This window comes from Pseudomonas sp. LD120 (assembly GCF_009861525.1).
In the GTDB taxonomy this organism is placed as follows: domain Bacteria; phylum Pseudomonadota; class Gammaproteobacteria; order Pseudomonadales; family Pseudomonadaceae; genus Aquipseudomonas.
This window is the reverse complement of the sequence record NZ_WVHL01000005.1, coordinates 625453-740795: the sequence shown is the minus strand read 5'-3', so window position 1 is coordinate 740795 and position 115343 is coordinate 625453. Positions and strand designations below refer to the sequence as shown.

Sequence of the window (115343 nt, the reverse complement as noted above, 5' to 3'; positions counted from 1 at the left end):
AAACTTTTCCGAAATCCCCCGCAAGCGATCAGACTTTTCTGAAAGCACCGTTGGCCATTCAAGAAGCGGTTCTTCAATGCGATAGCACGAGTACTTCCCTGATTTAAGAAGCGCGAACAGCGCACAGCCGAGGTAGGCTCCATGTCACTGCGCAACATGAATATCGCTCCGAGGGCTTTCCTGGGTTTTTTCTTGATCGGCGGCCTGATGCTGTTCCTCGGGATATTTGCCCTGAATCAAATGAGCAAGATCCGCGCGGTAACCGAGAGGATCACCCACAACACCATTCCCAGTATCGAGAGCGTCAACGACTTCACCCAAATGAGCCTGCGCCTGCGGGTGCAGGCCTATCGACTGCTGCTCAACCGCGATCCCCAGGCGCAACAGCAGACGCTGGCCGCCATCTCCCAGCGCAATCAGCACATCGACAAGGCACAAGCGCTCTACCTGAAACTCATCAGCAGCCCTGAAGAGCAAGCCGCCTATGATCAGTACACCCGCCTGCTGGAGCACCACCATCAACTGGAAAAGCAACTGATCGACTTGTCGCATAACAACCAGCTTGAGGACATGCAAACGCTGCTGAACACGGAGCTACTGAGCAGCGCCGAGAAGATCAACACGACCCTCAATCAACTCATGGAGATCAACACTCACTACTCCACGATTGACGACCAGGAAGCCGCCGAGCAATACACGACGGCCTTCAACATGGTGGTCGTGCTGCTGGTGCTGACCACCGCCCTGACCCTGCTATTTGCCTGGCGCCTGATCCGCAGCATCACCAAGCCGATTGCCTATGCCCTGAGCGCCGCCGAGGAAATCGCCGAAGGTGACCTGACCCGACCGATCATGGTCGATAGCCGCGACGAGGCCGGACGATTATTGCAAGCCATGGTGACGATGCAGAAAAAACTGCGCGACACCCTGCAGCGCATTTCCGGCTCCGCCAACCAGTTGGCTTCGGCAGCCGAAGAACTCAATGGTGTGACTGACGAAAGCGCCCGCGCCATGATCGAGCAGAACAATGAGATCGAACAGGCCGCCAGCGCGGTCAATCAAATGACCAATACCGTGGAAGAAGTGGTGCGCAACGCGGTCAGCACCTCCGAAGCCTCGCAGCACGCCACACAGTCCGCCGGGGATGGGCGGGACATGGTAAGGGGCACGGTCTCGGCCATCGAGCGCATGGCCGGCGAGGTGCAAGGCACCGCCAGCCTGATCGGCGAGTTGGCTGACGAATCCCGGGACATCGGCAAAGTACTGGACGTGATTCGCGGCCTGGCCGACCAAACCAACCTGCTGGCGCTCAACGCTGCCATCGAAGCCGCTCGCGCCGGGGAGGCCGGTCGTGGGTTTGCGGTAGTGGCCGATGAGGTCCGCGCCCTGGCCCATCGCACTCAGCAGTCCACCAGCGAAATCGAACGCATGATCAACAGCATCCAGAACGGCACCGAAGACGCCGTGGATTCCATGCGCAACAGCACCGAGCGCGCCGAGTCGACCTTGAGCATCGCCCGCAGCGCCGGCCTGTCCCTGGACACCATCAACAACGCCATCCTCGAAATCAACGAACGCAATCTGGTGATCGCCAGCGCCACCGAAAAGCAGGCCAATGTGGCCCGGGAAGTGGACCGCAATCTGGTGAACATCCGCACCCTGTCGGCGCAGTCCACCGCGGGCGCCAACCAGACCCGTGCCGCCAGCAACGAGTTGTCACGTCTCGCCGTCGACCTGAGTAACCTGGTTACCCGGTTCAGACTGTAGCGGCGTGTCATCCGGATCCGCCCTCCGCCTCCTCTCCTCCAGACCAGAGCAGCGGGTCCGCCCACCCAAGCCCCGCTGCCGGCCGGTAACCAAAACGTTAATTCCACGGCCCGACTCAAGACTTTAGTCGTATGACCGATAATGCTCGGTAGATCTGTCTCAAGCCCCGCACGGATGCGCCCTTCCTGGTACCCACCATGTCCCTTCGAAATATGAATATCGCACCACGGGCCTTCCTCGGCTTTGCCATGATCGGTGGCTTGATGCTGATCCTCGGTGTCTTCGCTCTGAACCAGATGAGCAAAATCCGCGGTGCGACCGAGGACGTCACTCAAAACAGCGTGCCCAGCATCAATAGCCTCAACGAATTCACTCAACTGACCCTGCGCCTGCGCGTGCTGTCCTATCGCTTGCTGGTCAACCGCGAGGCGGATGTCCAGCAAAAGACCATGGAACTGCAAGAGTTGCGCAACCAGCAGATCCGCAGCGCCCGGACGGTCTACGAGAAGTTGATCAGCAGCCCGGAAGAAAAAGCCGCCTACGATCAGTACGTACAGTTGCTGGGCCAGTATCGGCAGATCGAAGAACGGATGAAGTCGCTGTCGCGCAACAACCAGATCGACGAGCTGCGCAATTTGCTCAACACCGAACTTCTGAACAACTCCGAAGCCATGAATGGCGCACTCAACCGCCTGCTGGCAATCAACACCCGGCAGAGCCAGGACACCAACCAGCAAGCCGCTGAAGAATATTCCTCGGCCGTCAATCTAGTGGTGGTCCTGCTGGTCCTGGCCACGGGCCTGACCCTGCTGTTCGCCTGGCTGCTGACCCGCAGTATCACTCTGCCGATCGCCAATGCCCTGAGCGCCGCTGAAGAGATCGCCGAAGGCAACCTGAGCCAGCCGATCCGCGCCGATGGCAGAGACGAAGCCGGCCGCCTGTTGCAGGCCATGGCCAAGATGCAGGAAAAACTGCGCGACACCCTGCAACGCATTTCCGGCTCCGCCACGCAACTGGCGTCAGCGGCTGAAGAGCTCAACAGCGTGACCGAAGAAAGCGCTCGCGGCCTGACCCAGCAGAACAACGAAATCGAACAGGCCGCCACGGCGGTCAATGAAATGACCAGTGCCGTAGAAGAAGTGGCGCGCAACGCGGTCAGTACCTCCGAAGCCTCGAAAAACGCCACCTCTTCGGCCGGTGACGGTCGCGATCTGGTGCAAGAAACCGTGTCCGCCATCGAGCGCATGAGCTCCGACGTGCAAAGCACCGCCAGCCTGATCGGCGACCTGGCCAACGAATCCCGGGACATCGGCAAGGTACTGGACGTGATTCGCGGCCTGGCCGACCAAACCAACCTGCTGGCCCTCAACGCCGCCATCGAAGCCGCTCGCGCCGGTGAAGCCGGTCGCGGATTTGCCGTGGTAGCCGACGAAGTCCGCGCCCTGGCCCATCGCACCCAGCAGTCCACCAGTGAAATCGAACGCATGATCGGCAGCATCCAGAGCGGTACCGAGCACGCGGTGGACTCCATGCGCAACAGCACCGAACGCGCCGAATCGACCCTGAACATCGCCCGCGGTGCCGGCCTGTCCCTGGACACCATCAACAGCGCCATCATCGAGATCAATGAACGCAACCTGGTCATCGCCAGCGCCGCCGAAGAGCAGGCTCAGGTCGCCCGCGAAGTCGACCGCAACCTGGTCAACATCCGCGACCTGTCGGTGCAGTCGGCCACCGGTGCCAACCAGACCAGTGCAGCCAGCAGCGAGCTGTCGCGCCTGGCCGTGGACCTCAACAGCATGGTGGCGCGCTTCAGCCTTTGAAGCATCGGGCCAGGCTCGGCAAAGCCCCGGCGCACAGCACTTGCGCCGGGTCGGCCGCTGGCATTGAAAGCTTTTTGACAGCGGCATATTTCAACAGGTTAGAATCGCTGGCACGCAGACTGCATGGTCAGTTTGCGCCCGCCTTTTCCGCCCTGGAGTACTGCCTTTGAATGCGACGACCATCAACAGCCTGTTCTTGATCGGCGCGTTGCTGGTAGGTGCGAGCATTCTGGTGAGCTCACTTTCATCACGTCTGGGCATCCCGATCCTGGTGATCATCCTCGCGGTGGGCATGTCCGCCGGGGTCGATGGCGGCGGCATCATCTTCAACAACTATCCGACCGCCTACCTGGTGGGCAACCTGGCCCTGGCCGTGATCCTGCTGGACGGTGGCTTGCGTACCCGGGTCGCGAGCTTTCGCGTGGCGTTGTGGCCGGCGTTGTCGCTGGCCACGGTGGGGGTGCTGATCACCACCGGGCTGACTGGCATGGCGGCCGCCTGGCTGTTCAACCTCAACCTGATCCAGGGCCTGCTGATCGGCGCCATCGTCGGTTCCACCGACGCCGCCGCGGTGTTCTCGCTGCTGGGAGGCAAAGGCCTCAACGAACGGGTATCGGCCAGCCTGGAGATTGAGTCCGGCAGTAACGACCCAATGGCGGTGTTCCTCACCGTGACCCTGATCGACATGCTCGCCAGTGGCCACACCGGCCTGCACTGGACTCTGTTGACGGACCTGATCCGCGAATTCGGCATCGGCGCGGTCATCGGCATCGGCGGTGGCTGGCTGATGCTGCAACTGGTCAATCGCATCCATCTGGCCAACGGCCTGTACCCGATCCTGGTCATCGCGGGTGGCTTGGTGGTGTTCGCCCTGACCAACGCCCTGCACGGCAGCGGCTTCCTCGCGGTGTACCTGTGCGGGCTGGTGATCGGCAATCGCCCGGTGCGCAGTCGCCACGGCATCTTGCACATGCTCGACGGCATGGCCTGGCTGGCGCAAATCGGCATGTTCCTGGTGCTGGGGCTGCTGGTTACCCCTCACGACCTGCTGCCCATCGCCCTGCCCGCCCTAGGCCTGGCGCTGTGGATGATCCTGTTCGCCCGGCCACTGTCGGTGCTGGTGGGGCTGGCACCGTTCAAGGCCTTCCACGGCCGGGAGAAAGCCTTTATTTCCTGGGTCGGGCTGCGCGGCGCGGTGCCGATCATTCTGGCGGTGTTCCCGCTGATGGCCGGCCTGCCCGAAGCCCAGCTGTACTTCAACCTGGCGTTCTTTATCGTACTGGTCTCGCTGCTGGTACAGGGCACCAGCCTGCCGTGGGTGGCCAAGTGGCTCAAAGTCACGGTGCCCCCCGAGCCGGCACCGATTTCTCGGGCAGCCCTGGAGGTTCACGTCACCAGCGAGTGGGAACTGTTCGTCTACCGCCTGGGTGAGGAAAAGTGGTGCATCGGTGCCGCCCTGCGAGAACTGAAAATGCCTGAAGGCACGCGGATCGCCGCCCTGTTTCGCGGCCAGCAACTGCTCCATCCGTCGGGTAGTACGGTGCTCGAAGCCGACGACCTGCTGTGTGTGATCGGCCACGAACACAACCTGCCAGCCCTGGGCAAACTCTTCAGTCAGGCACCGGAGCGTGGCCTCGACCTGCGCTTCTTCGGCGACTTCGTCCTCGAAGGCGACGCCCAGCTGGGCGCAGTGTCGGCGCTCTACGGGCTCAAGCTCGACGGCCAGGACGCAGACATGCCACTGGGGACATTCATCGCCCAGAAGGTCGGTGGCGCGCCCGTGGTCGGCGACCAGGTGGAGTGGAACAACACCATCTGGACGGTGGCGTTGATGGACGGGAACAAGATCGGCAAAGTCGGCGTCAGATTCCCAGAAGGAAGTCGCCCGGGCCCCGGACTCTTCCTCTAAACTCGGAATCACGCCCGGCCTTCGCCATGGCGCTCCCCTTTTTCCCACGTGTTTGACCGACTCCTATGCCTACCCTGCGTCAATATTTCGCTGTTGCCCTGCTGAGCCTGAGCCTCTGTGTCGGTGCCGCCCAGGGCGGTGATCCCCCCAGCGCCGAGTCGGTCCAGCAAAGCCTGGACAAAATTGCCGAACGCAAACTGCCGGAAGCCGATCAAAAGGCCCTGCAGGCCCTGCTGCAGAACACCCTGAATCAGCTAAGCAACAAGCAGGACTACGAGCAACGCCTCAGCGAGCTGAAACAGCAGTTGAGCAATGCACCGCGCCAAACCGCGGAAAACCAGCGTGAGCTGACACGCCTGAAAGCTAGCAAAGTGGTGCCCGTGGCTCAGCGCTACGGCTCATTGCCAGTGTCGCAACTGGAGCAACTGCTGACCGAGCGCACGGCCTTGCAGAGCGACCTGCAAAAAGCCCTGGCCGACGCCAACACCCTGGCCATCACCGCCCAGACGCGCCCCGAGCGGGCCCAAGCGGAAATCAGCAGCAGCCAGACCCGCATGTTGCAGATCAACGCGGCACTCAAGTCCGGCAAAGAGGGCGGCAAGCTGCTCAGCACCGATCAGCGCAATCTGCTCAATGCCGAGTTGGCGGCGATCAACGCGTTGATTCCCCTGCGCCGCCAGGAACTGGCGGGCAACAGCCAATTGCAGGACCTGGGCAACAGCCAGCATGACCTGCTGATGGAGAAAGCCGCGCGCCTGGAGCGCGAGATCCAGGACCTGCAGACCCTGATCAACCAGAAGCGCCTGGCCCAGTCCCAGGAAACCGTGACCCAGCAGTCCATCGAGGCGCAGAAGGCCGGAGGTAGCAGCCTGCTGTCGACCGAAAGCACCACCAACCTCAAGCTCTCCGACTACCTGCTCAGAAGCACCGACCGCCTCAACGAACTGACCCAGCAGAACCTGCTGACCAAGCAGCAACTGGACAGCGTGACGCAGAGCGATGCGGCCCTGGATGAGCAAATCAACGTGCTCAAGGGCAGCCTGCTGCTGTCCAAGATTCTTTATAAACAGAAGCAAGCCTTGCCGCGCTTGCAACTGGACCGGGACCTGGCGGATGAGATTGCCGATATCCGCCTCTACCAGTTCGAAGTCAACCAGCAGCGGGAACTGCTGAGCAGCCCCAGCGCCTACGTCGACAACCTGCTCAAGACCCAACCGCCGGAGCAGGTCACGCCACAGTTGCGCCGCAACCTGCTCGACCTGGCCGTGACCCGCGCCGACTTGTTGGAGCGCCTGAACCGCGAGCTCAGCGCCCTGCTCAATGAATCCATCACCCTGCAACTGAACCAGAAGCAGTTACTGAGCACGTCCCAAAGCCTGCGCGCGACCCTCGATGAGCAGATGTTCTGGATTCCCAGCAACAAGCCCCTGGACGCGGAGTGGCTGCAGGAAGTGCCTCAGCGCCTGGAAAAACAGATCACCACGCTGCCTTGGGCCTCAAGCCTGAGTGAGCTGGCGGACGGGCTGACGCAACGGCCGCTGCTGTTCCTGCCACTGCTGCTGTTGATCGGCACCCTGCTCTGGCGGCGTAAAAGCCTTTATGGGCGCCTGAACAAAGTGCACAGGGACATCGGCCACTTCAAACGCGACAGCCAGTGGCATACCCCGCTGGCGATCCTGGTCAACATTCTTCTGGCAATGCCGGTCAGCCTGGGCCTGGCGCTGTGCGGCTACGCCTTGCAGATCGACGCCCGCGGGCAGAACACCAACCTCGGTGCGGCGCTGCTGCAGATCGCCCAAGCCTGGCTGGTGTTCTACACCGCCTATCGGATTCTCGCGCCCGGCGGCGTGGCCGAACTGCATTTTCGCTGGGAAAAACCCCAGGTGGAGTTCCTCCAGGGCTGGATCCGCCGCCTGGGTCTGGTGGTGCTGGCGCTGGTGGCCGTGGTCGCCGTCGCCGAGCACCAGCCCGCAGCCCTGGCCGATGACGTACTGGGCATCGGCGTAGTGCTGACCTGTTACGCGCTGATGGCCTTGCTCTTGAGCCGACTGTTGTTAAGCAGCCCGGCCCACGAAAACGCGTCGCTGTTTCGCAAATCGATGGGGTTGCTGTTCACCTTGCTGCCGATCGCTTTGTTCGTCGCGGTGTGCTTCGGCTACTACTACACCGCCTTGAAACTCAGCGACCGCCTGATCAATACCTTGTACCTGCTGATGTTCTGGCTGGTGATCGAGGCGACCTTCGTGCGCGGCCTCAGCGTTGCCGCGCGGCGCCTGGCCTACCAGCGGGCCCTGAGCAAACGCCAGGCGGCCAAAGAGGCGGGGGAAGGCGGCGACGCCGTGGTCGAGGAGCCGACCCTGGACATCGAGAAGGTCAACGAGCAATCCCTGCGCCTGATCCGCCTGGCCCTGTTGGGCGGCTTCATCGCCGCGCTGTACTGGGTCTGGGCGGACCTGATCACGGTGTTCTCCTACCTGGACAACATCACCCTGTACGAATACACCAGCGGCAGCGGTGCCACGATGAGCATGGTACCCATCAGCATCGGCGACATGATCGGTGCCCTGATCATTGTCAGCATCACCGTCGCCCTGGCGCGCAACCTGCCGGGCCTGCTGGAAGTGCTGGTGCTGTCCAAGTTGGACCTGGCCCAGGGCAGCGCCTACGCCACCACCACGCTGCTGTCTTATGTCATTGCCGGGATCGGTTTTGTCTCGACCCTGTCCACCCTCGGGGTCAGTTGGGACAAGCTGCAATGGCTGGTGGCCGCCTTGTCCGTGGGACTGGGTTTCGGCATGCAGGCGATCTTCGCCAACTTCATCTCCGGCATCATCATTCTGTTCGAGCGGCCGGTGCGTATCGGCGACACCATCACCATCGGCAACCTGTCGGGCACCGTGAGCAAGATCCGCATCCGCGCCACCACCATCACCGACTTCGACCGCAAGGACATCATCGTCCCCAACCAGACCTTCATTACCGGGCAACTGATCAACTGGTCCCTGACCGACACCATCACCCGGGTGACCCTGAAGATTGGCGTCGACTACGACGCCGACCTGGATCTGGTCAAGGAACTGCTGCTCAAGGCGGCCCGGGACAACCCGCGGGTGCTCAAGGAGCCGGAGCCTCACGTGTACTTCCTGAACTTCGGCGAAAGCACCCTGGACCACGAACTGCGCATGCATGTGCGCGAGCTGGGGGACCGCAACCCGGTGGTCGACGAGGTCAACCGCTTCATCAATCGTGAGTTCAAGAAGCAGAACATCAACATCTCCTTCCCGCAGATGGAGGTTTACCTGAAGAACCTCAACGGCCAGGAACGCAAGGTGCTGCCCACCGAGGCGCCGAACCAGGACAGCGCCTCGCAAAACTTAAGCAAGCCAGCGCAGGAGCCGCCGCCAAGCAAACTCGACTAAGGCCTCTATCCCTAGCAGAATGCTCGGACATTCTGCTGGGAGATGGCCGTTGAAAGCCCTCGACGAACTGACCTTCGACAACCGCTTCGCCCGCCTCGGCGATGCCTTCTCAACCCATGTGCTGCCCGAGCCCCTGGATAACCCAAGGCTGGTGGTTGCCAGTTCCGCGGCCATGGCGTTGCTCGACCTGGACCCAGCCACGGCCGAAAGCCCGGTGTTCGCCGAGTTGTTCGGCGGGCACAAACTGTGGGCCGAGGCCGAACCTCGAGCGATGGTGTATTCCGGGCATCAGTTCGGTTCCTACAACCCACAACTGGGCGACGGCCGCGGACTGCTGCTGGGCGAGGTTTACAACCAGGCGGGAGAACACTGGGACCTGCACCTGAAGGGCGCCGGCCAAACGCCCTATTCGCGCATGGGCGATGGCCGGGCGGTATTGCGTTCGTCGATCCGCGAATTCCTGGCCTCCGAAGCCCTGCATGCCTTGGGCATCCCCAGCAGCCGCGCCTTGTGCGTGATTGGCTCCGACACCCCGGTGTGGCGCGAGAAACAGGAGCGCGGGGCGATGCTCCTGCGCCTGGCGCCGAGCCATATCCGCTTCGGTCATTTCGAATATTTCTACTACACGAAAAAACCCGAGCAACAGAAACAACTGGGCGAGCACCTGCTGGCCCTGCACTTCCCCGAATGCCTGGAACAACCGGAACCCTATCGGGCGATGTTCCGCGAGATCGTCGAGCGCAACGCCGAGCTGATCGCCAAATGGCAGGCTTACGGCTTCTGCCACGGGGTGATGAACACCGACAACATGTCGATCCTGGGCATCACCTTCGATTTCGGGCCCTTTGCCTTCCTCGATGACTTCGATGCCCACTTCATCTGCAACCACTCCGATGATCAGGGGCGCTACTCCTTCAGCAACCAGGTACCCATTGGTCAATGGAACCTCAGCGCCCTGGCCCAGGCCCTGACGCCGTTCATCAGCGTCGAGGCCCTGCGCGAAGCCCTGGGCCTGTTTCTTCCGCTGTACCAGGCTCATTACCTGGACCTGATGCGCCGGCGCCTGGGTTTCACTCATGCCGAGGACGACGACCAGAAACTGCTGGAACGCCTGCTGCAACTGATGCAGGGCAGTAGCGTCGACTACAGCCTGTTCTTCCGCCGGCTGGGAGACCAGGCCCCGGCGCTGGCCGTGGCGCAGTTGCGGGACGACTTCGTCGATATCAAAGGCTTCGATGCCTGGGCCGAGTTGTATCTGCAGCGGGTCGCCCGCGATCCGATCCAGGGCCAGGCAGCACGCCGGGAGCGCATGCACGCGGTCAACCCGCTGTACATCCTGCGCAACTATCTGGCGCAGAAGGCCATCGACGCGGCCGAATCCGGTGACTATTCGCTCGTACGCCGCCTGCATCAGGTGCTGAGCCGACCTTTCGAGGAACAAGACGGCATGCAAGGCTATGCCGAGCGTCCTCCCGAGTGGGGCAAGCACCTGGAAATCAGTTGCTCGTCTTGAGTCAGATCAAGACCGCCCTCCACACCTGGAAGCGCTCGCCCATACCGCGAGCCTTACTCCCATCGATGCCCTGCAAGAGTCCACGATGAAACGTCGCTACCTGCTGCTGCCCCTGTTGCTTTCGCTGACCGGGTGCAAGGAAGAGTTCGCCACCCTGCACTTTCAGGACTCAGTGCGCTCCGACCCCAAGGCTGGCCCGCAGTACTCCGACCAAGGGGTACACCAAGCGTACCAGCAGAGCATTGACGCCGCGCTCAGCGCCCAGGGCCTGGATCCCGACGCCATCACCCTGGAACGCGACAAGGCAGATGACAAAGTGATCCACCTGAGCCTGGTGGACTACTCCCTGAGCCCGGAACAACGGGGCCGCCTCAAGGCTGTTTTCGAGCAGGTCACCCGCGCGCGCAAGGGCAGCTCGATGAACCTGCACCTGGAACTGGACAACGCCCAGGCCAGCGTGACCCCGGCCGGCCCCAGCGGCCTGCCGGACAGCATCGACGCCACCTTTGAGCTCGACCCGACGTTCGAGATGCTGCTGGACCGCAGCTACGACGACAGCATGCGCGCCATTGCCAACAGAAGCGAAATCCAAGGCCCGGTCAGTTGCAAGATCACCGCGCACCTGGCACTGCCCACGCCATTGAAGTTGATCGCCTACCAAGCCCTTGGGACAGATAACTCCGAACGCGGCCTGATCTCTCTACTGACCCGCAGCGGCAGCATTGCCAAGGTGGCGCTCAAGGTGCATTTCGATGACCCGGACCTGAACCGACTGATGCAACAGCAAACCATCCAGGCCTGGCCATCCAGCTCGAAGATCACCCGGCCGGCTCCGGTGCCCTTTGACGAGTTCGCCATCGTCATCGGCTCCATTGGCGTCCAGACCCTGACCGCAGCCCTACCCTTCGACACCCGAAAAGACCAGTTGCAAGCACTGTGCAATCAAAAGATGCAAGCCCTCGGCCGGCCATTCACCTTTCAAATGGGCCGGACCCTGGATCGCTTGACCCACGTCGACTACCGCTAAACGCCATTGCGCGACAAGGAGCCCCCTGACGCGCCAGCTGTGCATCCAACCCAAAGACCTCGACCAGCCGCAGGTCCTCCGCCGGGCCTCGAACGGGCCCCGTCCAGCACCTGAAGCCTTGGTGGCACGTGCCCAGTGGCATCGACTTGATATTCACCCCGGACGCCGCCATTTAAGGTGCTCCACCCTGCTTTGCGGAGCCCAACCATGTCCGAACCACTGCTGATCCCCTGCCCTCACTGCAATGGCCTCAACCGCATCCCCGGCGAACGCCTGGGCGATCACCCAAAATGCGGGCGCTGCAAAGCCGAGGTAGTGCTCAACCAGCCTTTTGAATTGCGCCAGGGCGACTATGCCAGTCAGATCAAGGGCGATCTGCCGCTGCTAGTGGATGTGTGGGCCGACTGGTGCGGGCCGTGCAAATCCTTTGCGCCGATCTTTCAGCAGGCCGCGGCGCAACTGAGTGGCAAATGCCGGCTGGCCAAGCTCGACAGCGAGGCCAACCCGCAACTGTCGGGGCAACTGGGCATTCGCTCGATCCCGAGCCTGATTCTGTTCAAGAACGGCCGCGAAGTGGCCCGGCAAAGTGGCGCCCTGCCGTTACCACAACTCTTGAGCTGGTTGCGCAGCCAGGGCATCTGAACACGCCCTGACAGGAGGCCTGCTTTGCCATTACGGCGCCCCCCGGGATCAGGCGTTTTCCAACAGGTTGTGCAACTCGACGAACTGCTGGCTCAGCTTGTGCCGAGGATCGAGATGGATCAACGGCATGCAGGCCTGATGAGACTCGCGCATGCGCACCGAACTGTTCAGGTACACCGGCAGCACCGGCAAGCCCTCGCCAATCAACTCATCCAGCATCTGCTGCGGCAGGCTGGCCCGGGCCTGGAACTGATTGACTACGATGCCCTCAACCTCCAGGCCTTCGTTGTGGTCTTCCTTCAACTCTTCGATCTCCGCCAGCAGGCCGTACAGCGCCTGGCGAGAGAAGCTGTCGCAGTCAAAGGGAATCAGCACCCGATCCGCGGCGATCAGCGCCGATACCGCGTAAAAGTTCAGCGCAGGCGGGGTGTCGAGATAGATGCGCTCATAGTCCTCGGCCAACTCGTCCAGCAACTTACGCAGCTTGTTGATCTTGTGCTTGGCCTCAAGCTTGGGCTGCAGATCGGCCAGCTCGGCGGTGGCGGTTACCACATGCAGGTTGTCAAAAGGCGTCTCGTAGATATCTACATGGTTCTTTTTCGAGAACGGCCCGGACGACAGGGTCTGCTTGAAGAAATCGGCAATCCCCATGGGAATGTCATCGCCGGTCAGGCCGGTGAGGTACTGGGTCGAGTTGGCCTGGGCATCCAGGTCCACCAGCAAGGTGCGATACCCCTCGTTGGCGCTGACCGCCGCCAGATTGCAGGCAATACTGGACTTGCCAACGCCACCTTTCTGATTGAACACCACACGCCGCATGTCTAAACCTCCGTGTATCAAAGATGGCCGAGTGTAGTAGCCCACGCCTTTTCTGCGCTACCTCGGCGGTGCAAGAGTTTCAAACGCCCAAGGCCGCTCAGCAGCAGGCGTCCAGCGACAACCCGGGGCACTACGCGTCCGGAGCCAGACCGGATAGTGGCAAAAAGACACACTTCAAGGTGAAGGTTTCGTCGATTTTGCGACCCACAGCCCAAGCAACATTTGCTACCAGCCAGTCGCACCGGGATAATGCGCGCCACTGACGCTGTCGCGTCACCCAGGTCAGTCGCCATTCGAAGCGATATACCGCGTCAAGGAAGCCCGCAGGGGCGGGATGAAATCAAGTGATCAAGTTCAACATCGCTCAATGGCGTGCGTGGGCCCCTGGGCTCGAAAGCGTGGCCGCCTGGCAGGCCTGGAGCCATCAGCCGGCCCTGCCTGAAACCAGCGATGCCGCTCCCGATGTGTCTTTTCTTCCGGCCATGCAGCGTCGCCGCCTCAGCCGCCTGGCGCGCATGGCCTTCAGCGTCGGCTGGCCCCTGGCCGAAGGCTTGGAGCAGTTGCCGCTGGTGTTCATCTCCCGGCATGGCGAAACCCCGCGCACCTTCGAGATCCTCAGCGACCTGGCGGCCGGGCAGCCGCTGTCGCCGACCCAGTTCAGCCTCTCGGTGCACAACGCGGTGATCGGCCTGTGGTCGATCATGCGCGGCGAAACCAGCGAAATGACTGCCCTGGCCGCCGCTGGTGACGGCTTGGAGCACGGCCTGCTGGAGGCCGCCACGCTGCTGGCGGACGGCGCGCGCCATGTGCTGCTGGTGATCACCGAAGAACAGCCGCCCGACGCCTACGCCAGCTGGATCGATGACGTGCCATTCCCTTATGCCCTGGGCCTGTTGCTGACCCCCGGCGACGACTGGCAACTGTCCCTGGACAGCCATGACGGGCAACTGCCCAAGGCCCAATGGCCACACGCCCTGAACCTGTTGCGTGCGCTGCTCGGCTCGCAGACCCTTTGCCAACATGCCTGGATGAATCGTGTATGGACCTGGCAACGCAATCTCTGACCGCCAAGGGCCGTGACGGCTACTACTGGCGCCTGCTGGCCACCGCACTGAGCTTCGCACTGTTCGGCATCGGTGGTTTGTGCCTGCGCCTGGTGATCTTCCCCCTGCTCGCCTGCCTGCCCGGTGATGCCCACGTCCAGCGCCAACGCGCACGCAAGACCGTCAGCCGGCTGTTCTGGCTGTTCATCCGTTTCATGGCCAAGAGCGGCGTGCTCACCTATGAGGTCAAAGGCGCCCACCTGCTCGGGCGTCCGGGGCAGATGATCATTGCCAACCATCCGTCGCTGATCGACGTGGTGTTCCTGATCGGTCTGGTACGTGACGCCAACTGCGTGGTCAAGGAAAGCCTCTGGGACAATCCCTTCACCCGCGGACCGGTGCGCTCCACCCAATACATCAGCAACGACGGCAGCATGGACATGCTCGATGCCGCCTCCGGAGCGCTGCAAGAGGGCCAGACCCTGATCGTCTTTCCCGAAGGTACCCGCACCCAGCCCGGCACCGCACCCGCCTTTCATCGAGGCGCCGCCGCGATTGCCTTGCGCGGTGCAACAATCATCACCCCGGTGGTGATCAAGGTCAGCCCCACCACCCTGACCAAGGCAGAGCCCTGGTACCGCATCCCGCAACGCCGTGTGCACTTCAGTTTTCACGTCGGTGCCGATATAGACCCACAGACCTTTGCCGCCCAAGGCCCGGCGCCCCAGGCTTCGCGCAAGCTCAATGAGCACTTGCACCACTATTTCATTAAGGAGCTCGCCAGAGATGAGCGATACGCACCCGGATCTGATGCTTGAAATCAAACTGCTGATCATCGACGCCCTGGGCCTCGAAGACATCAGCGCCCAGGACATTGGCGACGATCAGACCCTGTTCGGTGAAGGCCTCGGCCTGGACTCGGTGGACGCCCTGGAACTGGGCCTGGCGATCCAGAAAAAGTACGGCATCAAGATCGACGCCGACGCCAAGGACACCCGCAACCACTTCAGTAACGTGGCGAGCCTTGCGGCGTTCGTCACTGCAAAACAGGCAGCTTGAGAACCGACCATGCAAACCCGTGACGACATTTTCAACACCCTGCGCGATGCCCTGGTCGAGCTCTTCGAGCTGGAACCCGACAGCATCAGCCTGGACTCCAACCTGTACCAGGACCTGGAAATCGACAGCATCGATGCGGTCGACCTGATCGACCACATCAAGCGTCAGACCGGCAAGAAAATCGCCGCCGAGGAATTCAAGTCGGTGCGCACCGTCAACGACGTGGTCGAGGCGGTCTACCGTCTGGTCCAACCGGCCGCATGAGCCGGCTGATCGGCCTGGGCTTGTTGCTGGCCGGCCTGCTTTACCCCTTCGCGGTGTACTTCGGCATGGAGCACTTCGCCCCGTGGCAGTTCGGCCTGCTGCTGGGCGGCCTGTGGCTGGCCCGGGCGCTAACCGGCGAACGCCGCCCCGGCAGCCTGTGGATGGCCGCCGCAGCGATCGTCTTCTGCCTGCTGCTGGCCTGGTTCGACCACCCGGCGCTGCTGCGCTGGTACCCGGTGCTGATCAGCGGTTTCATGCTGGGACTGTTCGGCCTCAGCCTGAAATACGGCCCGCCGATAGCCGAGCGCCTGGCCCGTATCAGCGAGCCGGACCTGCCGGAAAAAGCCGTGCGCTATACCCGCCAGGTGACCATCGCCTGGAGTGTGTTTTTCTTCTGTAACGGCGTGCTCGCCGCGGCCCTGACGCTCTGGGCGCCGCTGAGCTGGTGGACGTTGTACAACGGCCTGATCGCCTACGGGCTGATGGGCTTGCTGTTTGCCATTGAATGGCTCTTACGACAACGGGTACGAGGCCACAGATGAACTGGATCCCCCTTGAGCAGTTGCTGCTCAAGACGTACACCGCTCGGGTGGTCAGCGCCCAGCCCAACATCGACCTGGAGCAGGTACAGGCGCAGGCCCTGCGCCTGGCCGGCGCCCTGCAAGCACGCGGCGTGCGCCGGCTGGCGCTGCACCTGGAAGACGCCGTGGACCTGGCCGTGGCCCTGCTGGGCGCCTGGCGCGCCGGGGTCAGCGTATTGCTGCCCGCCGACCTCCAGGCCCAGACCCGCCAGCGCTGGGCGGCGGACGTCGACCTGTGGCTGACCGATCAGGACACGCCCCTGCCGCAGTTGCAGGCCCAGCCCCTGGAACCGGCCGAGCTGGACCTGGACGCCTGCCGACTGAGCCTGTGCACCTCGGGCTCCAGCGGCGAGCCCAAGCGCATCGAAAAAAGCCTGCGCCAGCTGGCCAACGAAGTTGGCGCTCTGGAACAACTGTGGGGCGCCGACCTGGGCCCGGCCTGGATCATCGGCAGCGTCGCCACCCAGCACATCTACGGGTTGCTGTTCCGGGTGCTTTGGCCGCTGTGCGCCGGGCGCCCCTTCGTGCGCCGCCAATTGCCGTTCCCCGAAGACCTGCAACGGGCCAGCCGCGAATGCCCGGCATTCGCCTGGGTAGCCAGCCCGGCATTGCTCAAACGCATGGGAGACAACCTCGACTGGCCGGCCCTGAGCCCGGTGCGTCGGGTGTTCTCCTCCGGCGGCGCCCTGCCTGCTGAGGCCGCCAGCGGGCTGCAACAGCGCCTGCAGCAATGGCCGACGGAAATCCTCGGCAGCTCGGAAACCGGCGGCATTGCCTGGCGCCAGGGCGACCCACTGTGGCAACCCTTCGCCGAGGTAGGCCTGAGCCAGGATCGCGACGGCGCGCTGCTGATCCGTTCCCCCTATCTGCCTGCCGGTCACGTGGAACATACCGCCGATGCCGCGCGCATTGGCGCCGACGGCCGCTTCGAGCTGCTGGGGCGCCTGGACCGTATCGTCAAGCTGGAAGAAAAACGCCTCTCCCTGCCCATGCTCGAACAGGCCCTGGAGCAGCACGACTGGGTGGCGGAAGCGCGCCTGGGGGTGATCGAAGACAACCGCGCCTACCTCGGCGCCCTGCTGGTGCTCAGCGAAGCCGGGCTGCATGCCTTGCGCAACCAGGGCCGGCGCCACCTGACCCAGTCCCTGCGCCAGCATCTGGCCGGGCATTGCGAAGCCCTGGCCCTGCCACGGCGCTGGCGCCTGGTGCAACAGATGCCCCTCAACAGCCAGGGCAAGCTGCCCCAGGCCGAGGTCCAGGCCCTGCTGCTGGCGCCGCGCCCGCAAGCGCCGGAGGTGCTGGAGCAGGTGCAGCACGCCGACGAATGGCAACTGCAACTGGCGGTTCCGCCGGACCTGGCCTACTTCAGCGGGCACTTCCCCGCCACCCCGGTGCTGCCGGGGGTCGTGCAAGTGGACTGGGCCCTGGCCCTGGGCCAGCAACTGCTCGAACTGCCGGGCCGCTTCGCCGGCATGGAAGTGCTGAAGTTCCAGCAACTGGTGCGACCCGGTGATCGTATCCAGCTGAACCTGCGCTTCGATGCCCAGCGCCAGAAACTGTATTTCGCCTACCTCAATGACGGCGCTCCTTGTTCCAGTGGGCGGATCGTCCTGGAGGCCAGCTGTGGATAAGTTGCTGGGTGTTGAACCCGGGATGTGCCGGCACGCCGGTTCCTGCCGTGTGGGGGGCCGCGGCCATGCATAAGCCTTGTGCGGTCATTCCGGTCTACAACCATGAAACCGCCGTGCCCGCGGTGATCGATGCGCTTCTGGCCCGGGGCCTGCCCTGCGTGCTGGCGGACGACGCCAGCAACCCGGCCTGTGCGGCGGTGCTGGAACAAATGGCCGAGCGCGAGCAGGTGTTCCTGATTCGCCTGGCGGTCAACCAGGGCAAGGGCGGCGCGGTCATGGCCGGCCTGCGCGAAGCCGCGCACCTGGGGTTCAGCCACGCCCTGCAGGTGGACGCCGACGGCCAGCACGACCTCACGGATGTGGATAACTTCATCCAACGCTCACAGGCCCATCCCGAGGCGCTGATTTGCGGTTATCCACAGTACGACACCAGCGTGCCCAAGGGCCGCCTGTACGCCCGCTACCTGACCCACGTGTGGGTGTGGATCAACAGCCTGTCGCTGCAGATTCCGGACTCCATGTGCGGCTTTCGGGTCTATCCCCTGCCCGCCACGTTGGCCCTGCTCGACTCGGTGCAACTGGGCCGGCGCATGGACTTCGACCCGGAAATCCTCGTGCGCCTGTCCTGGCGCAACCAACCCATGCACTGGCTGCCGACCCGGGTTCACTACCCCCAGGACGGCCTCTCGCACTTTCGCCTGTTCCACGACAACGCGCTGATTTCCAAGATGCACGCCAAGCTGTTCTTCGGCATGTTGCTGCGCCTGCCGCTGATCCTCTGGCGCCGGTGGCGTTCATGAACCTGGAGCCCCCCAAGAAGCCCGGCAGCGAACACTGGGCCGGCCATCAGGAGCGCGGCAGCTTCTGGCTGATGAAGCTCACCGCCTTTGCCGTGCGGGTGTTGGGGCGCCGGGTGCTAAGCCCTGTGCTATACGCCATCGTGTTCTATTTCTTCCTGTTCGGCCGCCGTGCCCGGCGCAGCATCTGGCAGTACCGGCAGCGTCTGGCGCAATGGAGCGGGCGCGATGAGTTGCGCCCCAGCCACTGGCGGGTGTTTGGCCAGTTCATGGCCTTTGCCGATGCCCTGTTGGACAAGCTCGACGTGTGGAACGGCAAGCTGCGCATCGAGCAGATCGAAATCGTCGATCCGGCGCAGTTGCGCCACCAACTGCGCGGTGAACGCGGGCAGCTGCTGGTGGGCGCGCACCTGGGCAACCTGGAAGTCTGCCGGGCCCTGGCCGAGCTGGGCGAGCAGGTGACCATGAACGTGCTGGTGCACACCAAGCACGCCGAACGCTTCAACCGCCTGCTGGGCGAGGCCGGGGCCAGCCACCTGCGATTGATCCAGGTCAGCGAGCTGGACCCGGCGATCATGCTGCAACTGAGCCAGCGCCTGGATCGCGGCGAGTGGCTGGCGATTGCCGGCGACCGTGTGCCGCTGCACGGCGGGCGCAATGTGCGGGTGGATTTCCTCGGCCATCAGGCCGCTTTTCCCCAGGGCCCCTGGCTGCTGGCCGGGTTGCTCAAGTGCCCGGTCAACCTGCTGCTGTGCCTGAAGCAACAAGGCCGCTATCAAGTGATCCTCGAACCCTTCGCCGAGGCCGTGCAGTGGAAGCGCAATGACCGCCAGCAAGTGATCGCCCAGTGGACCGCCCGCTACGCCGAGCGCCTGGGCCAGTACTGCCTGCAGGCACCGCAACAATGGTTCAACTTTTACCCATTCTGGAAGACCGATGACGACCTCGACCCATGAGCCGGTAACCTTCGGCGAACACCCCCTGCGCATCGAAGACGTGCTGGCCCTGGCCAACCGCCAGACGCCGACCTGCCTGCAAAGCGACGCCGCCTGGCGCCAGCGGATCGCCAAGGGCGCGCAGTTCCTCGATTCCCTGCTGGACAAGGAAGGGGTGATCTATGGCGTGACCACCGGCTATGGCGACTCCTGCGTGGTGGCGGTGCCGCTGCAGCACGTCGAGGCCTTGCCCCGGCATCTGTACACCTTCCACGGCTGCGGCCTGGGCAAGCGGCTGGACGCCCAGGCCACCCGCGCCGTATTGGCCGCGCGCCTGCAGTCGCTGTGCCAAGGGGTTTCCGGCGTCCGGGTGGAACTGCTGGAGCGCCTGCAGGCCTTCCTCGACCAGGACATCCTGCCGCTGATCCCGGAAGAGGGCTCGGTGGGCGCCAGTGGCGACCTGACGCCGCTGTCCTACGTGGCGGCCACCCTGTCCGGCGAACGCGAGGTGCTGTTTCGTGGCGAGCGCCGAGAGTCCGCCGACGTGCACCGCGAGCTCGGCTGGGAGCCGCTGGTGCTACGGCCCAAGGAAGCCCTAGCGCTGATGAACGGCACCGCGGTGATGACCGGGCTGGCCTGCCTGGCCTTTGCCCGGGCCGACTACCTGCTGCACCTGGCCACCCGCATCACCGCCCTCAACGTGGTGGCCCTGCAAGGCAACCCGGAGCATTTCGACGAACGCCTGTTCGCCGCCAAGCCGCACCCGGGGCAGATGCAAGTGGCCGCGTGGCTGCGCCAGGACTTGGCGATCGACGCACCGACCGCGCCCCTGCACCGCCTGCAGGACCGCTACTCGCTGCGCTGCGCGCCCCATGTGCTCGGGGTGCTGGCCGACAGCCTGAACTGGCTGCGCGGTTTTATCGAAACCGAACTCAACAGCGCCAACGACAACCCGATCATCGACGCCGAGGCCGAGCGCGTGCTGCACGGCGGGCACTTCTACGGCGGGCACATCGCCTTCGCCATGGACAGCCTGAAAAACCTGGTGGCCAACGTCGCCGACCTGCTCGACCGGCAGTTGGCGCTGCTGGTGGACGTGCGCTACAACCACGGCCTGCCGAGCAACCTGTCCGGCGCCAGCGCCGAGCGCGCCATGCTCAACCACGGCTTCAAGGCGGTGCAGATCGGCGCCAGCGCCTGGACCGCCGAGGCCCTGAAGAACACCCTGCCGGCCAGCGTGTTCTCCCGTTCCACCGAGTGCCACAACCAGGACAAGGTGAGCATGGGCACCATCGCCGCCCGCGACGCGATCCGCGTACTGGAGCTCACCGAGCAAGTGGCCGCCGCCACCTTGCTCGCGGCCAACCAGGGGGTCTGGCTGCGCCGCCAGGAAGCCGACGCGCGGCCGCTGCCGCCGGCCCTGGATGCCATGCACCGGGAGCTGGCCGCGGACTTCGCGCCCGTTATCGAGGACCGCGCCCTGGAGCGCGAACTGCGCCTGTGCCTGCAGCGCATCGCCGAGCAACACTGGAGGCTGCATGCGTAGCAAGGGAGTGATCCACGCCGACACCCAGGTGCTGGTGCCGTTCTTCGACGTCGACACCATGCACGTCGTCTGGCACGGGCACTACGTCAAGTACCTGGAAGTCGCCCGCTGCGCCCTGCTGGACAAGCTCGGCCACAACTACAAGCAGATGCTCGAATCCGGCTACGCCTGGCCGGTGATCGACCTGCAACTGCGCTACGTGCGCGGCGCGGTGTTCGGCCAGACCCTGAACGTGCGCGCCAGCCTGGTGGAGTGGGAGAACCGCCTGAAGATCAACTACCTGATCAGCGACCTGGCCAGTGGCGAGCGCCTGACCCGCGCCAGCTCGGTGCAGGTGGCCGTGGAAATCGCCAGCCGGGAAATGCAACTGGCCTCGCCCAAGGTCTTCACCGACGCTGTCGCGAGGGCTTTGCCGTGACCATAGGAGCGAACTTGCTCGCGAAAATTGTCTGTCTATCGGCCAACTGCATGAGGCTGAACACGGTGGTGCGCCGGTTCGCGAGCAAGCTCGCACCTACGCTACTGGTGCTGTGGTGTATTCCGGGGTTGGCCCAGGCCTTCGATCTGCAACAGTTGAGCGACCAGCTGTCGCGGCCGGAGGTGATCCATGGTCGCTTCATCCAGGAAAAACACCTGCGCGCCCTGCCTCAACCGCTGACCAGCAAGGGCCACTTCGTCCTGGCGAAAAACCACGGCCTGCTGTGGCTGCTGCAAACCCCGCTGCAGCAGGACTACCGCATCACCCACCAGGGCATTGCCCGGCGTGATGCCGGCGGCTGGCAGATGCTTCCGGGCAAGAGTGCCGGTGCCGAACAGAACCGCCTGTTCCTGGCCGTCCTGCAAGGCGACAGCAGCGGCCTGCAACGGGACTTCGAACTCAGGCTGCAAGGCAGCGCGCAACACTGGCGGTTGCAACTGATCCCGCGCTCACTGCTGCTGCAACAGATCTTCACCCAGATCAACATCGACGGCGGCGCGCTGGTGCAACGCATCGAACTGCTGGAAACCCAGGGCGACCGCACCTTGCTGATCATGCAAGACAGCAGCAGTGCCCAGCCCTTGAGCGAAGCGGAGCAACATGACTTTGCCGAGTGAACGCTGGCTGCCGCGATGCTTCCTGATCCTGCTGGCCCTGGTGCTGGCCTTGGGTGCCTGGCAATGGCGTCATGGCGCGCCGCTGTCCGCCAACCTGATGGACCTGGTGCCCGGCACCGCGCCCGACGCCCTGGAGCAGCAGGCCGAACAACGCATGCAGGAACCCCTGAACCGGGAAATCCTGGTGCTGGTGGGACACGCCGAGCGCCAAGGCGCGCTGGACATGGCCCGGCAACTGGCCGAGCAATGGCAAGCCAGCGGGCTGTTCGCCAAGATCCAGTGGAACCTGCAGGCCGACCTGCCGGCCTTGCGCAAGCAACTGCTGCAAGGGCGCCTGGCGATGCTCGCGGCCAAGGACCGCGAGCAGTTGATCAGCCAGCCTCAGGCGTTCATCCAGCAACGGCTGCAAAGCCTGTTCGACCCCTTCGGCGGCTTCTCCTTGGTGCCGAACCAGGAGGACTGGCTGGGCCTGACCGGACGGATTCAAAACAGCCAGCCGCAACACGGCGCGGTGCAACTGGATATCGGCAGCGGCGCGCTGCTGGCTGAGGCCGATGGCAAGCACTGGGTATTGCTGCGAGCCCGTACCGGCGGCGACGCCTTCGATCTGCGGTTGCCCTTGCAGGTGGCCGAACTGCTGGACCACAGCCGTGCACAGGCCAGCCAGCGCGATGTCCAACTGCTGGCCGCCAGCGGCTTGCTGTATGCCGCCAACGGCCAGCAGCAGGCGACCCAAGAAATCACCTGGGTTGGCGGTGGCGCCACCTTGGGCATCCTCTTGCTGCTGCTGCTTCTGGCCTTCCGTCGCTGGCGCGCCCTGCTGGCCTTCGTCCCGGTGCTGGTGGGCATGCTGTTCGGCGCCGTGGTCTGCGTCGCGGTGTTTGGCCAGATGCATGTCATGACCCTGGTGCTGGGCTCAAGCCTGATTGGCGTGGCCGTCGACTATCCGCTGCACTACCTGTCCAAAAGCTGGAGCCTGAAGCCCTGGCGCAGTTGGCCGGCCCTGCGCCTGACCCTACCGGGGCTGAGCCTGAGCCTGATCACCAGTTGCATCGGCTACCTGGCCCTGGCCTGGACGCCGTTCCCGGCCTTGACCCAGATCGCGGTGTTCTCCGCCGCCGGACTGGTGGGGGCGTATCTGGCGGCGGTGTGCCTGCTGCCGGCGCTGCTCAAGGGCGTCGAACTGCGTCCGGCGCAATGGCCGCTGCGAGTCGCCGAGACCCTGCTCAGGGTGCGTGGCGCGCTGCTCAAACGCGTACCCAGCCCAGTGCTGCTGGCGTTGTTGGCGCTGTTCTGCGGCGGCGGCCTGTGGCAGCTCGACAGCAAGAACGACATCCGCCAATGGGTCGGCGCGCCGCCGCAACTGCTGCAAGAGGCGCAGGCCATCGCCCGGATCACCGGCTACCAGCCCACCAGCCAGTTCTTTCTGGTGCGCGCAGCCGACCAGCAACAACTGCTGGAACGCCTGGCCGCCCTCGACCTGCGCCTGCAACAACTGGTGCAGTTGAACAAGCTCAAGGGCTACCTGTCCCTGAACCAGCTGCTCAGCCCGCCCGCAGAACAACAGCGCGTACGCCAAGCACTCAAGCAACTGCCCGGGTTCTGGCAACCGCTGCTGGAGCTGGGGGTAGCGCAACAAGCACTGCAAGACGAGTTGAACCAGTTGCAGAACCTGCCCGTGGAAGACATCGACGCGGCCCTGGCTGGCCCCCTGGCCGAGCCTTATCGTCCTCTGTGGCTAGGCCGCAACGACGCTGGCGTGGCGGCCATCGTCAGCCTGCAAGGGCTGAACGATGCCCCCCTGCTACGCCTCCAGGCGCACGACCTGCCGGGCGTGCAACTGGTGGACCGCCTGGGTGAGCTGAACCGGGTGTTCACCGCCACCCAAGTCAGCGCCGCCGAACTCAAACTGGCCTCCTGCGGGCTGATCGTGCTGCTGCTGATCCTGCCCTTCGGCGTTGGCGGTGCTCTGCGTCTGGTGGCCCTGCCGCTGCTGGCGGCCCTGTGCAGCCTGGCCAGCCTCGGTTGGCTGGGACAGCCGCTGACCCTGTTCAGCCTGTTCGGCCTGCTGCTGGTGACCGCCATCAGCGTCGACTACGCGATCCTCATGCGCGAGCAGATCGGCGGTGCCGCGGTGAGCCTGCTGGGCACCCTGCTGGCCGCCCTGACCACTTGGCTGTCATTCGGCCTGCTAGCGATTTCCAGCACCCCGGCGGTGAGTAACTTCGGTCTGGCGGTCAGCCTGGGGCTGGCCTTCAGCTTCATCCTCGCGCCCTGGGCCGGACACCCACAGCAGCCGGAAACGGAGCGCAGCCCATGCTGAGCCTGCCCTGCTGGCTGCACAAACATCCATCAGCCGCGACAACCGTGGCTTCTTTGAACGTGAACAATGCCGAACCGGCAAGGAGCCCCAGTGCCAACAGTTGAAATGGAACGTCGCCAGGTCGTGGTGATCGGTGCCGGCCCCTCGGGGGCCATCGCGGCCGCGCTGCTCAAGCGCCAGGGCCACGACGTGCTGATCGTCGAGCGGCAACATTTCCCGCGGTTCTCCATCGGCGAAAGCCTGCTGTCCCACTGCCTGGATTTCGTCGAGGAAGCCGGGATGCTGGAGGCGGTGCAGGCCGCCGGATTCCAGCTGAAAAACGGCGCGGCGTTCGCCTGGGGCGAGCACTACAGCACCTTCGATTTCGGCGACACCTTCAGCCACGGCAAGCCCACCACCTTCCAGGTGCAGCGCGCCGACTTCGACAAGCTGCTGGCCGACCAAGCCGCCCTGCAAGGGGTCGAGATCCGCTACGGCGAGACAATCGTCGCGGTGGATGTGGAACGGCCCTTGCCGCAACTCGACTGCCGCCGCGAAGACGGCAGCCAGTACCGCATCGAAGCCGATTTCGTTCTTGACGCCAGCGGCTACGGCCGGGTGCTGCCGCGCCTGCTGGAGCTGGAGGCACCGTCGAACTTCCCGGTGCGCCGGGCGGTGTTCACCCATGTCGAGGACCGCATCGACTGCGAGCAGTTCGACCGCAACAAGATCCTCATCACCACCCACCCCGAACACCGCGACATCTGGTTCTGGAGCATCCCCTTCAGCAACGGCCGCTGCTCGGTGGGCGTGGTGGCTGCCGACGAACACTTCGCCGGACGTGATGGCGACCTGGACGCCTGCCTGCGCGGCTTCATCAACGAAACCCCGAGCCTGGCCCAGGTCCTGAAAAACGCCGAGTGGGACACCCCGGCGCGGACCATCGGCGGCTACTCGGCCAACGTCAGCACCCTGCACGGCCCGGGCTTTGCCCTGCTGGGCAACGCTGCGGAGTTCCTCGACCCGGTGTTCTCTTCCGGGGTGACCATCGCCATGCGCTCGTCGAGCATGGCCGCCGCCGTGCTCAACCGGCAGTTGCAGGGCCAGCCCGTGGACTGGGCGACGGAGTTCGCCGAACCGCTCAAGCGCGGCGTCGACACCTTCCGCTGCTACGTCGAAGGCTGGTACGCCGGCACCTTCCAGGACGTGATCTACCACCCGGGCAGCTCGCCGGAGATCCGCCGCATGATCAGCTCGATCCTCGCCGGCTATGCCTGGGATGAACGCAACCCGTTTGTCAGCGAACCCAAGCGCCGACTCAAGGCCCTGTCGGAAGTCTGTGCGAGGGAGCACGCATGACCGATCAGTCTTCGCAATACCTGAGCCCCAGCTACGTCGAGGAAACCCGTTTCGGCTTCTGGTTCCTGCGCAGCCACACCTGGCAGCACCATGTGCTGCGGGTGGCGATCAACGACCTGCGCTCGCTGTTCGACGGCGAGCCGCCCAGCCAGCCAGTCCTGCTCGACGCCGGCTGTGGCCAGGGTAAGTCGTTCCAATACCTGCATCAGGTGTTCGCTCCGCAGCGCCTGATCGGTATCGACGCCGACCCTCATAGCCTCAAGCTCAGCGCCGAGGAAGCCCAGCGCCAACAGTTGCCGGTGGAACTGATCGGCAGCGACTGCGCGACCCTGGAGTTGGCCGACGCCAGCGTCGACCTGCTGTTCTGCCACCAGACCTTCCATCACCTGGTGGAACAGGAAAAGGCCCTGGCCGAGTTCTACCGAGTACTCAAGCCCGGGGGCTACCTGCTGTTCGCCGAATCCACCGAGGCCTACATCGATACCTGGGTGATCCGCTGGCTGTTCCGCCACCCCATGCATGTGCAGAAAAGCGCCGCCGAATATTTGCAGATGATTCGTCGGCAGGGCTTTGAATTCGGCCCGCAGAACGTGTCTTATCCGTACCTGTGGTGGAGCCGTGCCAAGGACTTCGGCCTGCTGCAACGCTTCGGTCTGCGCCAGCCGCCGCCGGTGGGCCAGCGCGAGGAAACCCTGGTCAATGTGGTGGCCCGCAAGCCCCTGAATGCCCCTGCTGCCGAGAAAGGTCCGCACCCATGATCCGCGCCCTGCTGCTCGGTTGTGTCCTGCTGCTGAGCGCTTGCGTCAATCAGGCTCCGCTGCCCGAGCGCATGCCCACCCTGACGCTGCCCTTGCAACTGCATGTAGAGCGCCAGGCTGACGGACAACGCCAGGACTGGCTGCTGGTGATCCAGGCCGAAGGCCCGGACCTGCGCTGGTCGCTGATGGACCCGCTGGGCATTCCCCAGGCCCGTCAGCGCCTGGTGAACGGCCAGTGGCAGGCCGACGGTCTGCTGCCGCCCAACCCGGAAGCCCGGGAGCTGTTCGCGGCGTTGCTGTTCGCCCTGACTCCGGCCGCCGAACTGGCGACCCATTACCCCGGCGCCCTGCAACAGGGCAGCCAACGGACCCTCGGCCCACGCTGGCGGATTGACTATCAACAACCTCTGGATTTCGAGTTGAACCTGCCTCAAGGCCCGCACTACCACATCACAGCCCTGAGCGCCGAGGCCGCGCCATGACCGCCTACCTCAACGCCCTCGGGGTCATCTGCGCCCTGGGCCGCAATCGCCAGGAAGTCGCCCGTAGCCTGCTGGCCGGCGATTGTTCGGGCATGCGCGCCGAAAGCCATTGGGTGCCCGAACGCAACCTGCCGGTGGCGGCGGTTCGCGGACCGCTGGCGAGCATGCCGGCGCGACTGGCAGCGCAAAACAGCCGCAACAACCAACTGCTGCTGGAAGCCACGCGGCAGATCGAGGACGACATCCAGCGGGCCATCGCACGCTACGGCCGTGGCCGCATCGGCATCGTCTTGGGCACCAGTACCTCGGGGATCGACGAAGCCAGTCGCGGCATCGCCCGTTACCTGCAAGACCAGCAATTCCCGGCGGATTACGACTACCGCCAGCAGGAACTCAGCGCCCCGGCGAACTTCCTGGCCGACTGGCTGCAACTGTGCGGCCCGGCCTACGTGATTTCCACCGCCTGCACCTCCAGTGCCCGGGCCCTGATCAGCGCCCGGCGCCTGCTGGACCTGGGCCTGTGCGACGCGGTGCTGTGCGGCGGGGTCGACAGCCTGTGCAAGCTCACCCTGAACGGTTTCACGGCATTGGAGGCTGTCTCCGATCAGCGCTGCAATCCGTTCTCGCGCAACCGCGACGGCATCAACATCGGCGAAGCGGCGGTGCTGTTCCTAATGAGCAAGGCCTCCGACGGCGACTCATCCATCGCCCTGCTCGGTGGTGGTGCCAGCTCCGATGCCTACCATATTTCCGCCCCGGCCCCCGATGGCCGCGGTGCCTTGCAGGCCATGAGCCTGGCGCTGCGCAGCGCCGGCCTGCAGCCGCAGCAGATCGACTACCTGAACCTGCACGGCACCGCTACCCAGCACAACGACGCCATGGAAAGCCTGGCGGTGGCCCAGCTGTTCCCCGAGAGCCTGCCCTGTTCCTCGACCAAGCCCATGAGCGGCCACACCCTGGGCGCCGCCGGAGCCCTGGAGGCCGCGTTCTGCTGGCTCAGCCTGAGCGCCGAGAACCCCGCCCAGGCACTGCCGCCCCATGTCTGGGACGGCGCGGCCGACCCGGCCTTGCCCCCTCTGCACTGGGTGACCCCGGCCGACCGGTTGGCGGCGCATTCACCACGCCACCTGATGAGCAACTCCTTCGCCTTCGGCGGCAACAACGTCAGCCTGATAATCGGAGACGCCCCATGATCGACTGGCCGCTCGCCGAACTGCTGCCCCATGCCGGGGACATGATCCTCATCGATCAGGTCCTGGCCTTTGATGAAGAACAGATCCGCACCCGCCTCCAGGTTCGCCCCGGCGGCCTGTTCAACCGTCCCGACGGCAGCCTGCCGGCCTGGGTCGGGATCGAACTGATGGCCCAAAGCGTGGCCGCCTACGCCGGCTGTCGCGCGCGCCAGCAAGGCCTGCCGGTGGAGCTGGGCTTTTTGCTGGGCACTCGCAAGTTCGAATGCAATGTCGAGCACTTCCCGGTCGACAGCCTGCTGGAGATCCACGCCCTGCGCTCCCTGGAAGACGACAACGGCATGGGCGTGTTCGAATGCCACCTCAGCGGCCCCGGCATTGCCGCCACGGCGCGTCTGAATGTGTTCCGGCCCCCTCAGGCCGCCGACTATCTGCATGAAACACCCGCCTCTTCTACAGGAACTCCGTCATGACTGACTCCGTACTGGTCACCGGCTCCAGCCGTGGCATCGGCCGCGCCATCGCCCTGCGGCTGGCCCAGGCTGGCTTTGACCTGGTGCTGCATTGCCGCAGCGGCCGCAGCGAAGCCGAAGCCGTCAAGGGCGAAGTCGAGGCCCTGGGGCGCAGCGCCCGCATCCTGCAATTCGATGTATCGGACCGGGAGGCCTGCCGGACGGCCCTGGAGGCCGACGTCGAAGCCCATGGCGCCTATTACGGCGTGGTACTCAACGCAGGGCTGACCCGCGACGGCGCCTTCCCGGCCCTCAGCGAGGACGACTGGGATCAGGTACTGCGCACCAACCTCGACGGTTTCTACAACGTCCTGCACCCGGTGATGATGCCGATGATCCGCCGCCGCGCCGCCGGGCGCATTGTCTGCATCACCTCGGTGTCGGGGCTGATCGGCAACCGTGGCCAGGTCAACTACAGCGCTTCCAAAGCCGGGTTGATCGGTGCCGCCAAGGCCCTGGCCATCGAGCTGGGCAAGCGCAAGATCACCGTCAACTGCGTGGCACCGGGCCTGATCGACACTGCCATGCTCGACGAGAACGTGCCGGTGGACGAACTGATGAAGATGATTCCCGCCCAGCGCATGGGCACCCCCGAAGAGGTGGCCGGGGCGGTGAACTTCCTGATGTCCGCCGAAGCCGCCTACATCACCCGTCAAGTGCTGGCGGTGAACGGGGGCCTGTGCTGATGAAACGCGTGGTCGTCACCGGCATGGCCGGCATCACCTCCCTGGGCAGCGACTGGGCCAGCATCGTCGAGCGCTTTGCCGCCAACCGCAGCGGCATCCGGCGCATGGACGAATGGGACCGGTTCAGCGAGCTCAATACCCGCTTGGCCGGCCCCATCGATGACTTCCAGGTACCAAGCCACTGGACCCGCAAGCAACTGCGCAGCATGGGCCGGGTTTCGCGCCTGGCGGTCGGCGCCGCCGAGCAGGCCCTGGCCGACGCCGGGCTGCTGGGCGAGCCGTCGATCAAGGACGGGCGCATGGGCGTGGCCTGCGGCTCTTCCACCGGCAGCACCGACGAGATCAAGGCCTTCGGCAACATGCTGCTGAACTCGGTGGCCGAGGGGCTCAACGCCAACTCCTACGTGCGCATGATGCCCCACACCACCGCGGCCAATATCAGCATCTTCTTCGGCCTCACCGGGCGCCTGATTCCCACCTCCAGCGCCTGCACCAGCGGCAGCCAGGGCATCGGCTACGCCTATGAAGCGATCAAGTTCGGCCGCCTGCCGCTGATGCTCGCCGGCGGCGCTGAAGAGCTGTGCCCCACCGAGGCCATGGTGTTCGACGCGCTGTATGCCACCAGCCTGAAAAACGATGCGCCACACACCAGCCCCCGGCCCTACGACACCGACCGCGACGGTCTGGTGATTGGTGAAGGCGGCGGCATGCTGGTGCTCGAAGAGCTGGAACACGCCCTGGCCCGTGGCGCGCGCATTCACGCGGAAATCGTCGGTTTCGGCAGCAACGCCGATGGCCAGCACACCACCCGTCCCGAGCAGAGCACCATGCGCCGGGCCATGGAGCTGGCCCTGGAAGACGCGGCCCTGGCCCCCTCGGCCATCGGCTACGTCAACGGTCACGGCACCGCCACCGAACAGGGCGACATCGCCGAGACCCTGGCCACCAACAGCCTGTTCGGCAGCCGCATGCCCATCAGTTCGCAGAAGAGTTTTCTCGGCCACACCCTGGGTGCCTGCGGCGCGCTGGAATCCTGGTTCAGCATCGAGATGCTCAACCGCGACCTGTACGTGCACACCTGCAACCTGGATCAGGTCGACCCACGCTGCGGCGAGCTGGACTACCTGCAGGGCGGCTTGCGGGCCATGAGTCACGAATTCGTGATGAACAACAACTTTGCCTTTGGCGGCGTCAACACCTCGTTGATCTTCCGCCGCTGGCCTTAACGCCCAACCCCACTGGAGAAATGGAATGTCCTCCCTGTTTCGCGCGACGCTGATCGTCCTGGCCTTGCTGAGCACGGCCGCCTGCACCAGCAAACCGATGTACACCCCGAACCGGGTGATCCCGGCCACCATCCAGGCCGACCAGGAACAAGTCAAACAAGCGATCCTGAAAAACCTGGTGGCCCGCAAGTGGACCGTGCAGCGCATCAGCCCAAAGCTGATCCAGGCCGAGATCACCGTGCGCGGGCAGTTCCACGCCGAGATCGATATCCAGTACTCCGCCAGCTACTACAAGATCGTCTACCGCGACAGCCGCGACTTGGATTACAAGGACGGCAAGATCCACAAGAACTACATCCGCTGGGTGCGCCTGCTGGACAAGGGCATCCTGCGCGAACTGCGCGACAAGCAGAACGAACGAACCGCGCAACAACTGTCCGACGCGGCGGCCAAGCGCTTCCCGGCCGCGCAATGAGCCTCTCCCTGTGACCCCGGTCACAGGGCTGTTTCACCCCCTTTTATGTCATGGAGAATGCGATGCGTTTGAAGACACTGGCGGCCACCGCCACCCTGCTGCTGTGCACCCTGCCCGGCATCAGCCAGGCCCGCGATACCGCCCTGTACCTGCCCTTCGACAAGGTGGTGGCCGAAGCCATCAGCACCGGCAAGATCGATGGCAGCGTGAAGTTCTACCTGGCGGGCAACAAGCCGGCCGGCAAGGTCAGCGTGCTGAGCCCCGGCGCGGTGACCAACAAAAAGACCAACGCCTTCGGCAAGGCCGACCAGGTCGCCTGCGAATGGGCCCTGCAATCGGCGCTCATCACCCTGCATGAAGCCGCGAAACGAGTCGGCGCCAACGCCGTGACCAACATCGCCAGCTTCTACAAGAGCCGTGAGCGCAAGGACGCCAGCACCTACGAATGCCACGCCGGCGCCATCATCGCCGGCGTAGCGCTGCGCGGGGATCTGTCCAAGGTTCAGTAAGTGGATCGTTGCCAACAGGATGTGAAACGTCCGGATGGTGATTTCAAACCAATGCCCCGACTGGCTCGGGGCATTCGCTTTTGTAGCGACAAGAGATGAGAAGGGCGTAGCTCCTTCAACTCAGCGCGTGGCCTTTGGGATTACTGGCGATCAGGCTGGCCCCACAGGCGGTTTTCATCCCGTCCAGCGCCACAGGCACACCGCCAACATTCAACAGAGCACTGCCCTGCGCGATGGGAAACGTGCCCTTGCACAAAGGGCATATCACCTGATGCCCCAGCCCTGCCATGGGCTTGCCATTCAAGTCAGTCTGGCTGAAAGCTTCTATCACGGTGCCGCCATGGGTGGTGGAATCACCGAGTCGAACAATATCCATGCCTGTCTCCCGTTTCGTGTATCCGCTCAGGCCTTGTCAGGCTCGACCTTGAGCAAAGGCTCCTCCAGCGCCTGGCGCTCCTCCACACTCAGCGCTCGGGAAGGCTTTGGCGTCGCAGCGGGCGCAACAGGATCGTCAGCGCTGGCGGTCTGCGGCATCAACCTCACGCCAAAGTACTGATTGGCCGGCCTTTTCCCGGGGGTCGGCGACGTCACCCCGATGATCGTCGCCTGGTCCTGGCGGCGCATGGGCACCACCACGCTGGTGTCGGCATTCAGGTAGCTGGCCATGGTCGCCAGGGCAAGGCCCACGAAGGGCGATGCCGCGCCGGTGTCGCCCAGACGCTGGGTCAGGTTGTAGCCCTCGCGCGAGTCGAGCAGGTCCAGTGAGCTGTGGGCAGCGCTGAGTGCCGGCGCCAGTTCGGCCAGCGGCACGCTGTTCAGGCCGCCGTCGTAAAACACTCGCGAAGGTGGAGAAACCAGCCCGTCGGTGGCGGTTTTCCAGGCTCCGGCCAACTGCGTGGTCAGGGCTTCGCGCTTCAGCCGTTCACCGGTATCCGGGCGTTGCAGCGATACGGTAACGGGGCGATGAATGCGCGCCAGCACCGGCAATGCATCCCACTGCTCGAAAGCACGCTGGGTCCAGGGTTGCGGAATGAACGGCGAGGGTTGGAACTCCACCGCAGGTTTGCGCCAACCCCAGCCGGTGAATTCGGGGTCGATGGGGTTCTTGTTGGTCTTGGTGAACTGGGCGTAGTAACGCAGCCATTCGACCCGTTCCGGGCGGCCAACGACCAGAGCGACCATGGCGTCGGTGAGTTTGTCTGGTTGACGTGGGCCACTTCCTGCCCCAAGGGACCTTAGCGGAATATCCTTACTTGATAGAGCGCCGGCCATGTTGATGCCTTCAATGCTGTAAATCAGAACAGCGGGAAGATCAGGGTTGTGCTCGAATAATTGAAACAGGTTTTCTAGCACTCCTTCAGGAGTGTCATTACAGACAATGCCGTTCTGCAGATTGCGGATGCGGTGCCAATGCAAGCCAGCCGGTATTCGCATGTTGTTGACCATGACAGATAAACTTTCCTGAGTTCTTTCTGGAGTGAAACGCAGGTTGGGGGTCAGGGGATTCCAGCCACGGACCACTGTGACCGTAGGGATAGGCCACTTCTCCAGAAAGTCTCGTAAACCTAGTTCAAGCGCATCCGTCTCGCGCTTTTCAGAGGCCATATCCTTGTCATCCGCCGTCACCGGGTACTTCTTCGGGTCCATGGGCAAGATGCTGCCAACGTGCAGCGCCTCCGGTTGTCTCGCATTCTGCTCTTGCAAGGCCTTCCAGAGTTCACCTTGACGAAACACATCCAGACTCACACCGATGCTGAGTACGTCCAGGGTTTCTAAGCGAGGCGAAATGGTGGGCGCACGATAACGAGTATCAGTGGACATTGAGGCGGCCTCCTTGGCAGGCATATAGGCGGTGACGGCCTTGGCCGAGCTAGCAAAACAGCGGGTAGCCATCAGCGAGCTTTCGTCTGCCTGAACCAAAGGACTACCGAGCAAACCGAGCATGAATAAGCATCGGAACATGAAAGATCTCTTATCCACGCTCTCCCCGCCCCCAAAGCACCTCACAGGTCGGTATCCGATGGTTTCATCTCGGCCACGAGTTTTTCCAGCGCCTGGCGCTCCTCCACACTCAGCGCTCGGGAAGGCTTTGGCGTCGCAGCGGGCGCAACAGGATCGTCAGCGCTGGCGGTCTGCGGCATCAACCTCACGCCAAAATACTGATTGGCCGGCTTTTTCCCGGGGGTCGGCGACGTCACCCCGATGATCGTCGCCTGGTCCTGGCGGCGCATGGGCACCACCACGCTGGTGTCGGCATTCAGGTAGCTGGCCATGGTCGCCAGGGCAAGGCCCACGAAGGGCGATGCCGCGCCGGTGTCGCCCAGACGCTGGGTCAGGTTGTAGCCCTCTCGCGAGTCGAGCAGGTCCAGTGAGCTGTGGGCAGCGCTGAGTGCCGGCGCCAGTTCGGCCAGCGGCACGCTGTTCAGGCCGCCGTCGTAAAACACTCGCGAAGGTGGAGAAACCAGCCCGTCGGTGGCGGTTTTCCAGGCTCCGGCCAACTGCGTGGTCAGGGCTTCGCGCTTCAGCCGTTCACCGGTATCCGGGCGTTGCAGCGATACGGTAACGGGGCGATGAATGCGCGCCAGCACCGGCAATGCATCCCACTGCTCGAAAGCACGCTGGGTCCAGGGTTGCGGAATGAACGGCGAGGGTTGGAACTCCACCGCAGGTTTGCGCCAACCCCAGCCGGTGAATTCGGGGTCGATGGGGTTCTTGTTGGTCTTGGTGAACTGGGCGTAGTAGCGCAGCCATTCGACCCGTTCCGGGCGGCCAACGACCAGAGCGACCATGGCGTCGGTGAGTTTGTCTGGTTGACGTGGGCCACTTCCGGCACCAAAGGACTTCAGCGGAATATCCTTGCTTGATAGAGCGCCCGCCATATTGATGCCTTCAACGCTGTAAATCAGAACAGCGGGAAGATCAGCGTTACGTTCAAATAATTGAAACAGATTCTCTAGCAGTCCTTCAGGAGTGTCATTGCAGACAATGCCATTCTGAACGTTACGAACGCGGTGCCAATGTAAACCTGCATCGGTTCGGTAACTGTTCACCATGCTGGTCAACATTTCCTGGGTTCTCTCAGGTCTAAAGCGCAAGTTCGGTGCTTGGGAGTTCCATCCACGGACCACAGTAACGGTAGGGATCGGCCACTTTTCCATAAAATCCCGCAGCCCTAGCTCAAGGCTATCGGACTTACGTTTTTCCCAAGCCATATCCTTGTCATCCGCCGTCACCGGGTACTTCTTCGGGTCCATGGGCAGGATACTTCCAACGTGTAACGATTCTGGCTGTCTCGCATTCTGCTCTTGCAAGGCCTTCCAGAGTTCGCCTTGACGAAACACATCCAAACTCACACCGATGCTGAGTACGTCCAAAGTTTCCAAGTGGGGCGAAGCGCTTGGCGCACGGTAACGGGTGTCAGTGGGCATTGAAGGGGCCTCCTTGGCAGGGATATAGGCAGTAACGGGCGTGGCTGGGCTCGCAAAACAGCGAGTAGCCATCAGCGAGCTTTCAGTTGCCGGAGCCAGACTGCTCATTAGCAAGGCAGCAATGGATACATAAGAAAGCAAATAGCGCATCAGACTTTTCCCCCGAAGCGGATGGAATGACCAAGTTTTTCTCCACCCCAAGTCTGAGTGCCCACCAACGAAGGCATGTGAGTGTTAATCACAATATCCGGCAACATGCCATTTAGGCGGTAATTAACGGTCGAGTTGATCAGGTCCTGATTTTCTTTTTCCTCTTGAAGGTAAAACTGCTCTACTCCTTCATCAGGCAGGTCTGTTTTTTTTTCACTTTCACTATTTATTCCTCCATCAGTCTTCTTCCAATCCAACCGCCAATCCGCCACCCGGCACAGATACTCATAAAACGTCAGATCATCCACGCTCTCCCCTGCCCCAATGGCCACGTCATAGGCCAGGACCCGCCGGCTGTGCTCGGGATTGTTCGGAATCCCCGAGTGAAACGACTGCGGTTCTTGATAGTCCTCGCCTTGCAGGCGCAGTCGGGCTTCGTAGGGTGTTTCTCCCCGGGTCACCAGCACCTGGCCATCCCCCATGGACCGCACGGCAAACACATGGGCCCGCTGGGACAGCTCGTAAAGCTCATCGCGGGCCTCTTTCACCCTGGCGGCATCGCGACCGTATTTGAAAGCGATGCTCTGATCCATCATCTCTTGACGCGCGTATTTCGTATCCTTCGGACGCCAGGCCGGCTTGATCCGTAGCGACTTGTCGTTGCTCAGGCCGATCGCGGCGTCGATGGGGTCGAGCTTGTCCATCATCTGGTACACACCGCTGGCCGATTCGGCCCCGGGAGCGGTCATGACGCCATCGGTAGAGAAATCCGCCATCGCCGGCACCGGCAACTGCGCAGCGGTCAAGATCACTGTCGTACCGGGTTTGAGCGTGGCCCTGCCACCGCGGTCTAAAAGACCTAAACCGGTGTCCTCCCAGGTTGCTTCGCCCTCAAGCAACAGGGGGTAGGCATAGGGAGGAACCTGTTTGCCGATCTCTTCCTTGGCGTTGTTGCGCTTACGCACGGTAAAGATCCGTTGATGGAAGCTCAGTGGTAACTGCGTTCGCGCAGGCTGGCCCTCCACGCTGTCGCCAATGCCCTGCCAGCCAATCCCCTGAACGTTGCCCAGGCCCACGGTCTGGTCCTGGGGGGTGAAATACAGGTAACTGCAACCCCGGTTGTCACGTTCGTTGAACGAGCGCTTTTCACCGTCGATGGTGGCCTGCGACGCAGGACCGCCGCTCCAGCCCGGTCCACCGATGGCGCCATATCCCGGACAGTTGTTCAGGGCCACGCTGGACAACGCCGGAACCGGGTTCGGACTCTGGGCGATGAACTGCAAAATCCCCTTGAGGGTGGCAATACGCGCTGGCGTGGTTTGCTGTTCCAGCCATTTCTGGGTCTTTTCGGTATTGGGCTGGAACAGGCTGTAGGGCGAGTTGAGCATGACGAAGCTATCAGCGGGACGCTGTTCCTGGTCCTTGAGAAAGGCATGGGCCAACAACCCGAGCAGGCTGCCCTGACTGTGGCCAACCAGATTGATGGTGTCGTTCGGATAACGCTTGCGAATGATCTTGATCAGCATGGCCAAGCGCATAGCCGCCAGTACCATGTAGCGGCGCCCAGCAGCTGAAAACAGCGGATGGGTCCGCTTACCGCCGATCAGGTTCAGCGGCAGGATGCCGAACGGATAGCCGTTGAAGCCCTCGCCCCACATGTCGGGCAGATTGGTGGTGGCATTGGCGAACTGGCCGCCTTCCTTGGTGCCGGTCTTGTCCAGGCGGTTGTTATGGCGGTCCAGCCATTCACCGTGGGGCTCGGTCTTGTTGATGTGCTGCTCTTCTTCGCGAAAGCCCCAGTAGAACGGGATCACCACGCTGCGTGGCGTGCTGCCATTACCCGTGGTACTGAACTTGCGTCGGTAGTACACCGCATCGGGGTTGTCGGCTTTGCCATCATCATCCTCGGGCAGGCTGTAGCTGGCCGACTGGAAAAACCCTGGATTGCTCGCACCATTGGGCAGCTGTGCCGGCATGTCCAGACGCTCATTCAGTCCCTGGCACAGCCCCCGCTCGATACGTTCATAGCAACCGGCGAGATCATTGACCCCATGCACGACGATGGTCACGCAGGGTTTGGGTGGGGGAGCGATCAGGTGCACATCGCCACCGCCGGGCAGGGTGACGGCCTCGGCCGTGCAGATGCTGCGCATGTGAACGGAATCATTCATCTGAGGTTTTCCTCCTTGATCACGTTGGCCCCACGCTCGTCCTGAACATGCCGCCGGACCATGTCCGCTCGTTTCGGGGGCGCGACTGGCGTTCCTCGGTATTCCTTCGAGCCAGGCATAGAGCCGGCTCCTGGACCTGCCACACGCCGCCAACGCTTATTACGCAGAACTCCAGCAAGGTGCTGGAGACTGTCTGCTTATGCCAGCGACTGCGTTCGTTGAAGTGAATGCGCAGGTTGTAACTGCCTCCCGGCAGGAGGGCTCCGGGGTTATAGGTTCTGACGAGTGCACCTGGATAATTTTCCAACAGCTCTATTTTCGGCTGGGCCCAGCCTGCGGGGAGGTCAATGTCCCATAGGGTTTCATAGCACTTGCTGGCGGTGCGACGACAGAGAAACACCTGGCTGATCTCCAGGTCATTGGTATCGGCCAGCAAAAGCCGGAGGTCAGCCGCCGGGCGACCGGACTCCATGGTCACCGGAACGTCTGTAGGGCGTTTGGACACAGCCCATGCGGAGGGCTGAATCAACAATGCCGTACACAACGTAGCCCATAGTGGATATCTCATGACTCAGTACCTGAGCGCTTCATGCTCACGCTGGCGATGCTCATGGCGTCCTTCTGCAGCAGTTGCGTCGCGCCCTGCGCATCCGTTATGCCTTCGACGACTTCGCCATTGGCCAGGGTGATGGTGTAAGGCACATTGGGCATCGGCGACTGGCCATCGATCTGCTTGAGCACGAAGCGACGCTGGGTATCCCCGACGTTGAACGTCGGAAGTTCAGCCGCCAGATCGGCCCCTCCAAGCAGGCTGTGCTTCGCCGCCTTGACGGTAAAGTTGCCCGGCATGCCCAGTTCGATGTTCCCGCCCTTGAGGGTCAGGTAGGCGCCTGCGCACATCAGGGTGATGTGCTCTTGGGCCGAAATCAGCACATGCTGCTTGCTCGCGCTGAGCTCCAGGCTCTGGTCGGCCTCCAGGCGGATGTTGTTGTTTTGTGCCTGCAGCAGCATCAGCCCTTGATGGGCGACGTGGCGGATCTCGCCACCCTGGGCAAACAACCCCAGATCGGAACCTGCGTTGAGCACTATTTTTTGCCCGGAAGTCAGCTGCTGGTTCTGCTGAGCCACGCTGTCGATATGTTCGCCGGCTGCCAGGGTGATGCTCTGCGGGGAAGCGGCCGCGATGCCAGCGGGACCGCTCAGGGCGATGGCTGGCTTGCCGCCCTTGCCGCCCGGCTCATCGTTGGCCCCGAGCCCCAGCTCGCGAACCGCTTCACTGAGGGTTTCCTGAGGCGTGCTGTCATGCGCCACGCCAGCGTGCCCGGTGGCGTACTCGCCCAATCCCTTGGCCAGTTGCAATGCCGCTTCCAGCACTTGAACCACGCTAGCCCGGTTCAGTTGCCCGCCGTCAGCCTTCAACTGCTCCTCGGTGCTGAGCAGCAGTCCTTTCGCGGCACGCAACGCACCGTGCTCGTCGGTGCGAAGCTCGAAACCCTCGCCACGAGCCGCTCCACCAGCGGGTCGTGGATGGGTCAGGTAACCCAAGTGCAGTGCTGTGTTGCCGTGATCACTCATCAAGGCCGCGCTGATCTGTCGGGTGGTGTCGTCGATGCGCAACTCGTTGGCTCGCGTCCCCCTGTACTCCTTGCTTTTGATCGTACTGAGGGTCTTGTGATTCGGCAGTTGATAGGGCGGCATGTGAGACTTGCGATAGGTGCGCCCGGTGATGATCGGCTGATCGCAATCGCCATCCAGGTAATCGACTATCACTTCCTGGCCAACACGCGGAATTGCCATGTGTCCCCAGTTCGCTCCGGCCCAGTTCTGCGACACCCGAACCCAGCAGGAGCTGAACGCGTTGTTTCGCCCCTTTCTGTCCCAGGGGTATTGAATCTTCACCCGACCAAATTCATCGACGTGGATTTCTTCCTCTTGCGGACCGACCACCGTCGCAATCTGCGGTCCGTCGACCACTGGCTTGGGCAGTGGCTGCGGACGCCATTCGGTTTCCTCGCTGACGATCTGCGCGGTGAAGTCATAGCTCACGCCCATCTCGGCGCCCGCCGACTCCTCTTGCTGGCTGGCGTGCTGAATCCCTTTGTGGGTGATTCTCACCGTGCGCCACCAACGGTTGAAGTCAGCCCTGGGGTGACCTGTCAGTTGAAAGGAAAATCCCGGTATCAGGCGCGGATCATCACCCTGCACAATCGCCACCCGGGCATCGCGGCGCAGGCCCAGCAAACGATTCTGGGTGAAGGGTTTACCGGCAGCGCTGACCTTGTAGCGGCCAGGGTAGTCATAGCGCTCATAGTGCCGAGCCTGATGTTCAAGGTCATCGCCCACGCTGCGCTGTTGCTGATTGAAGGCTGGTCGCTTGAAGTTGTAGTCCCGTTGAGTCTGCTCGGCCGTGCGAACATTTTCCGTGTAGCTGAAGGCATACAACACCGGCTGCTCAGCATCCCCTGCCGGTTGCCCGCTAAATAGCACCGGGTCTCCCTCAATGCGCTCCTGGACATACAACTTGTCGCTCTGAATCAGCGTGCACGTGCGGTCTTGGTGCTTGAAGAAATAGAACAGCCCCTCCTCTGCCGAAAGCCGTTCGAACAGATAGAGGTCGCTGTCGCCCACTTGCGCGCAGTACTCACGGGGCAAGTGGTCGGTGTAGATACGTTGCTGATAATCCAGAACACCGTGTTCATCCAATACCGACTTGAGAATTTCAGGCACGCTTTTGTGTTGAAAGATACGCCAGTCAGAGCTCAACCCGAGCCGAGCGAACTGCGGTTCGACCAGCGCACGGTAACGCGTACGACGAAAGCCCGTGGGGCCTTGGGTAAAGCTGGAAACCAGGCCGTGGACGTAGCGCACGGCGTTGCCGCCCTGCCAGATCGTCAGCACGGCGGGTTGATCGAGGATGTGAGAAAAATCGATGTTAGGCGTGTAACTGGCCAACTCCAGCGCGAGCCGATAAGGCTCGCACATCGCCTCTTCCAGGGTGAATTCGACAACCTCGAATTCCACCTGCGCTGAAGTAACGGAAAACGTGAACTTCAAGTCCCTTTGGCGCATATGACGATTCCTTGTCATGCGTGGGCTGGAGTTGGCATCCAGTCTTGAGCGAACGGCACTTGGCCAAGCGCAAGAAGCTAGCAAAGAGCAGTAAACGGAATCTATAAGATCCGTCTCAAAGTTTCTGCCTGCGCTTTCAACCCAAGCACAGTCCCACGTGATGCAGGCAGCCTTTCAGCTCCGTCAGGGAACCGACCTGGCAAGTACAACGCTGATGGCAAGCCAGCCCCTCAGGACGCGGCCCCGGTCTTGCGCGTCAGTAGCTCGACAAACGCCTTGGCCATGGGCGAGCACTGGTCCTTGCGCTGTACCAGCCACACCGCCGACATGGCTTCCGGGTCCAGCAGGCGGCGATAGACCACACCGTCGATGCGCATGCGCTGGTAGGACGCCGGCAGCACCGAAACCCCAAGCCCTGCGGCGACCAGGCCGATGATGGTCATGGCCTCCGCCGCCTCCTGGGCGAAATGCGGGGTGAAACCGGCGTCCCGGGACAGGCTCAACAATTGGGCGTACAACCCGCTGCCGTAGCTGCGGGGGAAGAATACGAAAGGTTCGTGAGCCAGCGCCGCCAAGTGCAGGCCTTCTTCGCTGCCTGTCACCAGCGGATGCTTGGAACTGAGCACCGCCACCAGCGGTTCACGCAACAACTCCACCACCGACAAGGAGTCGGGCAGAGGCAAGGGTCGCATGATGCCGACCTGGATCGCCTGATCCTCCAGCGCTTCGGCCACCTGGGTGCTGCTCATTTCCTTGAGCTTGAGGTGCACGGCCGGAAAACGCTGGCGGAAAGCGAAGATCGCCTGGGGAATGGTCGAGTTGAAGGGGGCCGACGAGGTGAAGCCGATCTTCAGCTCGCCCAACTCGCCCAACTGCGCGCGCCGAGCCACGTCTGCCGCTTTGTCCACCTGAGCCAGCACCAGGCGCGCCTCTTCGAGGAACAGGCGCCCGGCCTCGCTGAGCTCGACCCGACGATTGGTGCGTTCGAACAGCCGGGCGCCCACCTCCTGCTCCAGGGCCTGGATCTGCTGACTCAAGGGCGGCTGGGAGATGCCCAGCGCCTGAGCCGCACGGCCGAAATGCAGTTCTTCGGCGACGGCGATGAAGTAGCGCAAGTGACGTAATTCCATGGGGCTCCATTGAGTCGTTAAAGCTATCAAACAGGTCGAACAATATATTGGAAAGAATCATTGGCCCGCTATATGCTTTTTTCCATTGCCTGACCGGCTGCGCCCCCCCCCGAGGTCCCCGTGAAAACCGCTGCTGCCCCTCTTGCCCACATCATTCCAGCCACGCCCCTGGACGAGGTAGTCGCCCAACTCAACGAGGTCTATATCGAGAAAGGCACGCCGCTGTTCATGCGCACCGTGCTGGCGCTGTTCTGCGGCGGCTTTGCCACCTTCGCCTTGCTGTACTGCGTGCAACCGATGATGCCGCTACTGTCCCGGGAGTTTTCCATCAATGCGGCGCAAAGCAGCCTGGTTCTTTCGGTATCGACTGGCATGCTGGCCATCGGTCTGCTGATCACCGGGCCCATTTCCGACCGCATCGGCCGCAAGCCGGTGATGGTAGCGGCCTTGCTCGCCGCTGCCCTGTGCACCCTCGCCAGCGCGCTAATGCCCAACTGGCAAGGGGTGCTGCTGATGCGGGCGCTGGTGGGGCTATCCCTGAGCGGACTGGCTGCGGTGGCTATGACCTACCTGAGCGAAGAGATCCACCCCCAACACATCGGCCTGGCCATGGGCCTGTACATCGGTGGTAACGCCATTGGCGGCATGAGCGGTCGGCTGATCACCGGTGTATTGATCGACTTCGTCAGTTGGCATACGACGATGCTGGTGATCGGTGGACTGGCGCTGATCGCCGCTGCAGTGTTCTGGCGCATCCTTCCCGAATCACGCAACTTCCGCCCGCGCTCGCTGCACCCGCGCAGCCTGCTGGACGGCTTCACCCTGCACTTTCGCGATGCTGGCCTGCCCTGGCTGTTCCTCGAAGGTTTCCTGCTGATGGGGGCCTTCGTCACCCTGTTCAACTACATCGGCTACCGCCTGCTGGCCGAGCCCTATCACCTGAGTCAGGCCTGGGTCGGCCTGCTATCGGTGGTGTACCTGTCGGGGATCTACAGCTCGGCGAAGATCGGCGCCCTGGCGGACCAACTGGGCCGGCGCCGGGTGCTCTGGGGCACCATCGTACTGATGCTGGCGGGAATCGCCCTGACCCTGCTGACGCCGCTGGCTCTGGTGCTGATCGGCATGCTGCTGTTCACTTTCGGCTTCTTCGGCGCTCACTCGGTGGCCAGCAGCTGGATCGGCCGCCGGGCCACCAAGGCCAAGGGCCAGGCCTCTTCGCTGTACCTGTTCAGCTACTACGCCGGCTCCAGCATCGCCGGCACTGCGGGCGGGGTGTTCTGGCACCTGGCGGGGTGGAACGGCATTGGCTTGTTTATCGGTGCCCTGTTGCTAGGGGCCCTGCTGATTGCCATGAAACTGGCAAAACTCCCGCCTTTGTAACGCCTGGCCTGTGTGGGAGCTGGCTCGCTAGCGCAGGCGTTCGCCAGGCAGACGCCAGTCTTGAGGGCTCATTCGCCGGCAAGCCGGCGCCTACCAATGAAAACGCTCGGCAGAGGCCGGGCGTTTTTTATGCGGTGGCGCTTACTGGTGGTACTGCGCCGATAACTCGTGAACCGCTTCCAGGAAGGCGCCGGCGTGTTCCGGCTTCACTTCCGGGGTGATGCCATGACCCAGGTTGAACACGTGACCGCTGCCGCTGCCGTAGCTGGCAAGGATGCGTGCGACTTCGCTGCGGATCGCCTGCGGATTGGCGTAGAGCACGGTGGGGTCCATGTTGCCTTGCAGGGAAACCTTGCCGCCGACGCGGCGCCGCGCTTCGCCGATATCGCAGGTCCAGTCCAGGCCCAGGGCATCGGCGCCAGCATCAGCGATGCTTTCCAGCCACAGGCCGCCGCCCTTGGTGAACAGGATCACCGGCACCTTGCGGCCGTCATGCTCGCGGATCAGGCCGCTGACGATCTTGCGCATGTAGGCCAGGGAGAATTCCTGGTAAGCGGCCGACGAAAGGCTGCCGCCCCAGCTGTCGAAAATCTGCACCGCCTGGGCACCGGCCAGGATCTGCCCGTTGAGGTAAGAGGTGACCGATTGCGCCAGCTTGTCCAGCAGCAGGTGCATGGCTTGCGGGTTGTCGTAGAGCATGGCCTTGGACTTGCGGAAGTCTTTCGACGAACCGCCTTCGACCATGTAGGTGGCCAGGGTCCAGGGGCTGCCGGCAAAACCGATCAGCGGCACGCGGCCATTGAGTTCGCGACGAATGGTGCTGACCGCGTCCATCACGTAGCCCAGATCCTTTTGCGGATCGGGGATCGGCAGGGCTTCGATGTCGGCCAGGGTGCTGACCACTTTCTTGAAGCGCGGGCCTTCGCCGGTTTCAAAGTACAGGCCTTGGCCCATGGCGTCGGGGATGGTCAGGATGTCGGAGAAGAGGATCGCCGCATCCAGCTGTGGATAGCGGTCCAGAGGCTGCAGAGTGACTTCGCAGGCGAACGCCGGGTTCATGCACAGGCTCATGAAGTCACCGGCATTGGCACGGCTGGCGCGGTATTCAGGCAGGTAGCGCCCGGCTTGCCGCATCATCCACACCGGGGTGACGTCTACGGGTTGCTTGAGCAGGGCACGAAGGAAACGGTCGTTCTTCAGGGCAGTCATGTCGGCATCCGGAAAAAAAGTGGGGGCATTTTCTCAGAGCCGGGCATAAAAGGCACGGCAAGAGCCGTTTCTTTATGTCTATGGGGTCAATTGGTCGCACAGAGGCAGTAATGGAGCTGCGGCAAGCTGCAAGTCAAAGCACGACGGCTTTCACTTGCGGCTTGCCGCTGACGTCATCAGACGCCCAGGTAGTCGAGGATGCCTTCGGCGGCGTTACGTCCCTCGAAGATCGCCGTCACCACGAGATCAGAACCGCGCACCATGTCACCACCGGCGAAAATTTTCGGGTTGCTGGTCTGGTGCTTGTACTGACCTTGTTCCGGCGCCACGACGCGGCCCTGGCTGTCGGTCTGGATCTGGAACTGCTCGAACCACGGTGCCGGGCTCGGGCGGAAGCCGAAGGCGATGACCACTGCGTCGGCCGGGATGATCTCTTCGGAACCGGGGATCGGCTCGGGGCTGCGACGGCCACGGGCGTCCGGCTCGCCGAGACGGGTCTCGACCACCTTCACGCCTTCGACCTTGTCTTCACCGACAATGGCGATCGGCTGGCGGTTGTAGAGGAATTTCACCCCCTCTTCCTTGGCGTTCTTCACCTCTTTGCGCGAGCCGGGCATGTTGGCTTCGTCACGACGGTAGGCGCAGGTCACCGACTTGGCGCCCTGGCGGATCGAGGTGCGATTGCAGTCCATCGCGGTGTCGCCACCACCCAGTACCACCACCTTCTTGCCCTTCATGTCGACAAAGTCTTCCGGCGACTTTTCAAAGCCCAGGTTACGGTTGACGTTGGCGATCAGGAAGTCCAGCGCGTCATACACACCCGACAGATCCTCACCGGCAAAGCCGCCCTTCATGTAGGTGTAGGTGCCCATGCCCATGAACACCGCATCGTATTCGGCGAGCAGTTGCTCCATAGTCACGTCCTTGCCCACCTCGGTGTTGAGGCGGAACTCGATGCCCATGCCGCTGAAGACTTCGCGACGATTGCTCAGTACGGTCTTTTCCAGCTTGAACTCGGGGATGCCGAAGGTTAGCAGACCGCCGATTTCAGGGTTCTTGTCGAACACCACCGGGGTCACGCCGCCACGCACCAATACGTCGGCGCAGCCCAGGCCCGCCGGGCCAGCGCCGATGATTGCCACGCGCTTGCCGGTGGGCTTGACCTTGGACATGTCCGGGCGCCAGCCCATGGCGAAAGCGGTGTCGGTGATGTACTTCTCCACTGAGCCGATGGTCACCGCGCCAAAGCCGTCGTTGAGGGTGCAGGCCCCCTCGCACAGCCGGTCCTGCGGGCACACCCGGCCACAGACTTCCGGCAGGGTGTTGGTCTGGTGCGACAGCTCGGCGGCGGCGAGGATGTTGCCCTCGGCCACCAGCTTGAGCCAGTTGGGAATGAAGTTGTGCACCGGGCACTTCCATTCGCAGTACGGGTTGCCGCACCCCAGGCAGCGGTGGGCCTGGTCGGCCGATTGCTGGGGTTTGAAGGGTTCGTAGATTTCCACGAACTCCTTCTTGCGCTGACGCAGCAGTTTCTTCTTCGGGTCTTTGCGCCCGACCTCGATGAACTGGAAGTCGTTATTCAGACGTTCAGCCATTTTCAAAACCTCTATACAGCAGCTGCAAGCACTAAGCTGCAAGCCGCAAGTCGATCACGTATGCCCGGCAAACCCCACACTGCTTCACTTGCAGCTTGAGGCTTGCCACTTGCAGCTGCTTTATTGCGGATTCGCACGCGTAGTGGAGAGCAGGGACTTCAAGCTCGCCGCCTTCGGCTTGACCAACCAGAATCGGCGCAAGTAGTCGTCCAGGTTCTCGGCGAGTTCACGCCCCCACTCGCTGTCGGTTTCCGCAACGTACTCGTTCAGCACGTTTTGCAGGTGGCTGCGATAGGCTTCCATCGCTTCGCCACTGATCCGCTGGATTTCCACCAGTTCGTGGTTGACCCGGTCAACGAAGGTGTTGTCCTGGTCGAGCACGTAGGCGAAACCACCGGTCATGCCCGAACCGAAGTTGTAACCGGTCTTGCCCAGAACGCAGACAAAACCACCAGTCATGTACTCGCAGCAGTGATCGCCAGTGCCTTCCACCACGGTGTGGGCACCGGAGTTGCGCACGGCGAAACGCTCGCCCGCGGTGCCGGCGGCGAACAGTTTGCCGCCGGTGGCGCCGTACAGGCAGGTGTTGCCGATAATGGCGCTGTCCTGAGTCTTATAGACGCTGCCCTTGGGCGGAACGATGACCAGCTTGCCGCCGGTCATGCCCTTGCCCACGTAGTCGTTGGCATCGCCTTCCAGGTAGAGGTTCAGGCCTCCGGCGTTCCACACGCCGAAGCTCTGCCCCGCAGTACCCTTGAAGCGGAACGTGATCGGCGCCTGGGCCATGCCCTGGTTGCCGTGAACCTTGGCGATTTCACCGGAAATCCGCGCACCGATAGAACGGTCGCAGTTGCAGATATCCAGGGCAAAGTCGGCACCGCTCTTGTCGTTGATCGCCGAACGCGCCATCTCGACCATTTTCTCGGCCAGCAGGCCTTTGTCGAACGGCGGGTTGCGGTCTACCTGACAGAACTGCGGTTTGTCCGCGGGGATGTGGTCGCTGCCCAGCAACGGGGTCAGGTCCAGGTGGTGCTGCTTGGCGGTCTGGCCTTCCAGCACTTCCAGCAAATCGGTACGGCCGATCAGTTCTTCCAGGGAGCGCACACCGAGCTTGGCCAGCCACTCACGGGTTTCCTCGGCGACGTAGGTGAAGAAGTTCACCACCATGTCGACGGTGCCGATGTAATGATCCTTGCGCAGCTTCTCGTTCTGCGTCGCCACGCCGGTGGCGCAGTTGTTCAGGTGGCAGATGCGCAGGTACTTGCAGCCCAGGGCGATCATCGGCGCGGTGCCGAAGCCGAAGCTTTCGGCGCCGAGGATGGCTGCCTTGATCACGTCGAGGCCGGTTTTCAGGCCGCCGTCGGTCTGCACCCGGACCTTGCCGCGCAGGTCATTGCCGCGCAGGGTCTGGTGGGTTTCCGCCAGGCCCAGTTCCCACGGCGCACCGGCGTACTTGATCGAGGTCAGCGGCGAAGCGCCGGTGCCACCGTCGTAGCCGGAGATGGTGATCAGGTCGGCATAGGCCTTGGCCACGCCAGCGGCGATGGTGCCGACGCCAGCTTCCGCCACCAGCTTCACCGAAACCAACGCCTGCGGGTTGACCTGCTTGAGGTCGAAGATCAGTTGCGACAAGTCTTCAATCGAGTAGATGTCGTGGTGCGGCGGTGGCGAGATCAGGGTCACGCCGGGCACGGCGTAACGCAGCTTGGCAATCAGGCCGTTGACCTTGCCGCCGGGCAACTGACCACCTTCGCCAGGCTTGGCGCCTTGAGCCACCTTGATCTGCAGCACTTCGGCGTTGACCAGGTACTCCGGGGTCACGCCGAAGCGGCCAGTGGCCACTTGCTTGATCTTCGAGCTCTTGATGGTGCCGTAGCGCGCCGGGTCTTCGCCGCCTTCACCGGAGTTAGAACGCGCGCCGAGGCGGTTCATGGCTTCGGCCAGGGCTTCGTGGGCCTCGGGCGACAAGGCGCCCAGGGAGATGCCGGCGGAGTCGAAGCGCTTGAGGATCGACTCCAGAGGCTCGACTTCGCTGATGTCCATGGGCGTGTCCAGGGTCTTCACCTGGAACAGGTCACGGATCATCGACACCGGGCGGTTATCCACCAGCGCGGTGTATTCCTTGAACTTGGCGTAGTCGCCCTGCTGCACGGCGGCTTGCAGAGTGTTGACCACATCCGGGTTGTAGGCGTGGTATTCGCCACCGTGGACGAACTTCAGCAGCCCGCCTTGCTGGATCGGCTTGCGCGGGCTCCAGGCTTCAGTTGCCAGGGCTTTCTGCTCGGCTTCGATGTCGACGAAACGTGCGCCCTTGATCCGGCTCGGTACGCCACGAAAGCTCAGGTTGCAGACTTCCTCGGACAGGCCGATGGCTTCGAACAGCTGCGCGCCACGGTAGGAGGCGATGGTGGAGATACCCATCTTCGACAGGATCTTCAGCAGGCCCTTGGTGATGCCCTTGCGGTAGTTCTTGAACACCTCATAGAGGTCGCCCAGCACTTCACCGGTACGGATCAGATCACCCAACACTTCGTAGGCCAGGAACGGATAGACCGCCGAGGCGCCAAAACCGATCAGCACCGCGAAGTGATGCGGATCGCGGGCAGTGGCGGTTTCCACCAGGATGTTGGAGTCGCAACGCAGGCCTTTTTCGGTCAAGCGATGGTGTACCGCGCCCGTGGCCAGGGAAGCGTGGATCGGCAGCTTGCCCGGAGCGATATGGCGGTCGCTGAGGACGATCTGGGTGCGACCGGCGCGCACCGCCTCTTCCGCCTGATCGGCGACATTGCGGATCGCCGCTTCCAGGCCGACGCTCTCGTCGTAGTTGAGGTCGATGATCTGCCGCTCGAAGCCCGGGCGGTCGAGATTCATCAGCGAACGCCACTTGGCCGGGGAGATCACCGGCGAGCTGAGGATCACCCGCGAGGCATGCTCGGGCGATTCCTGGAAGATGTTGCGCTCGGCACCGAGGCAGATCTCCAGGGACATAACGATGGCTTCGCGCAGCGGGTCGATCGGCGGGTTGGTGACCTGGGCGAACTGCTGGCGAAAGTAATCGTATGGGGTGCGCACGCGCTGGGACAGCACCGCCATCGGCGTGTCGTCGCCCATGGAGCCCACCGCCTCGTAACCTTGCTCGCCCAGCGGACGCAGCACCTGGTCACGCTCCTCGAAGGTGACTTGGTACATCTTCATGTACTGCTTGAGCTGGTCGATGTCGTAAAACGCCGAACCGTGGTCGTTGTCTTCCATGGTGGCCTGGATGCGCAGGGCGTTCTTGCGCAGCCATTGCTTGTACGGATGGCGCGACTTCAAGCGGTTGTCGATGGCATCGGTGTCGAGGATCTGCCCGGTTTCGGTGTCCACGGCAAAGATCTGCCCCGGACCGACCCGGCCCTTGGCAATCACGTCTTCGGGCTGGTAGTTCCAGACGCCGATCTCCGAAGCCAGGGTGATGAAGCCGTTTTTGGTGGTGACCCAACGCGCCGGACGCAGGCCGTTACGGTCCAGCAGGCAGACGGCGTAGCGGCCATCGGTCATGACCACGCCGGCCGGGCCGTCCCAGGGCTCCATGTGCATGGAGTTGTATTCGTAGAACGCCCGCAGATCCGGGTCCATGGTCTCGACGTTCTGCCACGCTGGCGGAATGATCATGCGCACGCCACGGAACAGGTCAATGCCGCCGGTGACCATCAGCTCCAGCATGTTGTCCATGCTCGAGGAGTCGGAACCCACGCGGTTGACCAGTGGGCCGAGCTCTTCCAGATCCATCAGATCGTTACTGAATTTGGTACGCCGGGCCTGGGCCCAATTGCGGTTGCCGGTGATGGTGTTGATCTCGCCGTTGTGGGCGAGGAAGCGAAATGGCTGGGCCAGCGGCCATTTCGGCAGGGTGTTGGTGGAAAAGCGCTGGTGGAACACGCAGATCGCGGTCTGCAGGCGCGGGTCACCCAGGTCCGGATAGAAGGCGGCGAGGTCCGCCGGCATCATCAGGCCTTTATAGATGATGGTCTTGTGGGAAAAGCTGCAGATGTAGTGGTCGGTGTCGGCGGCGTTGGCCACCGAAGAACGGCGACGGGCGCTGAACAGCTTGACCGCCATGTCCTGATCGCTAAGACCTTCACCGCCAATGAACACCTGCTCGATCTGCGGCAGGCGCTCCAGGGCCAGACGCCCGAGCACGCTGGTATCGATCGGTACTTTGCGCCAGCCCACCAACTGCAGGCCGGCGGCCAGGATCTCGCGGTTCATGTTTTCGCGAGCGGCTTCGGCCTTGGCCGGATCCTGGTTGAAGAACACCATGCCCACGGCGTATTGCTTGGGCAGATCAACACCGAAGTGCTCTTGGGCAGTTGTGCGCAGGAACAGATCGGGCTTTTGCATCAGCAGACCGCAACCGTCGCCGGTCTTGCCGTCTGCGTTGATCCCACCGCGGTGGGTCATGCAGGTCAGGGCCTCAATGGCCGTTTCCAAGAGGGTATGACTGGGCTCGCCCTGCATATGGGCTATCAGGCCGAAACCACAGTTATCCTTAAATTCATCTGGTTGGTACAGACCTGCTTTCATAGACACTTTCTCACCAGGCTGCCTCTTATCGAGACAAATTTCTTTTTAATTCAACCGCTTACCTTCCACGCCGAACGTACGCCAGCTTTGCGGGGGCAAAAGGGAGGTCATTGTACACACCGACACAAAGGCTCACAAATTAAGCGACGATCCGTCGTAAATTTATGTCGTATTTATGAACGTTTTAAAGCGATACGCTGTGCTAGTCAAAATGTTTTGATCTTGACTGCCGCGACTCAAAAACTACTGTGACGCAGACACCACAAGGCACGCGGCCTGTAAGGCAGCATGCCGATGCGGAAATTCGAGGTTGCCGGGAGAGGCGGCCTGGGTAAGGCCGCCGAATCTTCAGCGAGTTGTTGCCAGTTCTTGTTGAACGCTAGCGACAGTGCGAGGCCAAGGTTTACCAGCCTGAACCTTCGCTGGCAAGGATTTGATGGCGCTGACCGCGGCATCGCGGCTTGAGAAGTTGCCGTAGGTAATCACATACAGCGGCTTGCCGTTGAGGAGTTTCTTGAAGTAGCGGTACTCACCACCGTGCTCCTTGACGAAGTTTTGCGCGCTGGCTTCCGAGCTGGTGCCAAGGACCTGCACCACATAGTTGCCCGGCGCCTGACCGGCGTACCAGCTACCAGCGACAGCCTTGGTCACAGTGACTGGCTTCTCCGCCGGTTTGGCGGCGGTCGGTTTCTCCACCGGCTTGGGCGCCGGAGCAGGCTTGGCGCTCGCAACCTGAGTCGGCGCCGGGGTCGGGCGCGCCGCCGGAGTCGGCTCTGGGCCAGCCGCCACACCTGCGGGTGGCGCGGTGGTGGTCACGGTCGGTGGAACGGCGCTGGAACCCTCCACAGGCACCCCATCGTCGCCCTCAGTGATTTCGCCTGCAGCTTCAGCCAGAGGACCACGCATCACCGGCTGTGACTGGCCTACCAACGGCAGCGGCATCGGCTGCGACGAACCGGCGAATTCAACGGCAGGGCTACCGCCCGCATTCGGCGCTGGCGCCTGCCCCAAAGGCAGTTGGGCTTGCTCGTTGGTCGAAGTCGCGGTGCTTGGCGCCGGGCTGCGCCCCTGCATCATCCAAGCCGCGGCCAAGGCCACAACCACCACCGCGGAAATGGCCAATACGTGTTTCTTCGGCATGTTGAACCCCATACTTGGACGCTTCACCGCAGAGCGGCTAGCAATCATGGCTTCGATCAGTGCATCCCTGGCGACCTCGTTGATGTTGCCCGGCCAGCCATCGGAGCTCTCGTGAATATCACTGATCTGATCTGCGGAGAAAAGTTCGATGCCCTGACCTGCGCCTTCCAGCCGCAGGGCCAGATATTCACGGGTTTCTTCTTCGGCATAAGGCTGCAACTCGATAACGTGGAAGCGTTCGTCCTCGGTACCAAGTTGATCCAAAGCCGCGATCAATGACGACTCGCCGAACAGGAAGACATGAGGACGGCCTTCCGGAGCACCGGCGGCAAGGGTCAGCAAAGCCTCAAGCGCAGGCTCATCAAGCTGCTCGGCATCATCCACCAGTAGATAGACTTCCTGGCCAGTCAGCGCCAGTTGCACCACCTGGGCCAGAATCGCGCCGATCTCGGCCTGCGCCACATTCAGCGCCTGAGCCACCTGACTCAGTACGCCAGCGGTATCGCCAGCACCGCGAGCGGAAACCACCACACTCTGTACCGATTGCTTATTGGTGCTGGCGACCAGCGCCTGGCGCAACAAGGTCTTGCCGCTGCCCTGAGGCCCGGTAACCACCAGCAACAGTTGGCTGTAGCGAGCCAGGTGGTGCAACTGCCCCAGCACCGGCTTGCGTTGCGCTGGAAAGAATTTGAAGCCAGGAACCCGGGGAGCGAAAGGGTCATGACTCAACTGGTAATGGCCGAGGAAAGCCTCGTCGGCGTGCAAACTAGTCATCGGGATTTTATTAACCTTTAAGCTGAGCCAGGGCGCGGTAATCCGCTCCCAGCGTGGCCTGTAAAACCTCTTTCGGATAATCGTCGGTCACCACGGCCTCGCCCATGCGGCGCAACAGCACCAGACGCAAACGACCGTCGATCACTTTCTTGTCAATTGCCATGTGTTCGAGAAAATCCGCCTCGCTCATCTCCTCAGGAGGGATAACCGGCAGGCCCGCGCGCTGGAACAAGCGAATACCACGGTCACGCTCCTGGCGAGTGATCCAGCCCAGGCGCGTGGACATTTCCAGGGCCATGACGGTGCCCGCGGCGACCGCCTCCCCGTGCAGCCAGACACCGTACCCCATATGGGTCTCGATGGCATGGCCAAAGGTATGGCCCAGGTTGAGAGTGGCCCGCACCCCCGATTCACGCTCATCGGCGCCCACCACGGCGGCCTTGGCCGCGCAGGAACGCTCAATGGCGTAGGTCAGCGCCTGCTGGTCCAGGGCCCGCAGGCGATCGACGTTCTCCTCCAGCCAGGTCAGGAACGGCTCATCGCAGATCAGGCCGTACTTGATCACCTCCGCCAGGCCCGCCGACAGCTCGCGGCTTGGCAAGGTATTGAGGCTGGCGGTATCGATCAACACCACGTTCGGCTGATAGAAGGCGCCGACCATGTTCTTGCCCAGCGGGTGGTTGATACCGGTCTTGCCCCCCACCGAGGAGTCCACCTGGGACAACAAGGTGGTTGGGATCTGGATGAAATCCACACCACGCTGATAACAGGCCGCAGCAAAACCGGCCATGTCACCGATCACCCCGCCACCGAGGGCAATAATCGTGGTGCGCCGATCATGACGCGCGGTCAGCAGGCCGTCGAAAATCAGTTGCAGGGTTTCCCAATTCTTGTAGGCCTCGCCGTCGGGCAAGACCACCGAGATCACCGAGAACTGCGCCAGGCTGCGGGTCAGACGCTCAAGGTACAGCGGCGCGACGGTTTCATTGGAGATGATTGCCACTTGCCGCCCGGCGATATGCGGCACCAGCAACTCGGGCTGATCCAACAATCCTTCACCAATGTGAATCGGGTAGCTGCGCTCGCCTAGATCGACCTTAAGTGTCTGCATGTGTCCCCACAGTGAAGATGGAAGCAGGCGTTGTGCCTTGTATTGAAGACGGGCGTCGTCTGGTTTTCTGACGCGGCCCGATAGCTATGCGCCACACCCTGCGGGTCTGGCGCGACGCCGAGAATAGCGCATTTCGCTCGACGCATTAACGGGGTGGCAGTTGCTGCAGACGCTCGAGTATGTCCAGCACCACCATGCGTGGCGGCCGCTCATCGGTTTCGACCACCAGATCGGCGATTTCACGATAAAGCGGGTCGCGTATCGCCAACAGGTCACGCAGGGTCTTGGCCGGATCGGCGGTACGCAGCAAGGGACGATTGCGGTCCCGCGCGGTGCGCCCCACCTGCTGTTCTACCGAGGCGTGCAGATAGACCACGCGCCCGCCGGCATGCAGCGCCCGGCGATTGGCCTCGCGCATCACCGCACCACCACCGGTGGCCAGGACCACGCCGTCGGTGCCACATAGCTCGGCGATCATGGCCTGCTCGCGATCGCGAAAGCCCGGCTCGCCTTCCTTATCGAAGATCCACGGAATATTCGCGCCTGTACGCAGTTCAATTTCCTTATCGGAATCTTTGAATGGCAGGCGCAGCTCTTTGGCCAGTAAGCGACCGATGGTGCTTTTTCCAGCCCCCATCGGCCCAACAAGAATCAAATTTCGCACAGAATCAACGACTCACAGCAATCGCCTGGTTGTTCATGATACGCGGAGTGAGAAATACCAGCAGCTCGGATTTTTTCTCCGACACCACGTCACGCCGGAAAAGGCGGCCAAGATACGGCACATCGCCAAGAAATGGCACTTTATCTACAACCTTGCTTTGACTGATCGAGAAAACCCCACCGATGACAATGGTTTCCCCGTCGCTGACCAGGACTTTGGCATTAACCTCGTTTTTCTTGATCGGCGGCACATCCTGGACCTTGTTCAGGTAGTCCGGCTCATCCTTGGTGACTTTGACCGCCATGATGACGCGGTTGTCCGGGGTGATTTGCGGGGTAACTTCCAGGGACAGCGAAGCCTCTTTGAAGGACACCGAGGTAGCGCCACTGGAACTGGCTTCCTGATAGGGAATCTCGGTGCCCTTGAGGATCTTTGCGGGCTCCTTGTCAGAGGTGACCACCTTGGGCTGGGAGACGATCTCGCCATTGCCGGTTTTTTCCATGGCCGCCAGCTCCAGATCCAGTAGCACGTTGTCAGTGATGTAGGCGATACCGATACCTGACGTGCCGGCCGTGACGCCGAGGTCGACAAAGGGTGAATGGCTACCGTTACCACCCGAGGCGCCGCCCTTCAGCCCGGAGGCGCTCCAGTTGCCCTTGCTCTGCACCGAGCCACCCCAGCGCACGCCCAGGCTCTTGTCATAGTCAAGATTGGCCTCGACAATCCGTGCCTCGATCAACACCTGACGCACTGGCACGTCGAGTTGAGTGACGATTCGCCGCAGCTCGTCAAGTCGCTCCCGGGTCTGGTAGGCAATGATGTTGTTGGTACGCTCATCCACGCTGATCGAACCACGCTCGTCGACCCGCTCTTCGGCACTGGTCACTGACTGGAATAACTTGGCGATCTCCGCGGCCTTGGCGTAGTTGACCTGCAACAACTCCCGCCGCAGGGGCGCCAAGTCCGCCAGTTGCCGCTGCGACTCCAGCTGTTGACGCTCCCGGGCAGCGATTTCGTCGGCCGGCGCCACCAGCAACACATTGCCGACTTTGCGCTGGACCAAGCCCTTGGTCTTGAGCACCAGGTCCAGGGCCTGCTCCCAAGGCACATCCTGCAAGCGCAGGGTAATGCTGCCTTGCACAGCATCACTGGCCACCAGATTGAGGTCGGTAAAGTCGGCGATCAGTTGCAATACCGTACGCACCTCGATGTCTTGAAAATTCAGTGAAAGTTTTTCACCTGAAGCAAACGCCGCGCTCTCGATCGCTCCCTCAGCGATTCCCGGACCGACTGACGAACGTTCCAAGAGCCGCTGAGGCTCTTGAACAGAGACAACCTTGAGTTCGGCGGCACTGACCAGCGGTGCCTGCGACGCTATCCATAGCGCCACACCGAGGCCTGAAACAGTCCTGTTCATTGCGCAGATTCCACTTAAGAGTGTTTTTTCAGCGGCAGCGTCCGTGGTCGCTCCACCCAGGCCCCCGCGCCATCAGGAAGCACTTCCACCAGGTCCACCCGAGATTCGCTGATGGCCACGACCCGGCCTTCATTACGCCCCAGGTAGTCACCTACCTTGAGCCGGTGCACCCCGCCTGCTCCCCGCAACAGGGCAAAACGTCCAGCGGCGCTGGACAGCGTACCAACCATCTGCAATTGCTCGATATCGAATCCCTCAAGGTACTGCCGAATCCGGTCCGGATCAGGCCGTAACGCGCCCTGTCGGCGAGTCATCAGGTGGCTTCGTTGCGGCGGCTGGAACGGGCTGCGCAGGGCGCTGGCGTTATAAGTCAGCGCTGGGTGCGAGCGCTGTACCGCTATCGATTCGGTCGGCCCCGGTGATTGCAGGCGCATTTCATTCATAAAGCCATCCAGGTCCGCGAAGCCTTCCCCCCCATCGCAGCCCCACAAACCCAGGCAAAAACAACCGGGCAACACCCAGGGCAAGCGCCTCATGAGTTCGGCTCCACGTCGTCATACCGGTAGGTTCGCGCCTCAATGCTCAGCTGCAAGCGCGCAGGATGGCCAGCCACTAGGGGCCGGATCTGAAAATCATGCCACGTGACCATTCGCGGCAACCCGGCGACGCCGCAGATAAAACGCGCCAGATCGTGATAAGCCCCAGTCACGGTGATCTGAATCGGCAACTCGACATAGAACTGGCGAACCACCTCCGGTTGCAGCTTGATCGCTTCAAATGCCAGACCACTGCCCAGCCCCACGCGACTGATATCTTCAAGCAGCCCCGAAACTTCGGTTTCACTGGGTAATTGACGCAGCAACAGATCAAAGCGGCTCTGGATGAGCCCGAGCTGCTCGCGGTAACGCTCAAGATTGCCCCCTTGCCGGGCCTTGTCGGCAAATTGCTCCTTGAGCAGGACTTCTTCTTGACGCAGGCGATCCAAATGCTCCAAACGCGGACTCAAGTACACGCTGTAACCCAACGCGCCAACCAGCGACAGCAGCAACACTGCCACCAGCGCCTTGATCGGCGCAGGCCAGGAGCCCAGGTTATCCAGGTCCAACTCGCGCAGATCGCTCAGGCGCAATCGCCCTAATTGCCACGCGCTCATTACTTGATCTCCACAGCCAGCAGGGGTGTACGCTCCACGCTCAACCGGAACAGATTACTCAACCCCTGCTCCGCCCCAGCGGCGTGTGTCACCTCGGTCAGGCTGGGAGCGGAAAAACCTTCGGCGGACTGCAGATTGCGCATCAGGTCGGACACCCGACTGTTCGACTCAGCGACCCCTGCGATGCTCAGGCGCGCCCCCTGTCGATCCACGGCGGTGAAGTACACGCCATCGGGCAAGCTACGGGCCAACTGCTCGAAAACCTGGACACCAACTGATCGGCCGTCCTGGAGAGCCTCAATGATGTCCATGCGTTCGAGTAATTGCTGGCGCCGCACCTCAAGCGCCTGAATGCTGGCGATCTGCTTGTCCAATAGCTCGTTCGCTTGCCCCAGGTACTGGTTGCGCAACTGCTGCCGCTCGATCAGCCCTTCTATATAGAGGTCGGCCAACAGAGTCATCCCGGCCCCCAGCAGCACCGCTGCCACAAGCATGCGCAGAGAACGCTGGCGCCGACGCTGCCGCGATGCCTCGCGCCAAGGCAGAAGATTGATCCGCGCCATCAGTCGAATCCCCTCATGGCCAGCCCACAGGCGAGCAGCAGACTCGGCGCGTCATCGGCAAGCGTTCGGGCATCGACCTGACTGCTCACCGACATATTGAGAAAAGGGTTGGCAATCCTCGTGGCAATCCCTACCTGGCGCTCCACTTGTCGATCCAGCCCAACCAAGCGACTGCCCTCACCGGCCAGCAACAACCAAGCAACAGGTGGTTGCCCGGGCGAGTCGGCGAACAACTGCAAGGATCGACTCGCCTGTTGCAGCACCTCCTGCTCGAACGCCTGTAGCGCCTCATTGCAGCCCTCCGGCAAGCCGCCCTGACGCTGCGCCAGCAACACCGCTTCCGGCGCCAACGCAAAACGCTGCTCAAGGGCCGCCATTAACGGTCGAGTGCCGAACAACTGCTCACGAGCGTAAATAACCTGCCGATCGAACAAGACACTGAAGGTGGTCAGGTTCGGACCTATATCCAGCAACGCCACAGCCGATAGCGCTGTAACCGGCAACTGCGCTGCCAGCATCAACAAACAGCGCTCCAGGGCCAAAGGCTGCGTGTCCACCACCCGGGGAGTCAGTTCGGCCAATGCCAGTACCGACTCCAGAGATTCGACAAGCTCATTGCGGCAGGCCACCAGCAGCGCCCGCTGGCGCAGCGGCTTGCCAGGCACGCAGCCCTGAACCTCAAAGTCGAGGGCAACATCCTCCAGGGGATAGGGAATGTACTGGCCAGCCTCAAGCGCCAACTGGCTTTCCAGATCATCGTCGGACAGCCCGGCCGGCACCTCGATCACTTTGCTGATGACTGCGTCACCGGCCACCGCCACCGCCACGTCCTTGAGGCGACTGCCGCTTCTTCGCCAGGCACGGGACAGGGCCATGGCCACCGCTTCTGGGTCGGCGATGTGCTGGTCGAGCAGCACATTGGCAGCCAGAGCCTCCCTGGCATAAGCCTCGACCCGGTAGCCTGCGCCCTGACGACTCAAGGCCAGAAGTGTGACCGATGCCGCATTGATATCGATCCCCAGAAGGGAACTCGGCTTTTTGCTGAAGAGTCCAAGCACGACATATTCCCTATGACCGCCCGTAACTTACGGACTCCTTGAAGCCCATTGCGCGCACTCGCCGGTTCTTGACAGACGGGCAAATGACGCTCCCGGTGGAAAATGCTTATAATGCCCAGCGTTTTTTTCCGCCTTTACCTGCTGCGTGGGTCGGTCCCTGATGACCGTGAATACCCTGACGCCTAATTCATTTCTTTCTCTGGAAATCCAAAAGCCTTGATTCGTCTGCTGAAGTTTTTCGGGTGGTCCATCGTAGCGGCGTTCTGCGGACTCCTCCTCGCCCTCTCCGGTGCGTTTCTCTATCTTAGTCCTGGGTTGCCATCGGTAGAGGCCCTGAGAAGTATCCAGTTGCAGATTCCCCTGCGGGTGTACAGCAGCGACGGCAAATTGATCGCCGAATTTGGCGAAATGCGCCGTAATCCCATACGTTTCGCCGAGATTCCCCCCAACTTCATCAATGCGTTACTAAGTGCTGAAGACGACAACTTCGCTAACCATTACGGGGTTGACCCCAGCAGCCTGATGCGTGCCGCAACCCAGTTGATCAAGAGCGGACACATTCAGTCCGGCGGCAGCACCATCACCATGCAGGTGGCGAAAAACTTCTTCCTCAGCAGCGAGCGCAGCTTCTCGCGCAAGGCCACCGAAATCCTTCTGGCGCTGCAGATCGAACGGCAACTGACCAAGGACGAAATCCTTGAGCTGTACGTCAACAAGATCTACCTGGGTAACCGCGCCTACGGCATCGAGGCAGCGGCCCAGGTGTATTACGGCAAATCCATTCGTGACGTGAGCCTGGCGCAAATGGCGATGATCGCCGGTCTGCCCAAGGCGCCTTCGCGCTTCAACCCCCTGGCCAACCCAGCGCGCAGCAAAGAGCGTCGCGACTGGATCCTGGGGCGCATGTACAAGCTGGGCAAGATCACCGAGGCGGCCTACACCGAGGCGATCAATGAGCCGCTGAACGCCAGCTATCACGTGCCGACGCCAGAGGTGAGCGCGCCCTACATCGCCGAGATGGCTCGCGCCGAGATGGTCGGGCGCTACGGCAGCGACGCTTATACCGAAGGCTTCCGAGTCACCACCACAGTGCCCAGCGACCTGCAGGAGATGGCCAATACCGCCGTCCATGAAGGCCTGATGACCTATGACCAGCGCCACGGCTATCGCGGTCCGGAATCACGCCTGCAAGGCAAGACCCAGGCGGCCTGGGCCTCTGAACTGACCAAGCAACGGACTATCAGCGGGCTGGAACCGGCGATCGTTACCCAGGTTGAGAAAGAGGGCATCCAGGTGCTCACCCGCAACGGCGAAGAGCACGTGGCCTGGAGCACCATGAAATGGGCTCGACCGTTCCTCAACACCAATAGCATGGGCCCGACGCCTCGCCAGCCGGCAGACGTGACCCAGGTCGGCGACCTGATTCGTGTGCAGCGTCAGGCGGACAATTCACTGAAGTTCAGCCAGATCCCCGTGGCCCAGGGCGCCCTGGTGACCCTGGACCCACAGAACGGCGCCATCCGCGCCCTGGTGGGTGGATTCGCCTTCGAACAGAGCAACTACAACCGTGCGATGCAAGCCAAGCGCCAGCCCGGCTCCAGCTTCAAGCCGTTCGTTTACAGCGCCGCCCTGGACAATGGCTACACCGCAGCCAGCTTGGTGAACGACGCACCGATCGTGTTCGTCGATGAATACCTGGACAAGGTCTGGCGCCCAAAGAACGACAACAACACCTTCCTTGGCCCGATTCGCATGCGCGAAGCGCTGTACAAATCGCGCAATCTGGTGTCGATCCGACTGCTGCAAAGCATGGGCGTGGACCACACCATCGATTACATCAGCAAGTTCGGTTTCAACAAGCAGGACCTGCCGCGCAACCTGTCCCTGGCGCTCGGCACCGCAACCCTGACACCCATGGAGATCGCCACCGGCTGGAGCACCTTTGCCAACGGCGGCTACAAGATCAGCCCGTATATCATCGACAAGATCGAAAGCCGCAATGGCGACGTGCTGTTCGCCGCCAACCCTGCCAGCGTACCCACCGGCAATAGCGCCAGCAGCGGCATCGCCGCGCCGGAACACGCGTTCACGGTTAACACGGTGGCCGGCGAGAATCCGACACAGCCCCCCGTGCAACCACCTGCCGTCGCCGAGCGGATCATCGATGGGCGCACCGCTTACATCCTCAACAGCATGCTCGAAGACGTCATCAAACTGGGCACTGGGCGTCGCGCACTGGCGCTGGGCCGCTCGGACCTGGCCGGCAAGACCGGGACCACCAACGAATCCAAGGACGCCTGGTTCTCCGGCTACAACGCCGACTATGTGACCACGGTCTGGACCGGCTTCGACCAACCGGAAAGCCTCGGGCGTCGCGAGTACGGCGGCACCGTGGCGCTGCCGATCTGGATGAGCTTCATGGGCGCCGCCCTCAAGGACAAGCCAGCACACACCCTGGCCGAACCCGAAGGCATTCTCAGCCTGCGAGTCGACCCAGTCAGTGGACGCGCCGCCACCCCGAGCACGCCGAACGCCTACTTCGAATTGTTCAAGAGCGAAGACTCTCCGCCGTCGGTCAATGAGCTGGGCAACGGCGTCGTTCCAGGCAGCCCGCTACCTGCGGACGAAACAGCCCCCATCGACTTGTTCTGACCTATTTCGCCAGCCAGCCAGCGCCTGTAGCGCCGGCCGCTGGTAAAGGCATCTCAGGCAAGCACCCACAAAAATGTATGGTCAGCCCATCTCCTGCAACCTCATTGGTTGTTTTCGGTAACGCTGGCCTGCGCTCATGTATCCGGGCTCGTTGTGAGCGTTGCTGTAACAACGCCCGGCCCTCGCTGAGTAGCCGCTCCCGACTGCCCTGAAAAAGCCCTCAGCCTCTATAGCTGAATTTTGTGCCAGGCTCTCAGTCGGGCCACTTGCCGTTTACTGTCATCCGTCAGTGACGTCGCAAAAGCCGGTGGTAAAGCTGTACGTTCAAGCGTTCGGATGTGGGTCGTACTGGCCGCCTTTGGCCAGTACCGCCCACACGATTCGCGCCAGTTTGTTTGCTAGCGCACACGCGACGACATTGGAGTGGCGGCGCGTCAGCAGTTCCCGAACCCAAGCCCCCAAGGCGTCTTCTCGCTTGTCGATATGACGCATGATGGCTCGCGCGCCTTGTACCAGCAATTGGCGGATGTGTTTGTCGCTGCGCTTGCTGACCCCCAGAAGCACCGTCTTTCCACCCGTCGAGTACTGCCTCGGCACCAGCCCCAGCGAAGCGGCAAAATCGCGTCCACTTCGAGAGTTCGACGCATCGCCCACATCCGCCAATACCGCACTGGCGGTGACTGGGCCGATGCCAGGAATACTCTGCCAGCGATTTCCGGCATCGTCCTCTTTCAACTGCTGTTTCAGGTCGGACTCGATGTCCTTGATTTCATCATTGAGCTGTTGGATTTGACGATCGAGACGCATCACCACGCTCTTTAGGCGCAATGGAACCGGATGTTGTGGATTGTCCAGCAGCGCTGGCACACGGTGCAACGCCGTTGCGCCGATGGGCAGGCTGATCCCGAATTCCAGCAAAAAGCCATGAATCTGATTGGTCGCGACGGTGCGATGGCCAATCAAGGAGTCTCGGACACGATGCAAAGCTGAAAGCGTTTGTTGCTCTGCGGTTTTAATCGAGCAGAAGCGCATCGCGGGGCGGCTCGCCGCCTCGCAAATCGCTTCGGCATCAATGAAGTCGTTTTTGTTGCCTTTGACGAACGGCTTAACGTATTGCGGGGCAATCAGTTTTACCTCGTGGCCCAATGCCTCAACCTGTCGAGCCAGCCAGTGGGCACCGCCACACGATTCCATCACCGCCGTGCAGGCCGGCAGTTGGGCCAATGTGCTGAGCAATTGGCTGCGACTGGTTTTCTTGCGCAGGACCTGATGACCTTTGGCATCCTGGCCATGCAGGTGGAAGCTGTGTTTGCCAATGTCGATACCGAGAAGCGTCATCGTGTTCATGAGAGATCCTCCGCCGAAAACGAGAAAAGCCCTGCAAGCGTAAACCTGCAGGGCTTCTCGGTCAGGCTGACCATCTCATTAAGCCCCAACTCTCAAGAGCCGGGGCTTTTTGCATGACGCTACAAACGCTTAACCGTTGAACACGTCATCCACGCTTTTCAGCGGGTAGTTCTTCGGGTACGGCAGGGTAGCAACGCCGGTCTCGATCGCGGCTTTGGCCACGGCATCGGAGATCACGGTGATCAGGCGGGCATCCATTGGCTTCGGAATGATGTACTCACGGCCGAATTCCAGCTTGATGCCGCCGTAGGCGTCGCACACTTCCTGAGGCACTGGCAGCTTGGCCAGTTCACGCAGGGCGTTGGCTGCAGCGATCTTCATTTCTTCGTTGATGCGCTTGGCGCGAACGTCCAGGGCACCACGGAAGATGAACGGGAAGCCCAGAACGTTGTTGACCTGGTTTGGGTAGTCCGAGCGACCGGTGGCCATGATCACGTCATCACGGGTGGCGTGAGCCAGCTCCGGAGCGATTTCCGGATCAGGGTTCGAGCAGGCGAACACGATCGGGTTGGGCGCCATGGACTTCAGGCCTTCAGCGCTCAGCAGGTTCGGACCAGACAGACCGACGAACACGTCGGCGCCTTGCAGCGCGTCGGCCAGGGTGCGCTTGTCGGTGGCATGGGCGAACACGGCCTTGTACTGGTTCAGGTCATCACGGCCGGAATGGATCACACCGGTGCGGTCAACCATGAAGATGTTCTCGATCTGCGCACCCATGCTCACCAGCAACTTCATGCAGGAGATGGCGGCAGCGCCGGCGCCCAGGCAGACGATTTTCGCGTCGGCGAGGGTTTTGCCAGCAATTTCCAGGGCGTTGATCATGCCGGCCGCGGTCACGATCGCGGTGCCGTGCTGGTCATCGTGGAACACCGGAATGTCGCACTGCTCGATCAGAGCGCGTTCGATCTCAAAGCACTCAGGGGCCTTGATGTCTTCCAGGTTGATGCCGCCGAAGGTGATGGAGATGCGCTTGACGGTGTCGATGAAGGCTTGCGGGCTTTCGGAATCGACTTCGATATCGAATACATCGATACCTGCGAAACGCTTGAACAGGACGCCCTTGCCTTCCATCACCGGCTTGGAGGCCAGTGGACCCAGGTTGCCCAGACCAAGAATCGCGGTGCCATCGGAAATGACGGCAACCAGGTTGCCTTTGCCGGTGTACTTGTAGGCCAGCTCCGGATCGCGAGCGATTTCACGCACCGGCTCGGCTACGCCGGGGCTATAGGCCAGCGCCAGATCGCGAGCGGTAGCAGTGGCCTTGGTGAGCTCGACACTCAGCTTTCCTGGACGAGGATTGGCATGGTAATCGAGAGCGGCAGTTTTCAAATCAGACATGTGGGCATTCCGCTTTTTACTGTTGGACAGACGGACCGCCGAGGATACGCGTGTCGCATAGTCCCTACAAGACTGGCCAGTCACCCCTGTCAAGGCCCCTAGCCTACGACTTTGGGCCAAGAGCCACGGGGTACAAGGCTTTCAACTGTTCACAATCCAACAGAAAAATGTCTACAATTTATTTTTTATCAGAGAAATCTGAGCATCGAACGATCACTGAGCGACAACATCCAACGCGAATGGCCGGAGCCCATGCGCCCCTGCCTCCGCCGCTCCACAACCCAACCCCGAGCCTCGAGCGACCTGCCGACCAGGCCCTTGTACGCCATCCTGTCGAATCTACCCAGCATATTGGGTGCAATACGCAATACAATCGAGCCCTGCAATGTGATCCAAACCCCGCCACGATTGCGTTGCACCTTACTCACACGCCCCTCGACCAAGACAAACCCCGGACGCCGGATCTGCCCCGCTTTCAGTACAGGTGAACGCCGCCAAAGCCCCAGCCGGGCTCGACGCGCGTGGCTTTCTGCGGCTTGCAGGCAGGCGACCTGGGCGACATTTGGCGCGATCGCAATCTGATAAGCCAGTCCCTCGGCAATCAGCCGGGCCTCGAAGCTGTCGCCATTGACGCCATACACATGAGCCAGGGTCCGCCCATAGCGGTCGCGGCGTTCACGCCCGAGCAACAGATCGACCCGGCCACCGCTCTGCGCCACCCATCGCTGCAAGCGTTGCCGCGCCGCCACCGCGAAGGGCTCCGCGGGCCGCCCCTTTCTGGCCAGTTCCGGTGCATTGAGGCCAATCATGCGGACGCTGCGACCGTCCGTGAGACGCAAGGTGTCGCCATCCACCACGCTCTGCACCCTCGCAGGAATCAGCCCCTTCGGCGCCGGGCAAAACGCCTGGGCGGTGGTCAGCCAAATCGCAGCCACAAAAAAGGCGCCCACCAGGGACGCCTTTTTCATCAGCGAGGAAAGTCGGTAACGGCTTTCCAGAACGATCAGCCTCAGGCCTTTTTCGTTGCGCCGAAAGCACCGAAGCGCGACTTGAACTTGTCGACACGACCGCCAACGTCCAGAGTCTTTTGCTTACCGGTGTAGAACGGGTGGCACTCGTTGCACACGTCCAGGCTCAGAGGCTTGGCCAGGGTGGAGCGAGTTTCGATGACGTTACCGCAGCTGCAAGTAGCGGTAATGGCTTCGTATACTGGATGGATATCGGCTTTCATGGTGCATTCCTCAGGCTAGCGTGCCGCCACCCAACACTATTGTTGAATACCGCACGAATTAGGGCGCGAATTCTACCAGACCGCATCAATCGCGCAAGAGATCCTGACTGCACTCCATCAGAAAACCCCCATGCAGCCTTGACAGCCCCCGGATTGCCGTTCCGTGAACGACGACGGCTGTCCCGGTACAGCTCAAAGGTCGCAGTAACCGGAGCCGTACACGCTTGTGCAGGACACTCCAGAGCGCCTCTGTTAGGCTCCGGGGCTTATTTACTGTCCGCTCATCGAGATTTTCCCGCGTGCCCGACGCCATTCTGCGCCTCGCCCTGCCTTCCCCCCTGCGCCGCTTGTTCGACTACCGTGCTCCAGCCGGCGTGCTGCGCGCCCAATTGCATCCGGGCATGCGCCTGCGGGTGCCGTTCGGCCGCCGGGAAATGATCGGCATTCTGGTGGAAGTGGCGGATCACAGCGAAGTCCCGGCCGAGAAACTCAAGCCGGCGCTGGCCTTGCTGGACCCCACCCCGCCACTGCCACCCGCTCTGTTCAAGCTGTGCCTGTGGACCGCTCAGTATTACCAACACAGCCTGGGCGACACTCTGAGCTGGGCGCTGCCGGTGCTACTGCGCCAGGGAGAGCTGGCCGAGGCCCGCCAGGAGCGTTTCTGGTCGATTGCCCCTGGCGCCCGCCTTGATGACCCACGCATCGCCCGCGCCCCGCGCCAGCGTGAAGCCCTGGCGACCCTGGCTCAGCACCCCCATGGCGTACCGCACACCTTGCTGAGCAAGCTGATGCTGAGCAAGGACAGCCTGGATCTGCTGCTGGCCAAGGATCTGGTGCAGGTGGAAGTACGCAAGCACGCTCCGGGCCTACGCCACGAACACTGGCTGGCCCAGCCCGAGCTGCCGCTCAACAGCGAGCAGCGCGCCGCCTACGAGGCCATCCGCGCCGGGTTCGACAGTTATCACGCCTTTCTCCTGGCCGGTGTTACCGGCAGCGGCAAGACCGAGGTCTACCTGCAACTGATCCGCGAAACCCTGGAAGCCGGCAAGCAGGCGCTGGTGCTGATCCCGGAGATCAACCTGGGACCGCAAACCCTGGCGCGTTTCGAACAGCGCTTCAACGCACGCATCGCCCTGCTGCACTCGGCGGTCAATGATCGTGAGCGCCTGGACGCCTGGCTCGCGGCCCGGGATGGCGAAGCCGATATCATCATCGGCACCCGCTCGGCGCTGTTCACCCCGATGAAGAACCCCGGACTGATCATCATCGACGAGGAGCACGATGGCTCCTATAAACAGCAGGAAGGCCTACGCTACCACGCCCGGGACTTGGCCTTGGTCCGCGCCCGCCAGGAAAACATCCCGATTGTCCTGGGCTCGGCCACGCCGTCCCTGGAAAGCCTGCATAACGCCTACACCGGCCGTTATGGGCTCCTGCGCCTGAACGAGCGCGCCGGCGGCGCCAAACAACCACGCTTCCTACGCCTGGATGTAAAAAGCCGTCCACTGGACAGCGGTATTTCTGGCCCGATGCAACAAGCCATCGGCCAGACCCTGGCGGCCGGGCAACAGGTGTTGGTGTTCCTCAATCGCCGTGGTTTTGCCCCGACCCTGCTCTGCCATGACTGCGGCTGGATGTCTGAATGTCTGCGCTGCGATGCCCGCATGACCGTACATCAGCGCTCCGGCGAGTTGCGCTGCCACCATTGCGGCCATGTGGAACGGGTGCCCCGTCACTGTCCGCAATGCGGCAAGGTCGACCTGCGCCCCGTGGGCGCCGGCACCGAGCGAGCCGAAGAACGCCTGGGGATCCTGTTTCCCGATTACCCCGTGCTACGGGTGGACCGCGACAGCACCTCGCGCAAGGACGCGATGAACCAACTATTCGCCACCATCCAGAAAGGTCATCCGTGCATCCTCGTGGGCACCCAGATGCTGGCCAAGGGACACCACTTCCCCCGGGTCACCCTGGTGTCGATCCTCGATGCCGATGGCGGCCTGTTCTCCGGCGACTTCCGCGCCAGCGAACGCATGGCGCAACTGATTGTCCAAGTCGCCGGGCGTGCGGGGCGGGCCGAAGAGCCGGGCAAGGTGATCATCCAGACTCACCTTGCCGACCACCCGCTGCTGGTGCAATTGACCGAGCAAGGTTATTTCGCCTTTGCCGAACAGGCCCTGAGCGAGCGCCGCGCCGCGGGCCTGCCCCCCTTTGCCCATCTGGCGCTGCTGCGGGCCGAAGCCCACAAGCCGGGCCAGGCCGAGGCATTCCTCGATGAAGCCTGCAGCGAAGCCGAGCGCCTGCTGACCGAACAGAACCTGGGAGGAATCGAGCTGCTGGGGCCGGTTCCAGCACCGATGGAGCGGCGCGCCGGGCGCTATCGCGCGCAGTTGTTATTGCAGGCCGCTGCCCGGGCACCGCTGCATCGTCTGCTGAGCAACTGGCTGCTGGTGCTGGAGCAAATGCCCAGCGGACGCCAGGTCCGTTGGTCGCTGGATGTGGACCCTGTGGATTTGTATTGAGCGACATCGCACTTTTGCCAACACACCTGCTCCAACAATGGATGGCTGTCATCCTCCAGGAATGGCCTGGCTCGCGAATAGCGTCGAACAACCACCACCGATCCCCATGCAGCCCTCTATAGTTGGCAAGCCCGTTCCAGCAACGGATAATGCCCAGTTTTTCCACCCGCGCACCAACGCGCCCCCGCGCCAGCGGTCGAACGAGAAGACCATGAAAGACACCATTCGCCAGCTCATCCAGCAAGCCATCACCCAACTCGTCACCGAAGGTGTGTTGCCAGAAGGCCTGACGCCGGCGATCCAGGTCGAAAACACCCGCGACAAGACCCACGGCGACTTCGCCAGCAACATCGCCATGATGCTGGCCAAGCCAGCGGGCATGAAACCTCGCGACCTGGCGGAAAAAATCATCGCGGCACTGCCCAGCGATGAAAACCTGAGCAAGGCGGAAATCGCCGGCCCGGGCTTCATCAACTTCTTCCAGAACACCCAGGCCCTGGCTGCACGCTTGGACGCCGCCCTCGGCGACGAACACCTGGGCGTGCGCAAAGCCGGCGCAACACAACGCACCGTGATCGACATGTCGGCGCCGAACCTGGCCAAGGAAATGCACGTCGGCCACTTGCGTTCCACCATCATTGGCGATGGTGTGGCGCGGGTCCTGGAGTTCCTCGGCGACACCGTGATCCGTCAGAACCACGTCGGCGACTGGGGCACCCAGTTCGGCATGCTGATGGCCTACCTGGAAGAAAACCCCATCACCAGCGAAGAACTGTCGGACCTGGAGAACTTCTACCGCGCCGCCAAGCAGCGCTTCGACGAATCCGAAACCTTCGCTGACCGCGCCCGCGGCCTGGTGGTCAAGCTGCAAGCCGGCGACCCGCACTGCCTGGAGCTGTGGACCAAGTTCAAGGACATCTCGCTGTCCCACTGCCAGAAGATCTACGAACTGCTCAACGTCAAGCTGAGCATGGCCGACGTCATGGGCGAGAGCGCCTATAACGATGACCTGATCAATGTGGTCAACGATCTCAAGGCCAAGGGCATGCTGGTGGAGAGCAACGGCGCCCAGTGCGTGTTCCTCGACGAGTTCAAGAATGCCGAAGGCGAGCCGCTGCCAGTAATCATCGTCAAGGCCGACGGCGGCTACCTGTATGCCACCACCGACCTGGCTGCCGTGCGCTACCGCAGCAGCACGCTCAAGGCCGATCGCGCGCTGTACTTCGTCGACCAGCGTCAGGCCCTGCACTTCCAGCAAGTGTTCGCGGTGGCCCACAAAGCCGGTTTCGTGACCCATCCGATGGAAATGGAGCACATGGGCTTCGGCACCATGAACGGCGCCGACGGCCGTCCGTTCAAGACTCGCGACGGCGGCACCGTGAAGCTCATCGACCTGTTGACCGAGGCCGAAGAACGCGCCTACGCCCTGGTGAAAGAGAAGAACCCGCAACTGCCGGAAGCCGACCTTCGCAGCATCGCCAAGGTGGTGGGCATCGACTCGGTGAAATACGCCGACCTGTCCAAGCACCGCACCAGCGACTACAGCTTCAACTTCGACCTGATGCTCAACTTCGAAGGTAACACCGCGCCGTACCTGCTTTACGCCTACACCCGCGCCGCCGGTGTGTTCCGCAAGCTGGGCAAGGATTTCAGCGAAGTCGGCGGTCAGATCGAACTGCTAGCGGCCCAGGAACTGGAGCTGGCGGCCAAACTGGCGCAGTTTGGCGAGATTCTCAATAACGTGGCCGACAAGGGCACGCCGCACATTCTCTGCACCTACCTGTACGACGTGGCGGGGCTGTTCTCCAGCTTCTATGAAAACTGCCCGATCCTGGCAGCCGAAACGCCAGCGCAGATGCACAGCCGCCTGCGCCTGACGGAGCTGACCCGTCGCACCCTCAAGCAAGGTCTGGAACTGCTGGGCCTCAAAGTCCTGGAGCAAATGTAAGTTGGCTGCCAAGAAAAAACCTGCACCCAAGCGTGGCGCCAGTCGTTACCAGGCCCCGGCCAAACAGCCGATTCCGGGCTGGTTATGGCTGGTCATCGGCCTGACCATTGGCGGCTTCATCGTGTTTCTGATGAAGCTCGAACCAGGTAAAGGCGGCGACAGCGTCAAACGCGAAAAAATCGAACAACACAAAGCCAGCAAGATCGCCGAGGCCAACAAAACCCCGCCGAGTCCGCAGCAACCGGTGAAGCCCAAATACGACTTCTACACCCTGCTGCCGGAGTCGGAGGTGATTGTGCCGCCTGAGGCGGTACCGGAAAAAAACCCGCCGACACCGCAAGTACCTACGGTGCCGACGACCCCGGTAACACCTGCGGAAGCCGCGAAGATCGACACCGCTCGGGCCCAGGCGGCCCTGGCCGGCATCACTCCGCCCCCCGCACCGCCTGTGGCCAAGGCCGCTCCCGTGACCAAGTTCTTCCTCCAGGCCGGCTCGTTCCGCAAGGAGGCCGATGCTGACAAAGTCCGCGCGCAGATCATCCTGCTGGGCCAGTCGGTTGCGGTCGAATCCGGCACGGTGAAAGACGAAACCTGGTACCGGGTATTGGTGGGGCCGTTCAGCAATCGTGAACAACTGACCGTGGCGCAAAAACAACTGGCAGGCGCTGGCTTCAGCAACCTGCTGTTACAACAGCGCCAGAACCGCTAAGCCGACCTGCGACCAGGGAGCGTGCTCCCGCTGGGCTGCAAAACCGCCCCGAAGCACGCAGGCGGGGTGTCTCTGGCACCCCGCCCACCGCTCGTCTCTCTCGCTACCGCGCAGTTGAAAAACCTCACACCACCCCCATATGAGTTTTCATCAGGGCACTTTCGCCCCGCTGCGTGGAGACTCCCCCTTTGACCACCATCGTTTCAGTCCGCCGTCACGGCAAAGTCGTCATGGGCGGCGACGGCCAGGTTTCTCTCGGCAACACCGTGATGAAAGGCAACGCGAAAAAAGTCCGTCGCCTGTATCACGGTCAGGTCATCGCCGGCTTCGCCGGAGCCACCGCTGACGCCTTCACCCTGTTCGAACGTTTTGAAGGACAGCTGGAGAAGCACCAAGGCCACCTGATTCGAGCCGCTGTCGAACTGGCCAAAGAATGGCGCACCGATCGCTCCCTCAGCCGCCTGGAAGCCATGCTGGCCGTAGCCAACAAGGACGCCTCCTTGATCATTACCGGTAACGGCGACGTGGTTGAACCCGAAGACGGTCTGATCGCCATGGGTTCCGGCGGCGCCTACGCCCAGGCCGCTGCCAGCGCGCTGCTGAAAAAAACCGACCTGTCGGCCCGTGAGATCGTCGAAACCGCTCTGGGTATCGCCGGTGACATCTGTGTATTCACCAACCACACTCAAACCATCGAGGAGCAGGATCTCGCGGAATAAGCCTGTTTCAGCGCTAGCGCTACGGCATTCATTCTTGCTTGAGGACCGCCAATTACTATGTCCATGACACCCCGCGAAATCGTCCACGAACTCAACCGCCATATCATCGGCCAGGACGATGCCAAGCGCGCCGTCGCTATCGCCCTGCGTAACCGCTGGCGCCGCATGCAACTGCCGGCGGAGCTGCGCGTTGAAGTAACCCCCAAGAACATCCTGATGATCGGCCCTACCGGTGTCGGCAAGACCGAAATCGCCCGGCGCCTGGCCAAACTGGCCAATGCCCCGTTCATCAAGGTCGAAGCCACCAAGTTCACCGAAGTCGGCTACGTTGGCCGTGACGTTGAATCGATCATTCGCGACCTGGCCGACGCGGCGATCAAAATGTTCCGCGAACAGGAAATGATCCGCGTTCGCCATCGTGCCGAAGATGCCGCCGAAGAGCGCATCCTCGATGCCCTGCTGCCGCCCGCGCGCATGGGCTTCAACAGCGATGAAGCGCCCTCCCAGGACTCCAACACCCGGCAGCTGTTCCGCAAGCGCCTGCGCGAAGGCCAGCTGGATGACAAGGAAATCGAGATCGAAGTGGCAGAAGTCACCGGCATCGACATTTCCGCGCCACCGGGCATGGAAGAAATGACCAACCAATTGCAAAGCCTGTTCGCCAACATGGGCAAGGGCAAGCGCAAGAGCCGCAAGCTCAAGGTCAAGGAAGCGCTAAAGCTGGTGCGCGATGAAGAAGCCAGCCGCCTGGTCAATGACGAAGAGCTCAAAGCCAAGGCCCTGGAAGCGGTCGAGCAACACGGCATCGTGTTTATCGACGAGATCGACAAAGTCGCCAAGCGTGGCAACTCCGGCGGCGTCGACGTGTCCCGTGAAGGCGTACAACGCGACCTGCTGCCCCTGATCGAAGGTTGCACAGTCAACACCAAGCTGGGCATGGTCAAGACCGATCACATTCTGTTCATTGCCTCCGGCGCCTTCCACCTGAGCAAGCCCAGCGACCTGGTGCCGGAACTGCAAGGCCGGCTGCCGATTCGCGTGGAACTCAAGGCGCTGTCACCAGAAGACTTCGAGCGCATCCTCAGCGAGCCGCACGCCTCCCTGACCGAGCAATACCGCGAGCTGCTCAAGACCGAAGGCTTGAGCATCGAGTTCCTGCCCGATGGCATCAAGCGTCTGGCGGAAATCGCCTGGCAGGTTAACGAGAAGACCGAGAACATCGGTGCGCGCCGCCTGCACACCTTGCTTGAGCGCCTGCTGGAAGAGGTGTCGTTCAGCGCCGGCGACCTGGCCAGCGCTCACAGCGAAACACCGATCCGCATCGACGCTGCCTACGTCAACAGCCACTTGGGCGAGTTGGCGCAGAACGAAGATCTGTCCCGCTACATCCTTTAAGCAACAAGCGGCAAGCCTCAAGCTGCAAGTTGATCGCGGTCATCTTGTAGCTTGTAGCGTGCAGCTTTAAGCTGCCTCCATGACTAAACTCCCCACCGGCATCAATCTGCACAAGGCCTCGAAAACCCTGACCCTGACCTACGGGCCGGACGAGGTCTACCACCTGCCCGCCGAGTTCTTGCGCGTGCACTCCCCCTCCGCCGAGGTCCAGGGCCATGGCAAACCCATCCTGCAATTCGGCAAGCTCGGCGTCGGCCTGAGCAAGGTCGAAGCCGCTGGTCAGTACGCGCTGAAACTGACCTTCGACGACGGCCATGACAGCGGCTTGTTCACCTGGGACTACCTGTATCAGTTAGCCCTGCGCCAAGACACGCTGTGGAGCGATTATCTGGCGGAACTCAAAGCCGCCGGAAAATCCCGCGATCCGAATGAGTCCGTGGTCAAGCTGATGCTCTAGTTCAGACCTTCGGCTGTTTAGAGGGCATTTTCTAATTTCATCTGTTTGAATGCACGGCTGTATGGCCAATGAATGGCCTGCTTGCGAAAAAAATTAAACTCGGGTAACCAATGGAACTGGCCAGTTCCCTGCAGAGCTTTCTGAACTAAAAAGCAGCGGTGCGCAATTATCGGTCACCCGAACAGTAGTACCTGGCATCGTGCTGTGTGACTGCACAGCAGGTCCGGTACTCGTCTCAGGACAATGGAGCGTCGTAGATGAGTAACAAAAATAACGATGACCTAAAACGCCAAGCCTCGGAAAACACCCTGGGGCTCAATCCGGTCATTGGCTTGCGTAGAAAGGATCTGCTTACCTCTGCTCGCATGGTGCTCACCCAGGCCATCAAACAACCCATCCACAGTGTCAAACACGTCGCCCACTTCGGCCTGGAACTCAAGGACGTGATGTTCGGCAAGTCGGCCCTGCAACCGGAAAGCGACGATCGTCGTTTCAATGATCCGGCCTGGAGTCAGAACCCGCTGTACAAACGCTATCTGCAAACCTACCTGGCATGGCGCAAAGAGCTCCATGACTGGATCGACGACAGCAGCCTGTCCGCCCAGGACATCAGCCGCGGGCACTTCGTGATCAACCTGATGACCGAAGCCATGGCCCCAACCAATAGCGCCGCCAACCCCGCCGCAGTCAAACGTTTCTTTGAGACCGGCGGCAAGAGCCTGCTGGATGGCCTGTCTCACCTGGCCAAGGATCTGGTACACAACGGTGGCATGCCCAGCCAGGTCAACATGGACGCCTTTGAGGTCGGCAAAAACCTCGGCACCAGCGAAGGTGCAGTGGTGTTTCGCAATGATGTATTGGAACTGATCCAGTACCGGCCGATCACCGAGCAGGTGCATGAGCGCCCGCTGCTGGTGGTCCCCCCCCAGATCAACAAGTTCTATGTCTTCGACCTCAGCCCGGACAAGAGCCTGGCGCGCTTTTGCCTGCGCAACAACGTACAGACGTTCATCGTCAGTTGGCGCAACCCCACCAAGGCACAACGGGAATGGGGCCTGTCCACCTACATCGAAGCCCTCAAAGAAGCAGTCGATGTGGTCACCGCGATCACTGGCAGCAAGGACGTCAACATGCTCGGCGCCTGCTCCGGAGGCATTACCTGCACCGCGCTGCTGGGCCACTACGCCGCTCTAGGGCAAAAGAAGGTCAACGCCCTGACCCTGCTGGTCAGCGTGCTCGACACCACCCTGGATACCCAGGTGGCGCTGTTCGTCGACGAGCAAACCCTGGAAGCGGCCAAGCGCCACTCCTACCAGGCCGGGGTGCTCGAAGGTCGCGACATGGCCAAGGTGTTTGCCTGGATGCGCCCCAACGATCTGATCTGGAACTACTGGGTCAACAACTACCTGCTGGGCAACGAACCACCGGTGTTCGACATCCTGTTCTGGAACAACGACACCACCCGCCTGCCCGCCGCGTTCCACGGCGACCTGATCGAAATGTTCAAAAACAATCCACTGGTTCGAGCCAATGCACTGGAAGTGTGCGGCACGCCGATTGACCTGAAACAGGTGACGGCCGATATCTTTTCCCTGGCCGGCACCAATGATCACATCACCCCGTGGAAGTCCTGCTACAAGTCGGCGCAGCTGTTCGGCGGCAAGGTTGAATTCGTGTTGTCCAGCAGCGGCCACATCCAGAGCATCCTGAATCCACCGGGCAACCCCAAAGCGCGTTACATGACCAGCACCGAGATCCCGGCCTGCCCTGACCAGTGGCAAGAAGATTCGGTCAAGCACACCGATTCCTGGTGGTTGCACTGGCAGGCCTGGCAGGCGGAGCGCTCGGGCGAACTGAAACCGGCGCCGCAGGTACTGGGCAACAAAAAACATCCAGCCGCCGAGGCAGCGCCGGGGACCTATGTCCATGAGCGCTAAGGTCCGCGTCTTGATCCATGCGGCGTCAGAAAGTGCCGCCAAGCCCTATTCTTAATACGAGGCCTGGCCTCAGATAATCCGGAAAGTGCCCGGGACAGCACCTCCTACGGTTCAATTCAAAGGGCTACGGCATGCCACACTCGTTCATCTTCCGTACCGTCGACCTGGATGGTCAGTCCATCCGCACCGCAGTACGCCCCGGCAAGCCTCACTTGACGCCGCTGCTGATTTTCAACGGCATCGGCGCCAACCTGGAGCTGGTGTTTCCCTTCATTCAGGCGCTGGACCCGGACTTGGAGGTCATCGCCTTTGATGTCCCCGGCGTAGGCGGCTCCTCGACGCCCAGTCGGCCTTATCGATTTCCCGGGCTGGCCAAACTGACAGCGCGCATGCTCGATTACCTCGACTACGGCCAGGTCAACGCGGTGGGCGTGTCCTGGGGTGGAGCGCTGGCTCAACAGTTCGCCTATGACTATCCCGAGCGCTGCAAAAAGCTGGTGCTGGCCGCCACCGCCGCCGGCGCCTTCATGGTGCCAGGCAAACCCAAAGTGCTGATGATGATGGCCAGTCCCCGGCGCTACGTGCAGCCCTCCCACGTCATGCGCATTGCGCCGCTGATTTACGGCGGCTCTTTCCGCCGTGACCCGAACCTGGCCGCCGAGCACGCGGCCAAGGTGCGCTCGGCCGGCAAGCTGGGTTACTACTGGCAACTGTTTGCAGGCGTGGGCTGGACCAGCATTCATTGGCTACACAAGATCCATCAGCCAACCCTGGTACTGGCCGGTGACGACGACCCGCTGATTCCCTTGATCAACATGCGCATGCTGGCCTGGCGAATTCCCAACGCCCAACTGCACATCATCGACGACGGCCACCTGTTCCTGATCACCCGGGCCGAAGCCGTTGCCCCAATCATCATGAAGTTCCTCCAGGAAGAACGGCAACGGGCGGTGATGCATCCGCACCCACTGCCGTTGCACCCTACGAAATAAAACAACTCTGTCGACAGGATCGTCGCGCGCGAGAAGGGCCAGGACCGACTATGTTGTCTGTCTTGGATTGGTCTGCTTGTTAGTGGTTTGACGAAGGAGTGTTGACTCATGCAAGACAAACCCGCGCAGGGCTTGGTGCCATCCCCTGCGGCATACATCAACGCGCAGAGCGCGATTACCGGTCTTCGCGGCCGGGACCTGCTCTCGACGTTGCGCAGCCTGGCGGCCCACAGTTTGCGCAACCCGTTGCACAGCGCCCGTCACACCCTGGCCCTGGGCGGCCAGTTGGGACGCGTGCTGCTCGGCGAAACCCTGCATAAACCCAGCCCCAAGGACAACCGATTCGCCGACCCGGCCTGGACCCTCAACCCCTTTTACAAACGAGGCTTGCAGGCCTACCTCAGCTGGCAAAAGCAGGTTCGGCACTGGATCGACGACAGCGGCATGAGCGAGGACGACCGGGCTCGGGCGCACTTTGCCTTCTCCCTGCTCAACGACGCGGTGTCTCCCTCCAACACCCTGCTCAATCCCCTGGCCCTCAAGGAGATCTTCAATAGCGGAGGCAACAGCGTGGTGCGTGGCATCGGCAACCTGCTGGATGACCTGCTGCACAACAATGGGTTGCCCAGCCAGGTGACCAAGCACGCCTTCGAAATCGGTAAGAACCTAGCGGTGACTCCGGGCTCGGTGGTGTTTCGCAATGAACTGCTGGAACTGATCCAGTACAGCCCCATGAGCGAGAAGCAGTACGCCAAGCCGCTACTGATCGTGCCGCCACAAATCAACAAGTACTACATCTTCGATCTCAGCCCACATAACAGCTTCGTCCAGTACGCTCTGAAGAACGGCCTGCAGGTGTTCATGGTCAGTTGGCGCAACCCGGATGTGCGCCATCGCGAGTGGGGCCTGTCGAGCTACGTCGAAGCCGCCGAGGAAGCCTTGAATGTCACCCGGACGATTACCGGCAGCCGGGAAGTGAACCTGATGGGAGCCTGCGCCGGCGGTCTGACCATCGCCGCCCTGCAAGGGCACCTGCAGGCCAAGCGGCAACTGCGCCGGGTCGCCAGCGCCACTTACCTGGTGAGTCTTCTGGACAGCCAGCTGGACAGCCCGGCCACGCTGTTCGCCGACGAGAAAACCCTGGAAGCGGCCAAGCGACGTTCGTATCAGCAGGGTGTTCTGGACGGCCGCGACATGGCCAAGGTCTTTGCCTGGATGCGCCCCAACGACCTGATCTGGAACTACTGGGTCAACAACTACTTGCTGGGCAAAGAACCACCGGCCTTCGACATCCTCTACTGGAACAACGACAGCACTCGGCTACCGGCCGCCCTGCATGGGGACCTGCTGGATTTCTTCAAGCACAACCCGTTGAGCCACGTCGGCGGACTGGAAGTCTGCGGCACGCCAATCGACCTGCAGAAGGTCACGCTGGACAGCTTCAGCGTGGCCGGAATCAACGATCACATCACGCCCTGGGACGCGGTTTACCGCTCGACCTTGCTACTGGGCGGTTCCAAGCGCTTTGTGCTGTCCAACAGCGGGCATGTGCAGAGCATTCTCAACCCGCCAAACAACCCCAAAGCCAACTACGTGGAGAACCACAAGCTCAGCGGCGACCCACGAGCTTGGTACTACGACGCCAAGCATGTCGACGGCAGTTGGTGGAGCGAATGGCTGGATTGGATCCAGGAGCATTCGGGGGCACAACGGGAAACCCTGACCACCCTCGGCAATCAGAACTATCCGCCGATGGAGGCCGCACCGGGCACCTACGTGCGCGTGCGCTGAAAAGACTTTGCATGACGACTCCGCGCAGGAGTCGCACCTTTGAATGGAACGACAAGAAGTCAGGATGAAAACCCGCGACCGGATACTCGAATGTGCCCTGCAGTTGTTCAACCAGAAGGGCGAGCCCAATGTCTCCACCATGGAGGTGGCCAATGAAATGGGGATCAGCCCAGGCAACCTCTACTACCACTTCCACGGCAAGGAGCCGCTGATACTCAGCCTGTTCGAGCGGTTCCAGAGCGAACTGACCCCGCTGCTGGACCCGCCGTCCGACGCGCAGTTGGCGCCGGAAGACTATTGGCTGTTTCTGCACCTGATTGTCGAGCGACTGGCCCACTACCGCTTTCTGTTCCAGGACCTGTCCAACCTGGCCGGGCGCTTGCCAAAACTGGCCAAGGGCATTCGTAACCTGCTCAACGCCCTCAAACGCACGCTCGCATCGCTGTTGGCTCGGCTAAAAGCCATGGGGCAACTGGTAAGCGGCACCCAGGCGCTGGGCCAACTGGTGGAACAGATCACCCTGACGCTGTTGTTCTCCCTGGATTACCAACGGATTCTCGATCGCGAGGGGGAAGTGCGCCTGGTGGTCTACCAGATCATGATGCTGGTGGCGCCGCACCTGCTGCCACCTGCGAAACTGGCCACCGAGCAAATGGCCCTGCGTTACCTGGACGAACAGCAATAGCCGGACTAGCGATCAGCCAATAAAAAACGCCCGACCTTGGCAGGTCGGGCGTTTTTGTCTGCCTGATGCAATCAGGACTGACTGCTGGGTGTCGCTGGGGTCGCGATGGCGGTCGGGGTTACAGCCGAGCTTGGCGCTGCGGCGGAATTCGCCGAACTGGCCGCGGCTACCGGCGCCGCAGTCGCAGGCTTGGCCACTGCGGGCTTCTTGGCTGCAGGCTTTTTCGCCGCAGCAGGCTTGGCGACAGGCTTGGCCGCGGTTTTTACCGCAGGTTTGGCGGCAGGCTTAGCTGCGGGCTTGGCCGCGGCGGTTTTCGCCGCAGGCTTGGCAGCAGGTTTGGCCGCGGCTTTGGCAACTGGCTTGGCCAGAGGCTTGGCCGCCGTTTTGGCAGCGGTTTTCGCCGCAACCGGCGCAACCTTGGCCCCCGTGAGTTTTTCAATCTGCTTGGTCAGGGTGTCGACCTTTTCGTGCAGCGCCTTCACTTCGTTGCGGCTTGGTACGCCCAGACGCGAGATGGCACTGTTCAGGCGCTTGTCGAACGCGCCCTCAAGTTCGTCCCACTTACCCATGGCGCGATCCTTGACATCACTGATGCGCGACTTGGCCGAACTTGCGGAGTCTTTGGCGGCATCAACTTTCTTGCCCACTACACTCTTGGTCAGTTTCTCGGCTTTCTCGCCGTCTTTAACCAAAGTATCGAAAAGCTTGCTGCCGTCAGAGTCGATTTTCGAGTACACGCCTAAACCAGCAAGCCAGATTTTACGGGAGTACTCTTCGACTTTCCCGATCCACGAGCTGCCTTCTTTTTCAGTATTCTTTTTACCAGCCATCCCGTTCTCCTTAATGTTCACGCGCGACACGTTCGAGCAACGCCGTCAGCTCATCGAGCTTAGCAGAGAGTGTCTCAACGTCATGTTTAGACGGAATGCCGATACGATTCAAGGCACTGGCGACGCGCGTGTCAAAAGCCTTTTCGACCTTATCCAGTTGCACTTCAACCTTGCCTTTTAAGGTACTGACATCCCCTTTAACGCTGTCTATCTGAGTGTTGGCCGCTTCCAGCTGTTCAGTGACCGCTTTTTTGCCTTTCTTTTCAACGGACTGACCGGTTTTGACCAACTCTTGAAAGTACTCGCTACCCTCATGACCGACTTTGGCGTAGGCGCCCAGGCCTGCCAGCCAGATCTTGCGGGCATAGGATTTGACATCGCTCAGTGTCGTCGATCGAGCATCAACTTTTTTCTTCAGAACTACTTTGGCCATGGTGCACCTCACGCGCAGAAGGTTTGAGGAACCGTCCCCAGAAAGAGGACCTGAGGCACAACCTAAAGAGAATAATTAGAATCGGCACCCTAACGAATGCAATACAACTATGGCGCGGTACACAGGCAGCGTCCTGAAACAACGATCAGGCCAGGGCCTTGTCCAAGGCCTTTTCGATCTCGGACTTGATCGTGCCGCTCATGGCCGACATCAACAGCCCCAAGTCAACATCGATCCTGATAGACGCCTCGCCCACCTGTACCGTGCCTTTGATCCCGGAGCGCTTGAGGTTCAGGGTGTCACCCGCCCACCGTGGCTCAAGGCCATATTGATCGGCGAGTTTTTGCGCCAGTTTGTCAGCCTTTTCACGGGCCACCTGCTTACCCAGGCCATGGGTACGTTCAACACTGATACGGGCCATTGAAAGGCTCCTGCTGGTTAGGGACTTGCCTGGAGCATCTTGACCCTGCATGCGTCAAAACGTCCCGGCGGTTCGCTATCTTACATTCAGCCTTGCCAAGACAAAGACCGTCACCGGCATTAGAATGTCGCGCATTCTCTTTTGGTGACAGCGATATGACTGATCAGCGCAAAGGCAGCGATGCCGAACCCACCACCCACTTCGGTTTCAAGAACGTTCCGGAAAGCCAGAAAGCGGAGAAAGTCGCCGAGGTGTTCCACTCAGTAGCGGCCAAGTACGACCTGATGAACGACGTCCTGTCCGGTGGCATGCATCGTTTGTGGAAACGCTTCACCATTGAGCTGTCGGGCGTGCGCGCCGGCAACCGCGTGCTGGACATTGCCGGTGGCACGGGCGATCTGACCAAGCGCTTCTCCCATCTGGTGGGCCCTACCGGCCAGGTAGTGCTGGCTGACATCAACGAGTCGATGCTTAAAGTCGGTCGCGACCGCTTGCTGGACCTGGGCGTGGCCGGCAACGTCGAGTTCGTTCAGGCTGACGCGGAAAAACTGCCCTTCCCGGACAACCATTTCGACTGCGTGACCATTGCCTTCGGCCTGCGCAACGTCACCCATAAAGAAGACGCCCTGCGCTCCATGCTGCGGGTGCTCAAGCCCGGTGGTCGCCTGCTGGTCCTGGAGTTCTCCAAGCCGACCAACGCACTGATGTCCAAGGTCTACGACGCCTATTCGTTCGCCTTCATGCCCATGGCCGGCAAGCTGATCACCAACGACTCGGAAAGCTACCGCTACCTGGCCGAATCGATCCGCATGCACCCCAACCAGGAAACCCTGAAGTCGATGATGGTCGAGGCCGGTTTCGACCGCGTGACCTACCACAACATGACCGCAGGCATCGTCGCCCTGCACCGCGGCATCAAACCCTGATGCTGCTCAGCGGCCTGCTCGTCAGCGTCGAGACTGGCATCAACCGGGTGCTGCGTCTGGACAGCACGGCCCTGCCGCGCCTGGGTCACCTCAATGGCAAGGTGATCGCCGTGGACTGCCACAGTCCCGCTTTGCAACTGTTCATTCTGCCCAGTGATGAAGGCCTGATGCTGGCCAGCCAGTGGGCCGCCGACCCTGACTGCACCCTGCGCGCAGCGGCATCGAACCTGGTGCGCCTGGCACTGAGCAAGAACAAGACGGCGATCCTGCACAGCCCGGACGTGACGCTGGACGGTGACAGTGGCGCGCTAATGGAGCTGGCGGCGATTCTCCAGGACCTTGAATTGGACTGGGAATACGAACTCTCGCGGTGGCTGGGCCCGGTGGCCACTCAGTTGTTCAGCGGCCATGTGCGCAGCCGCGCGCGATGGTACCAACAAGGCTTCGCCAGCCTGAATCAGAACCTCGCCGAGTTCCTCGCCGAAGAATCGCGGACCCTGGTGGGCCAGAGCGAAGCCGAAGCGCGCTTTCGCGAGCTGGATCAGGCCAAACTCGACCTGGAACGCCTTGAGGCGCGCTTCGAACGCCTTTCCCGATCCCTTGACCCAAGCGATAACGCATGAAGCTGCTTGCCGTCCGCCGTCTGTTGCGCATTCAGCGCGTTGTGATCCGCTACCGCCTCGATGACCTGCTGTTCGAGCTGCCCCTGCCCTGGTTTCTTCTGACCCTGCGCTTTGCCCTGCCCTGGCGCTGGTTCCCGCGCAAGCCGCTGGACCTGAGCCGTGGCGCCCGCCTGCGCCTGGCATTGCAGGACTTGGGGCCGATTTTCATCAAGTTCGGACAGATACTCTCCACCCGCCGCGACCTGTTGCCCGAAGACATCGCCGACGAACTGATGCGGCTGCAGGATCGGGTACCGCCGTTCGACTCGAAAAAATCCATGGCCCTGATCGAAGAACAGCTAGGCCAGAAAATCAATGACGTGTTCAGCCGCTTCGACATCGAGCCCCTGGCTTCGGCCTCGGTGGCCCAGGTGCACGCCGCCAAGCTCAAGACTGGCGAAGAAGTGGTGGTCAAGGTGATCCGCCCGGGCCTCAAGCCGATCATTGCTCAGGACCTGGCGTGGTTGTTCATACTCGCCCGAGCCGCAGAGAAGATCTCTGCCGACGCGCGCCTGCTACACCCGGTCGACGTGGTCAGCGACTACGAGAAAACCATCTACGACGAACTCGACCTGCTGCGCGAGGCGGCCAACGCCAGCCAGCTCAAGCGCAACTTCGAGGGCTCGCCGCTGCTGTATGTGCCTCAGGTCTATTGGGACTGGTGCCGACCGAAAGTGCTGGTAATGGAGCGTATCTACGGCATTCAAGTCACGGACCTGGCGACCCTGGCCGACCAGCGTACCGACATGAAAATGCTCGCCGAACGCGGCGTGGAGATTTTCTTCACCCAGGTGTTCCGCGATAGCTTCTTCCATGCCGACATGCACCCGGGCAATATTTTCGTCAGCACCGTGCAACCCTGGAGCCCGCAGTACATTGCCATCGACTGCGGCATCGTCGGCAGCCTGACCCCGGAAGACCAGGACTACCTGGCGCGTAATCTGTTCGCCTTCTTCAAGCGCGATTACCGCCGCGTGGCCCAGTTGCACATCGACTCGGGCTGGGTCCCGGCAGAAACCAAACTCAACGAGTTCGAAGCCGCGATCCGCACTGTGTGCGAGCCAATCTTCGAAAAACCGTTGAAGGACATCTCCTTCGGACAAGTGCTGATGCGCCTGTTCCAGACGGCCCGACGCTTCAATATGGAAGTGCAGCCGCAACTCGTACTGCTGCAGAAAACCTTGCTCAACATCGAGGGCCTGGGCCGCCAGTTGTACCCGGACCTGGACCTGTGGAACACCGCGCAGCCCTTCCTTGAACGCTGGATGCGCGAGCGCGTCAGCCCCAAGACGGTCCTGGGCAATATCCACAACCAGATCGAGCAACTGCCGCACCTGGCCAACATGACCCGCGACCTGCTCGAACGCTTGTCGCAACCCCATGCCAGCGATCCTCCTGCGCCTGGGGGCAAACGCCGGAACGACTGGTTCCTGCGCCTGCTGGGCACTGCTCACCTGGGGGCCGGCGCGGTTCTGGCCGCTGGCGGTCCGTTGCACGAGCTGGGGCACTGGCCTGCCGGCCTCATGATTGCGGTGGGGTTGTATCTGATCGTGCGCCGATAGCCAGTGGCGCGACCTGCTGGCAAACTGTCGCAATCGCCGAGGCGTCACCAGCGGGTTGAGCCCGGTTGTCGGAGTCGAAAATGAAAGATTGGCTGGACCAGATCAAATGGGACGCGGACGGCCTGGTGCCGGCCATCGCCCAGGACCACAAGACCGGGCGCGTGCTGATGATGGCCTGGATGAACCGCGAGGCCCTGAGCCTGACCGCCGCCGAACACCGCGCCATCTACTGGTCACGTTCGCGTGGCAAACTGTGGCGCAAGGGCGAAGAGTCCGGACATGTACAAAAACTCCACGAAATGCGCCTGGACTGCGACGCTGACGTGATCATCCTGATGGTCGAGCAGATTGGCGACATTGCCTGCCACACTGGCCGTCACAGCTGTTTCTACCGCGTCTATGAAGATGGCGAGTGGAAAACCGTCGAACCGGTCCTCAAGGACCCGCACGCGATTTATTCTGCAGGACACTGACATGAGCGATACCCTCACCCGCCTGGCCCAAGTGCTGGAAGAGCGTAAAGACGCAGCAGCCGATAGCTCCTACGTGGCCAGCCTGTATCACAAGGGCTTGAACAAGATTCTGGAAAAAGTTGGCGAAGAGTCGGTGGAAACCATCATCGCCGCCAAGGATGCAGCCATCAGTGGTGACTGCAGCGATGTGATCTACGAAACCGCGGATCTGTGGTTCCACACCCTGGTGATGCTGGCGCAACTGGGGCAGCATCCCCAGGCCGTGCTCGATGAACTGGATCGCCGCTTCGGTCTTTCCGGACACGCCGAGAAAGCCTCGCGTCCGTCCGCCTGAACAACTTTCTAAGAGGAAACGCAGCATGGGCATTTTTGACTGGAAACACTGGGTCGTCATCCTGGTGGTCGTGGTACTGGTTTTTGGTACCAAGAAACTCAAAAACCTGGGCACCGACGTCGGTGAGTCGATCAAGGGCTTTCGCAAGGCCATGAACGACGAAGAAAAGCCAGCCGAACCCGTGGTACCGCCAGCCGCACAACCAACGGCACCTGCTCAGCCGCAGCAGAGCGCGTCACTGAACCAGCCGCACACCATCGATGTGCAGGCGCAGAAAGTCGAAGAGCCGACCCGCAAAGACTCGTGAGCACTGACTAATGTTTGGTATCAGCTTCTCTGAACTGCTGCTGGTGGGCCTAGTGGCCCTGCTGGTGCTCGGCCCCGAGCGCCTGCCCGGCGCTGCGCGCACCGCCGGCCTGTGGGTCGGGCGCCTGAAGCGCAGCTTCAACGCGATAAAACAGGAAGTTGAACGTGAAATCGGGGCCGACGAGATTCGTCGGCAACTGCACAACGAACACATTCTGTCCCTGGAGCAGGAAGCGCGGAAAATCCTCGCGCCGACCCCGCAGTCCCCGCCGTCGGTGGAGCCGGTGGTCGAGCAGACGATCCATGCGCCGAGCGCCGCGCCGGTAGCCGAAGCAACGCCAGCCGGCGAGACGCCCGCAGCGCCCGCACCCGCCGCAGCCCCGGCGGCAGCACCCGCCACCACGGCCTCCCTCGACTCCACTTTGCCGCCGCGAGCCCCATGAGCGATATCCCAGAGAACGACCAACACATGCCGCTGGTGTCGCACCTCACCGAGTTGCGTACCCGCCTGCTGCGCTGCGTAGCGGCGATCTTCCTCATCTTCGCCGGATTGTTCGCCTTCACCCAGCAGATCTACACCATCGTCTCGACCCCGCTGCGCCAGTACCTGCCAGAGGGGGCGACGATGATCGCCACCGACGTTGCCTCGCCGTTCCTCACGCCGTTGAAACTGACCATGATGGTCTCGCTGTTCCTGGCGATCCCAGTGATCCTGCACCAGATCTGGGGCTTTATCGCCCCCGGACTGTACAAGCATGAAAAGCGCATCGCCGTACCGCTACTGGTGTCGAGCATCCTACTGTTCTACGTAGGCATGGCTTTCGCCTACTTCCTGGTGTTTCCACTGGTCTTCAAGTTCTTCGCCGCCGCGACCCCGGCCGGCGTAGAAATGATGACCGATATCACCAGCTACCTCGATTTCGTCATGACCCTGTTCTTCGCTTTCGGCGTGGCCTTCGAGATCCCGGTGGCGGTGGTGCTGCTGGTATGGATCGGCGTGGTCAACGTGACCTACCTGAGAAAGATCCGGCCCTACGTGATCATCGGCTGCTTCGTGGTGGGCATGATCCTCACGCCGCCAGACATCTTCTCTCAGACCTTGCTGGCCATCCCCATGTGGCTGCTGTTTGAGATCGGCGTATTGTTCGGTGGGCTGGTCAGCAAGCGCGGCGAGCACCCGGACGATGCCTCGGCGAACGATCACGACGACCAACCGCCAGCGACCCAAGCGTGAATCTGCTGCTACTTGAGGAGGCCGATTTCATTGCGGCCGACCGTGTGGTGCTACGCGACCGGCGCCTGACCCACATGCAGGAAGTGCATCGGGTCGCCGTGGGCGACAGCCTGCGGGTGGGGCGCATCGGTGGTTTGATGGGAACCGCACAGGTCCTGCGCCTGGAGGCCGCTGAAGCCGAGCTGCAAGTGACCCTCGATCAGCCGCCACCGACCAAACTGCCGCTGACCATGGTGCTGGCACTGCCGCGACCGAAGATGCTCCGCCGAGTGTTGCAGACCGTTGCCGCCATGGGCGTGCCCCGGCTGGTGCTGGTCAACAGCTACCGGGTGGAAAAGAGCTTCTGGCAGACCCCTTTTCTCGAACCCGAGGCCATTCGCGAACAACTGATCCTTGGCCTGGAACAGGCCCGCGACAGCGTGCTGCCTGAAATACTCATCGAGAAACGCTTCAAACCTTTCGTCGAAGATCGCCTCCCGGCCTTGAGCGCAGACACCCTTGGACTGGTGGGCCATCCCGGCCCGTACCCACCCTGCCCACGCGGCCTGGATCAGCCGGTGACCCTGGCCATTGGCCCGGAAGGCGGCTGGATTCCCTACGAGATCGACCTTTTGGGCAAGGCAGGCCTGCAACCGGTGCAATTGGGCGAGCGCATCCTGCGAGTCGAAACAGCTGTCACCGCCCTCCTTTCACGCCTGTTCTGAGCACCGCCGAGCGGACACACCGCTCGCATGGCAAAAGGCCATACCGGCTACAGAATCGCACATGCGCGCCGATAGCCTATCGTTAAGCTCAAACAACTGAGGGAGTCTGCAGCATGCATCGATGGCTAACCCGAAACCTGGGAAACCTGAGCGTCAGCCTTAAACTCGGCGTCGGCTTCGGCTTGGTGCTGCTCCTGACCTTATTGATCACCGCCACCGGCTGGAACGGCTTGGGTCGTGTAATCGAACGGGGCGACAAGCTGGGCAATATTTCTGCGCTCAACGCCCTGAGCAAGGACCTGCGTATCGCCCGCCTCAACTATGAGAAGACGCATGGCGAGCAGGGCCCGGCCGCGGTCAACGACTTGCTCAAGCAACTCGACGACGGCCTGCAAGCGGCCCGCCTCCAGCTGCAGCATCCCGAAAGCACCGCGATGGTTGATCAGCAACTGCTCACCATGGCCGAGTACCGCAAGGCCTTCGCCGACATGACCCGTGCCATCACCCAGCGCGAGGAAGCAAGATCCAAGCTTGGCGCCACCGCGGACAACGCCGTGAACCGGGTCGCGGAGGTCGAAAAGTCACTGCTACAAGGCGATAGCGTGGCGCAATTCAACAGCATCATTGAACTCTCGAAACTGATCCAGCAGGCGCGCTTCCAGGTGCGCGGCTACACCTACAGCGCCAAACCCGAAGCCAGGCAACCGGCCCTGGATGCGATCGACAACGCCCTGAACTACCTCACCAGCCTGCCTTCGCGGCTGCCCGAGCAGCACCTCGCCAAGCTGCAGCAGGCCAGCGAGTCGCTGAAGGCGTACCGTGCAGCCGTCAGTGCGGTCAGCGATGCCGAGCAAGCCAGCAACGACGCACTCAAGCGTATGGCCACCCAAGGCGCACGGCTGATGGACCTGAGCAAACAACTGACCGCCGCACAAACCGCCAAGCGCGACAGCGATGCCTATCAGGCCAGGAGCACCCTACTGATCGCCACGGTACTGGCGCTGGTGTTCGGCCTGATTGCCGCCTGGGCCATCACCCGACAGATCATCTCGCCCCTGCAGCAAACGCTCAAAGCCGCTGAGCGGGTGGCTGCTGGCGATCTCAGCCAGAATCTGGCAGTGGATCGACGCGATGAAATGGGCCAACTGCAAAGCGCGATGCAGCGCATGACCCTGGGCCTGCGAGAACTGATCGGCGGTATCAGCGAGGGTGTCACCCAGATCGCCAGCGCCGCCGAGCAATTGTCCGCCGTCACCGAGCAAACCAGCACCGGGGTCAACAGCCAGAAAGTCGAAACCGACCAAGTGGCCACGGCAATGAATGAGATGGCGGCCACAGTGCAAGAGGTGGCGCGCAACGCCGAGGAAGCCTCCGAGGCGGCCGTAGCGGCCGACCAGCAAGCGCGTGAAGGCGATCGGGTGGTCAACGAAGCCATTGCCCAGATCGAGCGCCTGGCCAACGAAGTCGGCAACTCCACCGAAGCCATGGGCCATCTCAAGCTGGAAAGCGACAAGATCGGCAGCGTCTTGGACGTGATCAAGTCGGTGGCCCAGCAAACCAACCTGCTGGCCCTCAACGCCGCGATCGAGGCGGCGCGAGCCGGTGAAGCAGGACGCGGTTTCGCCGTGGTGGCGGATGAAGTGCGCAGCCTGGCCCAACGCACCCAGCAATCCACCGAAGAAATCGCCGAACTGATCGTCGGCCTGCAAAGCGGTACCCAGCAAGTGGCCAGCACCCTGGACACCAGCCGCAGCCTGACCGATAGCAGCGTCGAGCTGACCCGCCGGGCCGGCGGTTCCCTGGAAAACATCACCCGCACCGTGTCGGCGATCCAGGCCATGAACCAGCAGATCGCCGCCGCCGCCGAGCAGCAGAGCGCCGTGGCCGAAGAGATCAATCGCAGCGTGTTGAATGTACGGGATGTGTCCGAACAGACATCATCGGCCAGCGAGGAAACCGCCGCCTCCAGCGCTGAGCTGGCGCGCTTGGGGATTCACTTGCAGGGCCTGGTGGGACGTTTCCGGGTCTGATTGCCCTTGCAGCCACCGCCGAAGCCGCGATCGACGCTACGATCGTGGCCTTCGGCGGCTGGGAGCTGGGGACGAAGGCCCTTTGGGCCCTGGCGCAGCCTCGCGCTCGGCAGCGGCTACAGCACCTGGCGTAGGAATGCCTGGGCCCGTGGGTCTTGCGGGGAGTCGAAGAATACATCCGGCGCGGCATCTTCCAGCAGCTTGCCATGATCGAAAAACAGCACTCGATCCGCCACTTCCCGGGCAAACCCCATCTCGTGGGTCACGCAAACCATGGTCATGCCTTCCACGGCCAGGGTTTTCATCACGTCCAACACTTCGCCGACCATTTCCGGGTCCAGGGCCGAGGTGGGCTCGTCGAACAGCATGACCTTGGGTTCCATGGCCAAGGCCCGGGCTATCGCCACCCGCTGCTGCTGCCCCCCAGAAAGCCGCGAGGGAAACTCATGCGCCTTCTGCGCAATCCCCACCTTCTCCAGCAGTGCCAGGGCCTTGGCCTCACGCTCCTGCTTGCCGCGCTTGCGCACCACCTTCTGCGCCAGGCAGAGGTTTTCCAGCACCGTCATGTGAGGGAACAGATTGAAGTGCTGGAACACCATGCCCACTTCCCGCCGATAGGCATTCACATCAGTCTTGGGGTCGGCCAGTGACACCCCGTCGATGCTCACCGAGCCGGAGTCGAATACCTCCAGACCATTGAGGCAGCGCAGGAAGGTCGACTTTCCGGAACCGGAAGGACCGATCACCACCAGCACTTCGCCCTTGGCCACCTGGGTAGTGACGTTATCCACCGCCCGCACCACCTGGCCGCGAGCGTTGAAGACTTTTACCAGATCGCGGACTTCAATCACTTTGCGCGAGCCTCCGCTCAAGCCGGCTGGCAATTTTCGACAGCGGCAGGTTGATCAACAAGTACAGGCCCGCCACGCAGAACAGAATCTCGAACGGCGAGAACGAGGTGGTGATGACTTCCCGGCCACTTTTCAGCAACTCGGTGATCGCAATCACCGACACCAGCGAAGTGTCCTTGACCAGGCTGATGAACTGCCCGGCCAGCGGCGGTAGGACCCGCTTGAAGGCCTGGGGCAGCACCACATGGCGCATCGACTGACCGGCACTGAGGCCCAAGGAACGGGCTGCTTCATTCTGGCCACGGGCAATGGACTGCACCCCGGCGCGAACGATCTCCGCCACATAGGCCCCAGTGAACAGCGACAGCGCGGCAATCCCGGCAAATTCCCGGGACAGGTTGAGCACCGTGCCAATAAAGAAATAGAAGATGAAGATTTGCACCAGTAACGGCGTGCCCCGCACCAGTTCGACATAGATCGTCGACAGGTCGCGCAGGGTCGGGTTGTTTGACAGCCGGCACAAGCCCGTGCCCAGGCCGATGATCAGCCCCAGCACGCCAGACACCGCCGACAACCACAAGGTGGTCCACAGCCCCCACAGCAGCGGTCCTGCCGCCCAGTGCCGAGTCACGCCGATGACATCCCCCTCGGCCACGTCATCGCCACGCGCCACTTGCAGGCTGTTTTCAGCAACGCTCAGTTGCTGCTCATCGCCAGCATCGCTGCGCAGCGTGACCTCGGCCTTGTCACCCTTGCGTACCACCTCGATGACGGTGGAGATCTCCGACGCCCGCTGCGACTCTTCGGCTTGATAGACGAAGTACTGCGGCACGCGGTTCCAGCGCCATTCGTAGGCCATCAGCGAGGTGGCGTAATACAGGGCGCCGGCCAGGACGACCAGCACCAGCACGGTGAGCACGTGCCAGGGCCATTGGGCTTTGTTGTGTTTGTTCACTTTGCAGGTTCCAGCAGTGTGCAGCGAGGAGGTTCGGCGGAGGCTAACAACACGTCATCGCACGCCAGCTCGCCCCACGCGCACATTGCCGATGTGCTGGGGGCAAGCGTGTCTGCGATCAACCGCGCAGCGCGTACCTGGCGCTTATTCCATGTCCTTGAGCCACGCGGTGCTCTTGAACCACTTGGCATGGATGCGATCGTAGGTGCCGTCTTCGTGGATCTGGTGCAGGAAGTTGTTGATGAAGTTGAGGCTGTCGTAATCGCCCTTCTTCAGACCAAAGGCCAAAGGTTCGTAAGTGAAGGGCTTGTCGAGGAACACCAGCTTGCCGTTGCCGACCTTGTTCAGCGCCACCACGTTGTACGGGGCGTCGTAGATGAAGGCGTCAGCCTTGCCGTTGACCACGTCCAGCACGGCTTCCTGCTCGTTGTCGTAGCCGTGGTACTTGGCTTTGGCGATCAGCTTCTTGGCGACCATTTCCCCGGTGGTGCCCAGCTTGGAGGTAATGCGGTAATCGGCGCTGTTCAAGTCCTTGTACGACTTGATGGTGCCTTCCAGCTCCTTGCGGATCAGCAGCGTTTGGCCGACCACGATGAAGGGTTCGCTGAAGTTCAGGCGCAGGTTGCGTTCCTGAGTCAGGGTCATGCCGCTGCCGATCATGTCGAATTTGTTGGTCAGCAGGGCCGGGATGATGCCGTCGTAGCCGGTGGAGACCATCTCCAGCTTCACCCCCATGGACTTGGTCATGGCCTTGAGCAAATCGACTTCAAAGCCAATGATTTCGCCGCGTTTGTTGGTCATTTCGAAGGGCATGTAGGTCGGGTCCATGCCGACTTTCAGCGTACCGCGCTTGACCGCGTCATCGATGGCGCCGGCCTGGGCCGTGTTGACGGCCAGCAAGGCGGCGGCGCCTGCCAGCAGCAGCGAAAGATACTTCTTCATCTCAAGTCCCCTGAAGCCATTTTATTGTGGTGTTTGTGCGCAGTAGGCCTGAAATGAAAAATCTCCGGATATCAAGCCGTTGTCGATCACGCACAGAAATTCGCGGGAGCGATGCTAACGCACTCGGGCATTTGCACAAGGGTTTTTGTTAGCCGGCCAGGCAGAGTCGGAAACATCGGCGGCACACAATAAAACGCCCTTGAGCGGGGGCTCAAGGGCGTTGGCTTCAGGCCGGTTGCGGCGCCGCGATCAGCGGCTGCAAGGGCAGCAGCGGCGCATGGGGGTCGGCATCCACCGATTGGCGCCAAGCGCTCAGCCACTCGCGATGCCCCTCGCTCCAGACCTGCTGGTGCAGGCGGCCCAAAGTCACCGGATCACTCAACAGCGCCAGACGCTCACTGTTGTTCAACGCCGCCGGACCGACTTTGAGCGCATGGCGCACGCGCTCCTGGCGCAGCCACTCGATCGGCTCGGCCTGGGTGTGGCGGGATGTGGCCAAGGCACAGGCCAGAGCGTTCTGCTGCGGATCCACCACGGCTCGGACAAAGCCGTCGTTAAGCGCATGCCAGCGGTTCTCGTGGGTGTACTGATCGGTCGCCAGCAGCGCCTGGGGCGGCGCATATTCCTCGGGAATCAGGAACAGACTCTCGTCACGGGACTTCAGGCCCAGGCCAACACGGCTGGAGATCACAGACACCGGGATCGACAGCATCAGCGAACCGACGATCGGCACCAGCCACCAGAGAAAGCTCGGGTTCAGCCAGATCACCAGCAGCGCCCAGCAAAAGCCCAGCAGGGTCTGCGGGCCATGGCGACGCACCGCCTCGCTCCAGGGCGTGGAGTCATCGTCACGCTGTGGCGAGTTCCAGGTCGCGGCCCAGCCGAGGAACGCGGCCAGGACGAAACGGGTGTGAAAAATCATCCGCACCGGCGCCAACAGCATGGAGAACAGCATCTCCAGGAGCATCGACAGGGTGACCTTGAACTTGCCACCAAACTCTTTCGCGCCCTTGGCCCAGATCAGGATGATGCTCAACAACTTCGGCAGGAACAGCAGCACGATAGTCGTGGAGAACAGCGCGATGGCTTTGTCCGGGTGCCACTGCGGCCACAGCGGATACAGTTGCCGTGGCTCGAGGAAGTACTGCGGCTCCATCAGGGTATTGACTGCCAGCAGCGCGGTGGACAGCACCAGGAAGAAAAACCACAGCGGCGCCGACAGGTACGACATCACCCCGGTGAGGAACACCGCGCGGTGTACCGGGTGCATGCCCTTGACCAGGAACAGGCGGAAGTTCATCAGGTTGCCGTGGCACCAGCGACGGTCACGCTTGAGCTCGTCCAGCAGGTTCGGTGGCAGCTCTTCGTAACTGCCAGGCAGGTCGTAGGCAATCCACACGCCCCAGCCGGCACGGCGCATCAGCGCGGCTTCGACGAAGTCGTGGGACAGGATCGCACCGGCAAAGGCGCCTTTACCGGGCAACGGCGCCAGGGCGCAGTGCTCGATGAAGGGCTTCATGCGGATGATCGCGTTGTGGCCCCAATAGTGGGACTCACCCAACTGCCAGAAGTGCAGGCCGGCGGTGAACAACGGGCCGTAGACCCGGGTCGCGAACTGCTGCATGCGCGCATACAGCGTGTCCATGCCCGAGGCCCGCGGCGCGGTCTGGATGATCCCCGCATCCGGCGTGGCTTCCATCAGGCGCACCAGGCTGGTCAGGCACTCACCGCTCATCACGCTGTCGGCGTCGAGCACCACCATGTACTTGTAATCACCGCCCCAGCGTCGGCAGAAGTCGTCGAGATTGCCGCTCTTGCGTTTCACCCGGCGGCGGCGACGGCGGTAGAAGATCTTGCCGAAGCCCTTGGCCTCGCGGCACACCTCCAGCCAGGCCTGCTGCTCGGCGACGCAGATATCGCTGTCGTTACTGTCGCTGAGGACGAAAAAGTCGAAACGGTCGAGATCCCCGGTGGCCGCCACCGACTCGAAGGTCGCCCGCAGCCCGGCGAATACCCGCGGCACGTCTTCGTTGCAGATCGGCATCACCAAGGCAGTGCGCGCCTCCCTGGGAATCGGCTCGTTGCCGGCGCTGGCCCCGGAGATGCGGTACTTGTCGTGACCGGTCAGCAGCTCCAGAAAGCCCATCAATGCAGTCCAGAAGCCCGCCGATACCCAGCAGAACAGGATGCCGAACAGGATCAGGATGCTGGTCTGCAAGGCATAAGGCAGCACCTGCTGCGCGGTGAGCGTCAGCGGTTGGTGCATCACCTCCTCCAGGTCGACGAAAGACCACCCCTGGTACGGCATGATGCCTTTCATGTACCAGCCGGCGACGATGGTCTGACCGAGCATCAGCACCAGCAGAATGTAGCGCCGGATCGAACCCACGGTGCGCCAGCGGGCAGCGGGCAGCACCCGTTCGTCCTTGGGTGGCGCGGGTGGATTGGTGCGCCCAGTCAAACGCCGCCAGCCACGCACCAGGATATTGGTACGCCACGGCTCCGGCACTACCTTGGTGCGGCGGATCGGCGGCGTGGCCTTGAGGCACACCCGGCCCTGGGCGTCGACACCCAGCATCTCGGCGTCTTCAAGCTCGGCGGCGGTGCTCAGGCTCAGGCGCTCGCCCACCGAGACCTGGGCGGCATCGGCGGACTCATCGAAGGCCTTGGACGACAAGCGCTGGTGCAACTCGCTAAAGGACTGGCAGCCCGCGAGTTCGGCGCGCTGCTCATCCGACATCGGCAGGTGAGCCAGGTACTCGGCAAGCGACGCTGGCTGTAGTGGAGAGTTACTCATCGGCAGGCAACTGATAGCTCCAGGTCTCGGTCAGGACTTGTTCCGTGTTAACCGGTTCCGGCGTGGCTGGGGCCGCCTCGGCAGCAGCAGGCTGCTTGGCGTCTTTAGGGGCCTTGTCCTTGACGCTCTTCGCGTCTTGGGCATCCTTGGCCGGCTTGGCTTCGGCCTGTTTGGCGGCTGCAGCTTCCTTGTTCTTCTTCTCCTGCTGCTTGGCGGCGATCTTGTCGGCCTTGGCGATGGAGGAATTGGAGTTGGACGTCGAAGCCTTGGCCGGCTCGGCCACCGGCATGTCGCGCACCAGCGCGGCGCGCATTTCGGTGGATTTGCTCGCGTCCTTGATCTTCATCCGCAGGGTCAGGCGCCAGCCTTTGGTTTGCGGGTTGTAGCGAACGCTGTTCTCCACAAGCTCAGCGTTGTCACCTACGCTGACTTGGCTGCGAACCTCGGTGTCCTCCGGCAACGCCTCCAGGGACGGGCCTACAAAGTCCACCAGATAGGCCACGCTGCCATCGGGTTGGCGAATCAGGTTGGATTGCTTGACGTCACCGGTGGAGCGCAGGGTCTGTTGCACCCAGGCGCTGTCAGGATCATGCAAAGCGGCTTCGTCGATGGTCCAGTGCATACGGTAAGCGAAGTCCAGCGGCTGGCCTGGCTCGGGTTGTTTTTCCGGGTTCCAGAACGCCACGATGTTGTCGTTGGTTTCGTCCGCGGTAGGGATTTCCACCAGATCGACCGTGCCCTTGCCCCAGTCGCCCTTGGGCTCGATCCACGCGCTTGGGCGCTTGTCGTAGCGGTCGTCGAGGTCTTCGTAGTGGCTGAAGTCACGACCACGTTGCAGCAGACCGAAACCGCGCGGGTTCTCTACCGAGAAGTTGCTCACGGCCAAGTGTTTCGGGTTGTTCAGCGGACGCCAGATCCACTCGCCATTGCCGGCATGGATCGACAGGCCGCTGGAGTCATGCAACTCGCGACGGTAGTTGAGGACTTTCGACGGCTGGTTGGCGCCGAACAGGTACATGCTGGTCAGCGGGGCCAGGCCCAGCTTGCCAACCTTGTCCCGCAGGAACACTCGAGCCTTGACGTCGACGATGGTGTCGGCGCCCGGGCGCAGGGTCAGGCGATAAGCACCGGTGGCCCGTGGCGAATCCAGCAGCGCGTAGATCACCAGGAATTTGTCGGTCGGTTTGGGTTGTTGAATCCAGAACTCGCTGAAGCGCGGAAACTCTTCGCCGGACGGCAAAGCCGTGTCGATCGCCAGGCCGCGGGCAGACAGGCCATAGGTGTGACCTTTGCCGACGACGCGGAAGTAGCTCGCGCCCAGCATGGTCATGATTTCGTCTTGCTTGTCGGCTTTGTTGATCGGGTACAGGACGCGAAAACCGGCGTAGCCAAGCTTATCGGTGGCTTTGGGATCGAACTTGACGTCGCCGAAATCGAAACGACTCGGGTCGTACTTGATCTCGGTAACGCTTTTGGCGCCGATTTCGTTGATCTTCACCGGCGTGTCGAAGTGCATGCCCTGGTGATAGAACGACAGCTTGAACGGGGTCTTCTTATCGGCCCATTCAGCTTTTTCGGTGAGGAAGCGGATTTTCTGGTAGTCCGCGAACTTCATGTCACGAAACTCGTTCGGCAGGTTACTGCGCGGGGCTTCGTACTTCTGCTCGGCCAGGTCTTTGGCTTTGGCCGACACATCATCCAGACTGAATGCCATGAGTGGACCGGCACCGAACAGGCAGATTAGCGCAGAGCCCGTCACCAGTGCGTTTCGTAACCGTTTGGCAAACAAATTAGGTGCGTTACAGGGACTAACAATCACGAGCAACCCTCGCCGAAAACAAATCAATAAACCAACGGCCAGCTATCTAGATGCCAGGTTGGCGAGCATTGTTCCGACTCCGATGGGGCAAAATGATTCCCCAAACGGCCTAGGACAAGTCTCTACTTAAGTCAAAATGGGCCAACGAACGCTGATCCCCGTAGCGCGCGATTATCTAGTAGGCCGCGTTACAACGCATCAGGGGTAACAAAGTATTTATTGCGAAAAACGGCAGTTTTCGACCCGGATCGGCGGAAAAAGATGTTTCTGCCGTTTTCAGGCCTGTAACAGGAAGGTTACCGGGCCATCATTGACCAAATGCACCTGCATATCCGCACCAAAACGCCCTGCTGCCACATTGCCATGCAGCTGGTGCGCCCTCGCTACCAGATAGTCGAAAAGCGCCTGTCCGAGGGCCGGCGGCGCCGCCGTGGAAAAACTCGGACGCAAACCGCTTTTGGTATCTGCCGCGAGGGTGAACTGCGACACCAGCAGCAGCCCGCCCTGCACGTCAGCCAAGGACAGATTCATCTTGCCCTCGGCGTCACTGAACACTCGATAGTTAAGCAGCTTATGCAGGAGTTTGTCGGCGCTGGCCTGGGTGTCCTCGGGCTCGACCGCCACCAGCACCAGCAAGCCCTGGTCCACTGCGCCGACGACTTCGCCGGCCACTTCCACCCGCGCGCCGCGCACGCGCTGCAACAGGCCCTTCATGCTTCTTCAGGCGGCAGGTCGAGTAAGCGTCGCGCCATCTGATCGGTGGCTCGCACCAGCGCGTCGGTAATCCCCGGCTCGGAGGCGGCGTGGCCGGCGTCGCGAATCACCTGCAATTCACTGTTGGGCCAGGCCTGATGCAGTTCCCAGGCGTTATCCAGAGGGCAGATCACGTCATAGCGACCATGGACGATGACCCCGGGCAGGTGAGCGATCTTGCCCATGTCGCGGATCAACTGGTCAGGCTCGAGAAAGGCGTTGTTGATGAAGTAATGGCATTCGATCCGGGCAATCGACAGCGCTCGCTGCGGCTCGGAGAAGCGATCCACCACCTGCGGGTTCGGACGCAGGGTCGCGGTGCGCCCTTCCCAACCCGACCAGGCCTTGGCGGCATGCATCTGGGCGATCTGGTCATTGCCGGTCAGGCGTTTGTGGAAAGCGCTGACCAGATCGTGACGCTCTTCCTGGGGGATTGGCGCCACGTAGTCCTGCCAGTAATCCGGGAACAGGCGGCTGGCACCGCACTGGTAATACCACTGAATTTCCTGGGGACGGGCGAGGAAGACTCCGCGCACGATCAACCCGAGTACCCGGTCAGGATGGGTTTGCGCATAAGCCAGGGCCAGCGTCGAACCCCAGGAGCCGCCAAACAGTACCCACTTGTCAATGCCCAGGTGCTGACGAATCCGCTCCAGGTCGGCCACCAGGTCCCAAGTGGTGTTGTTCTCCAGGCTGGCGTGGGGGGTGGAACGCCCGCAACCGCGCTGATCGAAGGTGACGATGCGGTACAGGTTGGGGTCGAAGTAACAGCGACTGGCGCCATCACAGCCGGCGCCCGGACCACCGTGAATGAACACCACCGGCAACCCCTCCGGTGAACCACTTTCGTCGACATACAGTACGTGGGGCTTGTCGACAGCCAGATCGTGCCGAGCATAGGGTTTGATCTGCGGGTACAAAGTCTGCATGACGCGCTCCGTGGAGGTCAGGTTCATCCCTGAAGGGACTTCATTTATTCTGCCGTCCGGCATCATAAACCTGAATCACGCAATCAGCATGTCCTTGAAGAAAACAGGACTAGCCCGGGGTTGACGCCGTCAGTTAACGGCGCTGCGCCAACCAGCCCGCGCCTACAAAAAACCACAGGTTCCTGGTAAGTACCAGCCGGTCGGCGATGGCGATCTCAAGCGTAACGCTCTTGCCCCCAGGCCAGCAGGTCCTGCAGCAACGCCTTGAGCACCCCCTGGGTCGGTGCTGCCAGATCCTCGCGATAGCGGAACGGCTCGAATTCCTCCATGTAAGTGCTTTGTGTCAGTTCCAGTTGCACCGCATGAATGTGTTCGGCCGGGTTGCCGTAGTGCCGGGTGATGTGTCCGCCCTTGAAACGGCCGTTGAGCACGTGGGTGTAATCACCATGGGCGGCGCAAATGCGCTCCAGCCGGCTGGCCAGTTGCGCATCGCAACTGGCGCCGTTGAAGGTGCCAAGGTTGAAGTCCGGCAGCTTGCCCTCGAACAAACGCGGAATCCGCGAACGAATGGAGTGAGCATCGAACAGCAAGGCGTAGCCGAACTCGGCCTTGAGCCGCGCCAACTCCTCTTGCAGGGTGCGGTGATAAGGCCCCCAGACCTGCTCCAGGTACTGCTGCCGCTCTTCCTTGGATGGCGCCTGGCCCTCGACGAACAACGGCTCGCCGTCGAACAACGTCGCCGGATACAAGCCCGTGGTAGCACCCGCATACAAGGGTTTATCATCGGACGGCCGGTTCAGGTCGATGACAAACCGCGAATACTCGGCGGCCAGGGTGCTGGCCCCCAGCGCCTCGGCGAAGTCATACAGGCGCGGCATGTGCCAGTCGGTGTCCGGCAGGCTCTGCGCCTGGGGAATCAGCCCGGCGGCTACTTCCGGGGTCAAGCGTGTACCGGCGTGGGGCATGCTGATCAGCAGGGGCACCCGGCCTTGTTTGAATGTCAGAACCTTATCCACAACCCTTCTCCTAAACAGTCACTTCAACGCCGTGTCGCACGACGCGTTTTTCCAGGTCACCGCCCAGCCAATAAGCCAGGTCGGCGGGACGATCGATCTGCCAGGCAACGAAGTCTGCCACCTTGCCCGCTTCCAGCGAACCATGAGTCTTTTCCATACCCAGCGCCTGGGCCGCGTGCAAGGTAACACCCGCCAGCGCTTCTTCCGGCGTCATACGCAGGCAGGTGCAGGCCATGTTCAGCATCAAGCGCAGCGACAGCGCCGGCGAGGTGCCGGGATTGAGGTCGCTGGCCACGGCGATTTTTACCCCGTGCTTGCGCAGGGCGTCCATCGGCGGCAACTGGGTTTCGCGCAGGAAGTAGAACGCCCCCGGCAGCAGCACCGCCACCGTGCCGGCCGCCGCCATGGCAATGGCATCGTCCTCGGTCATGAACTCCAGGTGATCGGCGGACAGTGCGTGGTAACGCGCAGCCAGGCTAGAGCCATGCAGGGACGACAGCTGCTCGGCATGCAATTTCACCGACAATCCGAGTTTCTGCGCCGCCACGAAAACTCGCTGCACCTGGGCCGTAGAGAACGCCAGGTATTCACAAAAGGCATCCACGGCGTCCACCAACCCTTCGGCAGCCAGGGCCGGGAGCATCTCGCTGCAGATGTGCTCGATATAGTCGTCGCTGCGCTCGGCATATTCCGGCGGCAGAGCGTGAGCCGCCAGGCAGGTGCTGCGCACACTGACCGGCAACTCCTCGCCAAGACGGCGGATCACCCGCAGCATCTTGCGCTCGCTGGCCAGGTCCAGGCCGTAGCCGGACTTGATTTCGACGCTGGTGACACCATCGCGCAGCAGGCTCAGCAGACGCTTGCGGGCGCTGACGAACAGCTCCTCTTCAGTGGCCGCGCGGGTCGCCCTCACGGTGCTGGCGATACCGCCACCGGCGGCGGCGATCTCGGCGTAGCTCACGCCTTGCAGGCGCTGCTCGAACTCACCGCTGCGGTTGCCACCGAACACCGTATGGGTGTGGCAGTCGATCAGGCCCGGGGTCACCCAGGCCCCCGCTAGGTCTTGCTCCTGATGGTAATCGGCGACCGGCACCTGTTGGCGCCGGCCGATCCACTCGATGTGCTCCCCTGAGGTCACGATGGCCGCATCCTCGATGATCGAGTAAGCGCCTTGAGCCATGCTGGCGACGTTGCAGTGTTGCCAAAGCGTTTTCATCCAAGGCCTCCGTTATTGATGAGTCGGTAAAGGCGCATCGGTGCCGATTGGCTGGGCCTGCCCGGTTGTCGGCTTGACCCACAACAGGTATGCCACCACCAGCAGAACGATCCACACCACACCCACCATCAGCGCCGCTTGAGTTTTCGGGAAGTAACCCAGAACGCCGAAGATGAACAGCATGAAGGCAATCGCCGCCGCTGGCGCCCAAGGCCAGAACGGCACCTTGAACTGCAACCGGGCCACCTGCTCGGCGGTCATGGAACGGCGCATCGCCACGTGGGTCAAGAGAATCATCAGCCATACCCAGACGGTGGCGAAGGTGGCCAGGGACGCGATCAGCAGGAAGATGTTCTCCGGAATCAGGTAATTGAGCACCACCCCGCCCAGCAGGGTCACGGCCATCACCAACACCGTCATCCATGGCACCCCGGCCTTGGACACCCGAGCAAAGCCTTTGGGCGCCTGCCCTTGCTGAGCCAGACCGTACATCATGCGCCCGGCACCGAAGATGTCGCTGTTGATGGCCGACACCGCCGCCGAAATCACCACGATATTGAGGATGGTCGCCGCCGAGCTGATACCCAGACTGTCGAAAATCTGCACGAACGGGCTGCCCTGGGTGCCGATCTGCGGCCAGGGGAAAATCGACATCAGCACGAACAGGGTCAGTACGTAGAACAGCAGGATGCGCAGGGGCACCGCATTGATCGCCTTGGGAATGACCCGCTGCGGGTCCTTGGCCTCACCCGCGGTGACGCCGATGATCTCGATGCCGCCAAAAGCGAACATCACCACCGCAAAGGAGGCGATCAAGCCGCCAATACCATTGGGCATGAAACCGCCATGGGCCCAGAGATTGCTGGCGCCGGTCGCCTGTTCGGTAGCGGCCGAGCCGATGCCAAACAGCATGATGCCAAAACCGCCGAGAATCATGGCGATGATCGCCCCGACCTTGAGCAGCGACAGCCAGAACTCCATCTCGCCGAAGACCTTGACGCTGCACAGGTTCAGACCGCCAATCAGCAAGACAATGGACAGCACCCAGATCCAGCGCGCCACCTCGGGAAACCAGAAACCCATATAGATGCCAAAGGCCGTGACATCCGCCAGGCAGACGATGAGCATTTCAAAAGCGTAGGTCCAGCCCAGGATAAAGCCCGGCAAAGGCCCCAGGTACTGACTGGCGTACTGCCCGAAAGAACCGGATACCGGGTTGTGCACGGCCATCTCCCCCAGCGCGCGCATCACCATGAACACTGCCGCGCCACCGATCAGGTAAGCCAGCAGCACCGCCGGGCCGGCCATCTGGATGGCAGAGGCCGAGCCGTAGAACAATCCGGTGCCAATGGCCGATCCCAAGGCCATGAAGCGTATATGGCGGGCGGTCAGTCCCCGACGTAATCCTGTTGCTTGCGATTGCATGTCATCGTCCCTTTTATTGTTATCGGACAAGTGCGTTCCGCGCAGAAGCGCGGGGCGGCAGAAACGGACGCTCCGCGCCCGTCTAGCAGGTACAGCGAACCGACAGGAGCCACCGCTCTCGGCCGAGCGCGGAGTGATCGAGTGGCCCGGCGTGCATTACAGGCTCGGCAACAACTGGGCTGGCAGCAGCCCATTCAGGCACCGTGAAGCCAACAACTCGCTGGCCGCATTGATATCCGGTGCAAAGAAACGGTCCTTTTCGTAGTACGCCACCTTGTCGCGCAGGGCGGCGCGGGCTTTCTCCAGGGGGGGCGAGGTTTTCAGGCCTTCGCGCAGGTCCAGGCCCTGGCACGCCGCCAGCCATTCCACGGCGAGAATGCCGCGAGTGTTCTCGGCCATTTCCCACAGACGCTTGCCAGCGGCCGGAGCCATGGACACGTGGTCTTCCTGGTTGGCCGAGGTCGGCAGGCTGTCCACCGAGTGCGGGTGCGCCAGGGCCTTGTTCTCGCTGGCCAGGGCCGCAGCAGTGACCTGGGCGATCATGAAGCCGGAGTTGACCCCGCCGTTGGCCACCAGGAACGGCGGCAACTGGGACATGTGCTTGTCCATCATCAACGAGATCCGGCGCTCGCTCAGGGAGCCAATTTCAGCAATCGCCAGGGCCATGTTGTCAGCGGCCATGGCCACCGGTTCAGCGTGGAAGTTGCCACCGGAAATCACGTCGCCTTCGGCAGCGAACACCAGAGGGTTGTCGGACACGGCGTTGGCTTCGACCACCAAGACGTCGGCGGCCTGGCGGAACTGGGTCAGGCAAGCGCCCATCACCTGAGGCTGGCAACGCAAGGAGTAAGGATCCTGGACCTTGTCGCAGTTCTGGTGCGAAGCGGAAACCTCGGTGCTCTCGCCCAGCAGTGCGCGGTAGGCGGCAGCGGAATCGATCTGCCCACGTTGGCCGCGCGCGGCATGAATCCGCGCGTCGAACGGCGAACGCGAACCCAGCACCGCTTCCACGGTCAAACCGCCGCACACCAGGGCACCGGCGAACAGGTCTTCGCCTTCAAACAGGCCCCGCAGGGCGAACGCGGTGGACACCTGGGTGCCGTTCAGCAGCGCCAGGCCTTCCTTGGCGGCCAGGGTCAGCGGCTTGAGGCCGGCGATCTCCAGCGCCGCGGTGGCTTCCAGCCACTGGCCCTTGTAGCGACCCTGACCCTCGCCCAGCAGCACCAGGGACATGTGGGCCAGAGGCGCCAGGTCGCCGGAAGCGCCCACCGAGCCCTTGAGCGGAATATGCGGATAGACCTCGGCGTTGATCAGGGCGATCAGGGCATCGATCACCTGACGGCGGATGCCGGAGAAACCACGGCTCAGGCTGTTGACCTTGAGCACCATGATCAGGCGCACCAGATCGTCGCTGATCGGCTCACCGACACCGGCGGCATGGGACAGCACCAAGGAGCGCTGCAGGTTTTCCAGATCGGCACTGGCGATGCGGGTCGAAGCCAGCAGACCAAAACCGGTGTTGATTCCGTAGGCGGTGCGTTTTTCCGCCAGGATCTGCTCGACACAGGCGACGCTGGCGTCAATCTGCGCCGAGGCGCTGTCGTCCAGGGTCAGGGTCAGCGGCTGCTGATAGATGGCCCGCAGTTGAGCCAGGCTCAGTTGGCCGGGAATCAGGTTGAGTGCAGTCACATTCATGCTCCTTTTGAGAGTTTTGTAATAACTACCAGTCGCTCCGGAAGCTTCCGTTATCCGTCGTCATTCGCGGTTTTGCGCGAGCGGCGCCTTGGCACGCTGGTGATGGAAAAAAGGTTTATTGCACCTTGGGAAAACGTTTGGGCAGCAGCAAAGAGTCCTTGAGCAGCGCAGCGGCGCTGGCAATGTCCGGCGCCAGCCAGCGGTCCTGGTCATAAGCCGGGACCCGCTCGCGCAACAGACACCAGGCAATACCAGTGCCGATGCCGAAGCGCTGCGCCTTGAGAAATTCGAAGGCCTGGGCCGCCAGCAGGTACTCGACGGCCAGGATCTGGGTGCAGTTCTCCAGCACCTGCTGCAGCTTCAGGGCGGCGTTGGTGCCCAGGCTCAGGTGGTCCTCCTGCAGGCCTGAGGTGACGTAGTTATCCAGCACCGCCGGTTGGGCCAGTTGACGGTTCTGGGCACACAGCGAAGCCGCTACGTACTGCACGATCATCATTCCGGAGTTGACCCCGGGCTCGCTCACCAGAAACGCCGGCAAGCCACTGACATGGGGGTTGATCAGGCGGTCCAGGCGACGCTCGGCGATCGAGCCGATCTCGGCCATGGCGATGGCTAGCAGGTCCGCCGCCAGCGCCACCGATTGCCCGTGGGGGTTGGCCTGGGACACCACTCGATAGTGCTCCGGGGTGCCTAGCAGCAACGGATTGTCGGTGGCGCCATTGAGCTCGGTTTCCACCTGCCTGGCCGCGTGGGCCAGTTGATCCCGGGCGGCGCCATGCACCTGGGGAATGGAACGGATACTCAAGGCGTCCTGGGTACGGAGGCCGCGGCTTGCGGCGATGACTTCACTGCCATCGAGCAAGGCCCGCAGGTTGCTGCCCACCACCTGCATCCCGGGGTGCGCCTTGAGGGCGATGATTTCGGCATCGAAGGCGTCGATCTGGCCGCGCAGGGCTTCAAAGCTCATGGCGCCGATGACATCGGCCCACTGCAACAGGCGGCTGGCGTCATCCAGGGCCAGACAACTCAGGCCCGTCATGCACGGCGTACCGTTGACCAGGCACAGTCCATCCTTGGCACCCAGTTGCACCGGCTGCAGCCCCTCTTCGGCCAGGGCCTGTCCGGCCGCCACCAGGCGTCCGCGATAGCTGACCTGGCCGACGCCCAGCAGGGCGATGCCGATATGGGCCATGTGAGTCAGGTAGCCCACCGAGCCCTGGGATGGCACTTGCGGGGTAATGCCACGGTTGAGCAGGGTCAGCAGCGCCTCGACCACCTGCCGGTGGAGGCCGGACTTGCCGTGGCTGTAGTTGACGATAGCGGCGCAGAGGATCGCCCGGGTCTGTTCGTCGGCCAGTGCCGGGCCAACGCCGCAGGCGTGGCTGAGCAGGGTATTGCGCGACAGCTGACTGAGTTGCTCACCGGCCAGCACCACGTTGCACAGGGCGCCGAGACCGGTGCTGATGCCATAGGCACGCTGGCCGCTGTCCACCACCTGGCGAACGATGGCCTGGGCATTGTCGATACGCGCCCAGGCCTGCTCCGAGAGTTCGAGCACAGCGCCGTGACGGGCGACGGCGACAACGTCCTGCCAACCCAGGGGGGCGTCGGCGATTACGATCTTTTCTGCCTGGAACATCGTTAACCTCGTGGTGAAATCCGCGGGCCTCTTCGCTGGCAAGCCAGCTCCCGGGGCCCGGACCTGTTGGCTGTTGAGCTACACCGTCGCGGCGCGGCGCTGGACGAAACGGTCGACGTACTCGTCCGCCGGCGAATGCAGGATCTCCTTCGGCGTACCGACCTGGATCAGGCGGCCGTCCTTGAGGATCGCGATGCGATTGCCGATGCGCACGGCCTCGTCCAGATCGTGGGTGATGAAGACGATGGTCTTGTGCAGGGTCTTCTGCAATTCCAGCAACTGGTCCTGCATCTCGGCGCGGATCAGCGGATCCAGGGCGCTGAAGGCTTCATCCATGAGGATGATGTCGGTGTCCGCGGCCAGGGCCCGGGCCAGGCCGACCCGCTGGCGCATGCCGCCGGACAGCTGGTGCGGGTACTTCTTCTCGTAGCCCTTGAGGCCCACGGTGTTGATCCAGTGCAGGGCGCGCTCGGCGCACAGCGACTTGCTCTCGCCACGCACCTTGAGGCCGTAGGCGACGTTGTCCTGGACATTGCGGTGGGGCAGCAGGCCAAAGCTCTGGAACACCATGCTGATCTTGTGCCGGCGGAATTGGCGCAGGGCTTCCATGCCGTATTGCAGGATGTCTTCGCCATCCACCAGGATCGCCCCACTGGTGGGATCGATCAGACGGTTGAAGTGGCGCACCAGGGTCGACTTGCCGGAACCGGACAGCCCCATGATGACGAATATCTCACCGGTGCCGATGCTCAGCGACAGATCGTTGACCCCCACCACGCAGCCGGTCTGGGCCAGTACCTGATCCTTGCTCTGGCCCTGGCGGATCATCGCCAGGGCATCAGAGGGACGGTTGCCGAATATCTTGAAGACGTTCCTGACTTCGATCTTGCTCACGGCAGCACTGCTCATTTGCTCACCTCATGACGTGGACGACCGTAGGCCTGGGTAATGCGGTCGATCACCACCGCCAGAATCACGATCGCCAACCCCGCTTCCAGGCCACGCCCGACATTGAGGGTCTGGATCCCCACCAACACATCCTCGCCCAGGCCGCGGGCCCCAATCATTGAGGCGATCACCACCATCGACAGAGCCATCATGGTGGTCTGGTTGATCCCAGCCATGATGCTCGGCAGGGCCAGGGGCAATTGCACGCCGAACAGCTGTTGCCAGCGGTTGGCGCCGAAGGCGTTGGTCGCCTCCATCACCTCGCCGTCCACCTGGCGGATGCCCAGGTCGGTGAGACGAATCAGCGGCGGTGCGGCATAGATCACCGTGGCGAAGATCGCCGGCACCTTGCCCAGGCCGAACAGCATCAGCACCGGGATCAGGTACACGAAGCTGGGCATGGTCTGCATGATGTCCAGCAGCGGCATCAATACCGAACGCAAACGGTTGCTGCGAGCCGAGAGGATCCCCAGGGGAATGCCGATCAGCACCGAAATCACGGTCGCTACCAGCATCAGCGCCAGGGTCTGCATCAGCTTGTCCCACAGGCCGACGGCGCCCACCAGGAACAGCAGGCCGACGATCATCGCCGTGGTCACCAGCTTGCGGGTGGAGTGCCAGGCGATGCCGCCGACAATCGCCAGCATCAGCCACCAGGGTGCCATGCGCAGCAGGCCTTCAAGGTTGACGATGGCCCACAACAAGGTGTCGGAGATATGCCGGAACACATCGCCATAGTGGGTCACCAGGGAGTCGACCCAGCCGTTGACCCAGTCGGCGATGGAAAAGGTGAAGCTTTCTGGAAACATAAGAAACTCTCGATCGATCAAAGGGGTTGCAACCCAGCGCCCGGCGATCCCGCAGGATCGCCGCAGAGCCTCGCCCTACAAGGCCGCGTCGATTTTCTTGGCGGCCTCTTCGCTCACCCATGCATGCCAGACTTCAGGATGTTCCTTGAGGAAGATCTTCGCCAGTTTCGGCGACTCGATACGTTCCTTGGCCATGCGACCCAGGTTCTGGTTCAGCAGGTCGATCGGCAGGTTGGCCTTGGCCAGTACCGCCACCAGTTCCGGGGCTTCGTCATGGAAGGTTTTGGACAGGCCGACCTTGATGCTCACGCTCTTGTCGACGCCGGGTTTCTCATCCAGCTTGACCAGATCCACCTGGCCCATGAGCGGGGTCGGAGACCAGTAGTAGAAGAGAATCGGTTCGCCACGCTTGTAGCTCGACAACACCGCCGCATCCAGGGCCGGGCCAGTACCCGGACGGAAGTTGGTGTAGCTGCTTTCCAGGCCGTAGCTCTTGAGCATCTCACTGTTGTCCAGCTCACAGGTCCAGCCGGCCGGGCAGTTGTAGAAGCGGCCCTTGCTGGGTTCTTCCGGGTCTTTGAACACGCTGGCGTACTGGCCCAGATCGGCGATATTTTTCAGGTTCGACGCCTTGGCTTCGAGCTTGCGCTTGGCATCGCCCTCGATCACATAACGCGGCACGTACCAACCTTCGACGGCGCCCACCACCGGTGCGCCCACGCCCACCACCTTGCCGGCCTTCTCGGCCTTGTTCCACACCGCGCTGCGGCCCACCCACTCTTCCGCGAAAACCTGAATGTCATTGCTGCTCAGGGCGTTTTCCATGGTGATGGAGTTACCCGGCAGGCTGTCGGTCTTGCAGTCGTAGCCCTTCTCCAAGACGAACTGCAAGACATCCGTCAGCAACATGCCGCTTTCCCAATTCAAACCGGCGAATTTCACCGCTTTGCCCGATTCGCACCAACCAGCCGCCTGAGCGCCGGAGGCGGCCAGCAAGCCCATGGAGATCAACGTGGTCAGCAGGGTCTTAGGCATTTTCATTATGTGGCACTCCTAATCATCAGTTGGCTTATGGCAGTTAAGAGGCATCCAGCCCTGTCCACGTCCTATCAAGACTCATGCCGCTGCAGTGCGGCCGGTCCCACTCGTTTTTTGTCCAGCGGGCGCGCCCTGCTCTACCGGCAGGATCAGTTGCTCAGGCACCGCGCCATGCCACTTCTTCGCGCAGACGTAATACAACGCCGCAGGCACCACCAGGCCGATGATCCAGGAGATATCGGTATCGCCCAGACTCGCCACCAGGGGACCGGTGTAGAAGTGGGTGGAGATGAACGGCATCTGGACCAGCACGCCGAACACATAAACGCTGATGCCCAAGACATTCCAGCGGCCGTAGCGACCGTTCGGGTCGGACAGGCCCGGAATGTCATAACGCTCCTTGGTGATGCAGTAGAAATCCACCAGGTTGATCGCGCTCCAGGGCGTGAAGAACGCCAGCAGGAACAGGATGAAAGACTTGAATGCACCGAGGAACGAGTGCTGGCCGAGCAGCGCGATCAGGGTCGCGGCAGCGACGATCAGCAACACGAAGACCAGACGCTGCAGGCGCGTCACTTTCAGCTCGCCGCGAAAGCCGCTGATGATGGTCGCGATGCACATGAAGCTACCGTAGGAGTTCAGCGTCGAGATGGTCACCTTGCCGAAGGCGATGCTGAAATAGAGCATCGCGGCAATCGCGCCACTGCCACCCAGGCCGACGATGTACGCCACTTCACGGCCGGCGAACTGGCCCTGGGACAGGGCCGCGGCGAACACCCCGAGCACCATCGCCACCTGGGCACCGATCACCGAACCGGCGCCAGCGGCGAGGAAGGTCTTCAACGGCAACGTCTTGCTCGGCAGGTAGCGCGAATAGTCGGCCACGTAGGGACCGAACGCGATCTGCCAGGATGCCGCCAGCGACACCGCCAGAAGGAAAGTGCTCCAGCTGAAGTGACGAATGGCCAACAAGGCGCTGACGTCGGTCTGGCTCAGCAACCGGCTGAACAGATAGAAGAAGGCGACCACACCAATCACGCTAGCGACTCGGCCGATGTAGTGAATCACCCGATAGCCAAGCACGGTGAACAACACGATGACGCTGGCGAAGATCAGGATGCCGACACTGTCGTCCACACCAAACATCTGGCCCAGCGCCTGCCCGGACAGCACCGTACCGGTGGCGGTGAACCCCAGGTACATCAGGCACACCAGCACCATCGGGATGGCCGCGCCATAGACGCCGAACTGTACCCGACTGGAGATCATCTGCGGCAGGCCGAGCCTCGGCCCCTGCGCCGCATGCAGCGCCATCACCGCGCCGCCCAGCAGTTGCCCGATCAGCAGACCGATCAACGACCAGAACACATCACCGCCCAACACCACCGCCAGTGCACCGGTGACGATCGCCGTGATCTGCAGGTTGGCACCCAGCCACAGGGTGAACTGGCTCAATAAACGACCGTGTCTTTCCGCTTCCGGGATGTAGTCGATCGAACGCCTTTCGATCAACGGTCTGTTGCTAGCACAATCAGTCGATACAGCCATGGACGTCCAACCTCTATGGGCACTACAGACGATATCCACTGCAGGAGCGCGCTCGCTCGCCAGACGGCACAACTGATGCACCGCGGGGCTTGCTTCGCCAGCAAGCTGGCTCCTACAGGGAGGGTGGGGTGAACCAAACGCCGCTTACTTGCCGGTGATCATCGGCAGGTTCAGGCCCTGTTCCTTGGCGCAGTCGATGGCGATCTGGTAGCCGGCGTCGGCGTGACGCATGACCCCGGTGGCCGGATCGTTGTGCAGCACCCGGGCAATCCGCTCGGCCGCTGCATCGGTGCCGTCGCAGACGATGACCATCCCCGAATGCTGGGAGAAGCCCATGCCGACACCGCCGCCGTGGTGCAGGGACACCCAGGTCGCACCGCTGGCGGTGTTCAACAGGGCGTTGAGCAGCGGCCAGTCGGACACAGCGTCGGAGCCGTCCTGCATGGATTCGGTTTCACGGTTCGGGCTGGCCACGGAGCCGGAGTCCAGGTGGTCGCGACCGATGACGATCGGCGCCGACAGCTCGCCGCTGCGGACCATTTCGTTGAACGCCAGGCCGAGCTTGGCGCGCTGGCCCAGGCCGACCCAGCAGATCCGTGCCGGCAGGCCCTGGAAGCTGATGCGCTCGCGGGCCATGTCCAGCCAGTTGTGCAGGTGGGCGTCGTCGGGGATCAGCTCCTTGACCTTGGCGTCGGTCTTGTAGATGTCCTGCGGGTCGCCGGACAACGCCGCCCAACGGAATGGACCGACGCCACGACAGAACAGCGGACGGATGTAGGCCGGCACGAACCCCGGGAAGTCGAAGGCGTTTTCCACCCCCTCTTCCTGGGCCATCTGGCGGATGTTGTTGCCGTAGTCGAAGGTCGGAACCCCCATCTTCTGGAAGGCCAGCATGGCTTTGACGTGTTCGGCCATCGACTGCTTGGCGGCCTTGATCACGGCGGCGGGCTCGGTCTTGGCGCGGTCGCGGTACTGCTCCCAGGTCCAGCCTTTGGGCAAGTAGCCATTGAGCGGGTCGTGGGCGCTGGTCTGGTCGGTGACCATGTCCGGACGCACGCCGCGACGCACCAGTTCCGGCAGGATTTCGGCAGCGTTACCGCACAGGGCGATGGAAATCGCGCGGCCTTCGGCGGTGTATTTCTTGATCCGCGCCAGCGCGTCATCCAGGTCGGTGGCCTGTTCGTCGACGTAGCGGGTCTTGAGGCGGAAGTCGATGCGGGTCTGCTGGCACTCGATGTTCAGCGAGCAGGCCCCGGCCAGGGTCGCGGCCAGCGGTTGCGCGCCGCCCATGCCCCCCAGGCCGGCAGTCAGGACCCAACGGCCCTTGAGGTTGGAATCGTAGTGCTGGCGACCGGCCTCGACGAAGGTTTCGTAGGTGCCCTGGACGATGCCCTGGCTGCCGATGTAGATCCAACTGCCGGCGGTCATCTGGCCGTACATGGCCAGGCCCTTGGCGTCCAGCTCGTTGAAGTGCTCCCAACTGGCCCAGTGCGGCACCAGGTTGGAATTGGCGATCAGCACCCGTGGCGCGTTGCTGTGGGTCTTGAACACGCCCACCGGTTTGCCGGACTGCACCAGCAGGGTCTCGTCGTCATTCAGCTGGGTCAGGGCTTCGACGATCTTGTCGTAGCACTCCCAGTTGCGCGCGGCGCGACCAATGCCACCGTAGACCACCAGTTCCTTGGGATTCTCGGCGACTTCCGGGTCGAGGTTGTTCATCAGCATGCGCAGCGGCGCTTCGGTCAGCCAGCTCTTGGCGGTCAGCTTGTTGCCACGTGCGGCGCGGATTTCGACGTTGCGAAATTGGGTGGGTTTGCTGTCAGTCACGGAAAAACTCCTCGGCGATGAGTCCAAGGTGCGAAGAGGATTCCATCGACTCTTACGCACACATATTTACTTGTACATACAAGCATATGCAATCAAGCGGCCAACTTGCTCGAACGCAACGTTTGCGGGACTCGGAAAAATTCTGAAAGCCTTGAGAACCGTGACTTACGGCCGGATAAAAAACATCCGTCGGTTTTTTTATCCGCGAGCAACGCCTGGATAAAACCGCGCGCGCGCACTGGTTTGAGGCCTTTGGTAACAGGGATGTTGCCCATTGGGGCGTCAGAGGGACCGTTTCGCCGTAACACCACCCAAGAATTTTCAGACGTTAATTCAGATATATCTCAATCATGGGATAAGCCACTGGCGCCGATTCAACACATCAGGGCCTTGCTAAAAACCGTGAAACGCCCCTGTGCTGTTCAGCGGCTTCTGGATAGGCCCCTTCCTGAATTGACCGTTTGAAGGATGCCTTGCCATGCATGATCTAAAAATAAAAACCCATCTCATGTTGTTCGCCGCAGTCTTGATGCTGGGGCTGCTGGGAGTCGGAATCGCAGGCTTGCTGAGCATGAGCCAGATGGTCCAGGGGCTGGAGACCGTGTACCTGGACCGGGTCGTCCCCCTTCGGGACTTGAAAAAGATCTCCGACCTGTACGCAGTGAACATAGTCGACGCCGCGCAAAAGGCCCATCTGGGCACCACCTCCCACAACCAGGCGCTGCAGCAGGTCGAACAGGGAATAGAGCAGATCCAGCAGCTATGGAAAGCCTTCCAGAACACCCAACTGACGGTCGCGGAAGCCCAGCTCATCGAACGCGTCACCCCTTTGATGAGCAACGCGCAACCGGTGCTGGAGGAACTGCTCGACCACCTGAAAAACCGCCGCCAGGAGCAACTGGCCAACCTTGTCAGGCATCAACTGTATCCCTCAATCGACCCTTTGGTGGCGGGGCTCTCCGATCTGATCAACGTCCAGCTCGATGAGGCCAAAAGACATTTCGACAGCAGCCAGGCCCTCTACACACGGCAACTGCGCTTCTGTTTGTTGATCCTCATGAGCAGCCTGTTGCTGGGGGCAATCTATTCCCAATGGCTCTCAAGGCGCATTGACCTGCAACTGGGCGCCGAACCCCATGAACTGAGCATCATCAGCTCCGGCATCGCCCGTGGCGATCTGACGTCCGCTAAAGAGCCCGCACAGCGCAAAACCAGCGGCGTGCTGCTCTCGGTACAGGGCATTCGCGACAACCTGCGGGAGATAGTCAGCAACATCAACCAGGCGTCACGGCAGATTGAAAGCGCCACCGTGCAGCTGTCGCAGTCTTGCGAAAGCGGCCTGGCCAACGCCACCCTGCAAAGCGAAACCGCGTCCTCGATTGCCGCCACTGTGGAGCAACTCAGCGTCAGCATTACCCATATCGCCAGCAACGCGCAGCAAGCCAGCAGCACCACCTACAGAGCCAGTGAGATAGCCGCCAACGGCATGACCCAAATGAAAGCCTCGGTGAAAGAGATCGACCAGATCGCTGCCTTGGTGACCGAGACATCCGTGCACATCGACCACCTGGCCACGCTGTCCAAGAGCATCAGTCAGATCGTCGGCGTGATTCGCAGCATTGCCGAACAGACCAACCTGCTGGCTCTCAATGCAGCCATCGAGGCCGCACGTGCCGGAGATCAAGGACGAGGGTTTGCGGTGGTCGCCGAAGAGGTACGCAACCTGGCCACCCGCACCTCCAACTCCACCGAAGAAATCGTGGCGCTGGTAGAAGGCATCCAGAACGGTGCAGACAAAGCCAAGAACGGCATGGACCAGAGCCGTCAACGCATGAACCATGGCCTGCAACTGGTGGAAAGCGCGGAAAATTCGATGGACAGCATCAAGAACGTGCTGGACGAGTCGCTGGAGGCGGTGAGCCTCATTTCTACATCGCTGCAGGAACAGCAGACCGCCAGCGAGCACGTTGCCTTCAGCGTGGAAAAGGTGGCCCAAAGCGTGGAGAGCATTGCCAGCTCACAACACCAGACTGCGCAAACCACCCGCCAGCTCAAGGGCATGTCCGAACAGTTGGAAGTGATCTTGCAACGCTTCAACCTCTGAGTCGCAACGCGCTACAGACTCAGTGCGCCGTCAACTCAATCACGCAGCACTGCCCCTGGGTCTGCAGGTGCAAGAGCGCATGGCCCGCCTCGAACCGCAAACAGTCATGAAGCCCAAGCACGTGCTGCTGACGGCTTTCAAGACTGACTTGCAGGTGTGCATCCACGCTAAAAACCAGCACCGTGCCGGCTTGAGTGAAAAAGCGCTGGTGCCCCGACAACCATTGCAGGCGTGCACGAAAACGCTGCGGGGCATAGATCAGGTTGAAATCGCGAATCGGCCCATCGAGCAGCGAGCAAGCCACCTGGCTCGCGCCACTGAAGGCAAAAGGCTGCAGTGGCAACAGAGGCTGACTGTCCTGGCCGTCGACGTTGAGCGTCATGCCCGTTCCCTGCAGCACGCTGATAATGCGCTGATAACCGCTGAAGCTGGAGAACCCACCGGACTCGGCAATGTCGGCAATCGACAGGCGCCAGCCAAAACTTTCCAGGCCGGTGCCGCCGTCACGGGTTATTTCTTCAGTGCTACCGCCGCCGTTCTTCCACGGCATGCGTGGGTAATCGGCGGCCAGTAAAAGCGTGGACTGGATCATTTGTGAAAGCGTCCTTCCAGACGATGACGGGAACCGGGGTGGATCAGGCGCGCCGCGGTCACCGGCTGACGCCCGGACCAGGTACGGCGGCGAATCAGCAGGCAGGGCTCACCGCGCTCGATCTGCAGCAACTTGCATTCTTCCGGCTCGGCAAGAATGGCCTCGACCACATGTTCGCCTTCAGTCAGCGGCGCAACCTGGGACAAATAAGCATAAGGAGTCTGCAGGGTGAAATCCTGCTTGAGGTATTCCGGTGCCACCAGCGCATTGACGAAGCGGTCCTCGATCTGTACCGCAATATCGTTCTCGTAATGCACAATCAGTGAGTGAAAGACCTTCTGCCCTTCGCGCATGTCCAGGGCCAAGGCGCGCTCGGAACCGGCGGCCTCTTCGCCCAGGGTGATGACCTGGCAGGTGTGGCGGTGGCCACGCGAGGCGATCTCGTCGGCAATGTTGTGCACTTCAAACAGCGCCGACTGACTCTTGGGCTCGGCAACGAAGGTACCCACGCCCTGCATGCGGATCAGCATGCCTTCGGCGGTCATTTCCCGCAGCGCGCGGTTGATGGTCATGCGGCTGAAACCCAGCTGGTTGACCAGCTCGCTTTCCGACGGCACGCGGTAATGCGGCGGCCAGTTTCCGCTCTCGATCTGCTGGGTGATCATCTGTTTGACGCGGGCATACAAGGGCGCCGGACTATCACCCAGATGGGCAGCCAGCGGCGATTTGGCAGGCGGAGTCGGCACGAGGAATCCTTGTTGAGCAAAAAAGGTGACTAGCTTGCCGGAGTTTACCGGGCAGGCAAACGTCTGTATATGTATATACAAATAATACACGATGGGGTGTTTGAACCATGTCCGCCTTCTTTGCCGAACGCGCGCTGCTGCCCGATGGATGGGCCAATCATGTACGACTTGAAGTCAGCGCCGACGGCCTGCTGACGCACATCCAGGGCAACGCCAGCGCAGAAGGTGCGGAACGCCTCAAGGGCCCATTGCTGCCCGGCATGCCCAACCTGCACTCCCATGCATTCCAGCGAGCCATGGCCGGTTTGGCGGAAGTGGCCGGCAACCCCAACGACAGCTTCTGGACCTGGCGCGATCTGATGTACCGCCTGGTGGGCAAGATCAACCCCGACCAATTGCAAGTCATCGCTCACCAGCTGTACATCGAAATGCTCAAGGCCGGTTACACCTCGGTGGCGGAGTTTCATTACGTGCACCACGACAACGACGGCCGCGCCTACGCCGACCCGGCCGAACTGTCCCGCTGCATCAGTCAGGCCGCCAGCAGCGCCGGCATCGGCCTGACCTTGCTGCCAGTGCTGTACAGCCATTCGGGATTCGGCGGCCAGTCACCCAATGAAGGCCAGCGCCGCTTCATCAACAGCACAGAAAGCTACCTCAAGCTGCGACAGCACCTGCAACCGCTACTGGCGCAGCAGGCCAACCAACAACTGGGCCTGTGCTTCCACTCCCTGCGCGCGGTCACGCCGCAACAGATCAGCGACGTGCTGGCCGCCGGCGATCAGCGGTGCCCCGTGCACATCCACATCGCCGAGCAGCAAAAGGAAGTTGACGACTGCCTGAGCTGGAGCGGACGCCGTCCCCTGCAATGGCTGTATGACAACGTCGCGGTGGATCAACGCTGGTGCCTGATCCATGCCACTCATGCCAATCCGGAAGAAGTCAGCCTGATGGCCAGGAGCCGAGCCGTTGCCGGCCTGTGCCTGACCACCGAAGCCAACCTGGGCGACGGCCTCTTCCCGGCAGTGGACTTTCTCACCCAGGGCGGCCGCCTGGGCATTGGCTCCGACAGCCACGTATCGCTGAGCGTGGTGGAGGAGTTGCGTTGGCTGGAGTACGGCCAGCGCCTGCGGGATCAGCGGCGCAACCGCCTGCATCGCGCGGATCAGCCCAAGGTGGGGCGCACCCTCTACGACGCCGCGCTGGATGGCGGCGCCCAGGCGCTGGGGCAGCCCATCGGCGCTCTGAGCGTGGGCAAGCGCGCCGATTGGCTGGTGCTCGATGGCAATGATCCGTACCTGGCCACCGCCGAAGGCGATGGCATTCTCAACCGCTGGCTGTTCGCTGGCGGCGACCGTCAGGTACGGGACGTCATGGTGGGAGGGCAGTGGGTCGTGCGCGAAGGGCGCCACGCGGCGGATGAAGACAGCTGCCGCGCCTTTGCCCAAGTGCTGCGCGACTTGCTCAACTGAGTTGCGCAGGGGGAGGAGCCTGGCGCCCTCCCCTCCTTGAGACACCAGGCCACGGTGCCTACTTCGAGGTTTTGGCCATGGCCGAGTCCGACACCCGCCAGATCAGTCGCGTGGTGTCATAACCCTGCTGACGAGCCTTGCTCAACAGATCCTCACGTACCGTTTCGTTGACCTCCGGCGTGCGCGACAACAGCCACAGGTAGCGCCGGTTCGGGTTTCCGACAATCGCGGTTTTGTAATCATCGCTGACGTACAGCACCCAATAGTCGCCCTTCGCCACTCCCGGCAACACTCGCGAAAACCAGTTATCGAACTCGACCCAGAGCTTATCGGTTTTACCTGGCACCTGCGGCGTTGCCGTGCCGCGGGCCTCTTCCCACTTCCACTCCGGGGTCAGGCAACGGTTGAGCACCGCCACGTTGCCGTCCGGCAGCAAGGTATAACGGGCCTCGGATTGGGCGCAGTGACGTTGGAAATACATCGGCAACCGCGCCAGCTCGTACCAGGTTCCTTGGTAACGCTTGAGATCGACATGGTTGACGGTCTTGGGCGCCAACGAGTCGTCCCGGGACGTGGCGCA

The 115343-nt window shown here is 62.1% G+C and carries 97 protein-coding genes and 5 pseudogenes (1 of these 102 running past the window's edge); 56 read left to right on the top strand and 46 right to left on the bottom strand.

Annotated features, from left to right (window positions below):
* Positions 1-141: 141 nt before the first annotated feature.
* From PLD_RS31225 to trxC, 9 genes and pseudogenes are all read left to right on the top strand, one after another.
* A pseudogene (locus PLD_RS31225) lies at positions 142-912 on the top strand (MCP four helix bundle domain-containing protein); the annotation flags it as partial.
* On the top strand, positions 895-1767 hold the full coding sequence (locus tag PLD_RS31220; protein ID WP_371929093.1) for a methyl-accepting chemotaxis protein: 873 nt from the start codon (positions 895-897) through the stop codon (positions 1765-1767). The pseudogene PLD_RS31225 and the gene PLD_RS31220, both read left to right, overlap by 18 nt.
* Positions 1768-1964: 197 nt before the next feature.
* Positions 1965-2735, top strand: a pseudogene (locus tag PLD_RS31215) (MCP four helix bundle domain-containing protein); the annotation flags it as partial.
* Complete coding sequence (locus PLD_RS31210) at positions 2718-3590, top strand: methyl-accepting chemotaxis protein (RefSeq protein WP_371929092.1); 873 nt, start codon at positions 2718-2720, stop codon at positions 3588-3590. The pseudogene PLD_RS31215 and the gene PLD_RS31210, both read left to right, overlap by 18 nt.
* Before the next feature lie 166 nt (positions 3591-3756).
* Positions 3757-5499: a potassium/proton antiporter gene (locus PLD_RS17675; RefSeq protein WP_159894945.1), complete on the top strand. Its 1743-nt coding sequence runs from the start codon at positions 3757-3759 to the stop codon at positions 5497-5499.
* A 65-nt stretch (positions 5500-5564) separates the two neighbouring features.
* Positions 5565-8918: a mechanosensitive channel MscK gene (mscK, locus tag PLD_RS17670; protein WP_159894943.1), complete on the top strand. Its 3354-nt coding sequence runs from the start codon at positions 5565-5567 to the stop codon at positions 8916-8918.
* A gap of 49 nt (positions 8919-8967) precedes the next feature.
* Complete coding sequence (gene selO, locus PLD_RS17665) at positions 8968-10431, top strand: protein adenylyltransferase SelO (protein ID WP_159894941.1); 1464 nt, start codon at positions 8968-8970, stop codon at positions 10429-10431.
* Between the two features lie 85 nt (positions 10432-10516).
* Positions 10517-11458, top strand: a complete 942-nt coding sequence (locus PLD_RS17660) for a hypothetical protein (RefSeq protein ID WP_159894939.1) — start codon at positions 10517-10519, stop codon at positions 11456-11458.
* A 207-nt stretch (positions 11459-11665) separates the two neighbouring features.
* Entirely contained in the window at positions 11666-12100 is a 435-nt protein-coding gene (gene trxC / locus PLD_RS17655) for a thioredoxin TrxC (RefSeq protein ID WP_159894937.1), read from the top strand.
* Positions 12101-12148: 48 nt separating this feature from the next.
* On the opposite strand, the gene PLD_RS17650 is transcribed toward trxC, so the two are convergent.
* Entirely contained in the window at positions 12149-12919 is a 771-nt protein-coding gene (locus tag PLD_RS17650; protein ID WP_159894935.1) for a ParA family protein, read from the bottom strand.
* A gap of 344 nt (positions 12920-13263) precedes the next feature.
* On the opposite strand from PLD_RS17650, the gene PLD_RS17645 reads away from it, so the two are divergent.
* From PLD_RS17645 to PLD_RS17545, 21 genes are all read left to right on the top strand, one after another.
* Positions 13264-13983 carry a beta-ketoacyl synthase chain length factor gene (locus tag PLD_RS17645; protein WP_159894933.1) on the top strand — a complete coding sequence of 240 codons (720 nt, stop codon included), beginning with the start codon at positions 13264-13266 and terminating at the stop codon, positions 13981-13983.
* Positions 13959-14780 (top strand): 1-acyl-sn-glycerol-3-phosphate acyltransferase, encoded by an 822-nt coding sequence (locus PLD_RS17640; RefSeq protein ID WP_159894931.1) that lies wholly within the window; start codon positions 13959-13961, stop codon positions 14778-14780. The genes PLD_RS17645 and PLD_RS17640 overlap by 25 nt, the downstream gene beginning before the upstream one ends.
* Positions 14749-15021 carry a phosphopantetheine-binding protein gene (locus tag PLD_RS17635; protein ID WP_159894929.1) on the top strand — a complete coding sequence of 91 codons (273 nt, stop codon included), beginning with the start codon at positions 14749-14751 and terminating at the stop codon, positions 15019-15021. Before PLD_RS17640 ends, PLD_RS17635 begins: the two co-directional genes overlap by 32 nt.
* A 9-nt stretch (positions 15022-15030) precedes the next feature.
* Positions 15031-15285: an acyl carrier protein gene (locus PLD_RS17630; RefSeq protein WP_016962653.1), complete on the top strand. Its 255-nt coding sequence runs from the start codon at positions 15031-15033 to the stop codon at positions 15283-15285.
* Positions 15282-15827, top strand: coding sequence for a hypothetical protein (locus PLD_RS17625; protein WP_159894927.1), 546 nt, complete (start codon positions 15282-15284; stop codon positions 15825-15827). The genes PLD_RS17630 and PLD_RS17625 overlap by 4 nt, the downstream gene beginning before the upstream one ends.
* Positions 15824-17497 (top strand): AMP-binding protein, encoded by a 1674-nt coding sequence (locus PLD_RS17620; RefSeq protein ID WP_159894925.1) that lies wholly within the window; start codon positions 15824-15826, stop codon positions 17495-17497. Before PLD_RS17625 ends, PLD_RS17620 begins: the two co-directional genes overlap by 4 nt.
* Positions 17498-17562: 65 nt before the next feature.
* Entirely contained in the window at positions 17563-18297 is a 735-nt protein-coding gene (locus tag PLD_RS17615; RefSeq protein WP_159894923.1) for a glycosyltransferase family 2 protein, read from the top strand.
* Positions 18294-19250: a glycosyl transferase gene (locus PLD_RS17610; RefSeq protein WP_159894921.1), complete on the top strand. Its 957-nt coding sequence runs from the start codon at positions 18294-18296 to the stop codon at positions 19248-19250. The genes PLD_RS17615 and PLD_RS17610 overlap by 4 nt, the downstream gene beginning before the upstream one ends.
* Entirely contained in the window at positions 19231-20775 is a 1545-nt protein-coding gene (gene hutH / locus PLD_RS17605; RefSeq protein ID WP_159894919.1) for a histidine ammonia-lyase, read from the top strand. The genes PLD_RS17610 and hutH (PLD_RS17605) overlap by 20 nt, the downstream gene beginning before the upstream one ends.
* Complete coding sequence (locus PLD_RS17600; RefSeq protein ID WP_159894917.1) at positions 20768-21193, top strand: thioesterase family protein; 426 nt, start codon at positions 20768-20770, stop codon at positions 21191-21193. Before hutH (PLD_RS17605) ends, PLD_RS17600 begins: the two co-directional genes overlap by 8 nt.
* Before the next feature lie 50 nt (positions 21194-21243).
* Positions 21244-21870, top strand: coding sequence for an outer membrane lipoprotein carrier protein LolA (locus tag PLD_RS17595; RefSeq protein WP_256674810.1), 627 nt, complete (start codon positions 21244-21246; stop codon positions 21868-21870).
* A complete protein-coding gene (locus PLD_RS17590; RefSeq protein WP_159894914.1) occupies positions 21854-24193 on the top strand; it encodes an MMPL family transporter in 2340 nt (779 codons plus the stop codon). The genes PLD_RS17595 and PLD_RS17590 overlap by 17 nt, the downstream gene beginning before the upstream one ends.
* Before the next feature lie 90 nt (positions 24194-24283).
* The gene (locus PLD_RS17585) at positions 24284-25531 is read left to right on the top strand and encodes an NAD(P)/FAD-dependent oxidoreductase (protein ID WP_159894912.1); all 1248 of its coding nucleotides are present in this window, start codon (positions 24284-24286) and stop codon (positions 25529-25531) included.
* Entirely contained in the window at positions 25528-26289 is a 762-nt protein-coding gene (locus tag PLD_RS17580; RefSeq protein WP_159894910.1) for a class I SAM-dependent methyltransferase, read from the top strand. Before PLD_RS17585 ends, PLD_RS17580 begins: the two co-directional genes overlap by 4 nt.
* A complete protein-coding gene (locus tag PLD_RS17575) occupies positions 26286-26771 on the top strand; it encodes a DUF3261 domain-containing protein (protein WP_159894908.1) in 486 nt (161 codons plus the stop codon). Before PLD_RS17580 ends, PLD_RS17575 begins: the two co-directional genes overlap by 4 nt.
* Entirely contained in the window at positions 26768-27964 is a 1197-nt protein-coding gene (locus tag PLD_RS17570; RefSeq protein ID WP_159894906.1) for a beta-ketoacyl-[acyl-carrier-protein] synthase family protein, read from the top strand. Before PLD_RS17575 ends, PLD_RS17570 begins: the two co-directional genes overlap by 4 nt.
* Positions 27961-28434, top strand: coding sequence for a hotdog family protein (locus PLD_RS17565; protein ID WP_159894904.1), 474 nt, complete (start codon positions 27961-27963; stop codon positions 28432-28434). Before PLD_RS17570 ends, PLD_RS17565 begins: the two co-directional genes overlap by 4 nt.
* Positions 28431-29159, top strand: coding sequence for a 3-oxoacyl-ACP reductase FabG (gene fabG, locus PLD_RS17560; protein ID WP_159894902.1), 729 nt, complete (start codon positions 28431-28433; stop codon positions 29157-29159). The genes PLD_RS17565 and fabG overlap by 4 nt, the downstream gene beginning before the upstream one ends.
* Positions 29159-30385, top strand: a complete 1227-nt coding sequence (locus tag PLD_RS17555; RefSeq protein ID WP_159894900.1) for a beta-ketoacyl-ACP synthase — start codon at positions 29159-29161, stop codon at positions 30383-30385. Before fabG ends, PLD_RS17555 begins: the two co-directional genes overlap by 1 nt.
* A gap of 25 nt (positions 30386-30410) precedes the next feature.
* On the top strand, positions 30411-30860 hold the full coding sequence (locus tag PLD_RS17550) for a hypothetical protein (RefSeq protein ID WP_159894898.1): 450 nt from the start codon (positions 30411-30413) through the stop codon (positions 30858-30860).
* Positions 30861-30922: 62 nt separating this feature from the next.
* On the top strand, positions 30923-31369 hold the full coding sequence (locus tag PLD_RS17545) for an excinuclease (protein ID WP_159894896.1): 447 nt from the start codon (positions 30923-30925) through the stop codon (positions 31367-31369).
* Positions 31370-31484: 115 nt separating this feature from the next.
* On the opposite strand, the gene PLD_RS17540 is transcribed toward PLD_RS17545, so the two are convergent.
* The 7 genes from PLD_RS17540 to PLD_RS17510 form a co-directional block, all read right to left on the bottom strand.
* The gene (locus PLD_RS17540; RefSeq protein WP_159894894.1) at positions 31485-31745 is read right to left on the bottom strand and encodes a PAAR domain-containing protein; all 261 of its coding nucleotides are present in this window, start codon (positions 31743-31745) and stop codon (positions 31485-31487) included.
* A gap of 26 nt (positions 31746-31771) precedes the next feature.
* Positions 31772-33331: a DUF2875 family protein gene (locus PLD_RS17535; RefSeq protein ID WP_306110130.1), complete on the bottom strand. Its 1560-nt coding sequence runs from the start codon at positions 33329-33331 to the stop codon at positions 31772-31774.
* 41 nt (positions 33332-33372) lie between these two features.
* Positions 33373-34947 (bottom strand): DUF2875 family protein, encoded by a 1575-nt coding sequence (locus tag PLD_RS17530; protein ID WP_178116184.1) that lies wholly within the window; start codon positions 34945-34947, stop codon positions 33373-33375.
* Positions 34947-37118, bottom strand: coding sequence for a DUF3274 domain-containing protein (locus PLD_RS17525; RefSeq protein ID WP_159894890.1), 2172 nt, complete (start codon positions 37116-37118; stop codon positions 34947-34949). The genes PLD_RS17530 and PLD_RS17525 overlap by 1 nt, the downstream gene beginning before the upstream one ends.
* A gap of 19 nt (positions 37119-37137) precedes the next feature.
* Entirely contained in the window at positions 37138-37590 is a 453-nt protein-coding gene (locus tag PLD_RS17520) for a hypothetical protein (protein WP_256674809.1), read from the bottom strand.
* 92 nt (positions 37591-37682) lie between these two features.
* Positions 37683-40187 carry a type VI secretion system Vgr family protein gene (locus PLD_RS17515; protein ID WP_159894886.1) on the bottom strand — a complete coding sequence of 835 codons (2505 nt, stop codon included), beginning with the start codon at positions 40185-40187 and terminating at the stop codon, positions 37683-37685.
* 230 nt (positions 40188-40417) lie between these two features.
* Entirely contained in the window at positions 40418-41317 is a 900-nt protein-coding gene (locus PLD_RS17510; protein WP_159894884.1) for a LysR family transcriptional regulator, read from the bottom strand.
* A gap of 150 nt (positions 41318-41467) precedes the next feature.
* Between PLD_RS17510 and PLD_RS17505 the strand changes: the two genes are divergently transcribed.
* Positions 41468-42697, top strand: coding sequence for an MFS transporter (locus tag PLD_RS17505; RefSeq protein ID WP_371929091.1), 1230 nt, complete (start codon positions 41468-41470; stop codon positions 42695-42697).
* Between the two features lie 141 nt (positions 42698-42838).
* Here the strand turns inward: PLD_RS17505 and hemE are convergent, their stop codons facing one another.
* The 11 genes and pseudogenes from hemE to pilM all read right to left on the bottom strand — a co-directional run bounded on the left by hemE (position 42839) and on the right by pilM (position 57947).
* On the bottom strand, positions 42839-43906 hold the full coding sequence (gene hemE / locus PLD_RS17500; RefSeq protein ID WP_159894880.1) for a uroporphyrinogen decarboxylase: 1068 nt from the start codon (positions 43904-43906) through the stop codon (positions 42839-42841).
* A 176-nt stretch (positions 43907-44082) separates the two neighbouring features.
* Entirely contained in the window at positions 44083-45501 is a 1419-nt protein-coding gene (locus PLD_RS17495) for an FAD-dependent oxidoreductase (RefSeq protein ID WP_159894878.1), read from the bottom strand.
* A 120-nt stretch (positions 45502-45621) separates the two neighbouring features.
* Complete coding sequence (gene gltB, locus PLD_RS17490; RefSeq protein WP_159894876.1) at positions 45622-50067, bottom strand: glutamate synthase large subunit; 4446 nt, start codon at positions 50065-50067, stop codon at positions 45622-45624.
* Positions 50068-50415: 348 nt separating this feature from the next.
* Positions 50416-51981 carry an SPOR domain-containing protein gene (locus tag PLD_RS17485; RefSeq protein WP_159894874.1) on the bottom strand — a complete coding sequence of 522 codons (1566 nt, stop codon included), beginning with the start codon at positions 51979-51981 and terminating at the stop codon, positions 50416-50418.
* 10 nt (positions 51982-51991) lie between these two features.
* The gene (gene aroB, locus PLD_RS17480) at positions 51992-53092 is read right to left on the bottom strand and encodes a 3-dehydroquinate synthase (protein ID WP_159894872.1); all 1101 of its coding nucleotides are present in this window, start codon (positions 53090-53092) and stop codon (positions 51992-51994) included.
* A 145-nt stretch (positions 53093-53237) separates the two neighbouring features.
* Entirely contained in the window at positions 53238-53756 is a 519-nt protein-coding gene (gene aroK / locus PLD_RS17475; protein ID WP_159894870.1) for a shikimate kinase AroK, read from the bottom strand.
* Between the two features lie 4 nt (positions 53757-53760).
* Positions 53761-54999, bottom strand: a pseudogene (locus tag PLD_RS17470) (type IV pilus secretin PilQ); the annotation flags it as partial.
* 188 nt (positions 55000-55187) lie between these two features.
* Complete coding sequence (locus tag PLD_RS17465) at positions 55188-55709, bottom strand: pilus assembly protein PilP (protein WP_159894866.1); 522 nt, start codon at positions 55707-55709, stop codon at positions 55188-55190.
* The gene (locus PLD_RS17460; protein WP_159894864.1) at positions 55706-56326 is read right to left on the bottom strand and encodes a type 4a pilus biogenesis protein PilO; all 621 of its coding nucleotides are present in this window, start codon (positions 56324-56326) and stop codon (positions 55706-55708) included. Before PLD_RS17460 ends, PLD_RS17465 begins: the two co-directional genes overlap by 4 nt.
* On the bottom strand, positions 56326-56889 hold the full coding sequence (locus tag PLD_RS17455) for a PilN domain-containing protein (protein ID WP_159894862.1): 564 nt from the start codon (positions 56887-56889) through the stop codon (positions 56326-56328). The genes PLD_RS17460 and PLD_RS17455 overlap by 1 nt, the downstream gene beginning before the upstream one ends.
* Positions 56889-57947, bottom strand: a complete 1059-nt coding sequence (gene pilM / locus PLD_RS17450) for a type IV pilus assembly protein PilM (RefSeq protein ID WP_159894860.1) — start codon at positions 57945-57947, stop codon at positions 56889-56891. The genes PLD_RS17455 and pilM overlap by 1 nt, the downstream gene beginning before the upstream one ends.
* Positions 57948-58166: 219 nt before the next feature.
* Between pilM and PLD_RS17445 the strand changes: the two genes are divergently transcribed.
* On the top strand, positions 58167-60599 hold the full coding sequence (locus PLD_RS17445) for a penicillin-binding protein 1A (protein ID WP_371929090.1): 2433 nt from the start codon (positions 58167-58169) through the stop codon (positions 60597-60599).
* Positions 60600-60923: 324 nt separating this feature from the next.
* On the opposite strand, the gene PLD_RS17440 is transcribed toward PLD_RS17445, so the two are convergent.
* The 4 genes from PLD_RS17440 to rpmE all read right to left on the bottom strand — a co-directional run bounded on the left by PLD_RS17440 (position 60924) and on the right by rpmE (position 64575).
* Positions 60924-61946 carry an IS110 family transposase gene (locus PLD_RS17440; RefSeq protein WP_159894856.1) on the bottom strand — a complete coding sequence of 341 codons (1023 nt, stop codon included), beginning with the start codon at positions 61944-61946 and terminating at the stop codon, positions 60924-60926.
* 129 nt (positions 61947-62075) lie between these two features.
* Positions 62076-63344: a malic enzyme-like NAD(P)-binding protein gene (locus PLD_RS17435; RefSeq protein ID WP_159894854.1), complete on the bottom strand. Its 1269-nt coding sequence runs from the start codon at positions 63342-63344 to the stop codon at positions 62076-62078.
* 188 nt (positions 63345-63532) lie between these two features.
* Positions 63533-64312 carry a thermonuclease family protein gene (locus PLD_RS17430; RefSeq protein ID WP_159894852.1) on the bottom strand — a complete coding sequence of 260 codons (780 nt, stop codon included), beginning with the start codon at positions 64310-64312 and terminating at the stop codon, positions 63533-63535.
* Between the two features lie 41 nt (positions 64313-64353).
* Positions 64354-64575: a 50S ribosomal protein L31 gene (rpmE, locus tag PLD_RS17425; RefSeq protein ID WP_011058815.1), complete on the bottom strand. Its 222-nt coding sequence runs from the start codon at positions 64573-64575 to the stop codon at positions 64354-64356.
* A 299-nt stretch (positions 64576-64874) separates the two neighbouring features.
* Between rpmE and PLD_RS17420 the strand changes: the two genes are divergently transcribed.
* The 10 genes from PLD_RS17420 to PLD_RS17375 all read left to right on the top strand — a co-directional run bounded on the left by PLD_RS17420 (position 64875) and on the right by PLD_RS17375 (position 77727).
* Positions 64875-67094, top strand: coding sequence for a primosomal protein N' (locus PLD_RS17420; protein WP_159894850.1), 2220 nt, complete (start codon positions 64875-64877; stop codon positions 67092-67094).
* A 211-nt stretch (positions 67095-67305) separates the two neighbouring features.
* A complete protein-coding gene (gene argS, locus PLD_RS17415) occupies positions 67306-69042 on the top strand; it encodes an arginine--tRNA ligase (RefSeq protein WP_159894848.1) in 1737 nt (578 codons plus the stop codon).
* A gap of 1 nt (position 69043) precedes the next feature.
* Positions 69044-69751, top strand: coding sequence for an SPOR domain-containing protein (locus PLD_RS17410; RefSeq protein WP_159894846.1), 708 nt, complete (start codon positions 69044-69046; stop codon positions 69749-69751).
* Between the two features lie 188 nt (positions 69752-69939).
* The gene (gene hslV, locus PLD_RS17405; RefSeq protein WP_007968352.1) at positions 69940-70470 is read left to right on the top strand and encodes an ATP-dependent protease subunit HslV; all 531 of its coding nucleotides are present in this window, start codon (positions 69940-69942) and stop codon (positions 70468-70470) included.
* 57 nt (positions 70471-70527) lie between these two features.
* Entirely contained in the window at positions 70528-71865 is a 1338-nt protein-coding gene (gene hslU / locus PLD_RS17400; RefSeq protein WP_159894844.1) for an ATP-dependent protease ATPase subunit HslU, read from the top strand.
* 79 nt (positions 71866-71944) lie between these two features.
* On the top strand, positions 71945-72322 hold the full coding sequence (locus tag PLD_RS17395) for a gamma-butyrobetaine hydroxylase-like domain-containing protein (RefSeq protein WP_159894842.1): 378 nt from the start codon (positions 71945-71947) through the stop codon (positions 72320-72322).
* 257 nt (positions 72323-72579) lie between these two features.
* Entirely contained in the window at positions 72580-74259 is a 1680-nt protein-coding gene (gene phaC / locus PLD_RS17390) for a class II poly(R)-hydroxyalkanoic acid synthase (RefSeq protein ID WP_159894840.1), read from the top strand.
* A gap of 131 nt (positions 74260-74390) precedes the next feature.
* Entirely contained in the window at positions 74391-75251 is an 861-nt protein-coding gene (gene phaZ / locus PLD_RS17385) for a poly(3-hydroxyalkanoate) depolymerase (protein ID WP_159894838.1), read from the top strand.
* A 108-nt stretch (positions 75252-75359) separates the two neighbouring features.
* Positions 75360-77042, top strand: a complete 1683-nt coding sequence (gene phaC / locus PLD_RS17380; protein WP_159894836.1) for a class II poly(R)-hydroxyalkanoic acid synthase — start codon at positions 75360-75362, stop codon at positions 77040-77042.
* Positions 77043-77106: 64 nt separating this feature from the next.
* Positions 77107-77727, top strand: coding sequence for a TetR/AcrR family transcriptional regulator (locus PLD_RS17375; RefSeq protein ID WP_159898164.1), 621 nt, complete (start codon positions 77107-77109; stop codon positions 77725-77727).
* Between the two features lie 71 nt (positions 77728-77798).
* Here PLD_RS17375 and PLD_RS17370 read toward each other — a convergent pair whose 3' ends face one another.
* From PLD_RS17370 to PLD_RS17360, 3 genes are all read right to left on the bottom strand, one after another.
* Positions 77799-78557 (bottom strand): phasin family protein, encoded by a 759-nt coding sequence (locus PLD_RS17370; RefSeq protein WP_159894834.1) that lies wholly within the window; start codon positions 78555-78557, stop codon positions 77799-77801.
* A 10-nt stretch (positions 78558-78567) separates the two neighbouring features.
* Positions 78568-78990, bottom strand: a complete 423-nt coding sequence (locus PLD_RS17365) for a phasin family protein (protein WP_159894832.1) — start codon at positions 78988-78990, stop codon at positions 78568-78570.
* 145 nt (positions 78991-79135) lie between these two features.
* Positions 79136-79411, bottom strand: coding sequence for a polyhydroxyalkanoic acid system family protein (locus PLD_RS17360; protein WP_159894830.1), 276 nt, complete (start codon positions 79409-79411; stop codon positions 79136-79138).
* Positions 79412-79566: 155 nt separating this feature from the next.
* Here PLD_RS17360 and ubiE point away from each other — a divergent pair, with 155 nt between their 5' ends.
* The 11 genes and pseudogenes from ubiE to PLD_RS31200 all read left to right on the top strand — a co-directional run bounded on the left by ubiE (position 79567) and on the right by PLD_RS31200 (position 87642).
* Positions 79567-80337 carry a bifunctional demethylmenaquinone methyltransferase/2-methoxy-6-polyprenyl-1,4-benzoquinol methylase UbiE gene (ubiE, locus tag PLD_RS17355; RefSeq protein ID WP_159894828.1) on the top strand — a complete coding sequence of 257 codons (771 nt, stop codon included), beginning with the start codon at positions 79567-79569 and terminating at the stop codon, positions 80335-80337.
* The gene (locus PLD_RS17350; protein WP_159894826.1) at positions 80337-80960 is read left to right on the top strand and encodes an SCP2 domain-containing protein; all 624 of its coding nucleotides are present in this window, start codon (positions 80337-80339) and stop codon (positions 80958-80960) included. Before ubiE ends, PLD_RS17350 begins: the two co-directional genes overlap by 1 nt.
* Complete coding sequence (gene ubiB, locus PLD_RS17345) at positions 80957-82561, top strand: ubiquinone biosynthesis regulatory protein kinase UbiB (protein ID WP_159894824.1); 1605 nt, start codon at positions 80957-80959, stop codon at positions 82559-82561. The genes PLD_RS17350 and ubiB overlap by 4 nt, the downstream gene beginning before the upstream one ends.
* An 80-nt stretch (positions 82562-82641) precedes the next feature.
* Positions 82642-83034 carry a phosphoribosyl-AMP cyclohydrolase gene (hisI, locus tag PLD_RS17340; RefSeq protein ID WP_060837143.1) on the top strand — a complete coding sequence of 131 codons (393 nt, stop codon included), beginning with the start codon at positions 82642-82644 and terminating at the stop codon, positions 83032-83034.
* Between the two features lies 1 nt (position 83035).
* The gene (locus PLD_RS17335) at positions 83036-83368 is read left to right on the top strand and encodes a phosphoribosyl-ATP diphosphatase (protein ID WP_011058798.1); all 333 of its coding nucleotides are present in this window, start codon (positions 83036-83038) and stop codon (positions 83366-83368) included.
* A gap of 25 nt (positions 83369-83393) precedes the next feature.
* The gene (locus PLD_RS17330; RefSeq protein ID WP_159894822.1) at positions 83394-83675 is read left to right on the top strand and encodes a twin-arginine translocase TatA/TatE family subunit; all 282 of its coding nucleotides are present in this window, start codon (positions 83394-83396) and stop codon (positions 83673-83675) included.
* Between the two features lie 10 nt (positions 83676-83685).
* On the top strand, positions 83686-84117 hold the full coding sequence (gene tatB / locus PLD_RS17325; RefSeq protein ID WP_159894820.1) for a Sec-independent protein translocase protein TatB: 432 nt from the start codon (positions 83686-83688) through the stop codon (positions 84115-84117).
* Positions 84114-84908, top strand: a complete 795-nt coding sequence (gene tatC, locus PLD_RS17320; RefSeq protein ID WP_159894818.1) for a twin-arginine translocase subunit TatC — start codon at positions 84114-84116, stop codon at positions 84906-84908. The genes tatB and tatC overlap by 4 nt, the downstream gene beginning before the upstream one ends.
* Positions 84905-85612 (top strand): 16S rRNA (uracil(1498)-N(3))-methyltransferase, encoded by a 708-nt coding sequence (locus PLD_RS17315; RefSeq protein WP_159894816.1) that lies wholly within the window; start codon positions 84905-84907, stop codon positions 85610-85612. The genes tatC and PLD_RS17315 overlap by 4 nt, the downstream gene beginning before the upstream one ends.
* 113 nt (positions 85613-85725) lie before the next feature.
* Positions 85726-86784, top strand: a pseudogene (locus tag PLD_RS31205) (methyl-accepting chemotaxis protein); the annotation flags it as partial.
* The gene (locus PLD_RS31200; RefSeq protein ID WP_371929089.1) at positions 86770-87642 is read left to right on the top strand and encodes a methyl-accepting chemotaxis protein; all 873 of its coding nucleotides are present in this window, start codon (positions 86770-86772) and stop codon (positions 87640-87642) included. The pseudogene PLD_RS31205 and the gene PLD_RS31200, both read left to right, overlap by 15 nt.
* 116 nt (positions 87643-87758) lie before the next feature.
* Here PLD_RS31200 and PLD_RS17305 read toward each other — a convergent pair whose 3' ends face one another.
* From PLD_RS17305 to hutU, 17 genes are all read right to left on the bottom strand, one after another.
* On the bottom strand, positions 87759-88493 hold the full coding sequence (locus PLD_RS17305) for an amino acid ABC transporter ATP-binding protein (RefSeq protein WP_159894812.1): 735 nt from the start codon (positions 88491-88493) through the stop codon (positions 87759-87761).
* The gene (locus PLD_RS17300; protein ID WP_159894810.1) at positions 88486-89448 is read right to left on the bottom strand and encodes an amino acid ABC transporter permease; all 963 of its coding nucleotides are present in this window, start codon (positions 89446-89448) and stop codon (positions 88486-88488) included. The genes PLD_RS17305 and PLD_RS17300 overlap by 8 nt, the downstream gene beginning before the upstream one ends.
* A 144-nt stretch (positions 89449-89592) precedes the next feature.
* Entirely contained in the window at positions 89593-90390 is a 798-nt protein-coding gene (locus tag PLD_RS17295) for a transporter substrate-binding domain-containing protein (protein ID WP_159894808.1), read from the bottom strand.
* Positions 90391-90616: 226 nt separating this feature from the next.
* A complete protein-coding gene (mdoH, locus tag PLD_RS17290; protein WP_159894806.1) occupies positions 90617-93187 on the bottom strand; it encodes a glucans biosynthesis glucosyltransferase MdoH in 2571 nt (856 codons plus the stop codon).
* Positions 93180-94976: a glucan biosynthesis protein G gene (locus PLD_RS17285; protein ID WP_371929061.1), complete on the bottom strand. Its 1797-nt coding sequence runs from the start codon at positions 94974-94976 to the stop codon at positions 93180-93182. The genes mdoH and PLD_RS17285 overlap by 8 nt, the downstream gene beginning before the upstream one ends.
* Positions 94977-95282: 306 nt before the next feature.
* Positions 95283-95720, bottom strand: a complete 438-nt coding sequence (dtd, locus tag PLD_RS17280; protein WP_159894802.1) for a D-aminoacyl-tRNA deacylase — start codon at positions 95718-95720, stop codon at positions 95283-95285.
* The gene (gene pip / locus PLD_RS17275; protein WP_159894800.1) at positions 95717-96688 is read right to left on the bottom strand and encodes a prolyl aminopeptidase; all 972 of its coding nucleotides are present in this window, start codon (positions 96686-96688) and stop codon (positions 95717-95719) included. The genes dtd and pip overlap by 4 nt, the downstream gene beginning before the upstream one ends.
* A gap of 215 nt (positions 96689-96903) precedes the next feature.
* The gene (gene hutG / locus PLD_RS17270; protein WP_159894798.1) at positions 96904-97704 is read right to left on the bottom strand and encodes an N-formylglutamate deformylase; all 801 of its coding nucleotides are present in this window, start codon (positions 97702-97704) and stop codon (positions 96904-96906) included.
* A 10-nt stretch (positions 97705-97714) separates the two neighbouring features.
* Positions 97715-98920, bottom strand: a complete 1206-nt coding sequence (gene hutI / locus PLD_RS17265) for an imidazolonepropionase (RefSeq protein ID WP_159894796.1) — start codon at positions 98918-98920, stop codon at positions 97715-97717.
* Positions 98921-98932: 12 nt separating this feature from the next.
* Positions 98933-100345: an amino acid permease gene (locus PLD_RS17260; protein WP_159894794.1), complete on the bottom strand. Its 1413-nt coding sequence runs from the start codon at positions 100343-100345 to the stop codon at positions 98933-98935.
* A 156-nt stretch (positions 100346-100501) separates the two neighbouring features.
* Entirely contained in the window at positions 100502-102040 is a 1539-nt protein-coding gene (gene hutH, locus PLD_RS17255) for a histidine ammonia-lyase (protein ID WP_159894792.1), read from the bottom strand.
* A 115-nt stretch (positions 102041-102155) separates the two neighbouring features.
* Positions 102156-103679: a histidine ammonia-lyase gene (gene hutH, locus PLD_RS17250; protein ID WP_159894790.1), complete on the bottom strand. Its 1524-nt coding sequence runs from the start codon at positions 103677-103679 to the stop codon at positions 102156-102158.
* 78 nt (positions 103680-103757) lie between these two features.
* A complete protein-coding gene (locus PLD_RS17245) occupies positions 103758-104588 on the bottom strand; it encodes a glycine betaine/L-proline ABC transporter ATP-binding protein (protein ID WP_159894788.1) in 831 nt (276 codons plus the stop codon).
* Positions 104585-105436: a proline/glycine betaine ABC transporter permease gene (locus PLD_RS17240; RefSeq protein ID WP_159894786.1), complete on the bottom strand. Its 852-nt coding sequence runs from the start codon at positions 105434-105436 to the stop codon at positions 104585-104587. The genes PLD_RS17245 and PLD_RS17240 overlap by 4 nt, the downstream gene beginning before the upstream one ends.
* A 75-nt stretch (positions 105437-105511) precedes the next feature.
* Positions 105512-106477 (bottom strand): ABC transporter substrate-binding protein, encoded by a 966-nt coding sequence (locus tag PLD_RS17235; protein WP_159894784.1) that lies wholly within the window; start codon positions 106475-106477, stop codon positions 105512-105514.
* Between the two features lie 75 nt (positions 106478-106552).
* Complete coding sequence (locus PLD_RS17230) at positions 106553-108022, bottom strand: cytosine permease (protein WP_159894782.1); 1470 nt, start codon at positions 108020-108022, stop codon at positions 106553-106555.
* A gap of 144 nt (positions 108023-108166) precedes the next feature.
* Positions 108167-109849 (bottom strand): urocanate hydratase, encoded by a 1683-nt coding sequence (gene hutU, locus PLD_RS17225; RefSeq protein WP_159894780.1) that lies wholly within the window; start codon positions 109847-109849, stop codon positions 108167-108169.
* Between the two features lie 478 nt (positions 109850-110327).
* On the opposite strand from hutU, the pseudogene PLD_RS31195 reads away from it, so the two are divergent.
* Together PLD_RS31195 and PLD_RS31190 are read left to right on the top strand one after the other, a co-directional pair.
* Positions 110328-110861: pseudogene (locus PLD_RS31195) on the top strand (MCP four helix bundle domain-containing protein); the annotation flags it as partial.
* Between the two features lie 45 nt (positions 110862-110906).
* Entirely contained in the window at positions 110907-111953 is a 1047-nt protein-coding gene (locus PLD_RS31190) for a methyl-accepting chemotaxis protein (RefSeq protein ID WP_371929088.1), read from the top strand.
* Positions 111954-111972: 19 nt separating this feature from the next.
* On the opposite strand, the gene PLD_RS17215 is transcribed toward PLD_RS31190, so the two are convergent.
* Together PLD_RS17215 and hutC are read right to left on the bottom strand one after the other, a co-directional pair.
* A complete protein-coding gene (locus PLD_RS17215; RefSeq protein ID WP_159894776.1) occupies positions 111973-112545 on the bottom strand; it encodes a HutD family protein in 573 nt (190 codons plus the stop codon).
* Complete coding sequence (gene hutC, locus PLD_RS17210; RefSeq protein WP_159894774.1) at positions 112542-113291, bottom strand: histidine utilization repressor; 750 nt, start codon at positions 113289-113291, stop codon at positions 112542-112544. Before hutC ends, PLD_RS17215 begins: the two co-directional genes overlap by 4 nt.
* A 107-nt stretch (positions 113292-113398) precedes the next feature.
* Here hutC and PLD_RS17205 point away from each other — a divergent pair, with 107 nt between their 5' ends.
* Positions 113399-114763, top strand: a complete 1365-nt coding sequence (locus PLD_RS17205; protein ID WP_159894772.1) for a formimidoylglutamate deiminase — start codon at positions 113399-113401, stop codon at positions 114761-114763.
* A gap of 58 nt (positions 114764-114821) precedes the next feature.
* On the opposite strand, the gene PLD_RS17200 is transcribed toward PLD_RS17205, so the two are convergent.
* Positions 114822-115343, bottom strand: partial view of a lipocalin family protein gene (locus tag PLD_RS17200; protein ID WP_159894770.1) — the 3' portion only. 48 nt of this gene lie beyond the right edge of the window; only the last 522 of its 570 coding nucleotides appear in the window; its start codon lies off the right edge, out of view; its stop codon occupies positions 114822-114824.

What these genes read in the sequence shown, in the direction of transcription:
- PLD_RS31220 (WP_371929093.1), top strand. Translation starts at nt 895, where the DNA reads ATGGTGACGATGCAGAAAAAACTGCGCGACACCCTGCAGCGCATTTCC.
- PLD_RS31210 (WP_371929092.1), top strand. Translation starts at nt 2,718, where the DNA reads ATGGCCAAGATGCAGGAAAAACTGCGCGACACCCTGCAACGCATTTCC.
- mscK (WP_159894943.1), top strand. Translation starts at nt 5,565, where the DNA reads ATGCCTACCCTGCGTCAATATTTCGCTGTTGCCCTGCTGAGCCTGAGC.
- PLD_RS17660 (WP_159894939.1), top strand. Translation starts at nt 10,517, where the DNA reads ATGAAACGTCGCTACCTGCTGCTGCCCCTGTTGCTTTCGCTGACCGGG.
- trxC (WP_159894937.1), top strand. Translation starts at nt 11,666, where the DNA reads ATGTCCGAACCACTGCTGATCCCCTGCCCTCACTGCAATGGCCTCAAC.
- PLD_RS17650 (WP_159894935.1), bottom strand. Translation starts at nt 12,919, where the DNA reads ATGCGGCGTGTGGTGTTCAATCAGAAAGGTGGCGTTGGCAAGTCCAGT.
- PLD_RS17640 (WP_159894931.1), top strand. Translation starts at nt 13,959, where the DNA reads ATGGACCTGGCAACGCAATCTCTGACCGCCAAGGGCCGTGACGGCTAC.
- PLD_RS17635 (WP_159894929.1), top strand. Translation starts at nt 14,749, where the DNA reads ATGAGCGATACGCACCCGGATCTGATGCTTGAAATCAAACTGCTGATC.
- PLD_RS17630 (WP_016962653.1), top strand. Translation starts at nt 15,031, where the DNA reads ATGCAAACCCGTGACGACATTTTCAACACCCTGCGCGATGCCCTGGTC.
- PLD_RS17625 (WP_159894927.1), top strand. Translation starts at nt 15,282, where the DNA reads ATGAGCCGGCTGATCGGCCTGGGCTTGTTGCTGGCCGGCCTGCTTTAC.
- PLD_RS17620 (WP_159894925.1), top strand. Translation starts at nt 15,824, where the DNA reads ATGAACTGGATCCCCCTTGAGCAGTTGCTGCTCAAGACGTACACCGCT.
- PLD_RS17615 (WP_159894923.1), top strand. Translation starts at nt 17,563, where the DNA reads ATGCATAAGCCTTGTGCGGTCATTCCGGTCTACAACCATGAAACCGCC.
- PLD_RS17610 (WP_159894921.1), top strand. Translation starts at nt 18,294, where the DNA reads ATGAACCTGGAGCCCCCCAAGAAGCCCGGCAGCGAACACTGGGCCGGC.
- hutH (WP_159894919.1), top strand. Translation starts at nt 19,231, where the DNA reads ATGACGACCTCGACCCATGAGCCGGTAACCTTCGGCGAACACCCCCTG.
- PLD_RS17600 (WP_159894917.1), top strand. Translation starts at nt 20,768, where the DNA reads ATGCGTAGCAAGGGAGTGATCCACGCCGACACCCAGGTGCTGGTGCCG.
- PLD_RS17595 (WP_256674810.1), top strand. Translation starts at nt 21,244, where the DNA reads ATGAGGCTGAACACGGTGGTGCGCCGGTTCGCGAGCAAGCTCGCACCT.
- PLD_RS17590 (WP_159894914.1), top strand. Translation starts at nt 21,854, where the DNA reads ATGACTTTGCCGAGTGAACGCTGGCTGCCGCGATGCTTCCTGATCCTG.
- PLD_RS17580 (WP_159894910.1), top strand. Translation starts at nt 25,528, where the DNA reads ATGACCGATCAGTCTTCGCAATACCTGAGCCCCAGCTACGTCGAGGAA.
- PLD_RS17575 (WP_159894908.1), top strand. Translation starts at nt 26,286, where the DNA reads ATGATCCGCGCCCTGCTGCTCGGTTGTGTCCTGCTGCTGAGCGCTTGC.
- PLD_RS17570 (WP_159894906.1), top strand. Translation starts at nt 26,768, where the DNA reads ATGACCGCCTACCTCAACGCCCTCGGGGTCATCTGCGCCCTGGGCCGC.
- PLD_RS17565 (WP_159894904.1), top strand. Translation starts at nt 27,961, where the DNA reads ATGATCGACTGGCCGCTCGCCGAACTGCTGCCCCATGCCGGGGACATG.
- fabG (WP_159894902.1), top strand. Translation starts at nt 28,431, where the DNA reads ATGACTGACTCCGTACTGGTCACCGGCTCCAGCCGTGGCATCGGCCGC.
- PLD_RS17555 (WP_159894900.1), top strand. Translation starts at nt 29,159, where the DNA reads ATGAAACGCGTGGTCGTCACCGGCATGGCCGGCATCACCTCCCTGGGC.
- PLD_RS17550 (WP_159894898.1), top strand. Translation starts at nt 30,411, where the DNA reads ATGTCCTCCCTGTTTCGCGCGACGCTGATCGTCCTGGCCTTGCTGAGC.
- PLD_RS17545 (WP_159894896.1), top strand. Translation starts at nt 30,923, where the DNA reads ATGCGTTTGAAGACACTGGCGGCCACCGCCACCCTGCTGCTGTGCACC.
- PLD_RS17540 (WP_159894894.1), bottom strand. Translation starts at nt 31,745, where the DNA reads ATGGATATTGTTCGACTCGGTGATTCCACCACCCATGGCGGCACCGTG.
- PLD_RS17535 (WP_306110130.1), bottom strand. Translation starts at nt 33,331, where the DNA reads ATGTTCCGATGCTTATTCATGCTCGGTTTGCTCGGTAGTCCTTTGGTT.
- PLD_RS17530 (WP_178116184.1), bottom strand. Translation starts at nt 34,947, where the DNA reads ATGCGCTATTTGCTTTCTTATGTATCCATTGCTGCCTTGCTAATGAGC.
- PLD_RS17525 (WP_159894890.1), bottom strand. Translation starts at nt 37,118, where the DNA reads ATGAATGATTCCGTTCACATGCGCAGCATCTGCACGGCCGAGGCCGTC.
- PLD_RS17520 (WP_256674809.1), bottom strand. Translation starts at nt 37,590, where the DNA reads ATGGAGTCCGGTCGCCCGGCGGCTGACCTCCGGCTTTTGCTGGCCGAT.
- PLD_RS17515 (WP_159894886.1), bottom strand. Translation starts at nt 40,187, where the DNA reads ATGCGCCAAAGGGACTTGAAGTTCACGTTTTCCGTTACTTCAGCGCAG.
- PLD_RS17510 (WP_159894884.1), bottom strand. Translation starts at nt 41,317, where the DNA reads ATGGAATTACGTCACTTGCGCTACTTCATCGCCGTCGCCGAAGAACTG.
- hemE (WP_159894880.1), bottom strand. Translation starts at nt 43,906, where the DNA reads ATGACTGCCCTGAAGAACGACCGTTTCCTTCGTGCCCTGCTCAAGCAA.
- PLD_RS17495 (WP_159894878.1), bottom strand. Translation starts at nt 45,501, where the DNA reads ATGGCTGAACGTCTGAATAACGACTTCCAGTTCATCGAGGTCGGGCGC.
- gltB (WP_159894876.1), bottom strand. Translation starts at nt 50,067, where the DNA reads ATGAAAGCAGGTCTGTACCAACCAGATGAATTTAAGGATAACTGTGGT.
- PLD_RS17485 (WP_159894874.1), bottom strand. Translation starts at nt 51,981, where the DNA reads ATGACTAGTTTGCACGCCGACGAGGCTTTCCTCGGCCATTACCAGTTG.
- aroB (WP_159894872.1), bottom strand. Translation starts at nt 53,092, where the DNA reads ATGCAGACACTTAAGGTCGATCTAGGCGAGCGCAGCTACCCGATTCAC.
- PLD_RS17465 (WP_159894866.1), bottom strand. Translation starts at nt 55,709, where the DNA reads ATGAGGCGCTTGCCCTGGGTGTTGCCCGGTTGTTTTTGCCTGGGTTTG.
- PLD_RS17460 (WP_159894864.1), bottom strand. Translation starts at nt 56,326, where the DNA reads ATGAGCGCGTGGCAATTAGGGCGATTGCGCCTGAGCGATCTGCGCGAG.
- PLD_RS17455 (WP_159894862.1), bottom strand. Translation starts at nt 56,889, where the DNA reads ATGGCGCGGATCAATCTTCTGCCTTGGCGCGAGGCATCGCGGCAGCGT.
- PLD_RS17440 (WP_159894856.1), bottom strand. Translation starts at nt 61,946, where the DNA reads ATGAACACGATGACGCTTCTCGGTATCGACATTGGCAAACACAGCTTC.
- PLD_RS17435 (WP_159894854.1), bottom strand. Translation starts at nt 63,344, where the DNA reads ATGTCTGATTTGAAAACTGCCGCTCTCGATTACCATGCCAATCCTCGT.
- PLD_RS17430 (WP_159894852.1), bottom strand. Translation starts at nt 64,312, where the DNA reads ATGAAAAAGGCGTCCCTGGTGGGCGCCTTTTTTGTGGCTGCGATTTGG.
- rpmE (WP_011058815.1), bottom strand. Translation starts at nt 64,575, where the DNA reads ATGAAAGCCGATATCCATCCAGTATACGAAGCCATTACCGCTACTTGC.
- argS (WP_159894848.1), top strand. Translation starts at nt 67,306, where the DNA reads ATGAAAGACACCATTCGCCAGCTCATCCAGCAAGCCATCACCCAACTC.
- hslU (WP_159894844.1), top strand. Translation starts at nt 70,528, where the DNA reads ATGTCCATGACACCCCGCGAAATCGTCCACGAACTCAACCGCCATATC.
- PLD_RS17395 (WP_159894842.1), top strand. Translation starts at nt 71,945, where the DNA reads ATGACTAAACTCCCCACCGGCATCAATCTGCACAAGGCCTCGAAAACC.
- phaC (WP_159894840.1), top strand. Translation starts at nt 72,580, where the DNA reads ATGAGTAACAAAAATAACGATGACCTAAAACGCCAAGCCTCGGAAAAC.
- phaZ (WP_159894838.1), top strand. Translation starts at nt 74,391, where the DNA reads ATGCCACACTCGTTCATCTTCCGTACCGTCGACCTGGATGGTCAGTCC.
- phaC (WP_159894836.1), top strand. Translation starts at nt 75,360, where the DNA reads ATGCAAGACAAACCCGCGCAGGGCTTGGTGCCATCCCCTGCGGCATAC.
- PLD_RS17375 (WP_159898164.1), top strand. Translation starts at nt 77,107, where the DNA reads ATGAAAACCCGCGACCGGATACTCGAATGTGCCCTGCAGTTGTTCAAC.
- PLD_RS17370 (WP_159894834.1), bottom strand. Translation starts at nt 78,557, where the DNA reads ATGGCTGGTAAAAAGAATACTGAAAAAGAAGGCAGCTCGTGGATCGGG.
- PLD_RS17365 (WP_159894832.1), bottom strand. Translation starts at nt 78,990, where the DNA reads ATGGCCAAAGTAGTTCTGAAGAAAAAAGTTGATGCTCGATCGACGACA.
- PLD_RS17360 (WP_159894830.1), bottom strand. Translation starts at nt 79,411, where the DNA reads ATGGCCCGTATCAGTGTTGAACGTACCCATGGCCTGGGTAAGCAGGTG.
- ubiE (WP_159894828.1), top strand. Translation starts at nt 79,567, where the DNA reads ATGACTGATCAGCGCAAAGGCAGCGATGCCGAACCCACCACCCACTTC.
- PLD_RS17350 (WP_159894826.1), top strand. Translation starts at nt 80,337, where the DNA reads ATGCTGCTCAGCGGCCTGCTCGTCAGCGTCGAGACTGGCATCAACCGG.
- ubiB (WP_159894824.1), top strand. Translation starts at nt 80,957, where the DNA reads ATGAAGCTGCTTGCCGTCCGCCGTCTGTTGCGCATTCAGCGCGTTGTG.
- hisI (WP_060837143.1), top strand. Translation starts at nt 82,642, where the DNA reads ATGAAAGATTGGCTGGACCAGATCAAATGGGACGCGGACGGCCTGGTG.
- PLD_RS17335 (WP_011058798.1), top strand. Translation starts at nt 83,036, where the DNA reads ATGAGCGATACCCTCACCCGCCTGGCCCAAGTGCTGGAAGAGCGTAAA.
- PLD_RS17330 (WP_159894822.1), top strand. Translation starts at nt 83,394, where the DNA reads ATGGGCATTTTTGACTGGAAACACTGGGTCGTCATCCTGGTGGTCGTG.
- tatB (WP_159894820.1), top strand. Translation starts at nt 83,686, where the DNA reads ATGTTTGGTATCAGCTTCTCTGAACTGCTGCTGGTGGGCCTAGTGGCC.
- tatC (WP_159894818.1), top strand. Translation starts at nt 84,114, where the DNA reads ATGAGCGATATCCCAGAGAACGACCAACACATGCCGCTGGTGTCGCAC.
- PLD_RS31200 (WP_371929089.1), top strand. Translation starts at nt 86,770, where the DNA reads ATGCAGCGCATGACCCTGGGCCTGCGAGAACTGATCGGCGGTATCAGC.
- PLD_RS17295 (WP_159894808.1), bottom strand. Translation starts at nt 90,390, where the DNA reads ATGAAGAAGTATCTTTCGCTGCTGCTGGCAGGCGCCGCCGCCTTGCTG.
- mdoH (WP_159894806.1), bottom strand. Translation starts at nt 93,187, where the DNA reads ATGAGTAACTCTCCACTACAGCCAGCGTCGCTTGCCGAGTACCTGGCT.
- dtd (WP_159894802.1), bottom strand. Translation starts at nt 95,720, where the DNA reads ATGAAGGGCCTGTTGCAGCGCGTGCGCGGCGCGCGGGTGGAAGTGGCC.
- pip (WP_159894800.1), bottom strand. Translation starts at nt 96,688, where the DNA reads ATGCAGACTTTGTACCCGCAGATCAAACCCTATGCTCGGCACGATCTG.
- hutI (WP_159894796.1), bottom strand. Translation starts at nt 98,920, where the DNA reads ATGAAAACGCTTTGGCAACACTGCAACGTCGCCAGCATGGCTCAAGGC.
- PLD_RS17260 (WP_159894794.1), bottom strand. Translation starts at nt 100,345, where the DNA reads ATGCAATCGCAAGCAACAGGATTACGTCGGGGACTGACCGCCCGCCAT.
- hutH (WP_159894792.1), bottom strand. Translation starts at nt 102,040, where the DNA reads ATGAATGTGACTGCACTCAACCTGATTCCCGGCCAACTGAGCCTGGCT.
- hutH (WP_159894790.1), bottom strand. Translation starts at nt 103,679, where the DNA reads ATGTTCCAGGCAGAAAAGATCGTAATCGCCGACGCCCCCCTGGGTTGG.
- PLD_RS17245 (WP_159894788.1), bottom strand. Translation starts at nt 104,588, where the DNA reads ATGAGCAGTGCTGCCGTGAGCAAGATCGAAGTCAGGAACGTCTTCAAG.
- PLD_RS17240 (WP_159894786.1), bottom strand. Translation starts at nt 105,436, where the DNA reads ATGTTTCCAGAAAGCTTCACCTTTTCCATCGCCGACTGGGTCAACGGC.
- PLD_RS17235 (WP_159894784.1), bottom strand. Translation starts at nt 106,477, where the DNA reads ATGAAAATGCCTAAGACCCTGCTGACCACGTTGATCTCCATGGGCTTG.
- PLD_RS17230 (WP_159894782.1), bottom strand. Translation starts at nt 108,022, where the DNA reads ATGGCTGTATCGACTGATTGTGCTAGCAACAGACCGTTGATCGAAAGG.
- PLD_RS31190 (WP_371929088.1), top strand. Translation starts at nt 110,907, where the DNA reads ATGAGCAGCCTGTTGCTGGGGGCAATCTATTCCCAATGGCTCTCAAGG.
- PLD_RS17215 (WP_159894776.1), bottom strand. Translation starts at nt 112,545, where the DNA reads ATGATCCAGTCCACGCTTTTACTGGCCGCCGATTACCCACGCATGCCG.
- PLD_RS17205 (WP_159894772.1), top strand. Translation starts at nt 113,399, where the DNA reads ATGTCCGCCTTCTTTGCCGAACGCGCGCTGCTGCCCGATGGATGGGCC.